A 115,343-nucleotide genomic window follows, 5' to 3' on the forward strand; every position below is an offset into this window, starting at 1 on the left:
GGCGAGTTTCGGACGATCCCCGCCCTGGGCGAGCACCGAGAGCAGTCCGCCGCAAAGCGGTGGACCGCCCCCGCAGGAGCCCCGCCCGCCTGCGCCTCATCACCGCCCCGCGCTCTCAAGACGAAGCACACCAAAGCAAAGCACTCAGCGGCTCATTCCACTGTGGTGAAACCCCAGCGTGCGCCCCGGCGCCGCCTGCGCCAGCAACCAATCGGCCACCGCCTGGCGCTGCTCAGGCGTGTAGTGCAAACCCAGCTTGCTGCGCCGCCACAAGATGTCATCGGCCGTGTGCGCCCACTCGTGGCGCTTCAGGTAAAACAGCTCGATCTCGTACAGATCGGGCGCCACCTCCTCACCCAGATCGGCCCGCGAAGTCACGCCGTCCAGCAGGCGCAAAACACGGCTGCCATAGGCACGCGTCCAGCGCCGCATCAAACCCAGGTCCAACCAAGGATGACGGCGACGCAAGCGTGACTGGAACTCGGTCATGTCCAACTCAGGGTGCACAGCCTCATCGATCAGATCGGTCAACTGCCCGCCCGGCAAAACCGCATCGGCCGTCCAGCGGTGGCGCAACTCGCCCAACTGGCGCCCCACCATGTCAGCCGCTTCTTCTGACAGCAAACGGAAGGTGGTGAGCTTGCCGCCCCACACCGTCAACCATGGCGACGGATGGGCATGCGCCTCCAGCCGATAGTCGCGCGTCACGGCTGAGGCCTTGCCACTGGCATCGTCCAGCAAAGGGCGCACGCCCGCGAACTGCCAAACCACATCGCCCGGCTGCACCGCCTGGCGGAAGTAGCGGCTGGCGTGCTGGCACAGGTACATCACCTCTTCAGGATCGACCCCCACCGCGCCGGGCGCCGCCTTGTGCTCCACGTCGGTGGTGCCGATCAGAGTGAAGTTGCGCTCATACGGAATCGCGAAAATGATGCGCCGGTCTTCACCCTGGAAGATGTAGGCATGGTCGTGGTTGAAGATGCGCGGCACCACGATGTGGCTGCCCTTGACCAAACGCAAATGCGCATTCGCCGCATCCCGCTTGCTGGATGAAGAAGCCTTGGGCTGCACCCCCATGACCTGCCTGAGCAAATGCTCGGCCCAGGGCCCACCTGCATTGACCACAGCACGCGCCCTGACACGGATGGTGTGCGTGGCCTCTTGCGTGGTCGGATCACGGTTGACCAACTCGGCCAGCCAGCCCCCAGGCATGGCCTGCAGCTTTTCGCAGCGGGTGCGCGGCAAGATCATCGCGCCACGTTCAGCGGCATCCATGGCGCACAGCGTCACCAAGCGGGCATCGTCCACCCAGCCATCGGAATACACAAAAGCCTTGGACCACTTCGCGTTCAAAGGCGCGCCCAAAGGATTGCCTTGCAGGCTGATCGTGCTGCTGGCGGGCAGGAACTCACGCACCGCCAGGTTGTCGTACAGCCACAGCCCCACGCGGATCATCCAGGCCGGGCGCATCGAAGCATCGTGTGGCAATACAAAGCGCAGCGGCCACATGATGTGCGGGGCGGAGCGCAGCAACAACTCGCGCTCGGCCAGGGCCTTGCGCACCAGCGAGAACTCGCCGTATTCCAGGTAACGCAGGCCCCCGTGGATCAGCTTGGTGGACGCCGACGAGGTGTGGCTGGCCAGGTCATCCTGCTCGCACAACACCACGCTCCAACCGCGCCCGGCCAGGTCGCGCGCGATGCCGACACCGTTGATGCCACCACCCACCACAAGGACGTCGCAGTGGTGGTCCGCCGAGGCAAGCTCTGAAGGGGGCGATGACAAAAGAAGCTTCCTTTTTCTGGGGTGACGTGCGGCGTGAGTTGTACGCGATCGTTCCCCACTAGGCAAGCGCGTTAATCTTCATTATTGTTGCTTTTTTTCGTTTAATCTGCTGGCGATGCCAAGTTCTACGCCCCCCACCAAGGATTCCGTCGCCGCCCCCGACCACGACGACTGGAGCCCCAACCCCCGCCAGATCGCGCTGCTGGAAGAAGTGCGCGCACGGGGCGCGGTCTCGGTTGAACGCTTGGCTTTGCGCCTGAACGTGACCATGCAGACGGTGCGCCGCGATGTGCAGCGCCTGGCCGACGCGGGCCTGTTGTTGCGTTTTCACGGAGGGGTCAGCCTGCCACGCGCCGCGCCGTCGGTGGGCGCCTGGAAAGAGCGGCAAGCCCTGCGCGCCGATGCGAAAGCGCGCATCGCACGTTCGGTGGTCACGGCCATTCCCGACGGCGCCAGCATCATGCTGGGCAATGGCACCACGGTCGAGGCGATTGCGCGCGAGTTGCTGCGCCGCCCTGGCCTGCGCATCATCACGCACAACCTGCACGCTGCCCAGGTTTTGAGCGAACACCCCGACTGCAAACTGCACATCGCCGGGGGCATCCTGCGCACCCGCGACTGCGCGCTCGAAGGCGACACCACGGTGGCCTTTTTGCAGCAGTTCAAGGTGGACATCACCATCCAATCCACCATGGGCATCGACCCCGACGGCACCATGCGCGACATCGATCTGCGCGAGTTGCCCGTGGCCCAGGCCATGATGGCGCAAGCGCGCGAATGCTGGCTGGCCACCGACGTGAGCAAGTTCAACCAGGCCGCGCTGGCCGAATCTGGCCGCCTGCACCACATCAAACGCGTGTTCACCGAAGCCCTGCCGCCCGCGCCCTTCCCGGCCATGCTGCAAGAAGCCGGTGTGGCACTGACCATCGCGCCCTGACATGGCCTTGATCCTCGCCCTCGACCAGGGCACCTCCAGTTCACGCAGCATCGTGTTCGACGAACACGGCCAGATCCTGGCGCAGGCCCAACGCGAGATCCGCCAGATCTACCCGCGCCCCGGATGGGTCGAGCACGACCCAATCGAGCTGTGGACCAGCCAGCGCGACACCGCCCTGATCGCCTTGCAACAAGCCCAGTCGCTAGGCCATGCCCTGAGCGACGTGCGCGCCATCGGCATCACCAACCAGCGCGAGACCACCGTGCTGTGGCGACGCGACACCGGCGAGCCCATCGCCCACGCCATCGTCTGGCAAGACCGCCGCACCGAAAGCCTGTGCGCCCAGTGGCGCGAGCGCGGCCTGGGCGACACCATCCGCGACAAGACCGGCCTGGTCATCGACCCCTACTTTTCGGGCACCAAGCTGAAATGGCTGCTCGACAACGTGGACGGGGCGCGCAGCGCGGCCGAGCGCGGCGAGCTGGCCTTCGGCACGGTGGACAGCTGGCTGCTGTGGCAGTTGACGGGCGGGCGCGTGCACGCCACCGACGTCAGCAACGCCTCGCGCACCTTGCTGCTCAACATCCACACCCAGCAATGGGATGAGGAGTTGTTGAGCTTGCTCGACATCCCGCCTTCGCTGCTGCCCACGGTGCATCCCTCCAGCCATGCGTTTGGCGTGGCCGAGGTGGATGGCTTGAAAGGCCTGCGCATCGGCGGCATCGCGGGCGACCAACAGGCCGCGCTGTTCGGGCAGGCGGGCTTCAACGCTGGCCTGGCCAAGAACACCTACGGCACCGGCTGCTTCATGCTGATGCACACCGGCGGCCTGGCCCAGCCTTCGGGCAATGGCCTTCTGACCACGGCGGCCGCTCAAGTGGGCCCGCATCCCCAATACGCTCTGGAAGGCAGCGTCTTCATCGGTGGCGCCGTGGTGCAGTGGCTGCGCGACGGCTTGCAAGCCATCAAGGCCGCCAGCGAAGTGCAGTCCCTGGCCGAGAGCGTGCCCGATTCGGGCGGCGTGATCTTCGTGCCCGCCTTCACCGGCCTGGGCGCGCCCTATTGGGACAGCGAAGCACGCGGTGCCATCGTCGGCCTGACGCGGGGCAGCACGGTGGCGCACATCGCGCGCGCGGCACTTGAATCCATCGCCTTCCAAAGCGCCGCCCTGCTGCTGGCCATGAGCCGCGATGCCGTCGCCGCCGGGGGCCACCCCGTGACCGAACTGCGCGTCGACGGTGGCGCCTGCGTGAACAACCTGCTGATGCAGTTCCAGGCCGACCTGCTGGGCATCCCGGTGGTGCGGCCCAAGGTGGTCGAGACCACGGCCCTGGGCGCGGCCTTCCTGGCGGGCTTGTCCTGCGGGTTCTACCAGGACACCGCCACCCTGGCGCGCTTGTGGCAAACCGACCGCGTCTTCCACCCCACCCTGCCCCGCGAACGGGCCCAGGCGCTGATGGCGCAATGGGAGCGCGCCGTGCGCCAGGCCTGCACCACCTGAGCCCCAAGGAAGACCCGCAGGCCGAATGTCGCGGGCACTTCCCTGTTGTCGCGCTGCCCCCTAGGCCACTGACCGGCGAGTCATTAACATCCGACCGGATGAACGACCACACCACGCCAACCAGCACGACCTCCTTTGTCCAGGCCCCCGGCGGCCGTCTGGCCCTGCAGCGCTGGGGCACCACGGGCAAGCCCGTCATGGTGCTGGTGCACGGCTACCCCGACAACAGCAGCAAATGGGAGGGCGTGGCCCACCATCTGCGCCAGGACTTCGACGTGGTGGCCTACGACGTGCGAGGCGCGGGCGAGTCTTTCAAGCCCCAGGCCGTGGCCGACTACAAGCTGGCCAGGCTGACCGAAGACTTTACCGCTGTGATCAACGCAGTCAGCCCCGACCAGCCGGTGCACCTGGTGGCGCACGACTGGGGCTCGGTGCAGAGCTGGGAGTTCGTCACCGAACCGGCCCTGAAGGGCCGCATCGCGTCTTACACCTCGTGCTCGGGCCCTTCGCTGGACCACGTCGGCTTCTGGATGCGCGCGCGCATGCGCCATCCCAGCATCTCGGGCCTGAGCCAATTGGGCATGCAATCGCTCAAGTCCTGGTACATCTATTTTTTCCAACTGCCCTGGCTGCCCGAAGCCCTGTGGCGCCGGGTGCTGGGCCGCCACTGGCCCGGCCTGATGCGCTTTCTGGAAGGCACCCACATCGAGCCCCGGGCATCACAGGCCGAAGACGGCGCCCTTGGCATCAACCTGTACCGCGCCAACGTGTTCGCCTGCATGATGCGGCCGCGCGAGCGCTTTGCCCATGCGCCCACGCTGCTGCTGGTGGCCAAGAAGGACCACTTCGTCAGCCCGGCGCTCACGGACGATCTTGAACGCTGGGTCCCGCGATTGAGCCGACGCGAACTGGACGCTGGCCATTGGGTCACGCTGCAACAGCCGCAGGCGTTTGCGCAGGCGGTGCGCGAGTTCATCAGCTCATTGGGTACACTGAAGCCATGAACGACACCAACATGCTTCGCACGACCCGGACCGAGCCCTCTGGCAAGGCAGGTTCCTGCGTGGCCCGGTCGGTGTCCAAATCCAAAAAACAGCAGCTCATCTGACCGGAGCCACGCTGTTCCGTCCAGATGAGCGACGGAACAGCAGCTGAAGTGCCCTGCATGGGCTCCCGCACACACTTTTCCTGAGCTTTTCTGAACGGCCCCTTCATGCGGTCAATGTTTCAGGAGAGTTCTCGATGGCTTCCGTTTTTTCAGGCATTTGGGTGCCGCTGGTCACGCCCTTTCAGAACGGCGCAATAGACCACGCGGCCTTGCGGCGATTGGTGGGCCATTGCGTCGCCAACGAGGTTCATGGATTGGCCCCGCTGGGCACCACGGGCGAGCCCGCCATGTTGGACGATGACGAGCAACTGGCCGTGCTCGACACCGTGCTGGAGGCCGCCCAGGGCCTGCCGGTGATGGTCGGGCTGGCCGGCGTGCACCAAGGCGATCTGATGCGGCGCTTGAAAGCCTTCACCACCCGACCCATCGCCGGGGTGATGGTGCCTGCGCCGTATTACATGCGCCCCTCGCAGCCAGGCATTGCCGATCATTTCACCCGCCTGGCCGACGCGTCCGCGGTGCCGCTGGTGCTGTACGACATCCCCTACCGCACGGGGGTCGACATCACGCTGGACACGCTGCTCGCCCTGGCCGCCCACCCCAACATCCAGGCCCTGAAGGACTGCGGTGGATCGCCCGACAAAACGCAAGCGCTGATCGCCGATGGGCGCCTGGCCGTGCTGAGTGGTGAAGACGCGGCCGTGTTCTCGTCACTGTGCATGGGCGGGCACGGGGCCATCGCCGCCTCGGCCCAGGTGCGGCCCGACCTGTTCGTGGCCATGTACCGCGCGGTGCAAGCGCAACGATTGGCAGACGCCCGCGCGATCTTCCATGCCTTGGCGCCGCTGGTGAGCACCTTGTTCGACGAGCCCAATCCCGGTGGAGTCAAAGCAGCACTGCACCAATTGGGCTGGGTGGACAACGAGTTGCGCCCGCCGATGAGCGCTGTCTCGGAGGCCACACAGGCACGCCTGGCCAAGCACCTTGAAACGCTGGCGAGCGCAACCTGCTGACACCACGCTGTCAGGAGCCCCTGGGCACCATGAGGGCTCCTGTCAACAACCCCAAGGAGCCTGTCATGAGCAATTCAACCACCGCCATTCGCCACGCCATCCACTGGTTTGAACTGCCGGTTCGCAGCATTGAGCGCACCCAGCCGTTCTACGAAAAGATGCTTGGCGTGAAGCTCAAGCGCGAGAACTTTGGCGGGGCCGACATGGCGGTCTTCCCGTCAGACGACGGCGGCATCCATGGCTGCCTGACGGCCGAACCCAACGCCCCACTCGACCACCACGGTGCCGCCCTGGTCTACCTGAACGCCGAACCCAGCCTGGACGCCGCCCTGCAACGCGTTGAAGCCGCAGGCGGCCGCATCATCACGCCTCGCCAGGAACTGCCCCAGGGCATGGGCTGTTTCGCCCACGTGACCGACCCGGAAGGCCGCCGCGTGGGCCTGCACGCGCAAAGCTGAGCACAATACCGGCACCATGCGCCGCGCCGACCGACTCTTCCAACTGCTCCAACTGATGCGAGGCCGCCGCCTGTCCACGGCGGACTGGCTGGCGCAGCGCCTGGAGGTCTCGGCACGGACGGTCTACCGCGATGTGGCCGCCTTGCAAGCGCAGGGCGTGCCCATTGAGGGCGAGGCCGGCGTGGGCTACCGCGTGGCGCGCGACTACAACCTGCCCCCGCTCATGTTCACCGCCGAGCAAGCCCAGGCCCTGGTGGCGTCGGTGCGCATCGCGCGCCACCGGCTGGATCCGGACCTGGCAGCCCAGGCCGACGAAGCTTTGAGCAAGATCCTGAGCGTGTTGCCCACGGACAGCCGCGCCGCCGCCGACAGCCTGCAGCTGCACTCGCTGTCACGACCCCATGAGCCGCTTCACCTGAACCGCCTGGGCCAGTTGCGCAAAGCGATCGAGTCGAAAAGTGTGGTCTGCATCCAGTACCAGGATGTGAACGGCCAGCCCACAGGCCGTTGGCTGCGGCCGCTGGCCTGCCTGTATTGGGACACTGTGTGGACGCTGTCGGCCTGGTGCGAACTGCGCGCGGACTTCCGCCAGTTCCGCATCGACCGCATTAAGCAACTGGAGGTGGGGCCGCGCACCTTCAAGGATGAACCGGGCAAGACGCTGGCGGACTTGTTTCGGCAGTTTTGTGAACCAATGCCCGATTGAACAGACCAGATGCGGTCATTGTGCTCAAGAGCTGGTGCACACCGCCCTGAGGCCATCCCCAGCGCAAAAACTCCGGTAAATTCGCGCCATGAATCCAAGTCGGGCGACACACAACATGACTTCGCGCTTCATCGGTGCTGCAGGCTTTGCTTTGCTCGCTCTCGCTCAGGCTTCTTTGAGCCACGCTGCCGTTTACTACGTGAACCCCGATTTGGGCAACGACACCAAACATGCCGGCACCAGCGCCACGGCGCCCTGGAAAACACTGGCCAAGGCGCGCGATGCCCTCGAACCCGGGGGCACCCTCTACTTGGCGTCGGCCAAGACCTTCACCGAGCCCCTGGTCCTGAGCACTGGCGTCAGCTACACCACTTATGGCGGCAACGAGCCCGCACGCATCTCCGGATTGCGCCGGGTGGACCTCGCCAGCACCACCTGGACCAAGGACGCCGCCTACCCGATCTACACGACCAAGCTCGCCCGCGATGTCGCCCCCACGGGCGTGTCGCAGGTGTTCATGGGCGGTAACCGCTTGATCCGTGCCCGCACACCCAACCTGGGCAAGGGCGACTTCAAGTCCGTGCCGTCCAGCCAGTTCGCCCGCGTCACGGCCGATGGCGACCACCTGACCCTGAACCTCAACCCCAAGATCGTGCCCGCTGGCGAAGAGGTGAGGGGCGCCACCGCGATGATCCGCCTGCGCGGATCCGACCTCGGGGAATATGACGTCGCCGACTGGAAGCCAGGCAGCTTCAGCAGCCTGGCAGTCAAAGCCGTGAGCTTCACGGAGGACTGGTACATCGCCCACGAGTACACCATCCCCGCTGGCCACGGCTACTGGCTCGAAAACAAGCGCTGGATGCTCGACAGCGCCAGGGAATGGCACTACGACGCGGGCACCCGCGAGTTGAGCCTCTGGGCGCCCAACGGCCTCAGCCCGCAAGGCCAGAACGTCACCATCGCCACCATGCCGAACGGCATCGTTGGCAAGGCCGTCGGCAATGTCACGGTCAACAACATCTTGGTCATGGACACCGCCTCCGACGGCATCTCCCTGGTCGCTTCCCGCAATGTCACGCTGGGCCAGGTCACCGTCCTTCGGGCCGGGCGCCGCGGCATCGCCATGGCCGGTTCGGCGAACTGCACCATCACCGGGGCCACCGTAGAGGACAGTGCGACCGACGGCATCTGGCTGGGCTTTTGGTCCACCTTGACGCCGCAGCTGCCCCCGGCCCACATCCGCCGCTCGGTGAACATCGACATCGAGGGCAGCAAGATCATCAACTCCGGACTGCGCGGTTATGCGCAAGCGGCCGTTCGGCTGGGCGAGGGCGGCCGGTTCGCCAACAACACGGTGCAGAACACGCCTTACATCGGCGTGTCGGCGCCGCTCAACAACATCATCGAGAACAACCTCATCGTCAACAGCTGCAGCGGCTACGAAGACTGCGGCGGCATCTACGTCCTGCAGCCTCCCGATGACCCGGCCAAGTTGGCCAAGGCCAGCCCGACCACCCCAATCACGCGCATCAAGATGCCCAACAACATCGTCATCCGCCACAACATCGTCGATGGCGGAACCGGCTCCACCGATGGCGTGCCCGAGGGCCAAGGCACCGACACACGCGGCATCTACCTGGACGACTACGTGAACGGTGTGAAGGTGCAAGGCAACTATGTGTCGGGCATGAAGCATGGCTACATGCTGCACACGGCCTTCAACAACGAGGTCAGCGACAACCTGGCCATCCGCAACCGCTCGAACAACTTTTTAATGCAAGAGCATGCCGTGCCCGACCTGAACCCTTCGAATGCGCAAAAGAGCTGGCTCAACGGGGAAATGCGCCAGAACACCTTCGCACGCAACGCCATGGTCGCCAGCAGGGATGCCGCCTCGGCCAAGCTGGCCATCCCCAACATCCTGCACATCGCCCACGGCAGCGGTGGCAAGACCCAGCAGTTCGGCACCTACGTGCAAAACCAATACGCCACGCTGAACCCCAACGCCGCCAACATCCTCGCCTACAACTATGGGGCAGACCAGAAGGGTAAGGAGGACATGAGTCTGGCCACGTGGCGAAGCATCGGCAATGACAGCCAAGGCGCCATGCGCCAGGCTGTTGAGGCCTACGGCTTCTACAACAGCTCCAGAAGCAGCCAACTGACGGTCAATTGCCCGACCACCGTGACAGCCAACTGCGGCAAGTTCATCGACCTGAAGAAGAATGCCGCCGTCAGCTTTCCACTGACGCTTGATGCCTGGAGCGCGGTCATCCTCGTCCGCTGAGGCTGTGCACACGCCGCGTGGCATCGCGGCCTGAATCGGCCCAGATCAGTCAGGACCGCGTCTTGCGCCGCCGGGCCACGGCCACCAGCCCACCCAGACCCAGAACCATCATGGCCCAGGTGGAGGCTTCAGGCACCGCAGGCGTCAAAGTGAAGATGAAGTCACGCGTGCTTTTCGAGGTCGGATCGAATGAAGACACGTAACTGGCGGTGGCGGTGCCCACGATCTGCCCCAGTTCATTGATGCCCGTCGCCTGGGAGAACACAGACTCTCCGACCACCACGCCGCTACTGTTGATGGCCCAGGCCGTGCTGATGTCAGCAGGCGAGCTCAAGGCCCCCAGATCGGTTTGTGCCCCGCCACTCCACAGGGCGGCATGGCGAAATGATTGCCCCACGACCACGCCCGACTCGTTGATGGCATTGGCCTTGCTGCCATAGTCGGCCCTGCAATTTGCCCAGAGCCCGCATGAACACTCATCTTTCGGCGTGAATTTTGCTAGCAATATCCCTTGATTTCGATACTCCCGTGGTTTGATTTCTGAGGGGTTTGCCCCATGTCGACGCCCGATTTCTTCCGCTGTCGGCTGGCCCAGATGATCGACCTGAAGCACCCACTGGCGGTGCTGGCCACGCGACTGCCGTGGGCCGCGATTGAGACGGCGGTGGCGCCCAAGCTGGCGCGATCGGCTCGACCCGCCAAGCCCGTGATCGGCCAGGACCTGGCGGGCGCCTTTGAGGGCGAGTGGGGCGGGGGCATCAGCCCGGCCGGTCGCCCACGGTTGCCAGTGCGCCTGATGGTCAGCCTGCTGTACCTCAAGCACAGCTTCAACCTCAGCGACGAGGAAGTGGTCGAGCGCTGGGCCGAGAACGTGCAGTGGCAGTTCTTCAGCGGCATGGACTACTACGAGCCGCGTCTGCCCTGCGATGCCACGCAGATCGGCCGATTCCGCCGCCTGTTGGGCGAGTATGGTCTGGAGCAGTTGCTCAAGGCCACCATCGACATCGCCGTGGACATCAAGGCCGTCAAGCCAGCGGACCTGGAGCGAGTGATCGTCGACTCCACCGTGCAGTCCAAGGCCATCGCTCATCCGGTGGACAGCCGACTGCTGGAGATCGCGCGCCACAAGGTGGTGGCCGCTGCCAAGCGTGCGGGCATCGCGTTGAAGCAAACCAATGCCCAGGAAGGCAAGACGCTGCGCCGCAAGGCTGGCGGTTATGCACATGCCAAGCAGTTCAAGCGGCTGCGCAAGACGGTCAAGCGCCAGCGCACGATCCTGGGGGTGGTGATGCGCGAGGTGCAGCGCAAGCTTGAGGCTGACCGCGCCGCGGTGGCCGCTGGCGGCGCACCGGTACACCAGCCCCACGACCCTAAGGCGCTCAGCGATCTGGCCCTGTGGCTGGAGCGCGCCGAGCGCATCCGCACCCAACAGCGCAACAGCAAGAACAAGCTCTACGCCCTGCACGCCCCTGAGGTGGAGTGCATCTCCAAAGGCAAGGCCCGCAACCCTTACGAGTTTGGCGTGAAGGTCAGCCTGGCCATCACCCACAAGCAGGGGCTGATGGTGGGGGCGCGCAGCTTCCCCGGCAACCCGTACGACGGTCACGTGCTCAGCGCTCAGCTCGAACAAACCACCAACCTGCTGCAGGACACCGGCCGCTCGCCCAAACAGGTCATCGTCGATCTGGGCTACCGGGGCGTGGACGCCGACAACCCGGGCGTTCAGATCATCCACCGGGGCAAGTACAAGTCGCTCAGCGAGCAGGAAAAGAAACTGCTCAAGCGGCGCCAGGCCATCGAACCGCTGATCGGCCACACCAAGGCTGACCACCGGATGGACCGCTGCTGGCTGCAAGGGGCGCTGGGCGATGCGCTGCATGCGCTGAGCTGCGCGGCGGGCTACAACATCCGCTGGCTGCTGCGGGCGATCACGCGCCTGGGCCTGAAAGGGCTTTTTGACGCCTTCTCGGCGGTGCTCGCCTATCTGCTCAGCCTGTTGCATGTCGTGCTTATGAGACCAATGGCGCTGGGCAGGCGTGACGGTTCAACCCGCAACGCTGCGCATGGGTTTGGACTGTCCATGTCGGTGGCGGTCGGATGAATTTTGCAGGGCTGATGCCATAGGGGCTGGTGCCCAGGGTGGTCGCCGCCGTGCCATTCCACATGGTGGCCTGGTTGTTGGCCTGACCCACCACAACGCCCGAATGGCTGATGCCATAAGCCGCCGAGTTCTGGGCCTCGGGACTCAACACCGTCCGGGTTGTGCCAGCGATCACACGGCACTTGACACCTACAACCTCGTGCGCATGCGCACATTGGAGCAAGTCCGTCTGGATGGTCGCGTGATGAGGGGAAAACGCCTCGAAATACCTCCCAACTCCCGCTGAATTGGGCTTGGAATTAACCCTCAGGCGCCAAAATCCGATTCCATCGCAAAAAAACCAACCCCCACGTCAGCAGCTGGGCTGCGCACGTTGGATATTTCCGCAGCCTGTTAGCAGCGATACATTTTTGTATGATGGCGACTTTGTGAGCGCTATGATTCCAGCCATATTTAATTGTCAAGTCCCGGCTCGGGATCATTCTGACAAAGATGAACATGGGTCAGCATGCCCTCCAAACCCCTTTTGCCCAAGCCTGACTACGAGGTTTCCTGTTGCTGGAGCAGCCCCGACCCGGATGGTCAGGATGCGCAGTGGTGCGCGCAGAAACTGGTCGGGTTCCTGCACGCGATCCAGCCGCATTGCCCCGCAGGCACCGAATGGCATTTCCTGGGGCCAAAGGATGTCCTGACGCCCTTGCCCGCCAGCGCGGACGCCCTGCGACTGGCCGTCTTGAACCCGGGCAACGGCGACCGCCGGGGGGTGGCGCCACACACGCGCTACCCGCAGGTCGGCTTCAGCGCGCTGTTCATGACCGCCAGCCGGGGCGGCGCGGGCCTGATCGTCAGCCTTGGACAAGGCCATGACAGCGGAGGGTCCAACCTGCGCTTGACCCTGCCGTCCCAAGGCGAGGCGGCCCAGGCCTGGTCCGAACCCGCAAGGGTTGAAGCCTTGTTCACCACCTGCATCCGCTTCTGGCAAGCCCAGGGCGCCGCCGTGCACCACACCGACATCCGGGACGAGGACCCCGGCCACCCTCTGCCGGTGTACTGGTTCGTCTACGACCGCGCCTGGCGTGGCGCCCCCCTGCCGACCATGCCTGCGGGCGTGCAGATCAAGACACTGGACGACGGTGGCCCCTACATCGTCACCACGGCCGAACGCTACAACCGCTTCATCGACGCCCACCGCGAGCTCAGCGACACCGCCCGGGCCACCCTGAGGCAGGCCGGCCTGCTCGCAAGCGGCGGCCCCTTCCTATAATCCCGGATTCCCCCTTCAACAGGCTGGAAGCCCGCACGCCACAAACCGGGCCGCTAGCCTGATCTTGTCTTTGCGGTGCCCCCATGAGCGACTCAGCCGAAAACCAAACTTACGACCCGTGCGCCATCGAAGCCCGTGCCCAGCAGCACTGGAACGAGCGCGACGCCTACCGCGTCACCGAAGACAAGAACAAGAAGCCCTTCTACGCCTGCTCCATGCTGCCCTACCCCAGCGGCAAGCTGCACATGGGCCACGTGCGCAACTACACGATCAACGACATGCTCACGCGCCACCTGCGCATGAACGGTCACAACGTGCTGATGCCCATGGGCTGGGACGCCTTCGGCCTGCCCGCCGAGAACGCCGCCTTCAAAAACAAGGTGCCGCCCGCGCAATGGACCTACGACAACATCGCTTACATGAAGAAGCAGATGAAGGCGATGGGCCTGGCGATCGACTGGTCGCGCGAGATCGCCACTTGCCAGCCTTCTTATTACAAGTGGAACCAGTGGCTGTTCTTGAAGATGCTGGAAGCGGGCATCTGCGAGCGCCGCACGCAAACCGTGAACTGGGACCCGGTCGACCAGACCGTGCTGGCCAACGAACAAGTGATCGATGGCAAGGGCTGGCGCTCGGGCGCACCAGTGGAGAAGCGCGAGATCCCGGGCTACTACCTGAACATCGTCAAGTACGCCGACGAGTTGCTGAGCGCGGTGGCCAACCCCGAGGACAAGAACTACCTGAGCGGCTGGCCCGAGCGCGTGCGCGTGATGCAGGAGAACTGGATCGGCAAGAGCGAGGGCGTGCGCTTTGCGTTCAAGCACGACATCACGGGCGCTGATGGTTCGCTGATCAACGACGGCCAGCTGTGGGTCTTCACCACGCGCGCCGACACCATCATGGGTGTGACCTTCTGCGCCGTGGCGCCCGAGCACCCGCTCGCCACACACGCGGCAGCATCGAACGCCAAGCTGCAAGCCTTCATCGAAGAATGCCAAACCGGCGGCACCACCGAGGCCGAACTGGCCACGCAAGAGAAGAAGGGACAGGCCACGGGCTTGTTCGTGAAGCACCCTTTGACGGGCGAGCAGGTCGAGGTTTGGGTCGGCAACTACGTGCTGATGTCCTACGGCGATGGCGCCGTGATGGGCGTGCCCGCACACGATGAGCGCGACTTCGAGTTCGCCAAGAAGTACGGCATCGCGATCAAGCAAGTGATTCAAGCGATCACGCTGGCAGCGCCTGGCGGTCAGCCAGGCTCAACTGAGGGTGCCCGATCTGTTCCAGAGTTTTCCACTGCTCAGTGGCATGAGTCGTACGGACAAAAGCTCACTGGCACGCTGATCAACTCCGGCAAGTACGATGGGCTGGCGTATCACGACGCAGTCAATGCAATTGCTGCAGATCTGTCCGCCCAAGGCATCGGCGAGAAGAAAACCACCTGGCGCCTGCGCGACTGGGGCATCAGCCGCCAGCGCTACTGGGGCACCCCCATCCCCATCATCCACTGCGGTGACTGCGGCCCCGTGCCCGTGCCCGAAAAAGACCTGCCCGTCGTCCTGCCCGAAGACGTGGTGCCCGATGGCAGCGGCAACCCGCTCAAGCTGCGCCCCGATTTCCTGAACGTGGCCTGCCCCAAGTGCGGCAAGCCCGCCCAGCGCGAAACCGACACGATGGACACCTTCGTGGATTCGAGCTGGTACTTCCTGCGCTACACGGCGCCGGACAACGCCACGCAAATGGTGGACGAGCGCACCGCGTACTGGATGGGCGCGGCCAACGCCCCTGGCGACCGTGGCATGGACCAGTACATCGGTGGCATCGAGCACGCCATCTTGCATTTGCTGTACGCGCGCTTTTGGACCAAGGTGATGCGCGACCTAGGCCTGACCAAGGTGGACGAGCCGTTCAAGAAACTGCTGACGCAGGGCATGGTGCTCAACCACATCTACTCGCGCAAAACGGCGCAAGGCGGCATCGAGTACTTCTGGCCGCACGAGGTCGAGCACATCATGGACGCCAGCGGCAAGGTCGTCACCGGCGCCAAACTCAAGAGCGATGGCTCGCTGGTGGACTACGGCGGCATCGGCACCATGTCCAAATCCAAGAACAACGGCGTGGACCCGCAAGAGCTGATCGAGCAGTACGGCGCCGACACGGCCCGCCTGTTCGTGATGTTCGCCTCGCCGCCCGAGCAGACGCTGGAGTGGAACGACTCCGGCGTGGAGGGGGCGCACCGCTTCATCAAGCGAGTGTGGAATCTCGGAGTCAAGCGCAAAGAGCTGGCTCAAAAAGCCAACTCTTTGAACAACACGTCTCTTTCAGACGCTGGCTCAGACGTCAAAGAGCTGCGCCGACAAGTTCATTTGAACTTGAAGCAAGCCAGCTTCGACTACGAACGAATGCAGTACAACACCGTGGTGTCCGCATGCATGAAGCTTCTGAACACCCTGGAATCTTTTGAGCCAGAGATCTTTGCAAGCGTGGAACTCAAGGAAGAAAATAGCGATCAGGTCAGAGGTTCCGCGCTGACAGAAGGCTTCGGCATCCTGCTGCGCGTGCTCTACCCGGCCTGCCCACACATCACGCATGTGCTGTGGGAACACCTGGGCTACGCCGCCAAAGTAGGCGACCTGCTCGACGCACCCTGGCCCGGCGTCGACGAAGCCGCGCTGGTGCAAGACGAGATCGAACTGATGCTGCAGGTCAACGGCAAGCTGCGCGGCTCGATCAAGGTCAGTGCCACCGCCGACAAAGCCGCCATCGAAGCCGCCGCCCTGGCCAGCGAAGACGTGGCCAAGTTCAGCGAAGGCAAGCCGCCCAAGAAGATCATCGTGGTGCCCGGCCGCCTGGTCAACGTGGTGGTGTAAGGTGCCCAGCATGAACCGCCGCACCTTCACCCTGTCCCTGTTGACCTTGGCCACCAGCGCCGCCCTGGGCCTGAGCGGCTGCGGCTTCGAATTGCGCCGCGCCCCCAACCTGGCGTTCAAGAGCGTGCAGTTGACTGGCTTTGCCGCCAACTCGCCACTGGCCAGCGAACTGGCCAAGGCGCTGGAAGACGCCGGCGTGTCCGTGGTCGAGAGCACGGCCGCGGCCGCCGCGCAGCAGAACGTGCCGGCCAACATCGCCGCGTCCAGCCCCCGGGTCCTCAGCTCGCACGTGGTGCTGGAAGCCCTGTCGGACACGCGCGAACAGGCCGTCGCCTCGATCACCGCCTTCAGCCAGGTGCGCGACCTGTCGCTGCGCACCCGCTTCAAGTTCCAACTCACGCGCGCGGACGGCGGCAAGCTGATCGCGCCGACCGAACTGCTGCTGACCAACGACCTGCCCTACAACGAAAAAGACGCCCTGGCCAAGATCGACGAATCGGCCGCCATGCACCGCGCCATGCAGACCGACATCGTCCAACAGGTCATGCGCCGCCTGGCCGTGGTCCGGCCCGAGCAACTGGCCCCCTGAGCCCGGCATGCAACTGCGCCTGGACCAACTGGCCGCCCACCTGAACAAGGTCGGGCCCAGCGGCATCAAGCCCATCTACACCGTCTACGGCGACGAGCCCCTGCTCGCCCAAGAGGCGCTGGACACCATCCGCGCCGCAGGCCGGGTGGCGGGCTACACCGAGCGGCAGGTGCACACGGTGTCGGGCGCGTATTTCGACTGGTCGAGCCTGCTGGGCGCGGGCAGCGCCATGTCCCTGTTCGGCGACAAGCAGTTGATGGAGATCCGCATCCCGTCCGGCAAGCCGGGCAAGGACGGCTCCGTCGCGCTGCAAAGCTATTGCGAGCGCCACGCCCATGACGACAGCGTGCTCACCGTCATCACCCTGCCCCGGCTCGACAAAACCCAGACCACCAGCGCCTGGTTCACCGCGCTCGACACCGCGGGCGTGACCTTGCGCTGCGACCCCATCGAACGCCAGGCCCTGCCCTTGTGGATCGCCCAACGCCTGTCCGCGCAAGGCCAGCAGGTCGAACCCGGCGAGGAAGGCCAGCGCGCCTTGGGTTTCTTTGCCGACCGGGTCGAAGGCAACCTGCTGGCGGCCCATCAAGAAATCGCCAAGCTGGGCCTGCTCTACCCACCCGGCCTGATCAGCATCGCGCAGATCGAAGAGGCCGTGGTTGACGTGGCGCGCTTCAACGTCTTCAAGCTCAGCGACGCGGTGCTGTCGGGCCAGGTGCAGCGCACCCTGCGCATGATCGATGGCCTGCACGCCGAAGGCGAAGCCGCCGTGCTGGTGCACTGGGCCCTGTCTGAAGAGATCATAGCCCTGCACCGCGGCCGCGCGGCGCTGGACGCCGGCAAGCCCCTGCCCATGGTGCTGCGCGAGCAGCGCGTCTGGGGCCCGCGCGAGCGCCTGTTCGAACGCGTGCTGCCGCGCTTGAAAAGCCCCAACCTGGCCCGCCTGGTGACCGCCGCCAGCACGGTCGATGGCATCGTCAAAGGCCTGCGCCATCCCCAATGGCCCGAAGACCCGTGGGAGGCGCTGCGCCGCCTGGCCTTGATGCTGTGCCGCCAGATGGCCCCGCAAACCTGACCATGGTGCGGCGCACCATCGCCTGAACAGGCCGTGGTTGCGCTGGAAAATCCGCACGTCCTGCGCGCGGCCCACTTGCTATATTGCGGAACGATCCGCATTAAAAGAAAGGCCTCCCTTGAGCGACGGCGCCGTGGTTCCATTGAACCGATCCGAGCATTTGTACTGGGCTGGCGAGGGCTACCTGGGGCCGATCAACATGCCTTTCATGTTGCGCTTCGACCGGCCCGTCGAAGAAGCCCTGGTGCGCCAGGCCTTGCGCGAGCTGACCACCGCTTTTCCGCGCCTGCGTGGCGTGGTCACGCCCACCCCCTTCACCTACAAACTGCGCATCCTGCCCGACGACGCCTGGCTGGACCAGCTCTTCAACGACGCCTACCGGGTTCAGCTGGGCATTGACGGCGATTCGCGGTCGGCCCTGGAAAAATTCCACAGCGACGTCCTCAACGAAGCCGTGTCGCTGGAGCGCGGCCTGCCCTGGCGCGCCCGCTTCATCCCGCACCCGCAAACGCCGCTGCTGGTCTTCTCAGTGCACCACCTGATTGGCGATGGCCGCTCGGTGCTGCAGATGCTCACCGCCCTCATGGGGCGCCTGAGCGGCCACCCCATCGCCGCCTTCCCGCTCGAATCGTCCAGCATGGTCGCCGCCGTCAGGCCGGTCAAGTGGACGCAATGGCCCGCCAGCATCGCCGGGTGGTGGCGCAATGGCCGGCGCGATGCCCACAGCAGCCGGGGCCAGAAGATCATCACCCTGGCCAGCCGGCGCAGCCCGCGTTACACCACTACCAGCGTGCGTTACCACGAACTGCCCGCCACCTCGGAACAACTGCGCGTTCTGGCCAAGCAAACCGGGACCACGGTCAACAACCTGGTCGTCGCCCTGCTGGCCAACGCCTTCCTGGCCATGGAGCCCGACAACCCGAAGGCCGTGGCCGCCGTCCGCATTTCGGTTGACCTGCGGCGCTATTTCCCCAAGGGACAGCAACCCGAGTTCGGCAACTTCGTGTCCTCATTCACGGTGCGCTCTCAGCACCAACCCACCGTGGCGGCACAGGTCGAATCGGTGGAGGCCCAGGTCAAGGACCACATGTCGCGCTACGCGCGCCGGGAATACGCCCTGCCCCTGACCGCCTACGAATGGCTGCCCGTGATGGGCCGCACCCTCTACAGCCACTTCATCGTCCAGTCCAAGGCCAAGGGCTCGCTGCCCGTGCTGAGCTGCCATTTCACCAACCTGGGCAACGTCGACGCCATCCACCCGCCTGATGCCCAGGTGCGCCTGACGGAATGCTGGCCCGCCACGCTGAGCACCGCCTTGCTGCTGGCCCTGGTCAACCTGGGCGGCAAATTGTTTTTCACGGTCGCTTTTCAAAACGACGAGACTGACGAGCAAGCCATTCAGAAGCTGTTCCAGATCCTGGGCCAGCAGTTGCTCGCCATCACCTCCAACCCACCGCCAAGCCCGGCGGCGTGACAGCCGTCACGATTGAAGGGGCCCCGTAACACCATGACCACGCTCACGCCCATCAAGACCTCACCGCCAATGCCGATATTCCATGGGTCGGATAAAGATCTCTGGAGCAGTGAGGCGAGGTATGAAGCAGCGGTTCGATCAAGTCGGTGCAGCAGGCAGCAGGGCCCAGGTGAGCGTGCGTTCGGAAAGGCTGGCCTCCTCACCGGCCACCACCAGCCACCCCGGCAGGACGGTGGCCACGCCGGCCCCCACCAGCGGCGCCTGGCTGTCCGAAGCGCTCAGACTGTGGTGCACTGACCCCCACACCACCAACTGATCCTCATGCTGCCCGCCTTTTTCAACCCACGCCGCCTGCAGGCCCGCATCGTTGCGGTCTACCTCGGCCTGCTGATCGCGGTGCAGGCCGTCAGCTACTGGTTCATCCAGGACAGCATTGACCGAAATGCGCGTGCCTCCATCCACACCGAATTGCTGACCGGCGAGAAAGTGTTCCTGCGCCTGTTGAGCCAGAACGCCGACAACCTGGCCCAAGCCACGCGCGTGCTGTCGTCCGACTACGGCTTCCGCTCAGCGGTGGCCACGGGGGATCAGGAGACTCTGAAATCGGCCCTGAGCAACCACGGCGAGCGCATCAAGGCCAGCGCCGCCGTGTTCACCGACGACCAGTTCAATGTGCGCGCCAGCACCATCGCTTCGCCCGACCACTTCGTGGCGGCCGTGCAGCGTTATGCGCGCCAATCCATGGCTGCCGGCTCCGACCAGCGCCAGGTTGAAATCATCGACGGCCAGCCCTACCAGATCGTTGCCGTGCCCGTGCGTGCGCCCGCCATCATTGGCTGGGTGGGCATGGGCTTTCCGATTGGCGACAAGCTGCTGTCCGACATGAAAGGCCTGTCCGGCCTGGACGTGTCCCTGCTGCTGCGCAAGGCCGATGGGGATTGGAATGTCAGCCTGGCCACACTGGCGGCCACGGACTGGCCCGCCCTGGCCACCGCCTGGGCGCGACCCACCAGCGACGGCAGCCATGGCCTGACCTTGCAGGTGGCCAACACCGAGTACAGCGGTCACCAACTCATCCTGCCCGGCTCGCCCGGCCAGCCTCCCGTCACCGCCTTGCTCATGCGTTCGGTGGACCAGGCCCTGGCGCCTTACATGGAGCTCAAACTGACCTTGCTGCTGCTCAGCGCCGTCGGCATCGCCGTGTTCGGCTTTGGCAGCTACGTCACGGCGCGGCGCATCACCACGCCCTTGCGCATCCTGTCCAACTCGGCACGTCGGCTGGAGCGGGGCGACTATGGCGCCGAAGTGAAAATGTCCTCGCGCGATGAGATCGGCGAGCTGGCCCAATCCTTCGAGACCATGCGCCAGGCGATCCAGACCCGCGAAGGCGAGATCCGCCGCCTGGCCTATCAGGATTCGCTGACCGACCTGCCCAACCGCGAACAGTTCCGCCACGACCTGCGCCAGGCCATCGTGCGTGCCAAGGAAGACCAGACGCCGTGCACCGTGCTGCTGCTGGACATGGACCGCTTCAAGCACGTGAACGACGTGCTGGGCCACCGCTTTGGCGACCGCCTGCTGCGCTCCGTGGCCGAACGCCTGACCAGCGAAGTGCTGGGCGAGCGCGACGTGCTGGCCCGGCTGGGCGGCGACGAGTTCGCCATCCTGCTGCAAGGCACCAGCGCGCAGCAGGCGTACCCGGTGTCGCAACGCATCCTGCGCGCCTTCGAGCGCCCCATCACCCTGGACGACCACACGGTGGACCTGAGCGCCGGTGTGGGCATCGCCAGCGCGCCTGAACATGGCGTGGAGGCCGACACCCTGCTCAGTCGCGCTGAAGTGGCCATGTACGCCGCCAAGCAGCAGCAGGCTGGCACCGTCACCTACCACCCGGGTCTGGACTCCACCAGCGAAGAGTCGCTGACCCTGCTGAGCGAGTTGCGCTACGCCGTCGACAACCACCAACTGCGCCTGTACCTGCAACCCAAGATCAGCCTGCACACTGGCCAGTGCATCGGTGCCGAAGCCCTGATGCGCTGGGAACACCCCACGCGCGGCATCGTCCCGCCCATGCGTTTCATTCCCTTCGCCGAGCAAACCGGTTTCGTGCGCGTGCTCACCGCCTGGATCACCGAACAGGCGGCCATCGTCAGCAAGCAGCTCAGCGATGCGGGCATGCCCATGAAGATCGCCATCAACCTGTCGACCCGCGACTTGATGGACCAAGACTTGCCCGCCAAGCTGGACAAGTTGCTCAGCCAACACGGCGTCAACCCCAGCATGCTGGTGATGGAGATCACCGAAAGCGCCATCATGGACGACCCGCAACGCGCGCTGGTCACCCTGAACAAGCTGCACGCCATGGGCTTGAAACTGTCCATCGACGACTTCGGCACCGGCTACTCATCGCTGGCCTATTTGAAGCGCCTGCCGGTGGACGAGTTGAAGATCGACAAGTCCTTCGTGATGAACATGGAAAGCGATTTGCAAGACGCCAAGATCGTGCGCTCCACCGTGGACCTGGCCCACAACCTGGGCCTGACCGTGGTGGCCGAAGGCGTCGAGAACGCCAAGTCCTGGAAGTTGCTGGCCGGTTTGTCGTGCGATGAAGCCCAGGGCTTTTTGATCTCGCGCCCCATGCCCGCCGCCTTGTTCGCGAACTGGGCGCGCGACTGGGAGCCACCCGACACCACGCACGAGTGGCTGGGCACCGAGTTCGCCGCGATGATCTGAGCGCTCTTGAGCTCAAGCCCGTAGCGCGCGGGCCAGTGCCTCGTAAGCCCGAAGCTGGTCGGCAGGCATGCTGAGGGTCGCTGGCGAAGCGTTATTCACCAACAACGATTCGATCAAACGCTGCGCATCGCCCAGGCGGGGCAACACCGGCCCCGCGAACAAGACCCGCCCCCGGCATGCCACCACCAGCGTGGGAAAGGTTGCCACGTCAATGTCACCCACCAGATCGGACTCGTCTTCAATGTCGATCCAGCGGTAGCTGTGGCCAGGCAATGCCAGTTGCAAAGCCTTGAAAATCGCTTCGTACTCGCCACAGGTACCACACCAGGCTGCGCACAAGCACACCACGTCCAGGTCGGTCAGGGCGGTGTTCAGCGGGGTGGGGTCAGGTGCAGGGCTCATGGCGCCAAATATATACACCCCCGGTTCTTTTCGACGGCGCCAACTCGCGTGCAGAGGTCTTTGCCAACAACGTCAAGTACGCAGGCGGCCATCTTTCCGGCAATTGGTACAACGGCACGGCGTTCTCATTCTGGGCAATCCCTCAGCAGGGCTTGGATCCAACTTCGGCCATGCCCTCCAACATCGTGATCACGCCGGTCCCGGAACCTGCTCAACTGCTGCTCCTGTCCTTGGGCATGTCGTTGATCTATCTGCGGGCTCGCCAAACTGACAGGCCCAGCAAGCCCACCCCGAACAACACCAGGCTCGATGGTTCCGGCACGGGTGCATAACTGGCGCCACTGTCGGCCAGGAAGCTTGCACCAGGGGTGAGGACGGTGAGGCCAACCCGCGCCGTGTGGCCACCGTCGGTGGTCATGTTGCTGGGCTGCAAGATGCCCGCCTGGGCTGGCGGCGACATGGCGTGGGCCACGCCATTGAGCGAGTATCGAAGCGTGATCGTGCTGCCCGCGGCCGCTCGAAAGGTCCGCTGGGCACTCAGTACCTCGCTGCGGCCCGGCGGCGGCGGGGTGCCGAAGTAAGTGGCAGCATTCAAGCCCGACGAATACGACTGCCCGGCCAGCGGCAGGTAGTTGGAGCCGCCGATTTCGGCCTCCAGCCAGCCCCGCGATCGACTGGTGCCGGCAAAACTGCCGTGCAGGTTCAGCGATAGCTTGAACTCGACCCACTCCACGCCAGGCGGCGCGGTGAAGGTGACCTTGTCTTCGGCGTAGGCCATGGCCGCGGCAATCGAATCCCAGCCTTCGTAACCCCCGTAGTTGTCACTGCCCCGGGTTGAGGCGAAGGCAAAAACGTGCAGCGCACCGAAATCCGCCGCCACCGCATAGCTGGCTTGGCCCCAGTAGGCATCCGCGCGCTGCGCGGCGGTGCTGGGTCCGTCCTGATAAGGCCGGTAGTCGCTCACATTGATGTAATCAACGCCGAAACCGGCTGAGGCCGAGGCCTGGATGGAGGTCTGCGCGGCCACCGCTGCGCCACTGCACAGCGCCAGCACCACGGCGCCGATGACGGCTTTGACATGGTCAAACAAGGGGTCTGTCGAGCGTTTCATGGGCGGATCCTCTGAGTCTGGTTAGCAACAATCCAGATGATTTTGCGGGGCCCCATCGGTCAGCGCCATCCCTATAAATGCAGTCCCTCTTGGCTCGGTGAATAAACCGAAGCCGGCCACTGCGCCATGTGCCCCCGCAAAGCCTCCAGCGCCAAACGCACCTTGGCAGGCTGCGCACCACGCTGCGGCGTCAAGGCGTAGATCGGCAAAGGCGGCAACGACCAACCCGGCAGCACGGGCACCACGCGGCCTTCGCGCAGGGTGTCCACCGTGTCGTGCGCAGCCAGCACGGCCACGCCCATGCCCGCCTCGCACATGTGCTGCACCCACGATTGGCTGTTGCTGCTCAGGCGACCGCGCCAGGCGGGCTTGACAGCCACGGCCAGGCCCGAAGGGTCCAACAGGTTCAGGTGCGGCGCCACCCGGCCGGTGTTGAGCAGCACGGCATCGTGTTGGGCCAGGTCGTCGGGGTGGACCGGGATGCCGTGGCGCGTGAGGTAGCCCGGCGCCGCGCACAGCTGCATGCGCAGGTGGCCCAATGGCTGCGCCACCCAGTTGGAATCGGGCAGGCGGCCAAAGCGCAGGGCCAGGTCCACACGCTCGGCCACCAGGTCGGTGTACGCATCGTCGGCCAGCAGGTGCAGGCACAGTTGGGGATGGTGGTGGAGCAAAGGCTGCAAGGCCTGGCCCAGCACCCGCGCAAAGCCGGCCGGTGCGGTCATGCGCAACTCGCCAACAGGCGCGTCGCGCATCTCCAGCAAGGTCTGGCCGGCGCGGCGGGCAGCGGCCACCATGTCGGCGCAACCTTCGTGAAAACGCTGGCCAGCGGTGGTCAGGGCCAGCTGCCGGGTCGAGCGCACCAGCAGGGTCACGCCCACTTCCTGCTCCAGCGCTCGGACCTGCTGGCTGACCGCCGAGGTGGTGGTGCCCAGCGCGCGAGCAGCACCGCCAAAAGAGCCTTGCTCCACCACGGCGGCGAAGGTGGCCATGCGCTTGAGTTGGTCGATCACGTTTGTGCAGTTTTTCTAAACATTGAAAGCCCATTCTGAGGACTTCCGCCCGAATTGTGAAGCTCATATGGTTGAGTCATTGCAACGCACTGGAGAGATCACCATGAAGATCGCATTGATTGGCGCCACGGGGTTTGTTGGATCGGCCGTGCTTGCGGAATTGCTCCGCCGCGACCACCAGGTCACCGTGCTGGCCCGCCATCCTGGCAAGCTCGCTCCCGCCGTCGGCCTCACCGTGGTCCAGGCCGACGCCCAGAACGCCGATGAGGTGGCCCACGCGGTCAAAGGCCATGACGCCGTGGTCAGCGCCTACAACCCGGGGTGGGCCGTGCCCGACCTGCACGACCAGTTCCTGCGCGGCGCGCGCGCCATCGTGTCGGGCGTCAAGGCCGCCGGGGTCCAGCGGCTGCTGGTGGTCGGTGGCGCAGGCAGCTTGTTCGTGGCGCCCGGCGTTCAGCTGGTGGACACGCCCGAGTTCCCGGCCGAGTGGAAGCAAGGCGCCCTGGCCGCGCGCCAGGCCCTGACCGACCTGCAGGCCGAGTCATCGCTGGACTGGACCTTCGTGTCGCCGCCCCTCATCCTGGAACCTGGAGACCGCACCGGCCACTACCGCCTGGGCCGCGACGAGCCCCTGCAGGCTGCCGCGGGCGGGTCGGCCCGCATCTCTACCACCGACCTGGCCGTGGCCATCGTGGACGAGCTGGAAAAAGCCCGGCATGTGCGGCAACGTTTCACGGTTGCCCATTGATCCCGAGCTGTCAAATCCGACAGACCCTCAAGTCAGTTCCACCTCGGGCCGATATGAGTGGGGCCAAGGTGTCGTTGCGAATGGTGCATTGCTCGACACGATGGCCTCCACTTGAGGGACCTCATGCCACAGCACCTGCCCACCGTCACCGCGAAGACCAGCCTTGATGCCCAGTCCCATTGGGACAGGGCGCAGTCCATGGCCCAGATCGGCTCGCTGGAGTTCGACTTCGTGGGCCAGACTTCGTTTGTGTCGCCACGTTTGTGCGAGATGCTGGGCCAGCCCATCGGCTGGGCACCCTCTGCCCTGGAGCTGCTGCGCCTGCACCCCCAGCATGAGCAAGACAACATCCAGCAACTGTGGCGCGGGGCCTTCACGCATCGGCGCACCCACATTCAATACCAATGCTCGGTGATCCATGGCGGACAAACCCGCCACCTGCACTACCAAGGCGAGATCAGCTACTCGGAAGACGGCGAACCCACGACCCTGTTTGCCGTGGTGCAAGACCTGACCCAACACAAGCAGTCCGAGACCCTGCTGCAAGCGGGCAGCAACCTCAAGGCCCTGGAAGACGCCACGCCCGACACCATCGCCCACTTTGACCTGGAATGCCGCCGCACCTACGTGAACCCGGCCATGCTGCGCCTGAGCGGCGTGCCCGCCGAGGCCTTCCTGGGGCGCCGCCCCACCGACGACTCCGACAGCGAGCAAGCACGCGGTCTGGAAGCCGAGCTGCGCACCTGCATGAGCGAAGGCACCCGCCGCCGCTATCTCTACACCTACTACTACTTCAATGAACGCGGCATGATCCGCGGCATCGCCGACCTGGCCATCGTGCCCACGCGCAATGAGCAAGGCGAGGTGATCGGGGCCTTCACCATTGGCCGCGACATCTCCGCGCTCAAGGAAGCGCAAGGCCAGCTGGAAGACGCACAACGCATGGCACGCATTGGCCACTGGAGCCTGGACCTGGTGCTCAAGCAAGCCCAGATCAGCAGCGTGGGCCGCGACCTGCTGGGCCTGCCGCAAGACCGGGACCTGAGCTTCAACGACCTGCTGGACTACTTTCCCGCCGGACAGGTCAGCAGCAACGTCGAGGCCTACCGCAACGCCGTGGAACAGCAGCGCACCGAGTTCCGCCACGACCACAGCCTGACCGGGGCCAACGGCTCGCTCAATGAACTGCACAGCTGGGTGCGCATCGAGTACACGGACAAGGGCCGGCCCGTCCGCGTGATGGGCGTGACCCAGGACCTGACGGCCTTGAAGACGCTGGAGCGCCAGACCCACCAACTGGCCTACTACGACGCCCTGACGCACCTGCCCAACCGCGCCATGCTGCGCAATGCGCTGCAGCAGGCCATCTCCGACTCCACGCGTCACCAGCTCACCTTCGGCCTGGTGATCCTGGGCATCGACCACTTCCAGAAGGTCAACGACTCGCTGGGCCAGCCCACGGGCGATGCCCTGCTCAAGGCCATTGCCAACCGCTTGAGCCAGCACCTGCGCGGCTACGACACGGTGGCGCGCATTGGCGGCGACGAATTTGCCATCGTGGTGCCCAAGATCCGCCAGGCGCTGGACGTGGGCGTGACCCTGAGCCACCTCAAAAATGCCTTCCGCGCGCCCATCCACCTGGGCGACACCGAGATCATGGTCACGGCCAGCGCGGGCATCTCTGTCTTCCCCTTTGACGGGGTGGCGGCCACCGAGCTGATCGCCCATGCCGATGCGGCCATGCACCACGCCAAGCGTTGCGGCCGCGACAACTTCCAGTACTACTCGCCCGAGCTGACCAGCAGCGCACGTGAACGCCTGAAGATTGAAAGCGACCTGCGCAAGGCCGTGGTGCGCTCAGAGCTGGAGCTGTTCTACCAACCCAAGGTGGATCTGTTGACCGGTGAAATGGTGGGCGCCGAAGCCCTCATGCGCTGGCGCCACCCCACGCGCGGCCTGGTGCCCCCCGACCAGTTCATCAGCATCGCGGAAGACACAGGCCTGATCCTGGGCATGGGCGAGTGGGCCTTGCACACGGCCTTCGCGGCCACCCAGAAATGGAATGAGCACGCCGCCAAGCCCCTGAAGATCGCGGTGAACCTGTCGCCCAAGCAGTTCTACAACAACGACCTGGTGGCCACGGTGTACGCGGCCATGGAGGCCACTGGCTGCAAGCCCGAATGGATCGAGCTGGAGATCACCGAGAGCCTGTTGCTCAACGACCCCACCGACATCCGCGCCACCTTGCAGCGCCTGCACCAGATGGGCATCAGCATCGCCATCGACGACTTTGGCACCGGCTATTCATCGCTGAGCTACCTGGCGCGCTTTCCGGTCAACGTGCTCAAGATCGACCGATCCTTCATCCGCGACCTGACGAGCAATCGCGACAGTGCCGCCCTGGTGCAGGCCATCATCAGCCTGGCCCGTGGCTTGCGCATGACCCTGGTGGCCGAAGGCGTGGAGACCGGCGCCCAGCGCGACGAACTCAAGGCCCTGGGCTGCGAGCTGGCGCAGGGCTACCTGTACAGCAAGCCCGTGCCGGTGGACGACTTCACCGCCCTGATGGCGAACTGGAAGCTGGCGGGTTGATCGTCCGGAGCCCGGCAATCAAGCCGTGCAGCCGCTGACGCTGCGGGGCATTCAAGCCAGCCTGGCCAATCGCCTGCGCGGTCATCTGATCGATGCTCAGCGCGGCCGCGACGCGCGGGGCGCCCCCTTCCAGTGCAGCCTTCAAGGCACGCAGCTTGAGATCGCGTCGGCTGCCCTGATGCTCTGCGGGTGAGGGCAGATCGAGCGCGGCTTCCAATTGCAGCAAGGCCTCGTCCATCGCGCCCTCATCGGTCGGGGCCAATGCACGCCCGCCCTCTGCGGCAACGCAGGCTTTGCGCTGCACCAGGGCCTGCTCCCACGCTGGAGGCAGGGTCGGCAAGGCGGCCCAGCGTTCGTCCACATCGGCATGGCCCTCGGGGCTGCCTGGCGACTCCAGGGCCTCGCACAGCATGAGCTTGGCGTACAAGGCATCGCACGTGGCCTGCCAGGCACGCCGGGCGCTGTCGGCCACGATGGCTTGCGCCGCGGCACGCGCCGCCCGGAACCTCGACTCCAGCGCGGCGGCTTGCGCCCTGGGCGCTTCGCCCGCCTGCTGCCAGGCCGCGTCCAGCTGCCTCAAGGCCTGCTGCACATCGGCCATGGGGCTGTCGGGTGCGATGGCCTCCAGGCGCTCGATCAGGGTCTGGCGGGCGGCCAGGTTGGCTTGCAGGGCTTCGTCGCGGGCATTGAAGGCGGCTTCGCGCTGGGCAAAGACGGCATCGGTGGCGGCCTTGAACTGGTCCCACAGCGAGGCCTCGATGGGGCGTGCCAGCGGCAAGGCGCGCGCATGGCCTTGCCACTCGGCTTGCAAATCCCGCACCTGTGACAAGCGCTCGGCCGGGTGCAGGCGGCTGTCCTGACTGAGGGCCTGGGCCCGCGCCACCAGGGCTTCGCGCTCGGTTTGCGCCACACGCCGGGCCGCCTGGAGCGGGGCCTCCAAGCGCGCCACGCTGGCGGCCAGGCGCGCTTGCAAGGCTTTTTGCGCCTTGCGCGGCACGGTGTGCTCCACGGGGCCCAACTTGCGCCAGGCCTGGTGAAACTGGTCCAAGGCGCGGACCAGGTCTTTCCAGGGTGAGGGGTCCACGACGGCGTCCAGCGTGTCCAACAAGCCAGCACGCAGTTCCAGGTTGGCCTGACGATCGGACTCCAACTGCGCCAAGTGCGCGGCGACCGGCAGGTAGGCGATCTGGAGGGCCGCGTCGAAGCGCTCCCACAGGGGCTGGCTGGTGGCGGCCGCCAGCCGATCGAGCTCTTTCCAGCGCTTTCGCAAATCATCAATGGCCTCGGCCTGCGCGCGGGCTGGCAGGGGAGCACCGCCTTCTTCCGTGGCCGCTGCCGTGGCTTTGGCCAGGGACTCCGCCTCGGTGACCAGCTCATCCCGGGCCAGCCCGCCGCTCCACTGCTGCCAACCCTTCATGCGGCCCGCCTCGGCTTGCACGGCCTGCAGGCGGGCGCGGTGCGCGGTGTCCATGCCCTGGTCGGACAGCCGGTCCAGGTTCATCAGCTGCTGCTGCACCTGCTTCAAATGTCCTTCAGCCAGCGCCGTTTCGGCCTGCCACAAAGCGGCTTCGATCGTCGCGCTGTGCTCGGCTGTGGGCACCTTGGGCGGCTGGCGGGGTGACACGCGCTTGGCAGGTGCGGGCGCTTGCGCTTCGGTCAGGTCCACCACCGGCGGCTCATCGGACGATGTCGGCATGATCACGCCCTCAGGCACGGCGGACGGCGAATCGGCCAGGCGCGTCAGTGACGCCTCGGCCAAGGCCTGCGCCTCCAGCGCTTGGCTTTGCGCGAGGGCCGCCGCGGCCGATGCCGCCTCGGCCGCCGCCACCAGGGCCGCCGCCTTCTGCTCGCTGTGCGCCTGCATGGCCGCAGACAGTTGGGCCGACAAGGCCGCGTACTCGGCCTGGTGGGCGGCCGAAAGCAAGTCGGCGTCCAGCGCTTGCCAGCCACGGTCGAACTCGACCAGGCGGTTGACCGGGATCACGGGGGCGTCCAGCAGCAGCGCAGCGGTGCTGATCAAGGCGCTGGCACGCTCGGCCACCGCCCGCGTGGCCTTGGCGTGGGCATGGCGCTGCCGGGCCAACTGGTGGACTCGGCGGTCGTGGGTCCGAAACTCACGCTCGGCTGATTTCAAGCCCGCCTCGGTCGACAGTGCCTGCACGGCGGCCAGCTTGAGGTCGGCCGTCGGCGCTTCCTTGGCCAGGATCAGCAAGGCGGCGTCATCCCCCACCGCGCGGTCAATGCGGCCCGACCACACCGAGGCCACATTGGCGGCCGCCTGCCTGGCCGCCGAAGCTGCTGCAGCCGTTGGGGCGCTGGCCGCAGGCTGGGCATCGATCGCAGGTGGGCTTGCTTTTTTCTTCTTGAATATCCAGCTCAACATGGTGTGGCGCGTCTCGGTCGGGGCAAAAGGCCGATGGTGCCAGCGTTTTGCACGGCCAGGGGCTCGGCCGCCCACAAACTGAGGTCGTCTGTCAGTGAGCGGGCAAGGGCAGCGTCACGCACACGGTGGTCCCCTGCCCTGGCGCCGAGGTGACGCGCAGCTCGCCACCCACGGCCGCCACCCGTTCGCGCATGCCAATCAGGCCAATGCCGGTGCTGCGCGGCGACTGGGTGTCAAAGCCCCGGCCGTTGTCCTTGATCACCATGCGCAAGTGCCCCGTCCCGGGCAAGGCGCTCAAGGTCACCGAGGTGAGCGTGGCATCCGAATGCTTGGCGATGTTGTTGAGCGCTTCCTGCGCCACACGGTAAGCCGGCATGGCCAACTCGCCGCGCACATCGGGCAAGCCGGGCTCGGCCTGGAAGGTGAAGCGCGCCACCGGGTGGACCTGGTCGGCATGGCGCACCAGCTCTTCCACGGCGCCGGCCAGGCCCAAGGTGTCGATGACCTCCGGGCGCAGGCGCTTGACGATGTCACGCGTGGTGGCATAGATCGATTGCGCCGTGGCCGCGATCCGGGCCGCATCACCCTGCATCTCCGCATCGCCCCGAGAACGCGCCCGCGCCACCAAGGCACTGGCCTCCAGCCGAACCGAGATCAGGGCCGCGCCCAGGTGATCGTGGAGGTCCAGCGCAATGCGTCGGCGCTCCTCTTCGACCAGGGCATTGCTGCGCACGATGAGTCGGCGTTTGTCGGCATCGGCCTGGCGGGCCAGGTTCACCGCCTCTTGCAACTGCCGCGTTCGCTTGGCCACCTGCTGCTCCAAGTCGTGCCGCGCCGTGTCCAAGGTCTCGGCCATTTGCACGATGGTGGTCTGGAGTTCACCCAGCTCGCCTTCATGGTCGGTCCCCAGGTGCACGTCGAAGCGGCCCTGCCGGATCGATCGCAAGGCCGACATCACCGAGCTCAGCGTGTCACGCAAGCGGCGGGCCAGGCGCAGCCCCACCAGGCAACTCAACACCGCCGCGCCCAGCACCAGCGCGAAAGCCACCAGCAGGGCGCGGCGCTTGGCCTCGAAGATGGGCGCGGGCGACATGGTGACGCGCACCTGGCCAATGACACGATCTGCCCTGGAGGCCGGTGGCGTTGGCGCGGGCTCAAACACATCGATCTCGGGCAGCGACTCGATGCGGATGGGCACCTCGAAGGTGTTGTACTCACGGGGCATGGTGGCCTGGCAGACCGACACCACGGCCTGACGGTCCGCGCCGGTGATGTCGATGCACGCGATGCTGGGGTCGGCCTCAATCAGGTGACGCAAAGTGGTTCGCAGGTAGGCCACGTTGCCCGACACCAGACCATACTGGCTGCTTTGCGCCAAGGCGGTCGCGACGAGTTGCCCCCGCGCGGCCACGTCGCGGCGCACATCGCCTTGAGCGGTGATGTACAGCGTGGCCGCGACCGCGATGAACATCACGCTGGCCGGCAACACGGCAATGGCCAGCAGCCGCGCCGCAATGCCCCAGCCTTGCCAGAATCGGCCGCCCATCATCCGGCCCGCCCCGGGGGTCGGTTGCCCAGGCGCAGGATGCGTTCGTTCAGGGGCACGCCCAGCGAGCGGGCCACACTGTCATTGACCACCACCCGCCAGTAATGGGGGAATCGGGGCTCAGGCAACGCTTCGGCGACCGCTTGCGACATCAGCGGATCGAGCAGGTCCACCAGATCGGCCACCACGTCATCAATGGCGCAGTAGGCGGTGGCCAAGGTGCCCGCCGCCACCGTCGCCGCAGAAAAACCCACCACCGGCATGCCGCGCCGGTAGGTCGACTCCAGGATCGAGCGCAAGGTGTCAGGGGTGTAAAGCACGTTGTCGGGCACGGCCAGCAGCACCTGAACGCCCCGCAGCCGGGTGAGCGACCGGACCACGTCCGCCGAGGGCGCCACGCGCTCCACCAGCAGGTCCATCCCCGTGCTCGTGGCAGCCTGACGCAAGGCCCGCTCCAAGTACGCCGACGCATCGGACAAGAGCACGCCCACCGTGGCCCGGCCTTCAAAGATGGCCGATATCAATTGCAGCTGGGCCAGGGGCGAAGCTTCGGCATGGATGGCCGTGACCGAAGCCCGCTCACGGCCGGTGTCCTGCGCCAACAGCTGCCGGTAGGCCTGGCTGGACGCCAGCACCGAGATCAAGGGGCCTTTCAGGCCCGTATCAAGCGCACGCCGCAATCCCGCCGAACCGATCGCCAACTGCATGACGGCAGCCGCGCTTCGCCTTGCATCGGCCAGCTCGGCCTCGACCACCAGCCCCGGGTAGCGCAGCTTCAGGGCCTGCTGGATCTGGCGCCCCGACGTGGCCTCCGGGCCCATGACGATGCGCAATTCGCGCGGCGCCCCTGTGGCGGCGTGCAGCGATCGGCCACACAGACAAGGCACGCACCCCAGGCCCGCCAGGATGCGCAAGGAGTGTCGGCGAACCGGATCCGGCGTCAAGGCAAATGCCTGCTGGGCTAAAAGGCCACACGGACCTGGCCGTGGATGCCAAGTCGCGATTGGTAGGTGGACGAGTAGTAGCGATGGGCTTCCAGGAAGACGTTCACCGTGGGCGTGTCCAGGTAACTCAAGGTGAGGGACAGCGAACCGGGTTGGCCATCGAGCGAGAACAGGCGCAAGACCGTCAGGTCGCTGCGGCTGTAGCGGACCTCATTCACACCATCACCGCTGGAGCCGTAATATGCCGCCGACACCCGCCAGGCGTCGGACACGGCCGCGCTCACACCCAAGGCCCCACTGTGCCGGGAGTACTGCGCCATCTCCTCGGGATGGGTGGCATCGCGGTTGAGCAGATAGGCATAGCTGAGCCAGCCCGACCAACGTCGCGAAGGATCCCACCGGGCCTGCAACTCCGCCCCGGTCAGGCGCACCCCGCCAGTGTTGTCGGGCGTGAACTGGGAGACGGCGACACGCCCGGCGATCAGGTGACTCAAGCGGTCATCGAACACGCGGGCATCCAATGTCAGGCCCATGGGCCGCAGGATCAGGAGGTAGCCCAACTCACGTGACCAGATCTGCTCGCTGGACAGCGTCGTCGTGGCCTCCGAGGCCGCAAGCAGCCGCCCGCTGGTGGCGCCATCGATCGGCACGCTCAGGTCGGTCATGGTGTAGCTCCATTTGCCCAGCTGCTCGAACAGGTCGGGCGTGCGCGTACCACGGGAGACCACCGCGCGCAGGGTCTGGCTCTGCGACAACCGCACATTGAGTGCCGCGCGCGGCGAGAAAGTGTTGCCGCTGAGCGAGTTGTACTCGCCATAGCCGCCCAGATTGGCGGTCAACCAGTCCATGGGGCGGTACTCGGCGTGCGCGAACACCCATTGCACGTTGTTGCTGACCTGGCCACCAAAGTAAGTTTCGCTGCTCGCCCTTTGCCCGCGTAAGCCCAAGCCCGCCACGAAACGCAATGCGTCGGACGCGACGTAAGTGTCCTGGAACTCGATCTGCGTGCGCGATTCCGATCCGTTCTGGTTGAGCTGGCCGCACGTGGTGTTCACCAACGCGGCCAGCCCACCCAAGCCCGACAAGCGCGTGAGGATCTGCTGGGCCAGTTGATCATCGCGTGCCGTTCTGTTGTCGGGCGCCGGGCCCCCTTGCAACATGGCCAAGATGTAGGCGGGATTGGACTTGTACAGCTCACCCACCTCGGGCCAAAAAGCCACCTGCGGCCAGCAGGACAGCCATTGTTGCTTGGCACGCGTGGACGCGTGCGAAATGTCCACCTTCAATTCATGCGTGGATGACAGCGACTTGGTCCAACGCGCGCTGAGCTGCCCCACCTGGATCCGCTGATCAGGGTAGGTGGACTGGTAGAGATCGGATGAATCATCCAGCTTGCCACTCACGTGAGCGGCCTGAACATCCAGGGATGAGCCATCGCTCAGCTCATGCAGGGCACGCACGTTCAGGCGGTGCAGCTTGGTGCTGTCGTGCGCGCCGCCCACATAAGAGATGGCGTCGTAACCCGAGTTGCGCTGGGTGCTGGCCGAGACGCGCAGGCTGGTCGAGCCCACGGTGGTGGCCAAACGCACGGTGGTGTTCAGGGTATCGCGCGAGCCGGCCGTCACGGACACCAGCGCGCGCTCCACGTCCTTGGGGTGCTTGGTCAGGATGTTGACCACGGCCATCATGGAGTTGGGCCCATAGGCGGCCGAGTCGGGACCCCGGATCACCTCGATGCGGTCAATGTCCTCCAGGGCCACCGGCAGCACGCTCCACTCCACCTGCGAGAAGGCCGGCATGTAAGCCGACACCCCATCGATGAGCACGTTCAAGCGCCGCGGAACCACCGCGGCCGTGCCGTGGAAATTGACGCGGTAGTCATTGCCCCGCGCCTGCGAGACCGCCATGCCCGGCACCATGCGCAAGGCCTCCTCAACGCTGGTGATGCCATGGCGCCGCAGGGTCTCGGCCGTGATGATCGTGACGCTGGCAGGCACATCGGCCAGCGACTGACGCAATCGGGTCGGCGTGATGACCACCGGGTAGGCCGCGTCGCTGAAGTCGATGTCGGGCTCTGCAGCGTTCGCCGCGGTGCAGGCCAAGCCGGACAACAGCAGGTGTGCACCGCACAGAATAGAAACAAGCCGGGAAAGGTACTGCTTGAAATTCATGGAACAGCAAAAACTTCAAGGTTCAATGAGGCCGCATTTGACCGCCAGCAAGGTGATGTCGGCGGGCCGGTGGATGCCCAACTGGTCCTTGATGGCCTGGCTGGTCGTGCTGATGGTCTTGGGCGACAGGTTCATGCGGTCGGCAATCTCCACATTCGTCAGGCCCTGCGCCATCAGCTTGAAGACCTCGACCTCGCGCGGCTGCAACTTGGCCAGGGGTGATTCGTCGCCCCGCACGCTCATCAAGGCCAGGCGATTGGCGATGCTGGGCATGAAGACGGTGTCGCCCTGGTGGACCCGGGCGATGGTCTCGGCCAACTCGGTGGGGTCGGTGTTCTTGGTCACAAACGCCTTGGCACCACGCTTGTAGGCTTCGCGGATCACTTCGTCCTGGTCGAACTGGGTGTAGATCACCACCTTGGCCAAGGGGTGGCGGGCGTGCAGATCCTGCAGCACATCCAGGCCCCCAATGCCGCCATCGCCAAACCGCAGGTCGAGCACCAGCACATCCGGGCCCAACGCCTGGAAGGTGCCGACCACCGCCGTGGCCTCGCTGGCCGAACCCACCACCTTCAAGCCATGACGGGCCAGCACGCTGGTCAGGCCCTCCACGATCAGAGGGTGGTCGTCGGCAATCATCACGCTGATCTGGGTCATGGCGTCTCGTCTACGGAAGGGTCGCAAGGTTGGGGAGCAGGCACGAAAGTGTTACCACCTGTATGACGCCTGGTTGCCAGATCATCGCACCATCCACCCATGGGATGGGCCACATTTTACCCCGGCCGCACCCCATGACCATGCCTTGTTGACCGACCCCTTGAACACGGGGGATGGCAAATTCGGCCATTGACAGGCAAATTGATTGCCACATACATTCTGTTTAGTTGCTACTTAATGGCAACTGAATTACCAATAAATTCCACATCAACCTGATTCACAAGGTCAACACCATGAAGAAATTCTCCATCGCCGTCGCCCTGATCGCCGCCCTGTCCGCCACCGCCGCCAACGCCGTCGTGATGACCGGCAAGGTCACCTCCATCGCCACCACGGGCCTGGGCGACAACGAGGACTTCTACGTCAAGATCACCCCCACGTTGGGCACGCCTGCCAGCTGCGCCACCAGCCCCGTCGGCAACATCTGGTTCACCACGCTCGAAGGCGCTCACCCCCACACCCTGCAATTGCTGATGGCCGCCTACACCACGGGCAAGAGCGTGAAAGTCACGGGCCTCAACTTGTGCAAGAACGGCGCTGAAATCCTGAAGGACATCGTCATTCAGTGATGTTTCAAACAACGTAGGGAGGTAAGGAGTGCGCCTCCCGCCTGATGGCGGGGGAGCGCATTTTTTATTCAGCGCTCCAAGCGGATCCAGGTGGTCTTCAGGTCGGTGTACTTGTCCAGTGCATGCAGCGATTTGTCGCGCCCATTGCCCGACTGCTTGACCCCGCCAAACGGCACCGTGATGTCATCCTCGTCATATTGGTTGACGTGCACCGTGCCCACGCGCAACTCACGCGCCACTCGGTGGGCTCGGTCCAGGTGCTGGCTCCACACACTGGCCTGCAAGCCATAGCTTGAATCGTTGGCCAGGGCCACGGCCTCCGCCTCGTTCTTGAAACGGATCACGCTCAGCACGGGCCCGAAGATCTCTTCCTGCGCGATCTTCATGTCGTTGCGCACGTGGTCGAAGATGGTGGGCTCGACGTAATAGCCGCCCGAATCCCGGCGAGCGCGCTGCCCGCCGATCACGCAATCGGCCCCCTGCTCCTGCCCCGAGGCGATGTAGCCCAGCACCGACTGCAACTGGGCCTCGTCCACCAGCGCGCCCATCTGGGTGCTGGGTGACAGCGGATCGCCCGGCTGAAAGCGCGTGGTCTGGCCGGTGACAGCCGCCACCAGCACATCGGCGATGGACTCGTGCACCAGCAGGCGTGTGGGCGCATTGCAGGATTCACCCTGGTTGTAGAACACCGAACCGGCCACGGCCTGCGCAGCCCGGTCCAGGTCGTCAAAATCCTCGAACACGATGAAGGCCGACTTGCCACCCAGTTCGTTGAACACGCGCTTGAGGTTGCTGCGCCCCGAGTACTCCAGCATCTTGCGGCCCACCCGGGTGGAGCCGGTGAAGCCCAGGGCATCGACATCCATGTGCAAGGCCAAGGCCTCGCCCGCCTCGTGGCCGTAACCCGGCACCACGTTGAACACGCCTTCGGGCAAGCCGGCCTGCAGGGCCAGCTCGGCCAGCCGCATGGCGGTCAGGGGCGATTTTTCAGAGGGTTTGAGGACCACGCTGTTGCCCGTGGCCAGGGCGGGCCCCAGTTTCCAGGCCGACATCAGCATGGGGTAGTTCCAGGGCACGATGGCGCCCACCACGCCCACCGGCTCGCGCTGGATCAGGGCCAGCGAATTGGCAGGGGTGGGTGCGATCTCATCGTAGACCTTGTCGATGGCCTCGGCGTACCAAGCGATGCAGCGCGCCGCGCCGGGCACATCGGCGTCCAGGCTGGACTGGATGGGCTTGCCCATGTCCAGGGTTTCCAGCAGGGCCAGCTCTTCCTTGTTCTGCAAGATGAGCTCAGCGAAGCGTTGCAGCACGCGCTTGCGCACCGCCGGGGCCTGGCGCGACCAGGCACCGCTGTCAAAGCTGCGCCGCGCGGCGGCCACGGCCAGGTCGATGTCCACGGCCTGGCCCCGGCTGACCTGGGCCAGCAGCCGCCCATCGACGGGGGATCGGCACTCGAAGGTCTCGCCGGTGACCGCCGCCACGCGCTGCCCGTTGACCAGGGCGCGGCCATCCGGCGTGATGTCCATGGCCCGCCGTTGCCACGGTGAAGCCACCAGCGGTGCAGTGTCGGGTGAAGTCGTCATGCGCAGCCTCCGGTGTCAAGGTGGCCCCCACTCTAGCCCACATTCAGGCCACAATGCCTTCCATCGCCAACACCAATGAAGGCCGTGCAATGCCAGTGATCGTTGTCGCCAACCCCAAGGGCGGCGTGGGCAAATCCACCCTGTCCAGCAACATCGCGGGCCACCTGGCCCAACAAGGTCACAGCGTCATGCTGGGCGACATCGACCGGCAGCAGTCCTCGCGGCTGTGGCTGAGCTTGCGCCCCGCCAGCCTGCCGGCCATCCAGCCCTGGGAGGTGGACGAGCAGTTTGTGGCCAAGCCGCCCAAGGGGGTCACGCACGTGGTGCTCGACACACCGGCGGGCCTGCATGGCAAACAGCTCGACGCGGTGATGAAGATCGCCGACAAGGTGATCATCCCGCTGCAGGCCAGCGTGTTCGACATCTACCCCACGCGCGATTTCATCGCCAAGCTGCACAAGGCGCGCCGCTCCGACAAGGTGCAACTGGCGGTGGTGGGCAACCGCATCAAGGAGCACACCAAGGCCACCGAACACCTGCAGGAGTTCTTGGCCACGCTGGACGTGCCGGTGTTGACCTTGCTGCGCGACACGCAGAACTACGCCCACCTGGCCGCGCACGGCTTGACGCTGTTCGACGTGGCGCCCACCAAGGTCGAGAAAGACCTGGAACAGTGGGCGCCTTTGACGGCCTGGTTGAAGGGCTGAAGCTTTCAGCTTAGAAGCTGACCAGGACCGACGCGCCGATCAGCTGGTTGTTCTTCTTGTAGCTGCCGTCCTTGACGTCCAGGAACACGGGGCCACTGGCGTGGTCGAAGCGGTACTCGAACTTGAAGGTGGTGTTCAGGTTGTAGAGGTAGCTCAGGCCGAAGGTGAGGGCGCTGCGGGCGACGCCGTGTTCGGTGTCGTCGTATCCGCCCGAGGGAAGACCGTCTGCATCGACCACCCCAATGGCGGCTGGCCCGATGCCATTGCGGTCATCGGCCGCCGTGTAGCCCAGCAAGCCGCCACCATTTTTGCGGTTGTTGATGTAATCGGCGCGCACGGTGCCTTCCAGGCGCGGCTGAAACTTGTAGGCGGCCAGAGCGGACAGGCCCCACCATTGGGAAGCGCGCAGGTCGCCGCTGATGGGGTCGGGCGCGATCGACGCTTTGGCTTGCCGCCCGATGCTCCACTGGCCTTGCACGGTCCAGTCACCTCGGATGAAGTAGGCGTCCAGTTCGAACAGGTCGATGCGCGAATCGCGCTGCGGGACCACGTCGCCGTTGACCACGAGGTTCTCGCTGAAGTTCGCCGCCTTGCCATGCACGCCCGCAAACCCGAATCCCTGGAACTCGCCCTTGGCGTAGTCCACCCGGTACGCCAGAGCAGGCGCGGACTCACCCTCTGACCGCTTGCTGGCGTTCACATTGGCCAGCATCACCTTCGTCAACCACTTGCCCCGCGTCACCTCCAGCCCCGCGCCGGTGTAGGCCGTGGGCAGCGTGAAGTCGAACAGCAGGTTGTGCGTGATCAGCTTGTTCAGCGTGGGCTGCAGGTATTCATAGCCCGACCAGTCCGGGATCTGGCCAGCGACGAGGCGAGTCTGCAAATCCGTCAAGGGGATGGACACCGAGGCCTCGTGCACCGGCGAGTTGCCATCGAACACCGAGCCCACGCCGCGGTTGGGCGCCAGGGTCAGGCGCCAGCGCGATCCACCGTCGGTCTCTTTGGTGAAGTCGATGACGGCCGCGCCAAAGTAGGAGTTGTCGTAGTTGTAGCCATCGCCGCCATTGCCCGTGTCCACCCGGTTCAGGAACTGGAAACCGGCCCGGTCCTGCCGCTGGTTGTAAATGAAGGTCGGGTCCATGTAGCCGCTGATCTTCAGGTTCTTCAGGCCCAGCGCATCACGCGAATCTTCCAACGCTTCGGTCTTGACGGTGATGCGGTTGAAGTCTTGTTGCTGCTCCACCGTCATGCCCTGCGGCGTCTCGGCGATCTTGGCGTTTTGCGTTTCCAGCTTCTTTTCCAGCTCGGCCACGCGCGACTTGAGCGCCTTCAACTCGTTGAGGATGTCTTCATTGACCCCGGCGCGGGCCAAGGTGGGAAAGGCCAGGCAGACGGCCAGGGCCACGGGCAGCAAGGCCAGGCGTGTGGGGCGGATCATGGGCAAAACCTCCTTGAAAGATGGGTGTATACGTTGAGATGCGGAATCAGGAGCGGGCGGCTTGCGCGGCCTCGCGGGCACGGCGGCGCTCGGTGCGGGCCAGGGCGTAGCTGCCGCCGATCACGGCCAGCGACACCACGGCAATCACCACGGTGGCCACGGCATTCACGCTGGGGTCCACCCCCAGCTTGGCGCGCGAAAAAATCACCAGCGGCAAGGTCGTGGAGCCCGGCCCGGACAGGAAGGCCGCCAGCACCACATCGTCCAGCGACAGCGTGAAGGTGAGCAGCCAGGCCGACAGCAAGGCCTGCGAGATCATGGGCAGGGTCACCAGGTAGAAGACTTGCGCAGGCCGCGCGCCCAGGTCCAGCGCGGCTTCTTCCAACTGCGGGTTCAGGCCTTGCAGGCGCGCCTGGATCACCACGGTGGCGTAGGCCATGCCCACCAGCAGGTGGCCCACCCAGATGGTGCCCATGCCGCGCTCGGGAAAGCCCAGCCAGCGCTGGATCGACACCAGCAGCAGCAGCAGCGACAAACCAACGATGACCTGTGGCATCACCAGTGGGGCGTTGACCATGCCCACCATCAGGGTGCGGCCCAGGAAACGCTGGTAGCGCACCAGCGCCAGCGCGGCCAAGGTGCCCAGCACCACAGCGGCCGTGGCGCTCATGAAGGCGATGCGCAAGGACAGCCACAGGCCTTCCAGGATTTCGCGGTCGCGCGTGAGTTCGGCAAACCATTTCAAAGTGAAGCCACCCCACACCGTGGGCAGGGGCGAATCGTTGAAGGAGTAGGTGACCAGGGCCACGATGGGCAGGTACAGGAAGGCGAAGACGGCGGCCAGCCAGCCGCGCGACAACCAGGTGTGGCCGTTGCTCATGCACGGGCCTCTTGCGCATCGGCCTTGGCCTTGCTGAACAAGGCCAGCGGCACCAGGATCAACAGCACCATCACCACCGCCACGCTGGAGGCCATGGGCCAGTCGTTGTTGGCAAAGAACTCGTCCCACAGCACGCGGCCGATCATCAGGGTCTGCGGGCCGCCCAGCAGTTCGGGCACCACGTACTCGCCCACGCAGGGGATGAACACCAGCATCGAGCCGGCCAGGATGCCCGGGCGGGACAAGGGCACAGTCACCTTCCAGAACGCCACCCACGGCGAGGCCCCCAGGTCATGCGCGGCCTCCAGCAAGCGGCCATCCTGTTTGGACAGGTTGGCGTACAAGGGCAGGATCATGAAGGGCAGGTAGGTGTAGACCATGCCCAGCACCAGCGAGAAGGCCGTGTTCAAGTACTGGCCGGGGCCGGGGATCACGTCAAAGGCCATCAGCAGCTGATCGACCTTCAAGGCGTTCAGCGCCGATGCCACCCAGGCGCCATCGGCCAGCAGGCCCTTCCACGCGTACACGCGCAACAGGAAGGAGGTCCAGAAGGGCAGCATCACCATCAGCAGCAAAGCGGGCTGCGCGCTTTTGTCGGCGCGCGCCATGAAGTAGGCGAAGGGGTAGGCCAGCAACAGGCACACGCCCGTGGTGATGGCCGCGTACTTCAGGCTGGCCAGGTAGGTTTTGACATACAGCGCATCCTGCGCCAGGAAGGCGTAGTTGGACAGCTTGAAGCCGCTCACCTGCCCCCCCATGTCCATGTCGGACACGCTGATCCTCAGCACGATCAAAAACGGCAGCATGAAGAACAGCAGCAGCCACGCGAAGGGGATGCCGATGACGGTGCGGTCAAGCCATCTCATGCCGCGGTCCTACTGCGTGAGCACCACTTGGGCGGAGGGCGGCCACCAGGCCCATGCCTGGTCGTCCTGGCGCAAGGCGTCGTCGGGCTGGCGCTCGGTGTTGCTCTGGCTCACCTTCAAGGTCTGGCCGTTGGGCAGTTGCAGGTGGTAGACGGTGTAGCTGCCGAAGTAGGCCAGGTCGCGCACGCGGCCCTGCACCTGGTGGATGGGCGTCAAGGCTTGCGCTGGCGGCAGGTGGCGAGCCAAGCGGATCTTTTCAGGCCGAACGGCCACGGCCCGGCCATCGCCCTCGTCCACCACATTGACGTTGCCAATGAACTCGGCCACGAAGCGTGTGGCCGGGTTCTCGTACAGGTCTCGCGGTTCGCCCACCTGCAGGATGCGCCCTTCGCTCATCACGGCAATGCGGCTGGCCATGGTCATGGCCTCTTCCTGATCGTGGGTCACCATCACGCAGGTCACGCCCACGGATTGGAGGATGTGCACCAGCTCGATCTGGGTTTCCTCGCGCAGCTTTTTATCCAAAGCGCCCAGAGGCTCGTCGAGCAACAGCAATGAGGGCTGGCGCGCCAGGCTGCGGGCCAGGGCCACGCGCTGCTGCTGCCCGCCTGACAACTGGTGCGGCTTGCGCTTCGCGAACTGGCCCAGTTGCACCAGCTTGAGCATGGCCTCCACGCGCGCGGCAATCTGCGCCTTGGGCAGGCCCTGGCGCTTCAAGCCAAAGGCGATGTTGTCCCACACCGCCAGGTGCGGGAACAGCGCGTAAGACTGGAACATCATGTTCAGCGGCCGTTCGTGCGGCGGCAGCTTAACCAGGTCTTGCCCGTTCAAACGGATGCTGCCCGAGGTAGGGGTCTCGAAGCCCGCCAGCATGCGCAGCAGCGTGGATTTGCCGCAACCGCTGGAGCCCAGCAAGGCAAAAATCTCGCCTTGCTTGATCTCCAGGCTGACCCGGTCGACCGCCTTGAACGCTGAACCACCCGCGCTGGTGCCGAAGTCTTTAACGACCTCCTGGATGCTCAGGAACGCGGTCACAGGCCAGTCTTGAAGGAGGTGTAAATGCGCGTCATCTGGCGGCGCAAGTCGTTGTTGATGGCCTCGGGCATGGCCATCTTCTTCATGTCGGACTCGGAGGGGAACACCGCCGGATCATTGGCCACCTCGGGCTTGAGCAGCTTGCGCGAGGCCAGGTTGGGGTTGGCGTAGAACACCTTGTTGGTCAGGCCCGCATGCACTTCTGGCCGCATGACGTAGTTGATGAACTTGTGCGCGTTGTCGGGGTGCGGTGCATCGACCGGGATCACCATGGTGTCCATGAACACCACGCCGCCCGTCTTGGGGATCAGCGTTTGGATGTTCTGGCCGGTCTTGCCCTCGATGGCGCGGGCGCGGGCGATGTTCATGTCGCCCGACCAGCCCAGCGCGAGGCAGATCGAGCCATTGGCCATGTCATTGATGTAGCCGGATGAGCTGAACAGCGTCACGTAAGGGCGAATGGCCTTGAGCATGGGGCCCACGGCTTGGTAGTCGGCGATGTTCTTGCTGTAAGCGGGCTTGCCCATGTAGTGCAAGGACGCGGGGATGACCTCGCTGGCCGCATCGAGGATCGACACGCCACAGCTTTTGAGCTTGCTGATGTACTCGGGCTTGAAGACCAGGTCCCAGGCGTTGTCGGGCATGGGCATGCCGCCCAGCGCGGCCTTGACCTTGTCCACGTTGATGCCCACCGTGGTGAAGCCCCACAACCAGTTGGCCATGTACTGGTTGCCCGGGTCGAGCCGGGCCAGTTGCGCCTGGAACTGAGGATCAAGGTTCTTCAGGTTGGGCAGCTTGGACTTGTCCAGCTTTTGGAGCAAGCCGCCATCGGCCTGCATCTTGGCCCAGTAGGACGAGGGCATGACCACGTCGTAACCCGTTTTGCCCGCCACCAGCTTGGCATGCACCACTTCGTTGCTGTCGAAGTTGTCGTACCGCACCTTGATGCCGAACTCTTTTTCGAAGTTGGCGATGGTGTCGGGCCCGATGTAGTTGGACCAGTTGTAGACGTTGAGGATTTTTTCCTCATCGGCGTGCGCAGCCGTGGGCATGGCCATCGCGGCCAGCACGGCGCAGCCCAAGGCGCTCAGGCTCTTCCAGAAACGGGTCATGTTCTCACTCTCCCTTTAGGTCGGTCCAGGTCAGGTCCAGGCAACGCCGGATCAAAACCATCATCTCGTCAATCTGTTCACACGTCAGCACCAATGGCGGCGCGATGATCATTCGATCACCCACGGCGCGCATGATCAGACCGTTGGCAAAACAATGCCCTCGGCACACCATGCCCGCGCTCGCCTCAGGCCCGAAAGGCACAGCAGCTTGCGTGCCAGAGGCCTTGGTTTTGACCAGGCGGATGGCCGCCATCAAACCAAAGGTCTCGGCCTCACCCACCAGGGGATGGTCTGCCAACGCCGCGTATTGTTTCGCAAGATAGGGCCCGGTTTCGTCCCGCACCCGCTCAACGAGTTGTAAGTCTTCGATCAGTTGCAAATTTGCCAAAGCCACGGCGCAGGCCACGGGGTGGCCGCTGTAGGTGTAGCCGTGGTTGAAGTCACCGCCTTGGTCGATCAGCACGCGCGCCACGCGCTCGCCCACCAGCACGCCGCCCAGCGGGATGTAGCCGGAGGTGATGCCCTTGGCAAACGTGATCAGGTCGGGCTTGTAGCCCAGGCGCTCGCAACCGAACCATTCGCCGAGGCGGCCAAAGCCGCAGATGACCTCGTCGGACACCAGCAGGATGCCGTGTCGATCGCAGATGCGCTGGATCTCCGGCCAGTAGGTGTCGGGCGGGATGATGACACCGCCCGCGCCCTGGATGGGCTCGCCGATGAAGGCCGCGACCTTGTCGGCGCCAACTGCCTGGATCTTGGCTTCCAGCCACGAGGCGGCCCGAAGGCCGAAGTCATCGCGGCTTTCACCGGGCTTCGCGTGCTCGACCATGTAGGGCTGGTCGATGTGAACGATGCCCGGGATGGGCAGCCCGCCTTGCGTGTGCATGTCCACCATGCCGCCCAGCGAAGCACCGGCCATGGTCGAGCCGTGGTACGCGTTCTGGCGGCTGATGATGACGCTCCGCTCGGGCTGGCCGAGCAAGTCCCAGTAACGCCGCACCATGCGCACGATGGTGTCATTGCCCTCGGAGCCCGAACCGGTGAAGAACACGTGCTCGAAGCCGGGCGGGCTCAGGCTGGCGATCTTCTCGGCCAGCGCGATGGCCGGTGGCGTGGCCGTCTGGAAGAAGGCGTTGTAGAAGGGCAGCGTTTCCAGCTGGCGCGTGGCCGCGTCGATCAGGGCGCGCTGGCCATAGCCCACGTTCACGCACCACAGGCCACTCATGGCATCGAAAATCTTGTGACCGTCGCTGTCCCACAGGTAGATGCCATCGGCCTTGGTGATGATGCGCGAGCCCTTGGCGGCCAGGGCCTTGAAGTCGGTGAAGGGGTGCAGGAAGTGGGCAGCGTCGGCCGCTTGCCACTCCGCGGTGGTGCGGGTATGGGGCATGGGGATCTCTTTTCAAACGTGAAGCAACAGGTGCTCGCGCTCCCAGGGTGAAATCACCTTCATGAACTCGGTGTACTCCACTTCCTTGATCTCGGTGTAGACCGTGATGAAGGACTTGCCCAGCACATCGTGCAGGTCCGATTGCTCGCGCAACAGGCCCAGCGCTTCGCCCAGGCTGCGGGGCAATTGGAAGTCGCCCAGGTAGGCATCGCCCCGGCATTCCGCCGAAGGCTCGATCTTGTTCTTGATGCCCAGGTAACCGCAGGCCAGCGTGGCCGCGAGCGCGACATAGGGGTTGGCATCGGCCCCGATCACGCGGTTCTCGATGCGGCGAGCGGCGGGCGTGGCCAAGGGCGCGCGGAAGCCCACGGTGCGGTTGTCCACGCCCCATTGCGTGTTGATGGGCGCGGCCGTGGCGCGGGCCAGTCGGCGGTAGGAGTTGACGTAGGGCGCGAACAGGCCCATGGCCGCTGGCACGTAGCGCTGCAGGCCGCCGATGTACCAGTAGAACTCTTGCGAGGGCGTGCCGTCTTCGTTGCTGAAGATGTTGCGGCCGGTCTCCTTGCTGACCACGCTCTGGTGCACGTGCATGGAGCTGCCCGGCTCGTTGGCCATGGGCTTGGCCATGAAGGTGGCGTACATCTCGTGGCGCAGCGCGGCCTCGCGGATGGTGCGCTTGAAGAAGAACACCTCGTCGGCCAGGCCTAGCGGGTGGTCGTGGAAGAAGTTGATCTCCATCTGCCCGGCGCCGACTTCGTGGATCAGCGTGTCCACGTTCAGCTCCATCTTCTTGCAGTAGTCGTAGATGTCTTCGAACAGCGGATCGAACTCGTTGACGGCGTCGATGGAGTAAGCCTGGCGCGAGGTCTCGGCGCGGCCACTGCGGCCACGCGGCGGGCGCAAGGGCTGGTTCGGGTCGATGCTGCGCTCGATCAAATAGAACTCAAGCTCAGGCGCTACCACGGGCGACCAGCCTTCGTCGTCGAACAACTGGCACACGCGCTTGAGCACCGAGCGCGGCGCGTAGGGGATCAACACACCATCGCGGTCAAAGCAGTCGTGGATGACTTGCGCGGTGGGGTCGGTGGCCCAGGGCACGATGCGCACCGTGCTGGGGTCGGGCTGCAGGTGCATGTCCCGGTCGGTGGGGGTGATGACGTCGTAGTAGGGCCCCTCGGACGGGAACTCGCCGGTCACGCCAATGGCGACGATGGCCTCGGGCAGGCGCATGCCACGATCTTCGGTGAATTTTTCGCGCGGCAGGATCTTGCCGCGCGCCACGCCCGTGAGGTCGGGCACCAGGCATTCGATTTCAGTGACGTGGCGCTGATTGAGCCATTGCTCCAGCTCGCTGAAGCTGCTGGGTACTTTGGATTGCATCGTGTCCCTTCATGGTCATGGTTTCTGCTTGCCAGCATGCCACGACCTGCAGGCTTGGCCGAAAGCTTCGAGGATTCGCATCGAGACCGGGTTGTGGGCGGCCTGCCATTCGGGGTGCCATTGCAGGCACAGGCTGAAGGCGCCGGGGTGCACCGGATCGGCCACGCTGACGGCCTCGACCACGCCATCGGGGGCGCGGGCTTCGACCTTGAGCAGGGGGGCCAGGCGGTTCACGCCTTGGCCATGCAGGCTGTTGACCTGAAACTCGCCTTGCTCGCTGAGGATGCTGGCGGGCAGGCCGTGCAGGGTCTGCGCCAGGAAGCCGCCGGGCACCAGTTGCGCGGTGTGGGCAAAACCATATTCCTCGTCCAGCGGCAGGGTCTCGTCGCTGCGGTGGTCATTCAAGCCCGGTTGTTCGTGCACGGCCTGGTGCAATGAGCCGCCCAGGGCCACGTTCACCTCTTGAAAGCCCCGGCAGATGCCCAACAGCGGCAAGCCCAGGGCCACGGCGCGGCGCACGATGGGCAGGGTCCAGGCATCGCGGTCGGGGTCGAGCGGCAGGGTCGGGTTGTGGACCTCTTCGCCGAAATGGCTGGGGTGCACGTTGGAGGGCGAGCCGGTCAGCAAGATGCCATCGGCGATGGCCAGCAAGGCGTCGAGTTCAGCCGGGGTGGCGCCGGGCACGACCAGGGGCACGCAACCGGCCAGGCGCACGGCGTCGATGTATTTTTGGCCGACGGTGTAGCTGGTCAGGCCGCCCACGGGTTTTTGGCAGGCGGGGACCAGGACGATGGGGGCGGATGAGGTGAGGTCGGCGCGCATGAACCAAGGATAGTGCAAGCCGTGTGCCAGAAAGGAGCCTCTTGACGCGTTCTACAAGAGCATCCACAGTCTCATGAAAAAAAGCTCTGGCCACTCACCATCGGCCTCACCAACATCAGGGATCCAACATGAACCTCACACGGTTTTCCTTCCAGAAGGTGGGCTTTCACGCCCCAAAAGCACTCGCATCCGCAGTACTTCTGATGGCCACTGCCTGGCCCGGACTGGCCTGCGCAGCCTCATTCAGTCCTTTTGTCCATGTGGAGGTGGAGACCTTTCACATCAATGGGGACGGGGACGATGTGCCTGACGGGGCCCAGGCGTCTTCCAGCGTGGACTCACCGGTTTTCGCAGAGGTCACAAGCCCCGTGACTGGCGCCTACGGCAAAGCCCGCGCGCAATTTGGCTCGCTGGGTTTCGCATTCGAGAGCGGCAGTGGTGGCGTGTCCATGTGGTCAGACGGCTTCGTCATCAACGGTGGCAGTGGTCAGGGCCTGGGCAGCGTCAGCATCACCATCGATGGAACCGTGCAGGGGCAGGAAGCCGACATGAGCTATTCCCTGTTCGTCTCGGCCAAGCCTTTTGAGGTGCAAACCATCTTGAAGGCCATGGCCGAGCCCGGCGATCGAAGTGATCAGATCTTCAACCTGCCCGATGCCATGCTGATTCTCCATACCGAGGTGTTCGACGGCACAGGATCGCCCAACATCACCCTGAAGGGAGCCTTGCCATTTGAGTTTGGACAAACCATTTACCTTGCTAGCGTGTTCGGCGGGGATGTCTGTTACAGCACAGGTAGCGCCGACGAGGAATGCAAGGGCGGCAGCGAAGACTTCTTTCATTCGGCCATTTTCGGCATCAGTGTGCCTGACAACGCCACAGTGACCACGCTGTCGAACACCCGCTTTGCGGCCGCTGTGCCCGAACCAGGCATTTGGGCTCTGCTGTGCAGCGGCCTGCTGGCCACAGGCTTGGCACGGCGGCGCGGGCGCCCCACTCCGATGCTGCTGGCTTAACAGGGCTGCTGCTGGGCCATCCCTGCCTGGATCTCTTCCGGCGTCAGGTCGCGGGTGTGGGTGGCCACCGACCACTTGTGGCCAAACGGATCTTCCACCTGGCCATAGCGGTCGCCCCAGAACATGTCGGTCACTGGCATGGTGAGCTTGGCGCCCGCGGCCACGGCCTGCGCCACCTGGGCATCGACATCCTCCACGTACAGGTGAAGAACCACAGGCGACCCCTTCAGGGCCTTGGGGCCGAACGTGCCCCATTGCGGGAACTCGTCCACCAGCATGACCATCGAGTCGCCGATGCGCACGAGCGCGTGCATCAGTTTCCCGTCCGGGCCGGGCAGGCGGGCCAGTTCGATGGCGTTGAAGGCCTTCTTGTAGAACTCGATGGCATCGGCGGCACCGGCGCACACCAGGTGCGGCGTCAGCGAGTGCATGCCATCAGGGATGGCTTTGACGGTGGATGTTGAAGTCATGGTCTCTCTCCTGCTTGCAAAGTGGTGGTGGGCACATTGACACAACGAACGACACAGCAGGGATTCGACAAGACCTGGACGCAAATTTCAAGTGTTCACGTGCAAAGCCGCATTGAGGCCGCCCCACCGCCCCGAATCGGTCGGCAACGCCTCCACCGCCCCGGTCTGGCTGTTGCGGCGGAACAGGAGCCCGTGCTGGCCAGACAAGGCCCGCGCCGACACCACCTGGCCGTCGGGCAACTTCACCTTGGTCCCCGCCGTGACGTACAGCCCCGCTTCCACGATGCACTCATCGCCCAGGGAAATGCCGATCCCCGCATTGGCGCCCAGCAAACTGCGTTCCCCCACGGCGTTCTTTTGCTTGCCGCCGCCCGACAACGTCCCCATGATGGAGGCACCCGCACCGATGTCCGAGTGCTTGCCCACGACGACGCCCGGCGTGACCCGCCCCTCGACCATCGACTCGCCCAAGGTGCCCGCGTTAAAGTTGACAAAACCCTCGTGCATGACGGTCGTCCCCTCGGCCAGGTGCGCGCCCAGGCGCACGCGGTCGGCATCGGCGATGCGCACACCGCTGGGCACCACGTAGTCCGTCATGCGGGGAAAGCGGTCGATGGACGGCACTGTGAGGTGGTGAAACTCGGCGGCCAGCAGGTCGCGCAGCGCCTCGACCTGGGCGGGGAACACCGGCCCGGCGGACGTCCAGGCGACGATGGGCAGCCAGCCAAACAAGCCCTCCAGGTTGAGGCTGTTGGGCAGCACCGCCCGCTCCGACAGCAGGTGCAGCCGCAGGTAGGCGTCCTCGGTGGAGGCGGGCGGCAGGTCGAGCGATTCAATGACGACCTCCACGAACTCACCCCGGATCAAGCCAACTTTCTCGGCCAGGCAGCTTCGGTTCTTCTTCGCGTTCGAGGCCACGAACCAGGTGTCGATGGTTTGGCCGGAGGCCTGGTCACGGTATCGGTGGCCGATGCGTTGCACGGTCATGCTCACTCCCAGTTGGATTTCAAGTTCATGGCAGATTGCCCGCTTTGTCGCAAACGGCCCCCTCAGTGTCGCCCAGGGGACTGTTCGCGACAACGCGCCCTGCCTAAAGTGCAAGCATGCTCGACACCTCCCGCCACGGCAACCCCGTCAGCGACATGCCCTTCATCGCCGCCAATGCATGGATCAAGGCGGCCACGCACTGTCGCTTCAACATCGACCCGCTGTTCAGCGAGGCTGGGGTGGTGCTGGGCGCGGCCAATCACGCGTCGATGGTGCGCCGACAAGGCCTGCCCCGCCTGATGCAGCAATGCGTGGCCCATGCCGCACCGAATTACCACTTTCCGCTGGTGCTGGGCGAACTTTTCGCCTTTGACCACCTGCCCGCGCTGGAAACCTTCCTGGCCACCAGCCCCACCTTGCGTCAGGCCCTGCCCGCCCTTCAATGGGCTGGCATGACGATGCCCAACATTGCCTTGCGTGTGGAAGAAACTGGCCCGCAATCCGTCCTGTTGCTCGACATCGACCTGTACGATGGCGACCCCGTCGTGCGCGGCTACTTCGTCGAATCGGTGCTGGCCGCCATCAGCAAGATTGTGCGGCTGGCCCTGGGCCACACCGACCTGATCCACCACATCGACATGCGGCACCAGCCCAATGCCCTGTTCATCGCGCAGGCCTCCACCTTGCCCGCCGCGGTCAGGCCATTGCAAGCGCGCGATGCCGCCGTTTTTGCCACCCGCCTGCTCGACATGCCCCTGCCCGGGGCAGCCCCAGGACTGCATCAGCGCGCTCAGACTTTGCTGAATCAGCAACTGCCCGCCACCCCCAGCGGCCTGGTCAGCCAGATCGAAGTCCATTTCAAGCAGGCACCCGCTTTGCTGAGCCAGGGCATTGAGCGCATGGCCGAGCGCCTGGACCTGCACCCCCGCACCCTGCAACGCCGCCTGCGCGACGAAGGCCGTGCCTACACCGACATCCAGGCGGGCTGCCGCTTGGACATGGCCAAAGCCGCGCTGCAGGGGCACCATTGCCACATCGAATCGCTCAGCACCGAGCTGGGCTTTGCCGACCGACACAGCTTCACCCGCGCCTTCAGGCGCTGGACAGGCTTGTCACCCAGCGCCTTCCGCCAATCCCAAGGCCAAGGCGCCTTGCCAGAACCAGGAGATACCCCATGAGCGCACAACAACACGCCACCATCGTTCCCCGCGAACAACTTGATTTCGGCCTGGACGGCGACATCCCCAAATACTGGATGGACAACGACCCGTTCAAGACGCGCTTCTTCGACGCCATGTCCACGCTCTTCCCGCAGGGCGAGAAGTTCTTCATCACCAGCGTGCGCGAGTACCGCGACCAGATCACCGACCCCAAGCTGCTGCAGGAGGTGAAAGACTTCACGCGGCAGGAGGCGCAGCACAGCCTGGTGCACCGCCACTACAACGACCGCCTGAAGAAGCAGGGCATCGAGATCGACGCCATCGAGGCCGAATTGCAGCAGCGCTTTTTCGTGGACGCGCCCAAGGTGACCACCGCGCGGCAGCGTGTGGGCATCACCGCCGCGCTGGAACACCTGACGGCCATGATGTGCACCACGTTCTTCGAGCGCCGCGAACTGCTGGACACCAGCGACCCCCGCGTGCGCGCCATGTACGCCTGGCACGCGATCGAAGAGGTCGAGCACAAGGCGGTGGCTTTTGATGTGCTCACCAAGGTGGCCAAGGCGGGCTACTGGAGCCGCGTGATGCCCATGATCACGGTGACTTTCGGCTTCCCGCTGACGGTGGCCGGGATCATGAACCACATGTTCAAGGTCGATGGCTTCAGCCTGTGGGAACGCACCAAGTTGTGGGCGCGCGGCCTGTGGTGGTTCTACAAGCCAGGTGGCCTGTTCATCCCCACGCTGGGCTACTACCTGGCTTATTACAAGCCCGGCTTCCATCCCTGGAAACTGCAGGAGATGCCCAGCTATGGCACCTGGTTGGAGACCTTCCAGCGCACGGGCGATGCGATCGCGGCGGGCAATGCGCTGCACGCGGCGGGGCAGTGAATAGCCCGTCGATCCGGGGCCTATTTCCCAATCCGCCCCAGGGCTTCTGATGGAACATGAGGGCCTCGCTGACGCAGGGAGGTGAACGTGGATGCATCCGTCAAATCGGGCCGACAAGTGGCCATCCTCGGCCAGGGCCACCAGGTACCTGAGCACATCCGGGGCAATGACGACCCCATCTTCGACTGGCTCAAGGCCCATCAGCCTTCTGGCTCAGACCTCTTCAACGGCCTGAAATACCGGCGCGTGCTGGCCCATGCCAACGACGTGGTCGGCATCATGGTTGACTCTTGCAAAACGGCGCTGGCGCAAGCGAATGCGCCGCTTGATGAAGTTGACCTGCTGCTCGGCTCGGCCACCGTCAGCGAGTACTACGCGCCCAATGCCTTGGCCGCCGTGCACCGCGATCTGGGTTTGTCACGCCAATGCCGCATCTTGTCGCTCAACACCGACGAGAGCAATTTCATCGACGGCATGAAGCTGGCGCACGACCTGGTGAGCTGCGGCACCGCGCGCCATGCGCTGGTGGCCTGCGGCAACAACTGGACGCACCACATGGACTACCACGAGCCCGTCTCGCTGGCGGCCTCCGATGGTGCGGGCGCGGCGGTGGTCGGCTGGACCGACGACCCCACGCGCTTTCGTTTGATCGATTGGGACAACGACACGCAGACGCAGTATTTCAGCGCCCTGCGCATGGCGCAACGCCCGGTGCGCCATCACCATGAACTGTTCACCAAGCCCTTGATGAAGCTGGACGACCAGACCGGCGAGAACGCGGTCAAGACCTTTGGCTTCAAGGTGCCGGGCGTGATCGTGAACCGCCTGCTGGCCAAGCACGGCTTGAGTGGCCAGGACATCACGCTGGTGGCCCACCAGACGTCCAAGGCCGTGTTTGACGCGTGGAACGCGGCCATTCAGCCAGCGCATTACCTCAACACGATTGAAGAGCTGGGCGACATGGTGGCCTCGTCGGTCCCGGTCAACTTTGCCCGGTGCTACGACGAGATCACCACCAAGCACGTGGTGATGCTGGGCATTGGCATGGAGATGCATGCCGTGGCCCTGCTTTACCAACGGTCTTAGAACCGCATGCCCACGCCCACGCCGATCAACCAGGGGTCCACCTTGAACTCGCCAACCTTGGCCCCGGCCGACTTGATGTCGGTGCGGATCTGCACCTTCTTCACGTCCAGGTTCAGGTACCAGTTCTTGCGGAACTCAAAATCAACACCAGCTTGCAAGGCCAGTCCAAAGCTGTTCTTGCTCACGCTGGGTTGCAAGGCGGCCTGCACGGCGGGGCTGAAGTGCACGCTGGAAAAGCGGGTGTAGTTCACCCCAATGCCCAGGTAGGGCTTGAACTCGCGCATCTTCTCGAAGTGGTACTGCAGCGTGAGCGTGGGGGGCAGGTGCTTGAGCGAGCCAATTTCTGTGCCGCCCGCGGAGATGGTGTGCTTTTGCGGATAGGTCAGCACCAGTTCCGCCGCGATGTTCGGCGTGAAGAAGTAGGAGATGTCGACTTCGGGGATGACCTTGTTGTTGATCGCCAGGTTCAGGCCCGTGGAATCCTCGTTGTCGCTTTCCAGGTTGACGGCGCGCACGCGCACCAGCCAGGGCGATTCCTCGGCCTGCGCGGCGAAGGGGATGGCGACACCGCCAGCCAATGCCAGCAGCACGGCGACCCATTGGGCGTTCTTTGTTCTCATGGTCTCTTTCCTGCAATGACGAGGGCAAATTCCTCAAGCAGAATTTCACTGCAGTCTGCGAAAGCCCATGTTGCGATGCGTCAAGCTTTTGGCGGCTGTGTACCCGTCAGATAAGGGGGTTCCCCCAAACCAAAGTGACCCTGCAGCATGGCTTCGGCCGTTTCCAGCGCGCCTTCCACCCAGCCCTGGCTGTGGGAGTAGGCCTCGCCACAGATGAACACCGGCACCTCGCGCACAGGCTGGAGGATCCGGCGGGCCACGTCATGGCTTTCAACGTGTTGCGGCCAGAAGTTGGCACCGCCACCAAACGGATCCTCGCCCCAGTTGCGAAAGGCCGCGGCATAGGGCTGCAGGTCCGGGCGGTCTTCGATGCCGTGGATCTGCAGCAACTGGCGGTGCGCCTCTTGCACCATCAACGCGGGCGCGGGATGTTGATTCCACTCCTGCTCGGGCCAGGGCACATCGCCCGCCAAGGTCTTGTTCTGGAACTTGGCGGGGTGCGCCATCAGGTCGCACCAGTAGTCCAGGTCCAGGCCATCGTTGTAGATGAGGATGGCGCCAGCCGCGGTGTCGTCGCCCACCGGCCAGTAATAGCACTGGCGGATCGGCAGGTCGGTGACCGACTGGCCTTGCGTGATGCCCAGCTTCTCCCACCAGCGCTCGCGGTAGCACAGAGCCAGTTTGAACAAGGGGATGGGCGTGACCGATTTGATCAGGCGGTGCACCTCGTGCTGCTCGGGGCCCAGCACGGCGCCGTTTTGCGCCAACAGCTCGAGTGAGCGGCGCGGCATGGCCAGGATCAGCTGGCGCGTGCACACGGTCTCGCGGTGCCCGTCGCGGTCGAAGTGCATCTCGATCAGCTTGCTGCCATCGTCTTGCTCGACATGGTCAAAGCCGATGAGGCGGTGCTTCAAATGCACCTGGCCGCCGGCTTCTTCGAACTTGGCGCGCAAGGTCAGCGGCAAGGACTCGTAGCCTTGAACAAGGCGCTTGTACTCAATGGTGGCGCCGTAGTCGGCCAGGTTCCAGGGGAAGCCATCGGCCGCGTTCCAGGTGAAGAAGATGCTGTCGTAGCCGCTGGTGTCTTCGGCGAATTGGAAGGCCTCGTGGCTGACCGAACGGTTGAACACGTAGCGCATGGGCAGGTCGCGCAAATAGTGTCCTTCGTATTTTCCGCTGCGCGCCAGCTTCTCCCAGGGCACGGTCTTCAAGTCCACGTGGGGCTGGTCCATCACCTTCTGCAGGAAGTTCTCGGCGGCCATCGCGGTGAAGCCGCCTTGCAGGCCATCGCGTTCGGCGGGCGTCAACACATAGGGGATCTTGTCGGGATCGTTCAGGTCGGCGGTGCGCAGGCGGTGGCCGCGCAGGTAGGCCATGTTCTGGTTCTGCCCCACCGGGAAAGGCTCGGTGGCCAGCTTCAGATAGGGCACGAGCGACATCACCAGCTGCTGCCCGGTGGTGAAGCGCATGCCGCCCAGCTCGATGCGCGCCTCGGGCATGCCGGGTGGCGTGACCGAGAGCAGGCGGCCGCCCACGCGATCACTGCTTTCGAACAAGGACACCGTCTGCGGCTGATCGGGTGAGGGCGTGGTCAACAAGCGCCAACCGCTGTAGAGGCCAGACACGCCGCCTCCCACGATGGCCACGTCCAACACGGTCTTGCGCGGAGCTGTCGGATGAGTCATAGCGTGAACTCCCGGTGTTTTGTCTCGGAATTCTGGCAGCCATGCGGGCGGGCAACGCGGTAATTTCAGACACCTTTGCCCGCCATATCGAGGGAGCCCCATGCAAACCACCGTTGACACCCCCGCCACCAAGACCGTCGCGCAATTGCTGCTGGACTATTTGAAAGCGGAGGGCGTGACCAGGATCTTCGGCATACCCGGCGGCGCACTGGTCTGGCTGATGAACGAGCTGAAGCAGCAACAAGACATCGACTACGTGATCTGCCGGCACGAAACCGGCGCGGCCTACATGGCCGATGGCCACGCGCGGGCGGGCGGTGGACTGGGCGTGGTGATGACCACCTCCGGCCCCGGCGCCACCAATGCCGTGACCGGGGCCATGAATGCGCAGGCCAGCAACTCATCGGTGCTGGTGATCACGGGCGAGGTGCCCGAGAAGTATTTCGGCCAGGGCTACCTGCAAGAAGGCGCCGATGCCAAGCTGGACATCACCAGCATCTTCCGCAACTCGGTGCAGTCCAGCGACATGGTCTCGAACCAGGGCAACTTCCAGACGCTGTTTCAGCAAGCGCTGCGCAATGCCTGTTCTTTGCCACGGCGGGCAGCGCACATCAGCCTGCCCAACGACGTGGCGGGCACGCCCTTGAGCAGCTACCCCACCCGCCTCCAACCTGCCAGCTACCGCGCGGTGGCCGCCTGCACTGACCCCAAGGCCGTGCGTGCCACCCTGCACGAGCTGATCCAGGCCGACCGGCCGCTGATCTTCCTGGGCAATGGCTGCCGCGAAGCACTGGCCGATCCACAGCGCCTGGCCGCCTTCACCCACTTTGTCGAGCGCTTTGGCATCCCCGTGATGACCACGCCCAATGGCAAAGGCATCTTCCCGGAAACGCACGCCTGGTCGCTGCGCAACTACGGCATGTGCGGGTCGGCCTGGACGCAGCGCTACATGAAGCCGCCCACCGATCCAGATCACCTTGACACGCTGGTCGTGCTGGGCTCCACGCTGGGCGAACTGGCGACCTCGGTCGTGGCCTCGGACCTGTACAGCCGCACACTGAGCCCGCGCAAAACCTTTGTGCAGATCGACCTGGACGCCAGCGTGATCGGCCGCGACTTTGCCATCACCCGCGGCGTGGTGGCCGAGATTGGCGCCACGCTCGACGAGCTGTGCGAGCAGGCCGCCAGGGCCCATCCCGACGCGCATCGGGTGGCACAACGGCGGCAAGCCATCGCCGAGATCAAACGCGCCCACGCGCCATGGTCCGACCCGGCCGGCCGCGACTCCACCAGCGCGCCCGTGCACCCCGCCGCGATGATGCGCGTCATCAACGAAGCCATGCACGGCGGCCACGTTTTCATCGACGCGGGCAATTGCGTCGGCTGGTCACTCAACAACCTGGTGATCGATCCACCGGTGCGCTACCAGAGCGCCCTGGCCATGGGCCCGATGGGCTTTGCCGTGGCCGCCGTGATCGGCGCCAAGCTGGCGTCGCCGGACCTCCCCTGCCTGGCCATCGTCGGCGATGGCGCCTTCATGATGCACGGGGCTGAAATATCCACCGCCGCGCAGAACGGTGTGGGGGCCATCTGGGTGGTCCTGAACGACAACGACCTGGCCATGGTCAGCCAGGGCATGGCCCAACTGCTGCCGCCCGCTGCGGCCTGGGCCGACTACTACCAACTGGGTCGGCCCGACCTGGTCAAATTCGCCGAAGGACTGGGCGCGCAAGCCGTGGCCATCGGGCCCGACCAAGGTACAAGCGCCCTGGCCGGGGCCTTGGCAAATGCGCTAGCATCAGCACAGTCCAGCCGAAGGCCGCAGGTCATCGTGGTCCACATCGACACGAAGCCTGCGCCGCCCTACGGTTGGCCCAAGTTAACGACCTAGCAGTATCGAGTCTTGACATGCATGATGTGATTGTGGTGGGCGCCAGGTGCGCTGGTGCAGCAACGGCCATGCTGTTGGCGCGCCAGGGGCACAAGGTTCTGCTCATTGACCAAGACCGCTTTCCCAGCGACATGCGCTTGTCCACCCACCTGGTGTGGCACGCGGGGGTTGACCTGCTGCAAAAGTGGGGCGTGCTGGAGGCCGTGCGCGCATCACTCTGCCCTGCCCTGACCGAGTTCTCGCTCGACTTGGGCGAGCTGGTGCTCAAAGGCACGCCGCCCGGCACTCAAGTGGGCGCGGCCTTCGCCCCCAAACGCATCGTCCTTGACCAGGCCCTGCAGGACGCGGCCGTGGCCGCCGGCGCTGAGTTGCGCGAAGGCGTGCTCTTCGACGACGTGCTGCGCGATGGTGACCGCGTGATCGGCATCACCGCCAAGAACCCCGATGGCAGCCTGATGACCGAGCACGCCCGATGGGTCGTCGGCGCCGATGGTCGGCACTCGCGCGTGGCCCGCTCGGTCAACAGCAGCTCGTACCACGAGTTCCCCAAGGAAGCAGGCTCCCTCAACACCTTCGCCTATTTCAGCGGCGTATCGCTCAAGGGCGTGGAGTTCATTTCGCGCCCACAGCGCATGGCCTATGCATGGGCCACCAACGACGACCAAGTGGTGGCCGGCATCATCCTGCCAGGCACATCGCCCCGCATGCCACGGCAGGACGTCGAAGCCCATTTCTTCGCCGAGATGGAGGCCATGAGCCCCGACTTGGCCGCGCGCCTGCGCGCTGGCAAGCGCGAAGAAGACTGGATCAGCACCGGCGTGAGCACCTTCTGTCGCCAAGCGGTGGGCCCCGGCTGGAGCCTGGTTGGCGATGCCGGCGTGACCATTGACCCCATCACCGCAGCGGGCATCACCAACGCCTTGCGCGATGCCGACCTGCTGGCCGAGTTGCTTCACCAGGGCCTGTCAGGCCCTGGTGATCTGGGCGACACCGTGGCAGCGTATGCCGCCCGCCGTGATGCCGTGGCGGTGCCCTTGCACCTCTTCTCGCAAAACATGGCCAGTCTGGCGCCACCCACCGACGACGTCATCCAACTGTTCACTGGCCTGGCCCACAACCAGCCTCAGGCCGACCGCTACTTCGGCGTGTTCGGCCAGACGGTCTCACCGGCTGATTTCTTCAGCCCTGAAAACCTGCAAGAGATCGCCACCTCCGAGCAGGCCGCCGTCAGCGCCTGACCAGCAGTTGGTCCAAGTCCGCCTGCGCACGGCGGGCCCACTGGCGTGCTCCTTGCGCCGTGGCCACTTTCAAGGCTTGGCGGATGCTGACCTCGGCCTGCGGCCAATCCGGCTGAGGCCCCGATGCCAGCAACTCGCCCCGGATGCGGTGCAGTTCGGCCTCGTGCCAGCGCTCACCGCCCTGCTCAATCAAAGCCTGTGACGCGTCCAGCAAAGCCAGTGCTTCGTGCTGCTGCCCGGCGCGCCCCAAGGCCTGCGCCAACAAGGTCTGGAAGAAGGGAGCGACGATGCCCGCGCCCGTCTGCCTGAACAGTGCCAGGCCTCGCCGCATTTCTTCGATGCCCTCCAGCAGCCGATCCGACTGCTGCGCCCAAGCCCAACCCCGGGCGATCACGCCGATCGACGTCACGTAGGTGAAGCCATGTTGTTCGGCCAGGGCCAGGCCGCGCTCCAGCCGGTCCAGCAAGCCCGCAACATCGCCCCGAAACAAGTAAGACATCGCGCCCCACGCATGGGTCCAGGCCAGGCTGTGCGGGTGGTTCAGCAAGGCCGCAAAGCGCTCCTGCTCCAGGCAAAGCGCCTCGGCGTCATGGTCCTCTCCCGCGATCCAGCGGGCCTGCGAACCATGCACGAGCGCCACCAGTTTCAGGTCCATCGAGTACAGCGTGATGAGCGAACGGTCCTGCGGATCGCTGTAGCGGTGAATGACCTGGTCGGCGTGCTCCGCGACCTCGTTCAACCGGCCGCTGTACAGGCACAACTGCGCGTGCATCATGTTGGCCACCAACCAGGCATGGCGGCTGTTGGCCTGGCGGGCCACCGTCATCAGGCGCTTGCCAATGGACTCGGCCTGGCTGACCTCGCCCCGCACCAGGTGGAAAACGCACACGCCCCACAAGGGCCAGATGGATTCCTCGACCTTGTCGGCCGCGTCGGCCAGCTGATTGGCGCGCGCATAAGCCTGCTCGACCTCGGGCGCACCCCAACCTTTGGCCAGCATGTGCACCGTGCCCAGCGAGGCCCGCAGCTGCAGCTCGGTCTGATCACGCCCCGATGACACCGGCAACGCGGCCACCGAGGCCAGGCCAGCGTTCAGGTGCGCCGCCGCCTCGTGCAAAGACAGGCGCTGCAAGGCCTGGTCGCTGGCCTTGCGCCAATAAGGGATGGCCTGCTGCGGCTGCCCGGCCGCGCTGGCATGGCGCGCCAGCATCTCGGGCTTGCTGTGCTGAAGGGCCGGAAAACGCGACTCCACCACCTGCACGATGGCCGCGTGCCAGGCTTCGCGCTGGGGCTTGAGCAGCGAGTCGTAAGCAGCGTCCTGCACCAACGCGTGCTTGAAGGTGTAAACGGTGCCCTGGTAGCTGACCTGCTGCGTGACCAGGCCCGATTGCGTCAGCGCGGCCAGCGCCGCGGCCAACTCCACCGACGACATGCTGGACAAAGCCTCGATCAACTCGTGACTGAACTCGCGCCCCAGCACCGAGCCCATTTGTGCGATGGCCTTGGCCGCCGGCACCCGGTCCAGGCGCGCCATCAGCGAATCACGCAGGGTCGCGGGCACCTCGGTGCGGTGGCCATCCCGGCCATCACCCAAGGGGGTCTCCAGGATGGACTTGGTCAGCTCCTCGATGAATAAAGGCACGCCATCGGTCTTGCTCAAAATGTGCTGCGTCAGGGCCAAGGGCAAAGCCACTTCGCGCGACAACTGCGCCACCAGCTCGGCCACCTCGGCCCGTTGCAGACTGGGCAGCTTCAAGGTGGTGACATGCTGATCGCCATCGCCCAGCGACAACTGAAACTCGGGCCGGTGGGTGACGACCAACATCAAGGGCACGAACCTGGCCCGTTCGATCAGCAAGCTGAGGAAATCGAGGGTGGCCGGATCGGCCCAGTGCACGTCTTCGAGCAGCACCAGGGTGGGCTCGCGCAAAGCCGCGGCCTCGACCACATCAACCAGGGCCATCACCGTGTCGCGCTCGTGCTGTTGCGGGCTCTCCACCAGCGGGCCGTAACGGTCCTCGCAAGGGATGGACAGCATGGAGGCCAGCAAGGCCACCTGCTGCGCCGACCGGTGCAATTGACCCATCACCATGCGCTCCAGCGCGCCCAGCTTCAACTCGGCAGGCTGGTCGCGGCTCAGGTTCAACACGCGTTCGAAGTAATCGATGCTGGGATGAAGGGCGATGTGAACCTGGTGCGCCGAGCATTGCAGACGCGCTGCGCCCAGGCCGGCGTTGCCCAGGCGGTCGCACAGCTCCTTGAGCAAGCGGGATTTGCCGATGCCGGGCTCGCCCGACAGCACCATCACCTGGCCCTGCCCGCGCTGCACGGCCTGCCAGCGATCCAGCAACAGGCCCAGTTCAGGCACGCGGCCCACCAGCGGGGTCAAGCCCGCGCTGGTGGCCGCGTCAAAGCGGCTGGTCGCCGTGTTCACGGCCTTGACGCGCCAGACCTGGCGCGGCTCTCGCACGCCTTTGAGCAAAGGCCGCCCCAGGTCTTCGCATTGCAAACCCGAGCCAGCCAGCTTGCGCGTGCTGTCGCTGATCACCACGGTGTTGGGTTGCGCCAGGGCTTGCAAGCGCGCGGCCAGGTTGGGCGTGTCACCCAAGGCCAGTTGCTCACGCCGGGCACCCCCACCAATCTCGCCCATCACGACCAGGCCGGTGTGGATGCCGATGCGCACGGCCCAAGACAAGGGCTCGTCGTGCCCGGGCGGCTGCATGGGCAAGTGACGGATCGCCTCGACCAGGGCCAGACCCGTGCGCACTGCGCGCTCGGGCGCATCTTCTTGCGCTTGTGGGTGGCCGAAGTACACCAACAGGCCATCCCCCAGGTACTGCGCGATGGTGCCGCCAAAACGCTCGATCACCGCCGCCGAGGTCTGCTGGTACAGCAACACCACCTGCTGCCATTGCTCCGGACTCAGGCGCTCGCACAGTTGGGTGGAATCGACCAGGTCGCAAAACATGATGGTCAATTGCCGAAGCTCACCCTGGCTGGCCAACCCCGGCTTGACCAGCGGCCGCACCGCCTGTTGGCGCAACAGCCCGATGGCCTGCAGCAAGCGCTTGCGGTCGCCCATGGACACGCCCAGTTTTTCCAGGTCAGTCTCGGTCAGGCTGGTGATGATGTCGGCGTCGATGTCGTTGTCGAGCAGAACGCGCTCAAGCCGGGCCATGCCAATCGACGCCAGCCAATCGGACAGGGCCTGCACGTCAAACGTCCACGCGGGCCAAGGCCCAGTTGCACACGGCCTCGGGGGCCATCTGGGCGCCCTCGTAGGCCAGGCGCGAGGTGGTCGCCAAAGGCAACACCGCGTTCACCAGGCTGCTGGCCCGCTCCCAGGCTTGACCCGCCTGGACATCGCGCGAACCCAGTTGCTGGTGCGCGCGGTCGGCGTAGCCCAGCAGGCGCGCTGCCGTTTCGTGGCGCCCTTCAATGGCAGCCAAGAGCGCAAACAAGCCGGAGTACAAACCAAACCATTCCCAATCGCGGCTGCGCGAAGCAGCGGCAAAGTCCACCAAAGCCCCGCGGGCCTGCTCGTCATCGCCCTGCATGAACAAGGCGGTGGCTTTGATCGCCATGGCGTGGAGGATGAAGTTGTCGCGGCGGTGCCGACCACGCGCGATGAGGTCGCCGCAATGCTGCACGGCAGCGTCCGGGTCGCCCACGGCCAGGCTGAGCCCGGCCAGGTCAGCCAAAGCGGCCGAGACCACGGCGTCCAGGCCATTGGCCTGCGAGTGCGACAGCAAGGTCTCGCACACGCGCCGGGCCTGCTCGAGTTGATTGCCCGAACGCAGCACGCTGACCGTGGCGAGTTGGCGCTGCAAGCGCAGGCGCGGCGGCCAGGCAGGCTTCTCCAGCCCGATCATCTCTTCCAGCAGGTTCTTGGCCTGGGCGGGGGGCAAGACCCCGCTGCCCGCCATGCAACGCAAGGCCAGGTAACGGCTCACATCGTCCTGCAAGGCGCGGCTTTGCTCGGCGGCACGGCGCGCAAAGTCGTGCATGAGGGTGTTGGAGACGCCCCAGTTCAAACGGCTGCGCTCCAACCAATAGCGCGCCACGGGGGCGCAGGTGGGCGCGGCCAGCACCTGAGATTCCACCGCCAGGCCACGTCTTCGCCATTCAGGCGCCAGGCCAAGCAGCAAAAACAAGGGGCTGGAGGCGCCCACCAGGTCGACCGCCAAAGCAGGCTCGTGGGCCATCACCCAGTCCAGCGCCGCCCGCACGTTGTCGATCTCAGGGCCGTAGGTGTCCAGCCAGACCGCATCGGGGGTGTGCCAGTAGGCGGCGTAAGCCTGCTCCATCAGGGCGGCCATGGTGGACACATGGCCGCGCTTCATCAACCAGTGCTCACCCGAGGCGTCCAGCTTCAGGCTGGCAAAGTCGCGCGTGCTTTCAAGCAGGCGGTAGCGGGGCAGGTCGGCACCATCGGCTGCGACCAGCGAGCGATCCACCAAGGCGCCGAGCAGTTCGATCACGGCCCACTCGTCCAGGGAGTCGTCCATGGCCACCGCGCTGGCCAACTGGAGGCTGAAGCCACCAGCGAAAACACACAGTCGGCGGAACACCGTCTGCTCGTCGGGCGACAGCAAATCGTGGCTCCACTCCAAGGTGCCCATCAGCGTTTGTCGGCGCGGTGGCGCCAGGCTGTTCTGGCTGCGCAACAACTTGAAGCGCTCGTCCAGGCGGGTCACCACGCCCTGCAATCCCAGCAAGGGCAGGCGCGCTGCGGCGAGTTTGATCGCCAGCGCCATGCCGTCCAGGCGGCGGCACAGGGCGATGACTTCTTCCACATTGGCCTCGGTCAAGGCAAAGCGCCGATCAGCCGCCTGCGCCTGATCCGCGAACAGGGCGATGGCCCCATGGGCCAGGGCGTGGTCCAGCGAGGTGCCTGTTTCGGGCACGGACAGAGCACTCAGCCTGAACAGGCGCTCGTTGTCCAGCTTCAGGGCCACCTGGCTGGTCACCACCAACCGAACCCCGGGCGCGGCAGCGGTGATGGCCTGCGCCATGCGGGCCACCGCGTCGATCAGGTGCTCGGCGTTGTCGATCACCAGCAGCAGTTGCAAAGGCCGCAACGCCGCCACCAAGGCGGCCAAGGGATCGGCGCCGCCAGACGGCAGCCCCACCGCCTGCGCCACCACCGTGGGCACCAGGCCCGGGTCGGTGATGCCCGCCAACTCCACCCATGCCGCACCATCGCGGTGCTCCCGGCACCAGGCATGGGCCGCGGCCAGGGCAAACGCCGTCTTGCCGATGCCACCCGGGCCAGCAATCGTGATCAGGGGATGGTGTGCCTCGCGGTGCAGCGCGGCCAGGTCGGGGTCTCGGCCCCACAAACGGCCTGCCAAGCTGGGCAGCACCGACAGCACGTTCTCGGCTGCAGACGATGGGGCGAGTGCATCCGGGGCCGCCTGGGATGCCATTTGGGTAAAGCGGCTTGGCGACGAATCATCGTCACGCACCATGGGCAGGGCAAACCGGTAACCGCGACCAGGGATGGTGGAGATGGCCTGTGGGCCCAACACTTTTCGCAAAGCGGAAATTTGGACTTGCAGGTTGTTTTCTTCGACCACCAGGCCAGGCCAGACCAGGTCAAGCAAATCGTTCTTGGACACCATGCGCCCAGACCGCTCTACCAGCGCCAGCAACAAATCAACGGCTCGCGCGCCAAGGCCGACAGGCTTCCCGTCAACGTACAGCACGCGCTCCACAGCGCGCAACTCGAAACGGTCAAAGCGATAGCAGTGCGACAACTCTACCTCTGTGGTTTCTGGCTTTAAGACACTTCCGCAAGGATTTCAGAAGATCTTCAGGCTTTTTAAGGACTTTCCAGACGGCAGGTCAGACAATGAAATCATTCTAAAGAAAACAAGCATTTCTGCCCCAAGCATCAACGAGTCTTTTCACACCCAGTTGCGTTATTTCAAAGCAGAGGCGTTCCATGGAGGTGGAATGGTCAAAGCCCCCCAAATACCGTGTCCGATAAACCGGAAATCTAGGTTTGACGAGTGGTTGGTGTCGCAGTTGATGCAAATAACGCTGTCGTTTGTACTGAGAATCGAAAATATCAAAATGAACTTGGGAGGTCAAAAACAGGCATCAGGCCGGTTTTTGGCAACACAGGGAGTTTGTTTTCTATTCGACCGGATCCCGTCCTGACCTGCGTGTCAGGACGCCGGTTTTCTCCAAAACTGCCCGCCCCAGGCGAGCCAGCCCCCTGCTTCAGGCCACCACCGAGACCATGGTCTGGTCGCGGCCAGCACGTTTGGCGCTGTACAGGTTCTGGTCGGCGATGCGCAGGGCCCGCTCGCCCTGGCCGCCATGCACCTCGGCAATGCCCATGCTCTGGGTGACGCTGAACGAAGCCCCATCCACCCGAAAGACATGGCCGCGCAAGCTGTCGGCGATTTTTGACGCCACCCGGCGGGCCCCGTCCAGGTCGGTGTCGGGCAGCAGCAGCACGAACTCCTCGCCCCCCAGGCGCGCGGCCGTGTCAACCTGATGGCGGGTGCTGGACTGCAGGATGCGGCCGAGCTGGGCCAGCACCGCATCACCGGCCGGATGCCCCCAACTGTCGTTGACCTCTTTGAAGTGGTCCAGGTCGCACACGACCAGGCAAAAGGGCCGACCACTGCGGGCATGGCGGTGCGATTCGATCTCCAGCTGGCTCATGAACTCGCGGCGGTTCGACAGGCCTGTCAGCACGTCGGTGCGCACCAGGCTTTCCAGCTCCTTGCGCTGGCGACGCAGGGTGTTGAAGGCAAAGAAAAGCATGGCCGTGAACGGCAACACAGCGGCCTGGAACATGACGCGCAACCAGACGGCCCACCACCCGGCGAGGTCGTCGCCATTGAACACCGGGGCGGTCAACAAGGGGGCGTAGGGAAGTTGCCCCCCCGTGATCAGGAGGTCGCTGGCCACCAGCATCACCACCACCAGGATCAAGGTGGGCCTGAGTTTGCGCAGGCTGAACAGGGCGCGTGCCACCACCAGTTCCTGGATCAGCACCATGCCCATCGGCGTGTCCTTCAGGCCGTGGGCGATGGCCAGCAACAGGAAGACGACGAAGGTAGGCATGACCGTCCACTGGGCCAGCCATTTCGAATCGCCACCATGGCGGCGCAAGCGCCAGGCCAAGACCACCACCGTGGTCAACCACAGGATCAAGGCCGTCAGCCCCAGTTGAGCCAGGGACAAGGCCCCCGGCCGGTAGAAAGCACCTGCTTCGGGGTTGGCCAGGGCATAGGCCTGCAGGCCCCACAAGATGAGGCACATGGGCAGGGACAACAAGGCGAACACCATGCAGCGGTTGGCCACGTTGCGGTCCAGCAGCCGCAACTCGATGCGGCGAATCAGGCCCTTCAACGTCATTCGCCCACCTCGCCGCCCTGGGCGTTGTTCACGCTGCAAACCGAGCGGTTGCGGCCCTCCTGCTTGGCGCGGTAGAGGTTGCGGTCGGCCCACTTGAGCACCACCTCGGCACTTTGCCCATGGCACTTTGCCCATGGCACTGCGCCACGCCAATGCTGACCGTGAGGTGGAAGGTCTGCCCACCCGCCTCAAACGCGTGCTCGGCCAGGCGGCTGTGGAGGCGCCCACACACCGCTTCGGCCTCGCCGGCGGAGGTGTCGGGCAAGAGCACGGCGAACTCCTCGCCGCCCAGGCGTGCGGCCAGGTCGGTGGGGGTGCGCACGCTCTCTCCCAGCAGGCGGGCCAGCACGGCCAACACCTCGTCGCCCACGGCGTGACCATGGGTGTCGTTGACCCGTTTGAAGTGGTCGGCGTCGATCAGCATCAGGGACAAAGGCTCGACGCTGCGGCCCTGGCGCGCCACCTCGGCGTGCAGGCGCTCCATGAAGTAGCGCCGGTTGGGCAGGCCGGTTAACACGTCGGTGTACGAGAGCTTGTTGAGCTTGCGGTGCTGCGCGTCCAGGCGCCCGAACATCACCAGCAGCATGGTGGAGATCACGATCAGGCCGGCGTAGAACACCACGTTGCGCCAGGCGGCCCACCACCACTGCGGCTCCACGCCCTGGAAGGCCAGGCGGGTGATGGCCGGGGCGTAGGGCAGGTAGCCCAGCATCACGAACACGTCGTAGGACACCAGCAGCCCGGCGCACGCCAGGAAGGCGATCCACATCGTGCGCAGGTCAAACAGCAGCAGGCCGATGGCCAGCACGCCCAGCAAGGTCATGTTGGCACCGGTGGTGAAGGTGCCTGCAAACAGCGCGATCAGGGTGTAGACGATGCCGATGTTCAAGGTGACGGCGACGCCGAGCTTGGGCAGGGGCCGTGGATCACGTCGGCGGGGCCACAGCCACGCCATGAACCCGAACGACAAGGCGGTGCTGAGCACCAGGGTCGCCTGCAGGACCCAGACGACCGGCTGCCGCAAACCTGCCTGAACCACCGGGTCCAGCAGGCCCGACAGGTTGATGAACCAGTAGAAGATGTAAAACGGCGTCGAGGCAAAAACCGCCAGCAGGCAACGGCTGGCTGGACTGGCTTCATCAAGGAATTGCTCGAACTTCTGGCGCATGGACCCGGGACGACGTCAGCGAACCTCGGCGGCATGACCGTGGTTGGCCGCGTGTGGGTCAAGTATCGAATAAATCCGACCGGAACAAAACCCGTCATACCCCGGGGCCTGTGGGCAGGCTGTGACGGAATGCGCCGCACTGGGATAAGCTTGGCCGCATGAAATTGCTCATCCGCTGGTTATTGCTGTCTTCCGCCCTCATGCTGCTGGCTCAATGGGACCAAGGCGTGCAGGTCAGCAGCTTCGGCGCGGCCATGATCGCCGCCGCCGTGCTGGGCCTGCTGAACGCCTTTGTGCGCCCCTTGCTGATCCTGCTGACGCTGCCGGTGACGGTGTTGACACTGGGCCTGTTCCTGTTCGTGATCAACGCCTTCACCTTCCAGATGGCCTCGGGCCTGCTGGAGGGGTTCCAAGTGCACGGCTTCTGGAATGCGCTGCTGGCATCGGTGCTCTACAGCCTGTGGGGCGTCATCATCGACATCGCGCTGGAATACGTGTTTGGGCGCCGAAAAATTTCACATGGGTGAAGTCAATCCCTAGGAAAACTGTCTGCCACCCCCAGAGTCGCGGGGGGCCTGAGGGCAGGTGATGGTGCCTCCGACCGCTACATTCGATTTCATCAGAAATGAATCATCGCGCCGGAGCAGCCATGCAATTTTTCCCCAAGCACCACCACATCGCCCTGGCGATCGCCACGTATGTTGGCCTCGCCTCCCTGGCGCAAGCTGACACCACCCCGTTCGACCGCCAGGAACGCGGCGGCCTGATGCTCAACATCCCATTTGACAGCAATGGCTTGGTGTTCAAGGACACGGTGCTCAGCCTGGTCTTCCAAAGCGCCAAGGTCAAGTCCAGCACCTATGGCTGGCAGTTGGCCTTTGGCTCCAAGCTCAACACCTTCTCGCCCATGTTTGCGGTGTCGGCCCTGGGCGGTGACCGCTGCGCCTACGGCACGGTCGGCGTCAGCTATGGCGAAGGCCAGTGGGGCCTGCCGGTCAGCCTCAACGGCCCGTACATCCAGGTGGGCATGCGCAACGCTGGCGGCTTTGGCGGCTTCCAGGCGGGCCTGAGCACACTGGGTTGTTTCAAGCACTACGTGGCCCCAGTGGCCGCACCCGCGCCTAGCGGTCCTGGCCCCACACAGTCGTCGGGCTCGGGCTCGGAACAGTTGGCACAAGCGGTCGACAGCTGGCTTCGCTCATCTCCCGGAGCCGTTGACTTCGATTGGGCCTGATGCCAGGCATCTCCCCGGCACCCTTGCCGCCGGGGAGGTCTGAGGCGGAGTGGCTGGCCCATTGCGCGCAGGTCAGCCAGCTTGGCACAGACGCCATGCTGCAGGCCGCCCTCGAGGCCGCCGTGTCGGATTGCCCGTCCTCGGTGCGCCTTCTGTACAACCTGGGCGTTGCCCAGCAACGGCTGGGCGCACCCGCCCAAGCCCAGTCCACCTGGCAGCGCTTGCTGGCCATTGACACCCAACACCTCAAAGCCCGCCGGGGATTGGCCAGGCTGGCGCTGGATCAACTGGACGGCCCCAAAGCGCGCCACCATGCCGCGTTGCTAAACCAAGCCGGCCACGCAGCCGGCTTGCCAGCCACCGCGCAAGACCTTGGCCTGTGGGGCAAGGCGTGTCTTATGTGCGGCGACTGGGACGATGCCCGCCATCACTTCGAACGCGCAGCAGGCCTGGCGCCCACCGCTCAGGCCGATGCGTGTGATGAGGCCGAGCAAGGCCTGCGCTTGTCAACGCTGTTGACTTGGCGGGCGCAGTCCCCGACACCGCCCTGGCAGGACTGGGGCGACCAGGCCCTGCGGCACGACCCCACCGCGCCAGACTCCCCCCCTTGGGACCGGGCCCCACCCGAAGGCGATGATGAGCTCAAGGCACTGACGGTCATCGTGGAGCTGGGCCTGAAGCGACTGCGGGCCTGCGACTGGCGAGAGCGCGACACGGTCGTTCGGGCCATCAAGCGCATCGCCCAGAAAGCCATGCACGACCCCACCGTGGGCCTGTCGCGCAGCATGGCCTGGGAAGGCTTGCACCTTGGGCTGACCCCCGCTGAGCTGCTTCACCTGGCCAGGGGCTGCACCCAGCGCGCGCGCCACATCCAGCAGCCCCAAGCGCTTTGGACGGCGGCACCCGCCGGGGTCGGCCATCGGCGATTGCGCCTGGGCTACCTCAGCCACAACTTTGGGCGGCACCCCACCACGCAGTTGATCCACCGCATCCTCAAGCACCATGACCGGACGCAGTTCGAGGTGATTGCCTACGCGCTCAATCCTGACGATGGCAGCCCTTCGCGCAAACTTATCCATGCCGCCGTCGATCAGGTGGTGGAGGCCAGCCAATGGCTGCCCGAGGCCGTGGCTCGGCGCATGCATGCCGACCAGGTGGACGTGTTGATCGGACTGGGCGGCCATTCAAGGGGCCCCGTGGTGGATGTGGCCCTGTGGCGCCCGGCGCCCGTGCAGATCAACTACCTGGCGTTCTGCGGCACGGTGGGCGCGCCCGACGCATTCGACGTCCACATCAGCGATGGGATCTCAGTCACCCCAGAGATGGCCCACTGGTATGACGAAGCGGTCGAGGCGCTGCCCGTCGGGCACTATGGCTACGATGACACGCGCGAGCTGACCGCGGCCCCCGCCCGCGCCAGCCAGGGCCTGCCCGAAGACCAACTGGTGCTGTGCGGGTTCAACAACAGCTACAAGATCGAGCCGGAGACCTTCAACGCCTGGTGCAAGGTGATGCACCGCTTGCCCGGCGCGGTGCTGTGGCTGTACGTGGTTCACCCGGAACAAAGCCGTTTTCTGGCGGCCGAGGCCGCGCGCCGAGGCATCGACCCGGCCCGGCTGGTGTTCGCCCCGTCCGTGGACGGCCAATCGCACCTCGCCCGTTTGCGTTGCGCCGACCTGTTCCTGGACACCTTGGCTTACAACGGCCACACCACGCTGCTGGATGCGCTCTACGCGGGCCTGCCTGCCGTGTCTTGCCTGGGGCAGACCGCCGCCAGCCGCATCGGGGGCGCCATCCTGCATGAGGTGGGCCTGGGCGCCTGCGTGGCCACCAACCCCCTTGACTTTGTGGAAGTCGCCGTGCGGCTGGCGCAGGACCCGGCGCAGCGGCAGCAGATCTCCAGACAGCTGGAGGGCGTGCGAGGGCGCGAAACCCCCTTCAACAGCGAACTGCGCTGCCGCCAGTTGGAGGCGGTCTATGCCCGGCTGTTCATGGCAACAGCAGGCCCTGCAAAGCCTGCTTGACCGTGGCCCAGCGCACCGCCCCCCGATCGCCCTCGAATTGACAGCGCAGCGCCCGGGTCGGCCGGCCTTGCGCGGCCCAGGCCAGCCACACCGTGCCCACGGGCTTGTCGGGCGAGCCGCCCGTGGGGCCCGCCACGCCAGTGACGGCCACCGCCAACTGCGCGCGTGATCGGGCCAGCGCGCCTTCGGCCATGGCCCGGGCCACGGGTTCACTGACGGCGCCGTGGGCTTCGATCAAGGCTTCATCCACCCCCAGCAATTCAGTCTTCGCCTGGTTGCTGTAGGTGACAAAACCGCGCTCGAACCAGGCGCTGGAGCCCGACACCTCGGTGCAGGTGGCCGCGATCAGGCCCCCGGTGCAGGATTCGGCGGTGGCCAGCTGCCATCCCCGCGCTTGCAGTTGGGCCGCCAGGTCGGCCACCAAGCTGGTCAGTTCTTGTTCGCAAGCCATGTCCTGGTCCTTCAATGCGGGTCAAGGCGCCAGCACGCTGGGCCACACAAGCATGATCGCGGCCAGGACCAGCAAGGTGCACAAGGCCGCCACAAAGTCATCAAACAGGATCCCGAAGCCCTGCGCCCAACCAATGCCCTGGCCCGGCTGGCGCTTGAACAACTGATCGGCCCAAGCCACGGGGCCTGGCTTGGCGGCGTCAAAGTAGCGGAACAGGGCAAAGGCCAGCAACTGGCCGGCGAAGCCGGTGGGGGTGAGCAGCCACAGCACCAGCCAGAAGGCCAACACCTCGTCCCACACGATCGAGCCCGGGTCGGCCACGCGCAGGCTGCGCGCCGTGTGTGTGCAAGCCCACCAGCCGATGGGCAGGCCCAGACCGATCAGCCAGGCCCACTTCACATCGGCCTGCGGCCCCACGCCCCACAGGTTCTGCAAGGCCCAGAAACTCACCCAGGCCCACAGCGTGCCCACGGTGCCGGGGGCCTGGGGGCTCAGGCCGCTGCCGGCGCCCAGGGCGATGAAATGCGCGGGGTGGCTGAGCAGCAAAGCCACGGTGGGGCGGCGGGGCGACAAGGAGGTGGCGGCATCATCCACCACGTCAGGATCAGGATCGACATCAATGGGGCTGGGCATGCTTAGCTCTTGAAGTGGTCGAACGAGGTCCAGCGATTGGACACGGGCTGAGGTGGGGCGTCGTCGGGCCAGACATCCAGTTCGCCTTGCAGCAATTGCAGGCCCGGCGTGGCGGTGATGGCGCCCAGGCGCGTCAAAGGCAGGCCCAGCGAATCGCCCAGGGCCAGGAGGCGGGCGCGGTGTTCGGGCGGGGCGGTGAAGACCAGTTCGTAGTCGTCGCCACCGGCCAGCAGGCAATCGTGCTGCTGCGACACAGGCCGCGCTGCCAGCACAGGGTGCACGGGCAGCGCATCAAGCACCACGGTGGCGCCCACCTGGCTGCGGCGCAGGAGGTGGCCCAGGTCGCCCAGCAGGCCATCGGACACGTCGATGGCGGCGCTGGCCAGGCCGCGCAGGGCCAGGCCCAGGGCCACGCGGGGCTCGGGGCATTCCATGGCGCGGCGCGCGGTGTCGAAATCATCGCTGGTCAGGGCGGGCTGCAAGGTGCCACGAAAGGCCTCCAGCGCCAGGCGCGCCAGGCCGGGCCAGCCACTGATCCACAGGTCGTTACCCGCGCGGGCGCCGCTGCGCAGCAGGGTCTGACCTGCGGGCACCTCGCCCATCACGGTGATGCCGATGGCCAGGGGCCCTGCCGTGGTGTCGCCGCCAATCAATTCGCAGTCGTGCGCATCGGCCAGAGCCAGCAGGCCTTGTGCAAAGCCGGCCAGCCAGGCCTCGTCAACGCGGGGCAAGGTCAGGGCCAGGGTGAAGGCCAGGGGCTTGGCACCGCACGCGGCCAGGTCCGACAGGTTGACCGCCAAGGCCTTGTGGCCCAGGCGCGCCGGGTCGACCGTGGAGAGGAAATGCCGCCCCTCCACCAAGGTGTCGGTGGACACGGCCAGGTGCATGCCCGGGGCTGGCGCGATGATGGCGCAGTCGTCGCCATTGCCCACCACGGCACGGCGCGGCCCTTGCCCTGCGGGGCGCCAGAAAAAACGTTCAATGAGGTCGAATTCACCCAGGCTCATGACGGGATTGTCGCGCGGACCGTGTGCGATTCACGTCCCGCTCACCCTCAGGTTCAAAACTGCCTCAACTTGGCCTGCCGTCCGTCCGAAATCATCGCAACGATCTTTCCCATGGCAGACCTGACCCCTTCATTCTCCCAACCGCACCCCGCCAAAGGCGAGTCAGCCCTCGTCCGGGCGGTGCTCGGACCTGCGGGCGCCGTCCGGCAAGGTGTCAAGCGCTTGTTGTGGATGCTGCCAGCCTATGCCTTTGCCATGACCTTGATGGTCTGCGGGGTCGTGTTTCAAAGGGTGCAGGTGTGGCAGGCCTGGGCCTTGGCTGGCTATGTTTTGTGCGGCCTGAGCGGCTTTTATGCGGTGTTGCGCACTGGCCTCGTGGCCCACCATCCGGAGCCGACCCTGGCCTTCCCCCAGGTGCTGTTCAGCCTGACCACGGTTTGCCTGTCTTACGCGATGATCGAATCCTCGCGGGGCTTGGCGCTCGAATGGATGTGTCTGATCCTGGTGTTTGACATGCGCCGCCTGACTGGCAGGCAAGCCCAATTGGCTACTTTTGGTGGTTTAGGCCTGCTGGTGACGATGCTGTTGTTCACATGGAGACTGAACCCTCCAGCAGCCGACCTGAATGCCGCGCTGGTCACCATCGCCACGGTCGGCTTGACCATGCCCACCCTGCTCATCGTCACCAAAGTGGGCCGCCGTTTGCACCAGCGTCGGCTGGATCAGCGGGCCGCCATGGCCACCGCCTTCGAGCAATTCAATGCCCTGTCCATCCGTGACGGCCTGACTCAGTTGTTCAACCGCCGCCACATGATGAGCCTGCTCGAAGACGAAGTGCGGCGTCAACAGCGCAGTCGCCGGGCCTTCTGCGTGGCCATCCTCGACATCGACTTCTTCAAGCGGGTGAACGACCAACACGGGCACGCGGTGGGTGATGCCGTGCTGCACGATTTTGCCACCCTGGCCCGCGGCACTTTTTCCGGCAGCGACGCGGTGGCGCGCTGGGGTGGTGAAGAATTCCTGGTCCTGATGTCAGAAGCCGACCAAGGGCAGGCTCTCGAGATGCTGGAGCGGCTGCGCCAGGCCGTCCGGCAGCACGATTGGACCGTGCACGGCCCGGGCCTGGCCGTGACCTTCTCGGCAGGCGTGCGCGAGCACACCACGGACGACACCCTCGCCCAATCGCTTGAACACGCCGATGCCGCGCTCTACAAGGCCAAGGCGCAAGGCCGCGATCGCACCATTGCCTCGACCACGGCTGCCGCCGTCCTGTCGGGCCAAGCGACGTGAACACCAACACCATCTCTCAGTCCGCCCCCCGGTCACACCCCTTGGTCGACCTGCTGCTGACCACCGACCCCCGACGGCGCACCGCCCTGAGCCTGTGTCTGCTGAGCACCGGGCTCTACATCGGCTTTCTCGGCTTGATCTGGCTGTACCTCGTGCCCAACGTGCTGTCCGACCAGGAGCAGGCCTGGAACTGGGCCTTCACCATCCACCAACTCATCGCCATCGGCCTGTTCTATCCCTTGATCCGGAGTGGGCTCACCCTCAAGTACGAGGACCCAGGTTTGGTCGCCCTTCAGATCATCTGGGCAAGCGCCGCCGTCGTGCTGGGGTACGCGGTGGCGCCCGTCATGCGGGTCGGCAATCTGCAGATCCTCTGTCTGGCCCAGGTCTTCGGCTTTGTCAGCCTGCGTCCCCGCGCGGCCCTGCTGACGGGCGGCGCCACGATCGGGATGCTCCTGGCCATGTGGGCCATCATGAGCGCCCTGCATGGCCCCCACTTCAACCCGGCCGATGAGGCCTTCCAGATTTTCCCGACCTGCTTGATCCTCGGCCTGCTGGCTTGGCAGTCCCGCAACTTCGGGCGGTCCCGCGAGCGCATGGCCGAAGAGAAAACCCGCCTCGCCAGCGCCACCGAACGGGTCCGGCAGATCGCCCGGCACGACCCGCTGACCGGCCTGTTCAACCGCCAGTACCTGCAAACCCGCCTCGACGCCGAGCACGACCGGGCCGGCCGCAGCGGCAGCAGCTTTTGCATCGCCGTGATCGACCTGGACCATTTCAAGAACGTGAATGACACCCACGGCCACCACGTGGGCGACGAGGTGCTGCTGGCCTTTGCCCAGCAGGCACGGACCAGCCTTCGTGAAACCGACCTGATCGGACGCTGGGGCGGTGAGGAATTCGTGGTGGTGATGCCGGAAACCGACCCCGCCCAAGCCGGCACCATCGGCCTGAGCCGCCTGAAAGAAGCTTTGTGTGAGACCGGATTGTCTGCCCGGGTGCCGTCGTTGAGGGTCACTTTCTCGGCGGGCCTGGCGGCTTTGCAGCCCGGCGAGTCAAGCAAGCAACTTCTGCAACGGGCCGACGAGGCCTTGTACCTGGCCAAGGCGCAAGGGCGCAACCGGGCTGTGATCGCGGGTTAAATCGCGCCCTTGCGGCTACCCACATCGCTGGCCGAGCCTCAAGTTCCTACAATGCAGGGGTCAGGCGCCGCCAACATGGCCAGCGCCCACGAAAGGCACCCCTGCATGACCACCCCAGAAGCAAAACGCGCCGAGCTGAAAAAAGCCGCGCTTGAATACCACGAGTTCCCCACACCCGGCAAAGTCGCCATCAGCGCCACCAAGCAGCTGACCAATCAGCGCGACCTGGCCCTGGCCTACTCGCCCGGCGTGGCCGCCGCGTGCGAAGAAATCGTCGACAACCCCGCCAACGCCTTCCGCTACACCAGCCGGGGCAACTTGGTGGCCGTGATCACCAATGGCACGGCTGTGCTGGGCCTGGGCAACATCGGCCCGCTGGCCGCCAAGCCGGTGATGGAGGGCAAGGCCGTCCTGTTCAAAAAGTTCGCCGACATCGATGTGTTCGACATCGAGATCAACGAGAACGACCCGGAAAAGCTCGTCCAGATCATCGCCTCGCTGGAGCCCACCTTCGGCGGCATCAACCTGGAAGACATCAAGGCCCCGGACTGTTTCTACGTCGAGCGCCAGCTGCGTGAACGCATGAAGATCCCCGTTTTCCATGACGACCAGCACGGCACCGCCATCGTCGTGGGCGCCGCCCTGCTCAATGGCCTGAAAGTGGTCGGCAAGGACATCAAGCAGGTCAAGCTGGTGGTCTCGGGCGCGGGTGCCGCCGCGCTGGCCTGCCTGGGCCTGCTGGTCAAGCTGGGCTTGCCGCGTGAAAACATCTGGGTCACCGACCTGGCCGGCGTGGTCTACGAAGGCCGCGTTGAACTGATGGACCCCGACAAGGCCTTTTTTGCGCAAGAAACCCCACTGCGCACCCTCGGCCAGGTCATCGATGGCGCCGACATCTTCCTGGGCCTCAGTGCAGGCGGCGTGCTCAAGGCCGACATGGTCGCGCGCATGGGCCCCAAGCCCATCATCTTCGCGCTGGCCAACCCCAACCCCGAGATCCTGCCGGAGGACGTCAAAGCCGTGCGCGACGACGCCATCATGGCCACCGGGCGAAGCGACTACCCCAACCAGGTCAACAACGTCCTGTGCTTCCCCTACATCTTCCGCGGGGCGCTTGATTCGGGCGCGACCACCATCACCGATGAGATGGAGATCGCCGCCGTTCACGCCATCGCCGAGCTGGCCCAGGCCGAGCAAAGCGACGTGGTGGCCCAGGCCTACGCGGGCGTCACCCTGAGCTTCGGCCCCGAGTACCTGATCCCCAAGCCCTTCGACCCGCGCTTGATGATCAAGATTGCCCCGGCCGTGGCCCTGGCGGCGGCGGCCTCCGGCGTGGCCTCGCGCCCGGTCAAGGACTTCATCGCCTACGTCGAAAAGTTGCAAAGCTTCGTCTACGCCTCGGGCCAGACGATGAAGCCCATCTTCAGCGTGGCCAAGCGCGCCAAGAACAAGCGCATCGCCTTTGCCGAAGGCGAAAACGAGCGCGTGCTGCGCGCCGCCCAGATCGTGGTCGACGAAGGCCTGGCCTGCCCCACCCTGATCGGCCGCCCGGCCGTCATCGAGCAGCACATCGAGCGCTTCGGCCTGCGCCTGAAAGCCGGCACCGACTACCAGGTGGTCAGCGTCGAGCACGACCACCGCCACCGCGACTACTGGCAAACGTATCACCGCCTGACCGAGCGCAAGGGCGTGACCGAGCAGATGGCCAAGATCGAGATGCGCCGTCGCCTGACGCTGATCGCCTCAATGCTGCTTTACAAGGGCGAAGTCGATGGCCTGATCTGCGGCACCTGGGGCAACACGCCCTTGCACCTGCATTACATCGACCAGGTGATCGGCAAGCGCGCGGGCGTGAAAACCTACGCGGCCATGACCGGCCTGCTGCTGCCCGGCCGCCAGGTCAACATCCTGGACACCCACATCAACTACGACCCCACGGCCGAACAACTGGCCGAAATCACCATCATGGCGGCCGAAGAAATGATGAGGATCGGTCAGCGGCCCAAAGCAGCACTGCTGTCGCACTCCAACTTTGGTTCCAGCAACCACCCCTCGGCGCTGAAGATGCGCGAGGCCCTGGGCCTGATCCAGGAGCGCGCGCCCTGGTTGGAAATCGACGGCGAGATGCATGGCGACGCTGCCCTGAATGCCGCCTACCGCGCCGAGTTGATGCCCCGCAGCACCCTGGTCGGCGAAGCCAACCTGCTGGTCTGCCCCAACATCGACGCGGCCAACATCGCCTACAACCTGCTCAAGGAAGCGGCCGGCAACGGCATCGCCCTGGGGCCGGTGCTGCTGGGCGCGGCCAAGCCAGTGACCATCCTGACCCCGTCGGCCACGGTGCGCCGAATTGTCAACATGACGGCCATGACCGTGGCGGAGGCCAACGCCGTCCGCTGAAGGTGTTCAAACAGGCGTTTGTCAAAAAAACGTCATATACCACGAACTGTCAACCCCTCACGCAAAGGCCCCTGTCCACTGGTTTTCCGGGGCTGGGGCCTTGAGCTTTTGGCCCGTTTTCAGTAGCATCACGGCTTTTAGAGACCTGAGCTGGCGTGACGACGTTGTGAAGAAGCCACTGAGCAAGTCATGGACTGGCATTGCCACATCGTTGCTGGTGTCGGCCAGCGTCCTGACCGGCGCTGCAATGCTGGATGCCGGTGTTTCACCCGCCTGGGCTCGGTCCAGCCCGGCGGAGTCAGCACTGAATTCGGCGATTGGCTTGTCGCAATTGCCGACGCAGGCTCAGGATGTTCACCGGCGCATTTTGGCGGGTGGGCCTTTCAAATACACCAAGGACGGCACCGTCTTTGGCAACAGGGAGCGTGCTTTGCCTCGAAAACCGCGTGGGTTCTACCACGAGTACACGGTGCCTACACCAGGATCGCGTACCCGAGGGGCCCGGCGCATCGTTTGCGGAGGTGAAGTAGTGCAAATCCCTGAAACTTGTTTCTACACCGAGGATCACTACAGCAGCTTCAAACCCATTGATCCCCGGCACTGAGCCTTCAAGACTCGCTGCTTCGTTCTTTTGTCCTTTTCTTTGACCCTCAAATTTGGCCCACGAGGGCAGTGAGCATCCTCAATGCACTCTCGGCCCCAAGCGATCATGTTGTTGCAATCCGTTCGACCCAACATCGTTCAATCCATCCGCGCGTTTCGCCCGGAAGACTTGCAACAGGCTGCCCTGGATTCCGGGCAGCACTTCCTGTACACCAACCTGAGCGAAGCCCAGTCCAAACAAGATGTGCTGGACATCATCGCCAAGGATTTCCTGTTCCCGGATCACTTCGGCAAGAACATGGACGCGCTGTATGACTGCATGACCGACCTGGTTCACAAGTCGGGCCCGCAGCCAGGCTTCGTGGTGGTGCTGGAACTCATCCCCGATGGCGTCAAGTTCGACCGCGAAACCCGCGAGTTGCTGCTCGACTCCTTCCGCGATGCCGCCGATTTCTGGAGCGAGCGCAAAATCGCCTTCCGCGTGTTCTATTCCATCGCTGTCTCGGGCAAAGAGTCCGCCGGCAACTGGGACCGCGCTGAAGTCGCCCAGAACGATGCGCCCCCCGTGGTCGTCAAGCCGACCAAGGTCTCCAAGAACGCGCCTCAGCCCATGACCATGAACCTGCCGCCCATGAGCAGCGCGTTCGACACGGCCATGCTGCTGGTCGCCTGACCAGGCCGCCTCGCCTCAAGCTCAACGTCCGGCGCGCGTGCGCCAGTCGTTGAGCTGCTCGCCCCCAGCGTGCTTGCCCCCCAGGTAGCCGGGGGCGATGCGTGTCACCGGCGTGGGCGCCACGCCCAGCGCCTGCAGCCCAGGCCACCGTCCGGTGGCCACATTGGGCACTTGCATCGAATCCAGGTTGTCCTGGGACATCAAAGGCTCACCTGGCAAGATTGACATGGCCAAGGCCTGCAGTCGGCCCGCCCAAAGCGGTATGGGCACAATGGGCCGGGCATGGCCGCTGAGCCAACCCGCCATCGCCACCAGCTCTTTCAAGGTGTAGACCTGCGGCCCCGTGCATTCATAGGTTTGCCCCACGGTGCCGGGGTCGGCCAGGCAGCGCGCCAAGGCGCGGGCCACATCGCCCACCCACACCGGTTGAAACTGGGCGTCGCTGCCCGCCAGCGGCAGGACCGGGAACACGGCCTGCAGGCTGGCGAACAGGTTCAAGAACTGGTCATGCGCTCCAAAGATCACGCTGGGGCGCAGTACCGTCAAATCCAGGCCGGCCGCGCGCAAGGCCAATTCGCCCGCCGCCTTGGAGCGCAGGTAATTGGAAGGGGCCGCCGCCGGGTCGTCGGGCACGCCCAGGGCACTGACGTGCACCACGCGCCGCACGCCCGCTCGCACGCAGGCCGCCGCCAGGCGCTGGGGCAGCCCGACATGAGCGTGCTCGAACTCGTCCTTGCTGCCATGCAGGATGGCGATCAGGTTGACCACGCCGTCGCAACCCACCAGCAGCCGCATCAGGGCGTTTTCGTCGTGCACCGACGCCTCAACCACTTCCACGGTGGGCAGGGTCAGCAGGTGCTGCGCGTGGGCGCGCCGCCGGGTGGGCACGGTGATGCGAACACCGCCCGAGCCATGCTCATCCACCAGTTGTTCACACAAGGCCCGGCCCACAAATCCGGAGCCGCCCAACACCAACCATCGTTTCATCTGTGGCCTCAGGGCAAGTCTTGCTGTGGAGGTGGCTCATTCCTTGGACGAGGTCCAATGAAGCCACCCAGCCTGGTTTTAATCGACAACGGCCGTCCTTGCAAGACATGCCCGTACAGCACCGCATTGGTCAGCACCTTCTTCACGTAATCGCGGGTTTCGTTGAAGGGGATGTTCTCGGCCCAGGCCGCCGTCTCCAGGCGCGGGCCTTCACGCCAGCGGCGCGGCCGCCCCGGTCCGGCGTTGTAGGCCGCCGCCGCCATGGCCTGCGAACCGTCAAAGTCATCCTGGATGAGCTTGAGGTAACCGGCGCCCAGCTTGATGTTGGTGAGCCGGTCGGTGATCAGGTCCGGCGTGTAGTCGATGCCCAGCTTCCTGGCTGTCCACGCGGCCGTGGCGGGCATGACCTGCATCAAGCCGGCCGCTCCCACGTGGGAGCGGGCCGCCACGATGAAGCGCGACTCCTGGCGGATCAGGCCATACATGTAGGCCGGGTCCAGCCCGACGTCTTGGGCGGCGGCCAGCACGTCGCGCCGGAAGGGCGTGGGGAAACGCTGGAACAGGTCCACTTCCAGGCGCGTGCGCTCGCTGGTGTTGATGCAACGGTCCCAGATTTCCAGTTCGCAGGCAGCGTCAGCCACGGCCAGCAACTCGCGGTCGGTCAGCCCCCCTGTTTTACCGTAGGACAAGGTGTAGTTCCATTCGCGGACCGCCTCAGAGCGCCAGCCCAGGGCGAACAGGCGCAAGGCCCGGTCGATGCCTGGGATCGCCTTCGCCTCGGCTTTTTCGGCCTCGTTGACGGCCGCTGGCCGGGCCGGGGCTTTGGCCGGGGCGCCACTGAGGTCTTCGGCGGCCAGCAGGCCATAAAAGCCCACGCTGCCACTGATGCGGGCCATCAGCTCACGCCCTTGTTGGCGAGCATCGGCCGTCTGGGCCGCCCCAGGCACTGGCACTGCCGGGTTGGCGGGCCGCGCCATTAAGGCGCGCGCCTTCCAGTACACCCAGGCGGGATCTTGCTGGTGGTCAATGCTCATGGCGTCCACCGCGCGCTCCACCAGGGACCAGTGCTGAGGCTGACCCGCCGTGGCCGCCCGCAGCGCCGAACGGGCCATCCAGGCCAGGGTGTCGCTCGACCAGGTGCGGGCCACGTCAGCGGGGGACAAACCACCGCCCACCGCCATGGCACGCTCGTACAGCCCCGGGGCTTCGGGCTGGAGACGCCAGGCACTTTGCCGCCCCACCTGCCCCCAGGCCCAGGCCGCCTCTTCGGCCGTCAAGTGCCAGCGTTCGCGGGCTTCGGGGTCGTCCAGGGCGGCGGCCACGGCCGGCGCGTCCATCGCCGCCCAGCGGACCAGCGCCAAGAGGTTCAAAGGGCCCTGGATCTCTTTGGGCAAACCGGCCACGGCCGGGGCCACCTGCGGCAAATCGCTGGGCCGCACGATCTTGTTGCGGCCCGATGGGCGACGGGCCTTGCCCTTGGCGCCGGACTCCAGGCGCGCCCCTGCTTCGCGCTGGGCGCTGGCACCGCCCCTGGCCCCGGCGGACATGGGCCGGGGGAACAAGTGATCCTTGGGCTGGACCAACAAGCGGCTCACGGCCTGGGCCACGGTGTCGCCCAGCAGTTGGGCGGTCTGCTGAGTCACTTTGGGCTTGTCACCCTCCAGGGACAGGCGCAGTTTGCGCCACACGTCCGTGGTGGTGAGCACGCCTGCCGGGACCAGGGTCTGGGCCATCGTGAGGCAGCCGGTGTCCGGGTCTTTTTGCGCCCACCAGGCTTGGCGGGCCTGGTCGCGCAGGTCGCCTGGCCCTTCCGGGACGGCGTTGGTCTGCTGTCGGGCCAGCACGCCGTAGCAAACCACCTCCTTGTCGTCGTTCATGCGGAAACCGGGCTGAATGCGCAGGAACGTCGCCCAATCGCGCCGCTGGCCCAGCACCAGCAACCAGTCGTTGCGCAAGCGGTCGGCCACGTAGGCCTGGGGCCAGCGCTTCAGAAAATCATCCACCTCGGACGGCGAGGCCTGCACCAGGCGGTTCTGAAGGGCCCAGAAGTCGGCCCAGGGCGCCAGTGGGTGGCGCGCCGCCACCAAGGCGTCGCGGGCCGCCGCGAGCCGCCCACCATCACGCACCCGCAAGGCTTCCCGGGCTTCCACCACGGCCAGATCGTCAATGGCCGCATGGGCCGACGTCAGGGCCCCCACCGCGGCCAGCCCCGCCAGGATCAGGGACCGGGCCCACGGCTTGGCGGCGAGGCTGGCGGCATACTCGTTAACTTGCATCAATTGCGCTGACCTTTTTGTTCTCTTTGCCAATGAAACCATCCACTCCCCCGGGGACCACCGCCGTCGCAACCCGCACCGAACTCCGCCACCAGATGCTGGCCGCGCGGCAGGCCTGGGTTCAGGGAACCTCGGCCCAAGCGGCCCAGTTGGCCCTTGAAAAAAAACTCTTGGAGGTGCTGCGCCGACTTGAACCGCAATGCCTTGGGCTGTATTGGCCTGTCCAGGGGGAATTTAACCCAAGGCCCTTGGTCCCACCGATTCAAACAGAATGGCCCTGCCAATTGGCCTTGCCTTGGGCGCAACGAGAGCCTCGGCAGATGCAGTATCGACCATGGGATGGCAAAACCTTGGGCACGAAGGACGAGTGCGGCATTCCAAGCCCGGCGGGCCAGCCCTGCCACCCCGATGTGGTGCTGGTGCCGTGCCTGGGCTTCACCCCGGAAGGCTATCGGCTGGGCTACGGCGGAGGCTACTTTGACCGGTATCTGGCGGCCAACCCGGATGTCACCGCGATTGGCGTGTCATGGGCGATCGGTGAGATCGATCCCCTGATGTTGCAACCCCAGGCGCATGACCTGCCCCTGATTTGCGTGCTGACGGAATGAAAAAAGCCGAAGGCATGCACCTTCGGCTTTTGTTTCTTGACCTGTGCCGCTCAAAGGCGGCATCCAGGATCAGGCTTGGCGACGCTTGCGAGCAACCAGGCCCATGCCGATCAGGCCGATGCCCATCAGTGCATAGGTGCTGGGTTCCGGCACAGCAGCAGCGGTGACGTCAACCGACAGGGTGCCGAACGACACGGGCGTGATGAACGCAGCCAGGTAGGTGGGTTGACCCAAAGCCGTCAGCAGAGCCGTGGCCGAAGCCGAGGTCAGCTTCAAATCGCCGGTTTGGATGAAACCCGTGCCGGAGGCAGCGTTGAACGCCTCGGTCACCGAGTAAGTCGTGCCCTGCAGGAACAGGCCCGAGTAAGCTTGCACGCCGTTGACGGACAGGACGGCATCCATGCCCTTGGTCGCCGTGTTAAAGCTCAGCGAGGTGACGTTCAGCGAGACCGAAGGGTTCGTGGCGGTGGCGGCCGTGACAATGGCGAAACCGGCGGTGGAGGGGGTCAAGCCCAGGAAGCTGAAAGACGCACCCGAACCGCTGGTCGACACGGAGCTGAAGGATTCCGACAGCACGTTGCTGCCGTAGGTGGCACCGCCCAGAGGGGTGATGGTGACCGAACCCAGCACGCTGACAATGTCGGAACTCAGCGTCAAGTTGGCTTTTGTAGGTGCTGCGAACACAGCGGCTTGGGCAGTCGACAGGGCCGAGGCGGCCAGCACGGCCACAGCGGCCATTTGAGTCAGCTTGGTATTGAAAACGTTCATTTGTTCACCTTCATTTGTTTGAGAAGTCAGTAATGCTTGCTGTTCAAGCCCTGCGCTTTTAGCAGGTTGAGCAAATCTTGCCTTCCCAAACCCCAGGCTTTTATATCGAAGACCCTTAAATACCCCCTGAACGAGGGATGGATTCAAGGCATTCGGTAAGCCGATTTTTACAAACCAGGGAATTTGTCACGTGGCTGATCAGCCGCGCCCCAACCGCTGACACAAGGCCAGCACCGAGGTCGACTGGTTCATCGTGTAAAAGTGCAGGCCGGGCACACCGGCGCGGCGCAATTTCTCGCACAGCTCGGCCACCACGTCCAGGCCAAAAGCCTGGATGGACGCCTTGTCGTCGCCATAGCCTTCCAGGCGCGACCGGATCCAACGCGGGATTTCGGCTCCACAGGCGTCGGAGAAGCGCATCAACTGGGTCGAGTTGGTGATGGGCATGATCCCCGGGATGATGGGAATGCTGACGCCCTGCTTGGCCGCGTCGTCCACAAAGCGGAAATAGGCGTCGGCATTGAAGAAATACTGCGTCAGGGCCACATTGGCACCGGCCTTCACCTTGGTCACGAATGCGGCCATATCGGCCTGCGGGTTGCGGGCCTGGGGGTGCATTTCCGGGTAGGCCGCCACTTCAATGTGGAAGTGGTCGCCGGTTTCTTCACGGATGTAGGCCACCAGCTCGCTGGCATAGCGAAACTCGCCAAAGCCACCGTAGCCGCTGGGCAAATCGCCCCGCAAGGCCACCAGGCGGCGGATGCCTTGCGATGCAAACTGCGCCAGCTGTTCGCGCACCCCGGCCTTGCTGGCACCGATGCACGAAAAGTGTGGGGCCGCGTCAAAGCCTTCGGACAAGATCGACCGCACGGTCTGGATGGTGCCGTCTTGCGTGGAGCCGCCCGCGCCATAGGTGACAGAGCAGTAATGCGGCTTGAGCGGGTACAGCTGCTGGCGCACGACCGCCAGCTTGTCAAAACCTTCCGGCGTTTTGGGCGGGAAGAACTCGAAGCTCAGCGGCAGGGGGGTGGGGGCAAGCGTGCTCATGCTTTTTCAGGCTTTCAAGGCAGACTCAAGGGGCCGAGGGCGAAGATGCCCAGATGAAGAACTCCTGGTTGCCGTCGCCGCCAGCGATGGGGCTGTCGAAGCCCTTGTGCACGGTCCAGCCCAGGTCGGTGCAGGCACGGCGCACCATGTCGCGAGCCCGGGCATGCAGCGCCGGGTCTTTGACCACGCCGCCCTTGCCCACGTTGCCCTTGCCGACTTCAAACTGCGGCTTGATCAGCATCAGCACATGGCCACCTGGTTTGAGCCAGGTCTTCAGGTGCGGCACCACGGTGGCCAGCGAGATAAAGGACAGGTCGGCCACGATCAGGTCGAAACCGTCGGCTGGCGTGTGCTCGCGCAAGGTGCTCTTGTCGAGCTCGCGCGCGTGCACCTCTTCCAGCAGGACGACGCGCCCGTCTTCTTTCAGGCGCTGGTGAAGTTGGCCATGGCCCACTTCGATGCCCACGACCTGGCGGGCGCCGTTGGCCAGCAGCACGTCGGTGAAGCCACCGGTGCTCTGCCCCACGTCCAGGCAGACCCAGTCGGAGACATTGAGGTTAATGTGGGCCAGCGCGCCTTCGAGCTTGAGCCCGGCGCGTGACACCCAGCGCAGTTCCGCGTCATTGGTGACTCGGAACTCCGTGCCCTCAGGCAGGTCTTCACCCGCCTTGCGCAAGGTGGTCCAGCCTTTGGGGCTGAGCCACTGCGCGGCGCTGGCGTCAATCAAGCGGTGGGCGGCGGAGCGGGTGGGCGCGTGCCCTTGTTGAACGAGGAGTTGATCTGCGCGAGCCATGTCTTCTTTGGTTGGTCCAGCAACCACCGCGGAGCCGGCTGGGCCGGTCCGCGGGTGGTGCCCCCCGAATCTAGAAATTCAAGGGGCGGCCTTCAGGCCGTAGGGGGGTGGTTCAATACCGGTAGGTGTCAGGCTTGTAAGGGCCGGTCTTGGGCACGCCAATGTAGGCGGCTTGCTCGTCGGTCAACTCGGTGAGCTGCGCGTTCAGCGTGGTCAGCTGCAGGCGGGCGACCTTTTCGTCCAGGTGCTTGGGCAACACATAGACCTTGCCGATGTCGTAGGCGTCCTGGTGGGCGAACAACTCGATCTGGGCGATGGTCTGGTTGGCAAAGCTGGACGACATCACGTAGCTGGGGTGACCCGTGCCGCAGCCCAGGTTCACCAGGCGGCCCTTGGCCAGCAGGATGATGCGCTTGCCATCCTTGAAGATGACGTGGTCGACCTGGGGCTTGACCTCTTCCCACTGGCACTGCGTCTCCAGCTCGGCAACGTCGATTTCGTTGTCGAAGTGGCCGATGTTGCAGACGATGGCGTTGTTCTTCATCGCCGCCATGTGCTTGAAGGTGATCACGCTCTTGTTGCCGGTGCTGGTAACGAAGATGTCAGCCTTGTCGGCGGCCCAGTCCATGGTCACGACGCGGTAGCCTTCCATCGCGGCCTGCAGGGCGTTGATGGGGTCGATCTCGGTCACCCAGACTTGGGCGGACAAGGCGCGCAAGGCCTGGGCCGAGCCCTTGCCCACGTCACCATAACCGGCGACCAGGGCCACCTTGCCTGCGACCATCACGTCGGTGGCGCGCTTGATGCCGTCGACCAGCGATTCACGGCAACCGTACAGGTTGTCAAACTTGGACTTGGTGACCGAGTCGTTCACGTTGATGGCGCGGAACAGCAAGGTGCCCTTGACCGACATCTCGTTCAGGCGGTGCACGCCGGTCGTGGTTTCTTCGGTCACGCCGATGATCTGGGCGGCCTTGCGGGTGTACCAGGTGTTGTCGACGGCCAGCTTGGCCTTGATGGCGGCAAACAGGATGCGCTCTTCTTCGCTGCCGGGCTTGTCCAGCACGCCCAGGTTTTTCTCAGCCTGCTTGCCCAGGTGCATCAGCATCGTGGCATCGCCGCCGTCGTCCAGGATCATGTTGGGGCCTTCGCCCTCCGTGCCCTTGCCGCCGAACTCAAAGATGCGGTGGGTGTAGTCCCAGTATTCTTCGAGCGACTCGCCCTTGTAGGCGAACACGGGGGTGCCGGCTTCCACCAGGGCGGCCGCGGCGTGGTCTTGCGTCGAGAAGATGTTGCACGAGGCCCAGCGCACTTCAGCGCCCAGGGCTTGCAAAGTCTCAACCAGCACGGCCGTTTGAATGGTCATGTGCAGCGAGCCGGTGATGCGCGCGCCCTTGAGGATCTGCTGGGCGGCGTACTCGGCGCGAATGGCCATCAGGGCCGGCATTTCGCATTCGGCGATCAGGATTTCCTTGCGGCCCCAGGCCGCTTGGGACATGTCGGCGACGACGCAATCAACGCCCTTGTGGTCGGTGATCAGGGTTTTTTGTGGAGCGCTCATGGCGAATTTCCTTCAAGCAACATTGTTTTGAAGCCGCAGGACTGCCAGGGAAGAGGGGGAAAAAGACAACTCACCCAGCGGGACACTTGCGGGTGAGCGCGGTTGCAGGGGAGACACTTTCGAGCCTGGGGTCCGTGCCTTGATGAAAGACGGGCCTTGCAACGCTCCTCGAAAGGAACGCCAGTATAAAACCGTTGAGCGCGGTGTGCCAGGAAAATATGCGGGGTGGGACAATGTCATTTTTGGCGATCGCCGCCGCCCCACCAGCCCGCTGGAGCTTTGTCCGTGTCTTTATTGTCCGAAACCCGCCGCCGCCGCACCTTCGCCATCATTTCCCACCCCGACGCCGGCAAGACCACGTTGACGGAAAAGCTGCTGCTGTTCTCGGGCGCCATCCACATCGCCGGCTCGGTCAAGGCCCGCAAAGCCTCGCGCCACGCCACCTCCGACTGGATGGAAATCGAAAAGCAACGCGGCATCTCGGTGGCCTCCAGCGTGATGCAGATGCTGTACCGCGACCACGTGGTGAACCTGCTCGACACCCCCGGCCACAGGGACTTTTCGGAAGACACTTACCGCGTGCTGACCGCGGTCGATTCGGCCCTGATGGTGATCGACGCGGCCAACGGCGTGGAAGCGCAAACCCGCCGCCTGATCGAGGTCTGCCGCCAGCGCGACACGCCCATCATCACCTTCGTCAACAAGATGGACCGCGAAGGCCGCGACCCCGTCACCCTGCTCGATGAAGTCGAGGCCGAACTGGGCATGCCCTGCGTGCCCATGACCTGGCCGGTGGGTCAGGGCAAGCAGTTTGGCGGCATCGTCAACCTGCGCACGCAAAGCATGCGCTTGTTCGACGCGGGCGCCGACAAGCGCGGCGGCGAGGACGAAACCGTGCCCCTGAGCGAGCGCGACAAGCTGCACGCGCGCTTTGGCCACGAGTGGGAGCTGGCCGAGCAGAACATGGAGTTGATGGCGGGCGCCGCCCCGGCGTTCGATCTGGAGTTATTCCTGGCCGCCAAGCAAACACCCGTGTTCTTCGGCTCAGCCGTGAACAACTTTGGCGTGCAAGAGATCCTGGACGCGCTGGTCGATTTGGCGCCGTCGCCGCGCCTGCGCCTGTCCACCGAGAAAGACGGCTCGACCACCGAGATCCAGCCTGAAGCGCCCAACTTCTCTGGCGTGGTCTTCAAGGTGCAGGCCAACATGGACCCTTCGCACCGCGACCGCATCGCCTTCGTGCGCGTGTGTTCCGGCAAATACGAACCGGGCATGAAGCTCAAGGTGCAGCGATCGGGCAAGGAACTTCGCCCCACCTCGGTGGTGACCTTCCTGTCGCAACGGCGCGAAGCGGTGGACGAGGCCTACGCGGGCGACATCATTGGTTTCACCACGCACGGCGGCGTGCAACTGGGCGACACCATCACCGATGGCATCACCTTGCAATACACCGGCCTGCCCTTCTTCGCGCCCGAGCTGTTCCAAACCGTGGAGCTGGCCAATCCCATGAAAAGCAAGCAGTTGCAGGCCGGATTGATGCAATTGGGCGAAGAAGGCGCGATTCAGGTCTTCCGCCCGGCCGTGGGCGGCTCGATGTTGCTGGGCGCCGTGGGGCAATTGCAATTCGAAGTCGTGCAGCACCGCCTGAAGGCCGAATACAGCGTGGACATCCGCCTGATGCCTTGCCGCTTCACGGGCGCGCGCTGGATCACGTCCGACTCGGCCGCCGATTTGAAGAAGTTCACCGACGAGAACGCCAGCAAGCTGGCCAATGACGCGGCCGACACGCTCGCCTACATGATGACCTCGGCCTACGACCTGCGCCTGACGCAGGAGCGGCACCCGAACATCCACTTTCATCCGCTGCGCGAGCACGCGGGCTTGAGCCTGTCGAACCAGTGAGCCGGCCCTATTCGCTGGGTTGGTAATCCCGGATACCCACACGGCATGTGTTTGGTGAAAATTAGTTCATCTCCATAACAAATTGAGCGGTCACTTGTTTTCACCATCCACCGCCCCCAGGAGGGACCCATGCACAAGCCATTTTCCAAGGTTCTGTCTGCTGCCGCCATCGCACTGGCAGCAGCCTTGATGCCCCTGTCGTCAGCGCAAGCCGCCACGGCCGCGTCCACCACTGCCCAGACCAAATACCCCATCGTGCTGGTGCACGGCTTCATGGGCTTCAAAGACATCCTCGGCGTCGATTACTTCTACCAGGTGCCTGGCGATCTGCGCAAAAATGGCGCCACGGTGTACGTGGCCGCGGTGTCCCAGGTCAACAGCAGCGAGTTGCGCGGCGAACAATTGCTGCAGCAGATGCGCGCCTGGGCCGCGCGCGACGGCATCAAGAAATTCAACCTCATCGGCCACAGCCAGGGCGGCCCGACCGCCCGCTACGTGGCTGGCGTGGCGCCTGATCTCGTGGCCAGCATCACCACGGTGGCCAGCCCCTCGCTCATGACGGTGGAGGACGGCAACAACCCCGTCAACGACCTGATCACCAACTACAGCAAGCTCACCACCTTCTTTGGCTCTTTCGTGGCCTGGGTGTCCGGCAACAGCCAGCTGCCGCAGGATGTGGAAGCGGCCAAGGACTTCGCCAAGGAAGTCAACGCCTTCGCCACCCGCTTTCCCGCTGGCGTGCCTTCCACCTACTGCGGGCTGGATGGCAAGGAGTTCGAAAGCGGCATGTACCTGTATTCGATCACCGGCAACAAGCCCAAGACCAATGCCTGGGACCTCTCGGACCTGGCCATGGTGGCGTCGAGCGTGCCCAGCGACGGCACACTGCCAGTGTGCTCGACGCACTTCGGCAAGGTGCTGCGCGATGATTACCCCTGGAACCACATCGACGAGATGAACCACATCTTTGGCCTGCTGGGCAAGGGCGCGCCCGACCCCGTGGCGTTCTACCGCACGCAGGCCAATCGGCTCAAACTCAAAGGCCTGTGAGTGTCGGCCGACCGCTCAGCGCTCGGCCATCCAGAGTTCATCCAGGTTGGAAAATCCCCACGCCGCTGGGGATTCGCGGGACACGATCTGGTCGGTGCAGTCGGGCGCGCCCAGGTCGAGCCGCTGGGGCGCGATCCGCTCGCCAGCCTTGGTGGAATAAAAAGCCTTGAGCACGGGCGTGAGCAGCGAACTGGCCCCCTGGTCCACCACCACGGCCAGCCGACCTGACTTGAGCTTCACGAGCGAGCCGGTCGGGTAGATGCCGATGCTCTTGACGAAGGCCTGAAAAATTGCGCCATCAAAATGGCCCTCGCGCGCCCACTGCGCCATCTTCTGCACCGATTCGGCAGGGTCCCAGCCCGTCTTGTAGGGCCGGTTCGAGGTGATGGCGTCGTAGACATCGCACACCGCGCCCATGCGCGCAAAGAGGCTGATCTCGTCGCCCTTCAGGCCGTGCGGGTAGCCGAGGCCGTTGATCTTCTCGTGGTGATGGAGGCACACGTCCATCGCGATGGGCCCCACACCCTGCCCCTCCGTCAGCATGCGGTGGCCCGCTTCGGGGTGCCCTTTCATGATGTCGAATTCGGCCACGGTCAGTTTGCCGGGCTTGTTCAGCACCTCGGTGGGCATGGCGCTTTTACCCAGGTCGTGCAACAGACCCGCCATGCCGGCTTCGCGGGTGTCCGCCGCTGACAGGCCCAGCTGGCGCGACAGCGACACCATCAGCGCGCACACCGCCACCGAGTGCATGTAGGTGTAGTCGTCGCTGGTCTTGAGGCGCGCCAGGCTGACGATGGCGCCAGGGTTGCGCTGCACCGACTGGGTGATGTCATCCACCAGCGGCAAGCAATGTTCGGCGTCGATGGCCTTGCCCATGCGCACGTCCTGGAACATGGTTTTCATGGCGCCCTTGGCCTGGGCGCAGATGCGGCCGGCGCGGGCTACTTCCTCCTGGAGGGACACCGAGGGCCGGGGCATGGCCGGGCCAACCTGGGCCACCACGGGGTCGTCAATCGCCTCGGTAGAGCTCGTCGTGAACTCCACACCATCGACCAAGTGGACCTCGTCGTCCACATCGCGCCCCTTGTGCACATCAATCCAAACTTCCTTGATCGGACTGTTTTTGAGCTGCGCAAGCTGCTTCGCGTCGGTCAGAATGACTGCTGACTTCCAGAATGGATTGTTCAGCCACGAGCCCACCACCTCGTCGATGAACATCCCCACCTGCAACTGGCTGACCTGTATTTTTTTGCGCATGCTGGCAGACATCCTAAACGGCCTGCGTCCCGTTCAGTCGAAAAAAAAGCGCCGTCCTCAGACGGCGCTTTTCAGCCCCGAAGCAGCTTTGTTTCCGACCTCACGTCGCCCGGCGACGGCGCGCCAGCCACAGGCCGCCCAGACCCAAGCCCATCAGCGCCCAGGTGCCGGGCTCGGGCACCGGGTTCGCCGCAGCAAAGCTCAAACCGCCCAGGTAATAGTCTTCGGGCGACTTGTGCTGGGCATAGCCAAAGGTGAAGCTCTTGCCCGTCATGGGCGTGGCAAAACTGACAAACTGCCCGCCGAGCTTGCCAAACGAATACTCCACGGCCGCACCACCATCCACGCGGACCGTGAACCCGTCGAAGGCGTCCAATTCGTGCGTGAGCGCGTACGTCGAGCGGTCATCCGGGAAGAAATTAGCCGCCGACAGCACCACGCTGTTGGCGAAGGCGATGGTCAAGGTCTCGCTGTGTGTGTCCAGTGAGTAGTTGGTGTCGTGGATGACGAACTTGCCGGACTCCATCCAGCCAGCGGCCACGCCCAGGCCCGCGTTGAGCTCTTCCTTGCTCTGATACACGAGACCGGTCAGACCACTGCCGCCGGAACTGGCCGTGGCGGTAACCAAGCCACCGGCCACAGTGTTGAAGTTCAGCGATTCAGCGCACAGGCCTTTGGTGGCGCACGCGTTGGCGGTGGAGGGCACCCCGTTGACCTGCGCACCCGGCAGGGTGACGACATTGCTGGAAGTGAACACCAGACTTTCGGCCTGCGCCATGGAGGCCGCCAACAAGGAGGCGACCGCGACCGCGGTGCCAATGGATCGATGAAGGGTCATGCTGCTCACTCGCCAAATGTTACGTAATGTGTAAATCGTAACAGCTGAGCAGTTCATCGCGGGTGAGTTTCCGGGGCACAAGGCCCCGGCACCCTCACTTGAGGGTGGGAATATGCACGGTCCCGGAGGACCGCGGCATCACAGGCCAGCCGCTGCGCGCAGCAAAGCCGCCTTGTCAGTGCGTTCCCAGGTGAACTCGGGCTCTTCGCGGCCGAAGTGCCCGTATGCGGCGGTCTTGGTGTAGATCGGGCGCAGCAAATCCAGCATCAGGATGATGCCCTTGGGGCGCAGGTCAAAGTGCTCTTGCACCAGTTCGGACAGCTTCTCGTCGCTGATCACGCCCGTGCCTTCGGTGTAGACCGTCACGTTCATGGGGCGGGCCACGCCGATGGCGTAGGCCACCTGGATCTGGCACTGCTTGGCCAGGCCAGCGGCCACGATGTTCTTGGCCACGTAGCGGGCAGCATAGGCGGCCGAGCGGTCAACCTTGGAAGGATCTTTGCCCGAGAAAGCGCCACCACCGTGGGGGCAAGCGCCGCCGTAGGTGTCGACGATGATCTTGCGGCCGGTCAGGCCACAGTCGCCTTGCGGACCGCCGATGACGAACCGGCCGGTGGGGTTGACCAGGTACTTGGTGTCCTTCAGCCACTCCTTGGGCAGCACGGGCTTGATCAGCTCTTCGATGATGGCCTCAACGAACGAGGCCTTCATCTTGTGTTGCGTCTCGGATTGATCCGGATCGTGCTGGGTGGACAGCACCACGGTGTCGATGCTGTGGGGTTTGCCGTCCACATAGCGCATGGTGACCTGGCTCTTGGCGTCAGGGCGCAGGAAAGGCAGGCGGCCATCCTTGCGCAACTGGGCTTGGCGCTCGACCAGGCGGTGGGCGTAATAGATGGGCGCGGGCATCAGCTCGGGCGTCTCATTACAGGCATAACCGAACATCAGGCCCTGGTCGCCAGCGCCGATGTTGAGGTGGTCGTCGGACGCGTGGTCCACGCCCTGGGCGATGTCGTTGGACTGCTTGTCGTACGCGACCAGCACGGCGCAACCCTTGTAGTCGATACCGTACTCGGTGTTGTCGTAGCCGATGCGCTTGATGGTGTCGCGGGCGACCTGGATGTAGTCAACGTGCGCGTTGGTGGTGATCTCACCGGCCAGGACGACCAGGCCGGTGTTGCACAGCGTTTCAGCGGCCACGCGCGAGCGGGGGTCTTGCTCAAAGATGGCGTCGAGGATGGCGTCCGAGATCTGGTCGGCGACCTTGTCAGGGTGGCCTTCAGAGACGGATTCGGATGTGAAGAGGAAGTCGTTCGCCACGGTGTGTGCTCCAAAAAGATAAGTTCAAGACTGGCTGCGTCGCCGGGCTTGATGAATCTTTCGAACAAGCGGCGAACGCTTTAGCGGCATTTGTGAATCGCCCCGCAAGTTGTTCCTTTAACTCGGCGATGCGGCCAGTGTAATGGATCACCCTGGAGCTGATCCTTGGATAAAACCCCGAAATCAAGGTGAAACGCCCCAGGCCAGGAGCGACCGCAAAGGGCCGCCCCCTGCTTGTAGACGTCCCCATGATCGAAGGCTCATGGCTCGCTAGATGGCGCATCCATGGCCAACACCAGTTCATAGCCCGCTTCTGCCGGAGAGACCACCGAAATGAACACCAGCGGGTCTTTGCCACCATTGAAGACGCCGTGAACGCAGCCAGGATGAGCGATCACCACGCAACCCCGCGAAATGGTTTGCGACTTGCCGCTTTGCTCGAGCTGATACTCACCTGACCCTGAGAGAACAGTCCAGGTGTCTTGACCATGAGGATGCACGTGCGGGGCAATGCGCTGCCCGGGACTGACATGCCATGCCACGATGACCGCTTCGACTGACTGGGTGATGACCGAACGGATCGGCTCCCCATTTCCTGTCGTCGGTTGCATGAACTCTGCGCTGTTGAAGATGCGATTGAGGGCCATGAGCGTCGCGGTCGTTGTAGGAAGCCACGGAATTGCAAGAATCGCGCCTTGAGCATCCGGCACCTTGATGGCCAGCCACCGGCACGCCAATTGCCTGCGGGGTGCATGAATCTGCAGTTGTCGCCGTGGACCCTCACCCTCCTGTCCGCCGCTGTGGCCATGGCCTTGGCCTGGTTGATCTACTTCAGCGGCGCGGCCATTGTCAAACGTGGCACCGCGCATTCCAAGCCAGCCTCTGCCGTCGCCCAGGCGGCTCGCAAGCCCTCCAGCATCATGTTGCCGTTGCTGGCCTTGCAGTTCGTGCTGCGCGGCGCGCCCGATGACCTGGCCCACATCGCCCTGGTGCGGCAAGCCACCACCATCGTGTTGATCGCCTCGCTCACCTGGCTGTTGATGCGCATGGCGCGCGGCTTGGGCCAGGCCATCGTGATGGCCCACCAGACCGATGCCAGCGACAACCTGATGGCACGCCGCATCCAGACGCAAACCCAGGTAGTGACGCGGCTGGCGGTTACAAGCATCGGGCTGATCGGCTTCAGCCTGGCGCTGATGACCATCCCGGATGTGCGCCAGATCGGCATGAGCCTGCTGGCCTCGGCCGGGGTGATCGGCATCGCGGCGGGCCTGGCGGCGCGGCCGGTGCTGGGCAACCTGATGGCCGGTTTGCAGATCGCCTTCAGCCAGCCCATCCGCCTGGACGACGTGGTCATCGTGGAAGGTGAATGGGGCCGCATCGAAGAGATCAACAGCACCTACGTGGTGGTCAAGATCTGGGATGAGCGGCGCCTGATCGTGCCCTTGCAATGGTGGATCGAGCACCCCTTTCAGAACTGGACGCGCAACAGCGCCAACATCCTGGGCACGGTGTTCATGTGGGTGGACTACCGCATGCCCTTGCAACCCTTGCGCGATGCCCTGCAGGCCCTGTGCGAGCAGTCGCCCCTGTGGGATGGGCGCGTGTGCCTGATCCAGGTGACGGACTTCAGCGAGAAGGCCATGCAGCTGCGCTGCCTGATCAGCAGCGCGGACTCGGGCAAGGCCTGGGACCTGCGCTGCCTCGTCCGCGAAGAGTTGATGAAGGTGATGCAGCGCGACTATGCGGACTACCTGCCCCGCGCCCGGGCCGAGATCGACAACCCACGCCCGAGCGCGGCCCACGCCGATGCCGAGGACACGCTGGGCCGGCCGCCCTCATCCCAGCAACGCTCCCCCACCCCCGAGCACGAGCAAGCACCACCCGCCACTTGAAACCAGGCCGCGCCATCTGGCACATCAGGCACGCCGATTGCCCCGCTGGGCATAACAACATTCTTTGGCATCCTTGATGAACACATTGCGCCTCCAGCTTCGCTTTCTGGTGCCGCTGGTCCTGACGCTGATTGCCGCTGCCTACCTGGCGGTGCCCTTGATGGACCGCCTGACCCTGCGCTGGTTTTCGCGCGATCTGAACCTGCGGGGCTCGCTGGTCACGAAAACCCTGTCTGACTCGATCGCCGAAGGGCTGCAAGAGCCCGGCAGTTCGCGCATGCAATCGCTGTTCAACCGCGTGGTGCAGGATGAGCGCCTGGTCGGCATCGGCCTGTGCTCTCTGGACGGTGAACTGCTGCGCCGCTCGCCCGGCTTTCCCCGGTCGCTGACCTGCGCCAAGGCCGAGGTCATCGGCCAGCAGGACGAGCCCCAGATCCGCATCGAAGGTGGCCCGGCCCATGTGGGCTTCTACCCCGTCACCGACGAGAACGGCCCCATCGCACAACTCATCTTGTTGCAAGACCTGAGCTTTGTGGAGCACCGCAGCCAGGACACGCAAAAGTACCTGATCATCCTGATCGCCGGTCTGGGCGGGATCATCGCCCTGATCACCGTGGTGGTGGCGCAGTTGAGCTGGCGCGGTTGGGTCTCGGGCGCGCGCGCCTTGCTGCGTGGTGAAGGCCTGATCAGCCCACTGATGTCCTCCGCCGCGCCCGAGCTGGCGCCCTTCGCGGCCGACCTGCGCGCTCGCCTGCGCGACCTGGAAGACGAGTACCGCCGCTCCCTGGGCCCCGAGACCGAGTGGAACCCCGAGCGCCTGCGCGCCTTGCTGCGCAGCCAACTGCGCGGCGACCAATTGATCGTGGTGGCCAACCGCGAGCCTTACATCCACGACAAGGTGGGCGACGAGATCGTGGTCAAGCGCCCGGCCAGTGGTTTGGTGACCGCCGTGGAGCCCTTGCTGCGGGCTTGTTCGGGCACCTGGATCGCCCATGGCAGCGGCACCGCCGATGCCGAGGTGGTCGATGCCCACGACCGCGTGCTGGTGCCGCCCGGCAAGGACGAATACACCCTGCGCCGCCTGTGGCTGAGCGAGGAAGAAGAGAAGGGCTACTACTACGGCTTCGCCAACGAAGGCCTGTGGCCGCTGTGCCATGTGGCCCACGTGCGGCCGGTGTTTCGCGAATCAGACTGGGAGCACTACCGCGCCGTGAACCAGCGCTTTGCCGACGCCGTGGTGGCCGAAGCGCGCAGTGAAGACCCGGTCGTGCTGGTGCAGGATTACCACTTCGCCTTGCTGCCCGCGATGATCCGCAAAAAGCTGCCGCGCGCCACCATATTGACCTTCTGGCACATCCCCTGGCCCAACCCCGAATCCTTCGGCATCTGCCCCTGGCGGCAAGAGATCCTGGAAGGCATGCTGGGCAGCACCATCCTGGGTTTCCACACGCGCTTCCACTGCAAGAACTTCATCGAGACGGTGGACCGGTATCTGGAAGCCCGCATCGAGCACGAGCACTCCACCATCTCCTTCCACGATGACAGCACCTTTGTGGAGAGCTATCCCATCTCGATCGAATGGCCCACCGAACAAACGCAGGCCGCGTGGCTGCCGGTGGCGCAATGCCGCCAGAACGTGCTGGCCCGATTGGGCCTGCCGCCCGACCACCGCATCGCCATTGGCGTGGACCGATTCGATTACACCAAGGGCATCCTGGAGCGCATCCACGCGGTCGAGCGCCTGCTGGAGAAGCACCCAGAGTGGATCGGCCAGTTCTCTTTCGTGCAGATCGCGGCACCCTCGCGCGGCTCGCTGGAAGAGTACAAATCCTTCCAGGAGCGCATCCATGCCCTCACCGCCCGCGTCAACCAGCGCTTCGGCCGCGAGGGCTACCAACCCGTGCACCTGCTGGCCGTGCACCACGATCAGGCGGCGTTGTACGAGCTGTACCGCGCCGCCGACGCCTGCATGGTCACCAGCCTGCACGATGGCATGAACCTGGTCTGCAAGGAATTCGTGGCCGCCCGCGATGACGAGCGCGGCGTGCTGATCCTGAGCCGCTTTGCCGGCGCCGCCCGCGAAATGAGCCAAGCCTTGATCGTGAACCCCTACCATGTCGAAGAAACCGCCGATGCCCTGCACCGCTCACTGACGATGCCCGAGGCAGAGCAGCGCGAACGCATGGCCAGCCTGCGCATGACGGTGCGCGAGTTCAATGTTTACCGCTGGGCCGGCCGCATGCTGACCGACGCGGGCCGATGGCGCTTGAGAGAAAGGATCGAGGCGCGCGTGCAGCGGCACCAGCCCGACTTAACGACATGAAGCACCACCTGTTCACCCCCCCGGGCCAGCTGGCCCTCGAAGCCGTGATGCAGCGGCGCCCTTTGCTGGCTTTTGATTTCGACGGCACGCTGGCCCCCATCGTGACCCGGCCCGACGACGCCCGCGTGTCCATCGGCGTGGCCCAGCGCCTGGCGCAATTGGCCGAGCACCTGCCGGTGGCCATCGTCACCGGCCGCAGCGTCGACGATGTCGCACCGCGCCTGGGCTTTGATCCGCACTACATCATCGGCAACCATGGCGCCGAAGACCCCGAACACCCAGAGTTGCCCCCGGATGTCTACATCGCCCTGACCGACAAGCTCAATGGGCTGCGTCAGAAGATCGAAGGCAACGTGGACGCGCTGAGTTCAGTCGGCATCCAGGTGGAAGACAAGCGTCACTCGCTGGCCTTCCACTACCGCCTGGCGCGGGACCGGGATGCCGCCCTGGTCACCATCGAGACCCTGCTGCGCGGACTGGATCCGGCCTTGACCAGCTTCGGCGGCAAGTGCGTGGTCAATGTGGTGGCCGCCGATGCGCCCGACAAGGGCGATGCCGTGGCCATGCTGGTCAAACGCTCGCAGTCGGGCGCGGCCCTGTTCATCGGCGATGACCTGAACGACGAGTCCGTGTTTGAAAGCGCCGAGCCGCACTGGCTGACCGTGCGCATCGGCCGTGAAGACCCCCTGTCACAGGCGCGCTTTTACCTGGACACGTATTCGGAGGTGGCCACCATGCTGCAGAAGATGTTGGCGCTGGTGCGCTGAGGCGCGTCGGTAAAAATGACGCGCGCCGGTCAAATCAGCGCGCCGATGGCGGCGGCGCCCCGCAAGCCCAGGTCGGGCTCGGTGACCACGTGCACGGGGATGGTGTCCATCAGGTCCGCGTAAGGCCCTTTTTGCCGAAAGCCGACCAGGAAGCGCCCGTCCTGCATCAGGGGGCCCAGATTTTGCGCAATGCCACCGGCCAGGAACACGCCGCCCTTGGCCAAGGTGGCCAGCGCATAGTCACCGGCCACCACGCCATACGACAGCAGGAAATGGTGCAAGGCGTGCAGCGCGCGGGGCTCGCCATCCTGCTGGGCGCGGCGGCAGATTTCCTCACCCGTCAGGCCCAGGGTGTTGCTGGCGGTGGCGACCACATGTTGGTCCTTGACCAGGGCCTTGCCGCCGTCTTCCGTGTCCAGGAAGGTGTAGAAATTGGCCAGGCCCGGGCCCGACACAAAGTGCTCGGCCACGGGCCTGGCCACATGGGCCCGCAGCCGCATCAGGGCGCGGTCTTGTTCGGCATTGATGGGGGTGAAGCCGAAGTGGCCGCCCTCACCGGTCACCACCTGGTAGCGGCCGCCTTGGGGGGTGGCTTGCCAGATGCGGAAGGCCACGCCCAAGCCCGAACCCGCCCCAATCACCACTTGAGGCGCACCGGGCACGGCTTGGCCCGCCTGCAGGCACCGCAAGTCGGCGGTCGACAAGCCATCGATGCCACTGGCCGCGGCTTCAAAATCGTTGGCCAGCCGCACGGGGATGCCGCCCAGCTGTCGGCTGAGTGCGGCGGCGTCCAGGCGCCAGGGCAGGTTGGTCATCTGCACCACGTTGCCGCTGACCGGGCCCGCCACGCCAAAACACGCTGCGCGCAAGGGCTGGCCCAGGTGATGGGCCTGGTCTTTGAGGAAGCTGTCCAGCATGGCCTCGAAGGAGGCCACCTGCGCCGCCACATACCGTTGCGAGGCCACGATCTGGGGCTGCCCCGACGCGTCCAGCCGGGCCAGGCCCAGCAAGGTTTTGGTGGCCCCGATATCCGCGCACAAGATCATGCTGTCTCCTTTAGCGTGAACAGGCTCCCAGAATAGCCCGGCTCGCCAAGTAACATCGCGGCCCATGTCTCGCTTGTTTTTCATGCTGGCCCGTTGGCCGCTCGGCCTACTGCACCCCCTGGGTGCGGCCCTGGGCTGGATCACCTACGCGCTGTCGCCGTCCTACCGCCATCGGCTCAAAGCCCACACCGATCAGGTGGGTTTGAGCACGTCGCAGCGCTGGTCGGCGGTGGCCCATGCCGGGCGCATGGTGGCCGAGTTGCCCCGCCTGTGGGCCCGCCCGGCCGGTGTGAAGCTGGGCGACCGGGTGCGCTGGACCCACCCGGAGGTCGTCGACCTGGCGTTGGCCAAGGGCAAGGGCGTGGTGCTGCTGTCGGCACACCAGGGGTGCTTCGAGATTTGCGCTCAGGCCTACGCCGAACGCTTTGGAGCCCAGCAGCCGATCACGGCGCTTTACCGCCCGGCCAAACAGGCCTGGCTGGCCCGCATCCTGGAACACGCGCGCAACCGCGAGCACCTGCACACGGCCCCGGCCACGCTCACCGGCGTGCGGCAACTGTTGCGGGCTTTGAAAAGCGGCCAGACCCTGGGCATGCTGCCCGACCAGGTGCCGCCCGAGGGCTTGGGCGTGTGGGCGCCGTTTTTTGGAAAGCCCGCCTACACCATGACCATGGTTACCAAGCTGGCTTACCAGACCGGGGCCAGCCTGGTGTGGCTGCGGGGTGAGCGGCTTGGGTTCTGGCAGCGCCACAAAGTGGGCGCTGACTTCATTGTTCATGCACAAGCCCCCGGCGCAGCGTTGGTCGAGGCCGTGCGCCTGGGCGACCCGGCCCAATCCGCCATCGCGCTGAACCGTGAAATGGAAGCCATGGTGATGCAATGCCCCCAGCAATACCTGTGGGGTTACAACCGCTACAAGCAACCCAAGGCCGACATGCTGACCAGCCCGCCCACCAAGGGCGCCGCGTGAAGGGCCTGGGCGTTCGCTTGGCCCTGGGCCTGCTGTGGCTGCTGTCGTGGCTGCCCTTGCCGGTGCTGGCCGCGCTGGGCCGAGGGCTTGGTGCCTTGTTGCACCCCCTGGCCGGGTCACGCCGCAAGATCGCTCTGCGCAATTTGGCGCTGTGCTTTCCCGAGATGCCCGAGGCGCAGCGCCGTGCCCTGGTCAAGGAACATTTCCGCTGGCTGGGCCGCAGCCTGCTGGAGCGCGCGCTGTTCTGGTACGCGCCGCCCGAACGCATCAAACGCCTGATCCAGGTCGAGGGCGACATCGAGCTGGCCGAGCGCGAGTTCCAGACCACAGGCCGGGCGACCATGTGGTTGTGCCCGCATTTTGTGGGTCTGGACGTGGCCGGTGCGGCCATCTTGCTGCTGCAACAGCGCCCCGGCGCCTCGATTTACCAGACGCAGAGCAACCCGGTGATCGACGCGGCGATGAAGCGCGGGCGCCTTCGCCTGGGCGATGCCGAGATTTTTCCGCGCAGTGATTCGGTCAAGCCGCTGTTCCGCGCGATCAAGGCGGGGCGGGGGTTTTTCAACCTGCCGGACATGGACTTTGGCGCCAAGGACGCGGCGTTTGTGCCGTTCTTTGGGGTGCCTGCGGCCACCTTGCTGGCGCCCTCGCGGATGGCGCGCATGCTGAACATGGTGGTGCAGCCGGTGATCGCTGAGACGCTGCCGGGCGGGCAGGGTTGGCGCATTCACTTCTTGCCGCCGATCAAGGATTTCCCCACGGCAGATGCCGAGGCTGACACGGCGCGGCTGAATCGGATCATTGAGGCCGAGATTTTGAAACGCCCGGCACAGTATTTGTGGGTGCACAAGCGATTCAAAACCAGGCCGCCGGGTGAGCCGGGCTTGTATTGATTTTTCGACGGAAATCGTCCACCCCGTGAGGCCACAGGTGCTGACCGATCTAAAACCTCCAGTCCAGCCGCTCGGCCCTTTCGTCTTCGCCGCCCACCTGCTCCTCGTAGCTGTCCGCCAGCATGCTCAAAGCCTTGGCTGTGTGCGGGTGGTCGTACTCAATGGCCTTCGCCCAGTTGCGGTACGTTGCAGACTCGTGGCGCTCAAGAGCGCCGCCATCCCGGGGCATCCGCGCCGTGACACCACGCCGATTGCTCTTGCCGATGCGGAAGCCTTCGATCATCGGTTTGTTGCGAAACAAATCGATCACGTCGCGCACCGCTTCAGCCGGCCAGTTGCCGTCCACCCCGAGTGGAGAGGCTGACAGCATTTGCCCTATCCTGTCGTTGGCAATGTCTTCGCGTCCGACGGTCTTCGCCAGCGCACGAGCCTCCTTGATCCAAGCTTCCAGTATCTGGCCATCGATCGTGCCGTCATCACGAGTGCCAGGCAGGCGGTTCCAGAGATCCAGCAGTTGATAGGCTCGCTCAGCGACGGCGCGAGCGTGCTCTGGGTTTTCGGGTTCGGCGTCAACGACGCCGCTTTCTTCACTGGCCTTGAACACCACACTGAGCATCTCCACAAACAATGCAGGCTTTTCCGACAGCGCCTTCAGCAACACTTTGGCCGGCCGGGGTGAATACTCGAGCACGGGCAGATAGGCCCATTCGAGTGCGATCAACGTGTCCTGATCCACGTCGCCCCGCTCGTCGAGCAGCTGGAAAATCTCCGTGGAATAGTGTTGGAACATGGTTGCATCGTTCGCATCACCGTCGGCTGTGATAGGTTGCTGCGCCGCCTCGCGCAGCACTTCTATGAGCAAATCCGACGGCAGATGGACTTTTCTGGCGCGCGACGCCAGCGGCAGAGCATGACGGGCGCGTCCAACGGAGATGAGCTGGCGGATGGCAAACGAAACATCGCCGCTGTCGTCGCTCATCCAGAACACCGGTACTCGACGCCAGTAGCTGTCCTCGATGCGCTCGCCAGCCTGCGCCACCTGATCCCATGTCCAGCGTTGTACCGGTAGCGCCCTGAGGATGGTCAACAGCGCGACGTCACCCCACGCCTCGTTCTTTGCCTTGGCGATCAAAGCGGCGGCCCATGCTTCCTTTCGATCACGAAAGACAGGGAAGATCAGGCCGTGGCCGACGTCTCGCTCTTGATCGTTGCCGCTGCGCAGCGTTGCCTCCAGGAGTGCATCGACATCCGGCGCCAATAGGCCGCTGTCGTAAAGCGCCTGACCGATGAGCCCTGGCGTGCTGACCAGCCGCGCGAGCGCCAGGATGGCGCTCATGCCGCCCTGTGTGAACAACGCTTGCGCAGCCTGCTGCCTGGCAGCAGCGACGTCGCGCTCCATGGCTTGCCAGCCCTCTGTCGATGGTTTGGGCAGCGCGGCGGAGGGCTCGAACAGCCAGGCTGTGCGTTCAAGGGGATCAAGGGGTGCAAAGCGCTCGTGAATCGTGTCCAAACGATCAAGCACATCAGCAGGCATGGCCCATTCGGCATCCGGAAACTGCCGATGGTGGTGCAGCACACGGCGTGTGCTCGCCCAGAGCATCGCGCGATCAGCTTGATGGGTGATCTTGGGTTCTGCTGCCTCCAGCACCGCGAGCCCGGCGCCTGGACCTGGCGCCAGATTGTCCAGCCGATCGAGCAGAAGCGACCATCGCTCAGCGTTCACGCCCACGTCCGCGAGCAGCCGCTCGGTGATGGAAACCGCGCCGCGACCAATCAGCGCCCAGGTTGCAGTTTCGACCTTGTCGACCGAGAAGTCTCGCCATCGGGGACGGGGCGAAGGCGTAGATGAGTCGTGGTCACGCGGTAGAACGCCGAGCATCAGCTTCCACGCGGCATGGGGCTCTCGCTTTCGGAGCAGGTCGAGCGCACGAAGGCGTTGGTCAAGCGTGGCGTAGGTTTGAGGACTCCAAAGAAGGTGAATGACGCGAAGGCTGTTGGCAGGCCGGTTTGCGTACCGGCCCGGCGGGTTGTCGATGGTGTCGAGGCGCGCCAGGACATGGCTCACGCGCGGCATCAGTTCGGGCGACCAGGCCAGGGACTCCAGCGCCCACAGCAAATCTGACAGGTGTTCGGCGCCAAACACACCCCCTTCGTCGGCGCCGAACAATGCGCGGATGGGTGGATCACCTTGATCCAGGCTGTCCTCGATGGCACTCAGGAACGCCCCCGGTGAGGCCTCGGCCAGCAACCGGAAATCGCTGGAAAGGGACCACCACCTTTGTGGGTCGGCATCCCGCAACAACTTCTCGACAATGGCGTCGGCGCGCTTCTTGGCGTCGGACACGGTGCGGATCTTGTCCCCCCACAAGGCCAGCAGGATCAGTACCAGCCCGATGCCATGGCGCAGCGTGCCTGAATACGCCTGATGGACGCCACGCACGGCCGCCATCCAGCGTTCGCCAGGCTCCATCTCGAAACGTGGGTCGGCTGATCCGAGCACGGCATGCGCAGCAGCCTCAAAGCGCGCAAGGTCAGCGCTTGTGAGGTACGGCGCAAGCAGGTGCCACGCATCCCATGGTGACGCCATGCGCCAGCTTGATCCGATCTTCTGCAATGGGCTGTCCAGAACGCCCACATAAGCGGTCAGGGCAGCAACGATGGCCTCGTATGGTTGATCGGCGATCTCGGAGAGCCGCGCCTTGTCTGCAGCCACATCCTCGTCCCAGCCGCCCGCGAGCAACGCGGCCAGCAAAGCGCGGGGCGGGGTCTCTTGTGCCCATTGAGGCAAGCGCCCTGGCGCCCCCGGGGCAAGACGACGGAGGACCGCCAAATTGCGAGCGCAATCGCGCGCAAGGGCCTGAGCACGAGGCTCGGCGATCCCAGCAACCATCAGGGCGCTGGCGATCCCCTCTCGTGAGGGCTGGGCGAGGATGCGGACTGGTCCGTGGGCGCATGGCTGGTCGTCATAAGCCTGGAGTACATGGTGGCCATGCGTCGTCAACGTCTGGGCCAGACCGGGCTCGGGTTCGGTCAAAAGCAGGACCAGCGGCGCGGGCACATTCGCCAAAGCCCGGGCGCTGACGGCGGTGGTCGCCACAAGGCAGCGGGCCCGATAGCTGGCGGCCAGGTCTTCTGGCAACTCGCCGAGGGTGGCGTGAAAGAACGCGGCAACCTCATCCGTCGTGGTCGCCTGCAAGGAGAGCACAGACGGCTCGCCGCGCAACCAGCGCAGCACCTCGGCGGCGTCCTGGTCCCGGTCACTGAGAACCAGGTCCGCCGTCAACGGCCATTGGGTGGCGCGCGACCATTCTTCCCAGAGGTTGTCGAGTTCCCTGATCCCATCCGGGCGCTTCCCCAGGCGATTTGCCAGCCAGAGCCCCACTGCGGGAGCTTGTTCGATCCAGTGAACGAGGTCGTTGGCGTCGTAAGCACGGACTTCTCGCCAGACACCTTCAGCCTGGCGCGCCTTGGCCCAGTCATCTTTGCCGGGCCAATGACGAAGGGTGATGAACACGTAGGTGGCATTGCCGGGCTGGAGCGGGGCGGGCTTGTCCGTTCGCTTCTGATAATCCGCGTCTGCCTTCTGCACAATCTTCTCGCGCTGGCTCCCGAGCTCCCAGCCTGCATCACCGTGCGGCACATAGGCGCTACCAGTCTCGGTCGAAGTGGTGCCGTCCCACCCTGCGTGACGCACCCCCTCGTCGGAAGGAAAACGCAACTTGGCACCCGGGCCATGCGTGGCGCTGATCAAATAGGCAATGAGGGTTGGCAGGCTGAAAGCGCCGTCGGTTCGATCCGCCCAATTCGACAGATCCTGGGCACTCACCCAGCGGACTGGCGCACCGGGACGCCCGACTGGCGCGATGCGCGGCACCGCAGGCCCAATCACAGCGCCAGTGGCAAGAAAGCGAATGCCAGCGCCCTCCAAGGTGCCTCGAATGGCCTGCGCATTGTTGGCAACCGGGGTTCTCTGGCCTCGCTCAAAGTCGGCCACGGTGGACGTGGCCACGCCAGCCGCCTTCGCAAGGTCCTGCTGGGACCACGCCAGAAGCGCTCGGGCGGCCCGGACATGTTTGGGCGTGAGGTCGGAGGGGGGATTGAGCTCCATCATGGTCATATAAAATATATGACATCCGCTTTAATTTCGCAATGGTTCTATTTTGTTGACAAGTTATAAAATATGCCGACAATAGATAACAGCATGAGCGAACGTCACATCACCCATCGAGAGCGGGCACTTAGCCTCACCCGAGACCTGGGCATGGCGCGAGCGCGCGACTTCAAGGCCGCAGGCATCCCGTTGGTCTATCTGAAACGCCTGACCGATGCAGGCGACCTGGTTCGCCTTGGTCGCGGCCTCTACCAAGATCCAGTACGTGCAGGGGAGGATGTCGCCCACGATTTCGCTCACGCCGCTCGCCTGGTCCCGAGCGGCGTCATCAGCCTGGTCAGCGCCCTTCGCCATCACGAATTGACAACCCAGCTGCCGCACGCAGTGTGGATGACCATTCCCCACAAGGCCAGGACGCCGAACCTCCGGGGGCCAAAGCTTGAAATCGTTCGAGCGACTGGCGATGTCCTGACTGCAGGCGTTGAACACGTCCGCATAGAAGGCGTTGACGTGCCCATCTACAGTGTGGCGAAAACGGTTGCGGACTGCTTCAAGCATCTTCGCCACGTCGGCGAAGACGTCGCCATAGAGTCACTCCGAGACGCACTGCGGCAAAGAAAAACCACGGTGAGCGAGCTGATGGAATACGCGGCCCTGAACCGGGTCGCGCATCGGATGGGGCCCTGCATCAAGGCCATGCAATGACGGCCAAGGCGATCAACAACTCGGCAGCATCCATCCGGGCAAGGCTGCTGGATTACGCCAGGCGGCACGGCGCCGATTACCAGCGGATTTTGACGCGCTACGCCATCGAGCGTTTGTTGTTCCGGCTCAGCCAAACAGCCGCAGCTGAGCGCTATGTACTCAAGGGCGCCATGCTGTTTGTGACCTGGCCCGAGCACGCCTTCCGACCTACCGGCGACCTCGACATGCTTGGCCAGGGCGATCCGGACCCTGCCGCCATCACTGAACTTTTCACACGCATCTGCCTGGCAGAGGTCCCCACCGACGGCATCACCTTCGACCCGGCTACCTTGAAGGTCGAGCCAGCGCGCGAAGCCGACAAGTATCAGGGCGTCCAGTTGACTCTCAAGGGCGAGTTGGCCAGGGCAATCATCCACGTACAGGTGGACATTGGGTTTGGCGACCATGTCTACCCGCAACCGACACGCCAGACCTTCCCCTGCCTTTTGCCTGATCTTCCTGCTGCGCACATCCTGATGTACCCACCTGAGACGGTGGTGGCCGAGAAACTTGAGGCGATGATCCGCTTTGGGATGATGAACGGAAGAATCAAGGATTTTCATGACCTGTGGGTCACGACCCGCACGTTCTCGTTTGATTTACCCACCCTTGTCGAAGCGGTCGAAGGCACGATCCGACGCCGCGAGACCGCCATGCCCACCGACATGCCGATGGGTCTGACCGATGAGTTCGCAAGGGTCGCCGAGGAGCGAGGGCTTTGGAGTGGATTCCTGCGCAGAAATCCTCCGACCCTGCAACCGCCGCCCTTCGCCGATCTGCAAGCAGAGTTGCGGCGCTTCTTCGGCCCCGTGATCGCCAGCCTCGCGCTGCCGGAGGGGGCCAAGGGCCAATGGGACCCGCATGGCGGAGCTTGGCGTCAATAGCGAAACCGCAGCCCCCTCAAGTCCGGCCTTGTTTCAGCCGAAATGCAATGACGATACGTTTGCATTCTCGGAGACAAAAAAGATGGCATCTTGGATCACCTTCTTGCGTGGCTTTTCCATCCGCGCCCGCCTGCTGGCCTGCATGGCCCTGGTCGTGGTGATCGGCCTGATCGTGGGCGCAGGCACCTCCTGGCAGTTGTCGCAACTGCGCGGCGAGTTCGACGCCTTTGCCACCCAAGAGTTCTCGGCCACGCAGCGCATGAGCACCCTGGCCCTGCAATTGGGCCAACTGCGCGGCTTCGAGAAATCGGCCATCATCAACACGGGCGATTCGGTCTCGGCCTCCACCCACATCAAGGCTTGGCAGACCTCGCTGGCCACCACACTCAAGGCCACGCAAGAGCTGGCCAAGGTGGCCCCCAACGCCACCATCGCCGACCAAGTCAAATCGGTGGAAGCCAAGCTGCAAAGCTACGGCAAGGGCCTGGCGCCCACGCTGGAGTTGATCAACGCCTCGGCCATCACCTCGCCGGCCGAGGCCTTCCAGTCCAGCGAACCGCAGCGCACTGAGGGCGATGCGGTGGATGCCATCGTGGCCCAGCTCAACCTGGACATCGAAAAGCTCGCCCAAGCTCGCCGCGCCAAAGTCACCAGCAGCGCCAACAACGCCATCCTGTCGCTTTGGGCACTGCTGCTGTCGCCTGGCGTGATTTTTCTGCCGCTGATGGGCCTGACCATCGCCTCGGTCACCGGTCCGCTCAAGCGCGCCGAAGCGCACACCCAGGCCATTGCCCAGGGTGACCTGACGCAAGAGATCAACCCGCGTGGCCATGACGAAATCGCCCGCCTGATGCTGTGCATGAAGGACATGCAGGGCTCGCTGCGCACCATGGTGGCCTCGGTGCGCCAGTCATCCCAGAACATGCTGGTGGCCAGCACCGAAATCGCCGCCGGCAACCAGGACCTGTCCGACCGCACCGAGCAGGCCGCCTCCAACCTGCAGCAGACGGCCTCGTCCATGGACCAGCTCAGCACCACCGTGGCGCAGTCAGCGCAGTCGGCCAACGTGGCCAACACCCTCGCCGACACGGCCTGCCAGCGCGCCGAGCAAGGCGGCCTGGTGGTCGACAGCGTGGTGCTGCAAATGGCCGACATCAGCAAGGCCTCGCAGCAGATCAGCGACATCATCGGTGTGATCGATGGCATCGCCTTCCAGACCAACATCCTGGCGCTGAACGCGGCGGTGGAAGCCGCCCGCGCTGGCGAGCAAGGCCGTGGCTTTGCCGTGGTGGCCAGCGAAGTGCGTCTGCTGGCCAAGCGCAGCGCCGATGCCGCCAAGGAGATCAAGGGCCTGATTGGCCAGTCGGTGGACCGCGTGGAGGTGGGCTCCAAGCGCGTGAAGGACGCCGGCAATGTGATGGTCGAAATCGTGGACGCGATCCGCCGCGTCACCCAAGCCATGGGCGAGATCGCCGACGCCACACACCAGCAATCCCTGGGCATCAGCCACGTGGGCGAATCGGTGAGCCAGCTCGACCAGATGACGCAGCAGAACGCCGCCCTGGTCGAACAATCGGCGGCGGCCGCCGACAGCTTGCGCCAGCAGGCCCAGGGCCTGAACGACGCCGTGGCACGCTTCCAGGTGGACATTCGGCCCGCCTGACGCGCACAAGGCCCGGCGCGGCGGATAATCGCGCCCATGAAGCTGCGCTTTACCAAAATGCACGGCGCGGGCAACGATTTCATCGTGCTCGACGCCACCCGGGGGCCGCTGCCACTGAGCGCGGCCCAATACCGTTTTCTGGCCGACCGCCGTTTCGGCATCGGGGCCGACCAGATCCTGATCGTCGAGCCCGGCTCAGCCGAGCAAAACACCGACTTCACCTACCGCATCATGAACGCCGATGGCGGCGAGGTCGAGCAATGCGGCAACGGTGCCCGCTGCTTCGCGCGCTATGTGCACGACCACCAGCTCACCAGCAAGACGAAGCTGCGCGTGCAGACCATGATGGGTGTGATCGAGCCGCAGTTGCAAGACGACGGCCGCGTCACCGTGGACATGGGCCAGCCGGTGCTGCAACCCGACCAGGTGCCCTTCAACAGCGTCGGCCTCACGCCCAAGCTGGTCAACGGCTGCGAGCTGTGGCCCCTGCCTTTGGCCGACTACCCGGTCGACGTGGCCGTGGTGTCCATGGGCAATCCCCACTCGGTGCTTCGCGTGGACGATGTCGACCACGCGCCCGTGGGCGAGATCGGCCCTCAGATCGAAGGCCACGAACGCTTCCCGCGCCGCGTCAACGCGGGCTTCATGCAACTGGTCGGCCGCTCGCACATCAAGCTTCGCGTGTACGAGCGCGGTTCGGGCGAGACCCTGGCCTGCGGTTCGGGCGCCTGCGCCGCCGTGGTCGCCGGCATCCGCCTGGGCTGGCTGGACGCCACCGTGGACGTTGAAACGCGCGGCGGCCTGTTGACCATCCAATGGGCGGGCATCGGCCACCCCGTGCTGATGACCGGCCCGGCCGCCACCGTCTTCGACGGCGAAATCGACGTGCCCGCGCTTTGAAGCGCCGACTCAAACCAAACCACACGCCACCATGACGACACCCCTGCAAGGCATCACCGAAGACGACATCGCCAATTACCTGGTGCACACGCCCGGCTTCTTTGAGCGCCACGCCCAGTTGCTGTCCAGCGTGCAGTTGACCAGCCCGCACGGCCTGCGCGCGGTGTCGCTGCAAGAGCGCCAGATGGAAATGCTGCGCGACAAGAACAAAGGCCTGGAGCGTCGGATCATGGAGATGATCCGCCACAGCCAGGAGAACGAGGCCATCGCCCAGCGCCTGCACCACTGGGTGCGCTCCGTGCTGATCACCCACGATGACAGCGCCCTGCCCGATGTCATGCTGGCCGAACTGCAGCGCGAGTTCCTGATCCCCCAGGCCGCCGTGCGCATCTGGGACACGCCCACCGTGCCCGTGCGCGAAGCCCTGCGCGAGTTGCCCACTGCCCAAGCCGTGAGCGACGACGTGCGCAGCTTTGCCGCCAGCTTGAGCCTGCCCTACTGCGGCGTCAACGCAGGTTTCGAAGCCTCGAAGTGGATGCCCGACGCCAGCACCATCACCTCGCTGGCCATGATCCCGCTGCACCACCTGGGCCAGACCTACGGCCTGCTGGTGCTGGGCTCGCCCGACCCCACCCGCTACACGGCCGACATGGGCGTGGACTTTTTGCAGCAGGTGGGCGAGACCGCCAGCGCGGCCCTGGCGAGGTTGCTGGGATGAGCTCGACCGCCCAAGAAGCCCTGGCGCGGCTGCGTGAAGGCAACCAACGCTTCGTGGCCAGCATCCAGTCCGGCCAGCCCTTGCTGGGCCCCACCAAGCCCATCGAGCTGGGCCAGCCGCAGAACCCGGTGGCCATCATCCTGGGTTGCTCGGATGCACGCGTGCCGGCCGAACTGGTGTTCGACCAAGGGCTGGGCGACCTGTTCGTGATCCGCGTGGCGGGCAATGTCGTGGCGCCTTCGCAGGTGGGCAGCGTGGAGTTCGCGGCCTCGCGCTTTGGCACGCCGCTGGTGGTGGTGCTGGGGCATTCGGGCTGCGGTGCCATCATCGCCACCATCGAAGCGCTGCAAAACCCCACCGGCAGCGCCTCATCGCGCAACCTGCACTCCATCGTCAACCGCGTGAAGCCTTCGGTCGAAGGCCTTTTGGCCACCGAACTTCGGCACGACATGGGCCAGTTGGTGCACCACGCCGTGCGGGCCAATGTGCGTGCTTCGGTCAACCAGTTGCGCCACGGCTCCGAACTGCTCGAACAACTCATCCAGCAAGGCAGCCTGGCCGTGGTCGGCGCGGAGTACTCGCTGGAAACCGGCACCGTCGAGTTCCTGGACGACTTGGGCGCCTGACGCGCCCAGCTGGCCGTGCCGTCGCCGGGTTTGAGCCAGAGCTGCGCTTGCCCCGACAATGGGACATGCCATCGTCTGCATCAACGCCCGCCCTGGTCCAGCGCCACCTGGAGCACCTGCGCGTACAACGCCGCCTGGCCGAGCGCACGCTGGCCATGTACCAGGACGCCTTCAAGCGGCTGGACGCCTTCTGCACCAAAGAAGCCTTGAGCCTGCCCGCCGTCAAACCGCACCACGTGCGCGGCTGGGCCGCCCGGCTGCACGCCTCGGGGCTGGGCCCCCGCAGCATCGCCATCACCTTGTCGGCCTGGCGCGGCCTGTTCCGCTGGATGGGCCGCGAAGGCCTGGCCACCCTCAACCCGGTGGAAGGCGTGCGCGCGCCCAAAGGCCCCAAGCCCCTGCCCAAGGCCCTGTCGGTAGAGCAAGCCGTGGCCTTGTCCACCGAAGCGGCCCCCAAGGCCCCACCGCCCCGCAGCCGCGATGCGCGCGAAGCCCCGTGGCTGGCCGCGCGCGACCACTGCATGGTCGAGCTGCTGTACGGCAGCGGCCTGCGCAGCGCCGAATTGCTGGGACTGGACGTGACTGCCAGCCCACAAGCCCTGGGCTGGCTGGACCGCGCTGGCGCCGAGGCCCACGTGCTGGGCAAGGGCAGCAAGCGCCGCACCGTGCCCGTGGGCACCCAGGCCTTGAAAGCCCTCGACGCCTGGCTTGAACTGCGCACCGCCCTGGCCGCCCCGGGCGAGGCCGCCCTGTTCGTCAGCCGCTTGGGCCGCCGCCTGACCGCCGTGCAATTGCGCAACCGCCTCAAGCAGATGGCCATTGACGCGGGCCTGCCCACGCATGTGCACCCGCACATGCTGCGCCACAGCTTCGCCAGCCACCTGCTGCAATCCAGCGGTGATCTGCGGGCCGTGCAAGAGTTGCTGGGTCATGCCCACATCACCACCACCCAGGTCTACACCAAGCTGGACTACCAACACCTGGCCAAGGTGTACGACGCCGCCCACCCCCGAGCCAAGCGCAAGGATTGAACCGCCTCTCCCCGTGGCGGGACCCTCAAGGCATTTCGTGATATTGCGCCGTTGAATAACCACGCTTTTGGCCAGGCCATACAGAAGTGCGGACATCTCCATTGGTATTGGCGGACATAATTTGTAACGTCAATGAACAACCGATGAAAGTAGCGCATGAGTTCCAAGCCCACGATCTGGGATTTCCGCCGAGGCATCGCCACTGCTCGCGTCCTCACGCAACTGGGCTATGAACGCGGCGTCAGTGTGGACGCCATGCTGCGCCACACCGGCATCACCCGGGCCCAGCTGGACGACCCCAAGGCCGAGATTGAAGCACTGCAAGAGGTGCAGCTGATCCGTAACCTGAGCACCGAGCTGAATCACGCCAGCGAGCTGGGCATCCACGCCGGTTGCCGCTACCACGTCACCACTTATGGCCTGTGGGGCTACGCCGTCATGAGCAGCCCCAACCTGGGCGCCGCCGTGTCGATGGCCTCGCGCATGCTGAACCTGACCTTCTCGCTCACCACCAACGTGATCGAGCGCCAGGGCGACATCATCACCTCCACCTTCCAGACCGACCACCTGCCGCCCGACGTGCGCCAGTTCATCATCGACCGCGACCGCGCCGCCATCGTCACCCTGCAACGCGAGATCCTGGGTGCGCCGCTGCCCTACCGCGACGTGCAGATGAAGTGCCCCGAACCGGCCCCAGAGGTCGTGGCCGCCTACACCGCGCTGTTCGGCGTGCGCCCCACCTTCAACATGCCGCACGAGCGCAACATTTTTGACGCCAGCCTGATGGACCTGCCCCTGCCGCAGGCCGACCCGCACACCGCCCACCTGTGCGAGCAAATGTGCCGCAACCTGATGGAAAGCCGCCATGCCCGCACCGGCGTGGCCGCCAATGTGCGCGACCGCCTGCTGCGCACGCCCGGCCACATCCCCGACATGGAAAAAGTGGCCGAGGAAATGAACATGACCTCGCGCACCCTGCGCCGCCACCTGACGGCCGAAGGCGCCACCTTCCGGGGTTTGCTGGAAGAAGTGCGCCGCACCCTCACCGAAGAGTTGATGGCCACCGCCAGCCTCACCCACAGCGAGATCGCCGAGCGCCTGGGTTACGCCGACGTCACCACCTTCATCGAGGCTTTCCGCCGCTGGAAAGGCATGGCACCCAGCGAGTACCGTCGCAGCCAGGGCTTGACCCCACCGACCACACGGCTGGCCCGCGCGCGCCTGAGCATCAAGAATACGGCCTGAAGGCGGGCCAATTCCCCTTTCACGATGTGGCGCGCAGGCATAGACTGCGTCGTGAAAGGTGCCCCGCCATGACCATCGAATCCCCCCTGCGCAACCTCAACATTGACCTGCCCGCTTGTCCCAGCACCCTGGTCAAGCTATCGCTGTTGATGGCCGAAGAAGACTGCACCACCGAGCAACTGGCCGAGGTCATTGAAAACGACATGGCCTTGTCCTCGGCGGTGGTGCGTACCGTCAACTCGGCGCTGTTCGGCCTGCTCAAGCGGGTCGAGACCGTGCACGAGGGCATCCGCTACCTGGGCACCGCTCAAGTGGCCGGCCTGACTTATGAGATCGGGCTGCGCGGGGCCTTCCCGCCCGGGCCGCTGCTGCAGGCCATCTGGGACCGCGCCGGCATCCGTGGTCTCGCCATGGGCAGCATCGCGCGCCAGCTGGACGTCGATCAATGGCTGGCCCACACCATCGGCCTGTTCGCCGAAAGCGGCCGCGCCGTGCTGATCGCCTACGACCACCAGCGCTACATGGCGCTGGACAGCAAAAGCACCAACGAAGAACAACTGGCCGAAGCCGAGATTGCCGCCTTTGGCGTCAGCCACTCGGCGCTGGGCGCCGCCCTGTGCCAATCGTGGGGCCTGTCCCGCGAGGTGGCCGATGGCGTGCGCTGCCGCCCGCAAGGCCCAGCCTCGTGGGCCAACGAACGCCCGCAGGTGCAGCGCCTGTTGACCATTGGCGCCGCCGTGGACGGCCTGTTACTCGACCCTGTCAGCGCCGCCGACCCCGAAGCCATGTGGCAAAAACTCGAACCCCTGACCCAACAAATCGGGATGAACTTCCAGGCCTTCCAGTTGGCCACCACGCGGGTGTGTGAACGACTCAACACCGCGCGCCAAAAAGCGTAAAGCTGCCCCGCATCAGCTCAAGTCGCCCGCGCGCCGGACGATAAATAGACGATGCTGCTCTTGCCAGACCCCTTGCGGGTCACCCCTGACGACCCTCAGCTCAAGCGCCTGATCGAAGCCGAACGGGTGCGGATGCTGTTCGGTGCCGCGCTGCCGGTCGAACTGGTCAGCAGTGTGTTCGCGGTCTCCCTGGCCGCGTTGATTGGTGCGCAGGTGGGCTGGCCACGGGCTGGCGTCTGGGCGCTGGCCTGCCTGGCCGTCGCCGCCCTTCGCTTGGGCCTGTACCGCGCTTATGTGCGCTCGCAGCAACGCGACCACCCCCACTGGCTCAACAAGATGGTGATGATGTCCGGGCTGTTCGGCGCCACTTGGGGCGTGGGCTGTGCCTGGCTGCTGCCGGTCAACGACCTGAACGTGTCCGCCGTCATCGTGGGCTCGCTGATTGGCGCCAGCGCCATCTGTACCTTCGCACTGCAAGCCGACCCATGGCCCAACCGCGTCCTGAATGTGACTTTGCTGCTGCCCAGCGCCGTGATGCTGTTCACCCGGGGTGATGCCTATGGTTTGTTCGGGGGCTGCGGCTTGCTGACTTTGATGGGAGTGATGCTGATGGAAGGCGAACGTTCGGCCCGTCGCATCACCGAGCTGCTGTGGCTGCGCTTCACCACCGATCGCATTGCGCAGGAGCGTGCGGAGGCACTCAAATTGGCCCAGCGCCACAGCGCCGTCAAAGACCAGTTTTTGGCCACCATGAGCCACGAGATGCGCACGCCGTTGCACGGCATCCTGGGCCTGGCGCGGCTGGTGAGCCAGAAGCTGCCGGCCCGCCCTGGCGTGCTGAACGAATCGCGCGAACACCTGGCTTTGATCGAACGCTCGGGCGAGCACCTGCTGGGCATCATCAGCGACGTGCTGGATTTCTCGCGCATCGAGGCCGGCAAGCTGCAGATTGACCAGGCGCCTTTTGACCTGCACGCGGTGGTGGACGACGTGCTGTCGCTGCTGGCCGTCACCGCCGCCGAGAAAGGCCTGCCTTTGCGGCGAGAGGTGCAACTGCCCTCGCCCTGCATGGTGTTTGGTGACGCGGCGCGCTTGCGCCAGGTGCTGCACAACCTGGTGGGCAACGCCATCAAGTTCACCGACATGGGCCATGTGCGCGTGACGGTGCAACGCCACGATTGCGAGAGCGAAGGCCCCGACAGCCCTTGCGCCAAACGCGTGGTTTTCCGCATTGAAGACACCGGCATCGGCATCACGCCCGACCAGCAGACCATGGTGTTCGACGCCTTCCACCAGGCCGATGGCAGCTTCGTGCGCCGCCACCGCGGCACGGGCCTGGGCCTGACGATCTCTCGGGAAATCGCCCGCGCCATGAACGGCGACATCGTCTGCGAAAGCACGGCCGGCCAAGGCTCGGTGTTCACCTTGAACGTGCCGCTGCCCCGCGTCACCAACAGCGAGCCGACCCGCTTCCTGGCCACGCGGCCTTCATCGCTCCTGAGCGAGCTGGGCTTCAGTGGCCATGTGCTGCTGGCCGAGGACAACCCGGTCAACGCCCTGGTGGCCGAAGCCATCCTCACCAAGCTGGGCCTGCAGGTCACGCACGTGGAGAATGGTCAGCAAGCGCTGGCCATACTGACCCCACCGCACCACGGCATCGACCTGGTCCTGATGGACTGCCAGATGCCCGTGCTGGACGGCATCGAAGCCACGCGTCGCCTGCGCTGCCTGGAGCAGGAACAAGGCCGCCCCAGCCTGCCGGTGATCGCGCTGACGGCCAATGTGATGAGCCAAGACCGCGACCGCTGCCGGGCCGCGGGCATGGATGATCACCTGGCCAAGCCCTTCACGCAGGAAGACCTGAGC

The 115,343-nt window shown here is 65.0% G+C and carries 92 protein-coding genes, 2 pseudogenes and 1 riboswitch (1 of these 95 running past the window's edge); of the genes and pseudogenes, 51 read left to right on the top strand and 43 right to left on the bottom strand.

Annotated elements, in window-relative coordinates:
• Positions 1-144: 144 nt before the first annotated feature.
• Positions 145-1,785, bottom strand: coding sequence for a glycerol-3-phosphate dehydrogenase (glpD, locus tag PSV38_RS16935; protein ID WP_300549474.1), 1,641 nt, complete (start codon positions 1,783-1,785; stop codon positions 145-147).
• Positions 1,786-1,900: 115 nt separating this feature from the next.
• On the opposite strand from glpD, the gene PSV38_RS16940 reads away from it, so the two are divergent.
• The 7 genes from PSV38_RS16940 (at position 1,901) to PSV38_RS16970 (ending at position 9,795) form a co-directional block, all read left to right on the top strand.
• Positions 1,901-2,722, top strand: a complete 822-nt coding sequence (locus PSV38_RS16940; protein ID WP_300549475.1) for a DeoR/GlpR family DNA-binding transcription regulator — start codon at positions 1,901-1,903, stop codon at positions 2,720-2,722.
• Between the two features lies 1 nt (position 2,723).
• Entirely contained in the window at positions 2,724-4,223 is a 1,500-nt protein-coding gene (glpK, locus tag PSV38_RS16945; RefSeq protein ID WP_300549477.1) for a glycerol kinase GlpK, read from the top strand.
• A gap of 98 nt (positions 4,224-4,321) precedes the next feature.
• Positions 4,322-5,227 (top strand): alpha/beta fold hydrolase, encoded by a 906-nt coding sequence (locus PSV38_RS16950; protein ID WP_300549479.1) that lies wholly within the window; start codon positions 4,322-4,324, stop codon positions 5,225-5,227.
• Between the two features lie 238 nt (positions 5,228-5,465).
• Positions 5,466-6,344 (top strand): 4-hydroxy-tetrahydrodipicolinate synthase, encoded by an 879-nt coding sequence (gene dapA, locus PSV38_RS16955; protein ID WP_300549481.1) that lies wholly within the window; start codon positions 5,466-5,468, stop codon positions 6,342-6,344.
• Positions 6,345-6,409: 65 nt separating this feature from the next.
• A complete protein-coding gene (locus PSV38_RS16960; protein ID WP_300549483.1) occupies positions 6,410-6,802 on the top strand; it encodes a VOC family protein in 393 nt (130 codons plus the stop codon).
• 16 nt (positions 6,803-6,818) lie between these two features.
• On the top strand, positions 6,819-7,508 hold the full coding sequence (locus tag PSV38_RS16965) for a YafY family protein (RefSeq protein ID WP_300549485.1): 690 nt from the start codon (positions 6,819-6,821) through the stop codon (positions 7,506-7,508).
• A 115-nt stretch (positions 7,509-7,623) separates the two neighbouring features.
• On the top strand, positions 7,624-9,795 hold the full coding sequence (locus tag PSV38_RS16970; protein ID WP_300549487.1) for a right-handed parallel beta-helix repeat-containing protein: 2,172 nt from the start codon (positions 7,624-7,626) through the stop codon (positions 9,793-9,795).
• A 49-nt stretch (positions 9,796-9,844) separates the two neighbouring features.
• Here the strand turns inward: PSV38_RS16970 and PSV38_RS16975 are convergent, their stop codons facing one another.
• Positions 9,845-10,192 carry a PEP-CTERM sorting domain-containing protein gene (locus PSV38_RS16975; RefSeq protein WP_300549489.1) on the bottom strand — a complete coding sequence of 116 codons (348 nt, stop codon included), beginning with the start codon at positions 10,190-10,192 and terminating at the stop codon, positions 9,845-9,847.
• A 159-nt stretch (positions 10,193-10,351) separates the two neighbouring features.
• Here PSV38_RS16975 and PSV38_RS16980 point away from each other — a divergent pair, with 159 nt between their 5' ends.
• The 6 genes from PSV38_RS16980 (at position 10,352) to PSV38_RS17005 (ending at position 19,168) form a co-directional block, all read left to right on the top strand.
• The gene (locus tag PSV38_RS16980; protein WP_300549491.1) at positions 10,352-11,896 is read left to right on the top strand and encodes an IS5 family transposase; all 1,545 of its coding nucleotides are present in this window, start codon (positions 10,352-10,354) and stop codon (positions 11,894-11,896) included.
• A 508-nt stretch (positions 11,897-12,404) separates the two neighbouring features.
• Positions 12,405-13,160: an Imm52 family immunity protein gene (locus tag PSV38_RS16985; protein ID WP_300549493.1), complete on the top strand. Its 756-nt coding sequence runs from the start codon at positions 12,405-12,407 to the stop codon at positions 13,158-13,160.
• 83 nt (positions 13,161-13,243) lie between these two features.
• Positions 13,244-16,030, top strand: coding sequence for a leucine--tRNA ligase (leuS, locus tag PSV38_RS16990; RefSeq protein WP_300549495.1), 2,787 nt, complete (start codon positions 13,244-13,246; stop codon positions 16,028-16,030).
• 10 nt (positions 16,031-16,040) lie between these two features.
• Complete coding sequence (gene lptE / locus PSV38_RS16995; protein WP_300549497.1) at positions 16,041-16,619, top strand: LPS assembly lipoprotein LptE; 579 nt, start codon at positions 16,041-16,043, stop codon at positions 16,617-16,619.
• A 7-nt stretch (positions 16,620-16,626) separates the two neighbouring features.
• Complete coding sequence (gene holA / locus PSV38_RS17000) at positions 16,627-17,694, top strand: DNA polymerase III subunit delta (protein ID WP_300549498.1); 1,068 nt, start codon at positions 16,627-16,629, stop codon at positions 17,692-17,694.
• Positions 17,695-17,812: 118 nt separating this feature from the next.
• Entirely contained in the window at positions 17,813-19,168 is a 1,356-nt protein-coding gene (locus tag PSV38_RS17005) for a condensation domain-containing protein (RefSeq protein ID WP_300549499.1), read from the top strand.
• Between the two features lie 138 nt (positions 19,169-19,306).
• Here the strand turns inward: PSV38_RS17005 and PSV38_RS17010 are convergent, their stop codons facing one another.
• Complete coding sequence (locus tag PSV38_RS17010) at positions 19,307-19,474, bottom strand: hypothetical protein (RefSeq protein WP_300549501.1); 168 nt, start codon at positions 19,472-19,474, stop codon at positions 19,307-19,309.
• A gap of 15 nt (positions 19,475-19,489) precedes the next feature.
• Here PSV38_RS17010 and PSV38_RS17015 point away from each other — a divergent pair, with 15 nt between their 5' ends.
• The gene (locus tag PSV38_RS17015) at positions 19,490-21,901 is read left to right on the top strand and encodes an EAL domain-containing protein (RefSeq protein WP_300549503.1); all 2,412 of its coding nucleotides are present in this window, start codon (positions 19,490-19,492) and stop codon (positions 21,899-21,901) included.
• 12 nt (positions 21,902-21,913) lie between these two features.
• On the opposite strand, the gene PSV38_RS17020 is transcribed toward PSV38_RS17015, so the two are convergent.
• Positions 21,914-22,303: a thioredoxin family protein gene (locus PSV38_RS17020; RefSeq protein ID WP_300549505.1), complete on the bottom strand. Its 390-nt coding sequence runs from the start codon at positions 22,301-22,303 to the stop codon at positions 21,914-21,916.
• A gap of 170 nt (positions 22,304-22,473) precedes the next feature.
• Between PSV38_RS17020 and PSV38_RS20465 the strand changes: the two are divergent.
• Positions 22,474-22,539, top strand: a pseudogene (locus PSV38_RS20465) (hypothetical protein); the annotation flags it as partial.
• Between the two features lie 11 nt (positions 22,540-22,550).
• Here the strand turns inward: PSV38_RS20465 and PSV38_RS17025 are convergent.
• Together PSV38_RS17025 and PSV38_RS17030 are read right to left on the bottom strand one after the other, a co-directional pair.
• Positions 22,551-23,414 (bottom strand): PEP-CTERM sorting domain-containing protein, encoded by an 864-nt coding sequence (locus PSV38_RS17025; RefSeq protein ID WP_300549507.1) that lies wholly within the window; start codon positions 23,412-23,414, stop codon positions 22,551-22,553.
• 71 nt (positions 23,415-23,485) lie between these two features.
• Positions 23,486-24,424, bottom strand: coding sequence for a LysR family transcriptional regulator (locus PSV38_RS17030; RefSeq protein WP_366526668.1), 939 nt, complete (start codon positions 24,422-24,424; stop codon positions 23,486-23,488).
• A 103-nt stretch (positions 24,425-24,527) separates the two neighbouring features.
• On the opposite strand from PSV38_RS17030, the gene PSV38_RS17035 reads away from it, so the two are divergent.
• Positions 24,528-25,172, top strand: coding sequence for an NAD(P)-dependent oxidoreductase (locus tag PSV38_RS17035; protein WP_300549509.1), 645 nt, complete (start codon positions 24,528-24,530; stop codon positions 25,170-25,172).
• Positions 25,173-25,295: 123 nt separating this feature from the next.
• Positions 25,296-27,764: an EAL domain-containing protein gene (locus tag PSV38_RS17040; RefSeq protein WP_300549511.1), complete on the top strand. Its 2,469-nt coding sequence runs from the start codon at positions 25,296-25,298 to the stop codon at positions 27,762-27,764.
• On the opposite strand, the gene PSV38_RS17045 is transcribed toward PSV38_RS17040, so the two are convergent.
• The 5 genes from PSV38_RS17045 to PSV38_RS17065 form a co-directional block, all read right to left on the bottom strand.
• Positions 27,727-30,147: a DUF349 domain-containing protein gene (locus tag PSV38_RS17045; RefSeq protein ID WP_300549512.1), complete on the bottom strand. Its 2,421-nt coding sequence runs from the start codon at positions 30,145-30,147 to the stop codon at positions 27,727-27,729. The two genes, PSV38_RS17040 and PSV38_RS17045, sit on opposite strands and share 38 nt — an antisense overlap.
• A gap of 91 nt (positions 30,148-30,238) precedes the next feature.
• Positions 30,239-31,693: an ATP-binding protein gene (locus tag PSV38_RS17050; protein ID WP_300549514.1), complete on the bottom strand. Its 1,455-nt coding sequence runs from the start codon at positions 31,691-31,693 to the stop codon at positions 30,239-30,241.
• Positions 31,693-32,637 carry a hypothetical protein gene (locus PSV38_RS17055; protein WP_300549516.1) on the bottom strand — a complete coding sequence of 315 codons (945 nt, stop codon included), beginning with the start codon at positions 32,635-32,637 and terminating at the stop codon, positions 31,693-31,695. Before PSV38_RS17055 ends, PSV38_RS17050 begins: the two co-directional genes overlap by 1 nt.
• 17 nt (positions 32,638-32,654) lie before the next feature.
• A complete protein-coding gene (locus PSV38_RS17060) occupies positions 32,655-34,808 on the bottom strand; it encodes a TonB-dependent receptor (protein WP_300549519.1) in 2,154 nt (717 codons plus the stop codon).
• Positions 34,809-34,823: 15 nt separating this feature from the next.
• Positions 34,824-35,465 carry a response regulator transcription factor gene (locus PSV38_RS17065; protein WP_300549521.1) on the bottom strand — a complete coding sequence of 214 codons (642 nt, stop codon included), beginning with the start codon at positions 35,463-35,465 and terminating at the stop codon, positions 34,824-34,826.
• Positions 35,466-35,758: 293 nt separating this feature from the next.
• On the opposite strand from PSV38_RS17065, the gene PSV38_RS17070 reads away from it, so the two are divergent.
• Positions 35,759-36,094 carry a hypothetical protein gene (locus PSV38_RS17070; protein ID WP_300549522.1) on the top strand — a complete coding sequence of 112 codons (336 nt, stop codon included), beginning with the start codon at positions 35,759-35,761 and terminating at the stop codon, positions 36,092-36,094.
• A 68-nt stretch (positions 36,095-36,162) separates the two neighbouring features.
• On the opposite strand, the gene PSV38_RS17075 is transcribed toward PSV38_RS17070, so the two are convergent.
• Positions 36,163-37,623 carry an aldehyde dehydrogenase gene (locus PSV38_RS17075; protein ID WP_300549705.1) on the bottom strand — a complete coding sequence of 487 codons (1,461 nt, stop codon included), beginning with the start codon at positions 37,621-37,623 and terminating at the stop codon, positions 36,163-36,165.
• Positions 37,624-37,769: 146 nt separating this feature from the next.
• Here PSV38_RS17075 and PSV38_RS17080 point away from each other — a divergent pair, with 146 nt between their 5' ends.
• Positions 37,770-38,387 (top strand): ParA family protein, encoded by a 618-nt coding sequence (locus tag PSV38_RS17080; RefSeq protein WP_300549707.1) that lies wholly within the window; start codon positions 37,770-37,772, stop codon positions 38,385-38,387.
• Positions 38,388-38,397: 10 nt separating this feature from the next.
• On the opposite strand, the gene PSV38_RS17085 is transcribed toward PSV38_RS17080, so the two are convergent.
• Genes PSV38_RS17085 through PSV38_RS17120 form a run of 8 tightly spaced genes read right to left on the bottom strand, consistent with a single transcriptional unit; the run spans position 38,398 to position 47,310 of the window.
• A complete protein-coding gene (locus PSV38_RS17085) occupies positions 38,398-39,825 on the bottom strand; it encodes a DUF3138 family protein (protein ID WP_300549524.1) in 1,428 nt (475 codons plus the stop codon).
• Between the two features lie 46 nt (positions 39,826-39,871).
• Positions 39,872-40,705, bottom strand: coding sequence for an ABC transporter permease subunit (locus PSV38_RS17090; protein ID WP_300549527.1), 834 nt, complete (start codon positions 40,703-40,705; stop codon positions 39,872-39,874).
• Complete coding sequence (locus PSV38_RS17095; protein WP_300549529.1) at positions 40,702-41,571, bottom strand: ABC transporter permease; 870 nt, start codon at positions 41,569-41,571, stop codon at positions 40,702-40,704. The genes PSV38_RS17090 and PSV38_RS17095 overlap by 4 nt, the downstream gene beginning before the upstream one ends.
• Before the next feature lie 9 nt (positions 41,572-41,580).
• Positions 41,581-42,606: an ABC transporter ATP-binding protein gene (locus PSV38_RS17100; RefSeq protein WP_300549530.1), complete on the bottom strand. Its 1,026-nt coding sequence runs from the start codon at positions 42,604-42,606 to the stop codon at positions 41,581-41,583.
• Positions 42,603-43,664, bottom strand: coding sequence for a polyamine ABC transporter substrate-binding protein (locus PSV38_RS17105; RefSeq protein WP_300549709.1), 1,062 nt, complete (start codon positions 43,662-43,664; stop codon positions 42,603-42,605). Before PSV38_RS17105 ends, PSV38_RS17100 begins: the two co-directional genes overlap by 4 nt.
• 58 nt (positions 43,665-43,722) lie before the next feature.
• Positions 43,723-45,108 (bottom strand): aspartate aminotransferase family protein, encoded by a 1,386-nt coding sequence (locus tag PSV38_RS17110; protein WP_300549532.1) that lies wholly within the window; start codon positions 45,106-45,108, stop codon positions 43,723-43,725.
• A 12-nt stretch (positions 45,109-45,120) separates the two neighbouring features.
• The gene (locus PSV38_RS17115) at positions 45,121-46,488 is read right to left on the bottom strand and encodes a glutamine synthetase family protein (RefSeq protein WP_300549534.1); all 1,368 of its coding nucleotides are present in this window, start codon (positions 46,486-46,488) and stop codon (positions 45,121-45,123) included.
• 15 nt (positions 46,489-46,503) lie between these two features.
• On the bottom strand, positions 46,504-47,310 hold the full coding sequence (locus tag PSV38_RS17120; protein ID WP_300549536.1) for a gamma-glutamyl-gamma-aminobutyrate hydrolase family protein: 807 nt from the start codon (positions 47,308-47,310) through the stop codon (positions 46,504-46,506).
• A 203-nt stretch (positions 47,311-47,513) separates the two neighbouring features.
• Between PSV38_RS17120 and PSV38_RS17125 the strand changes: the two genes are divergently transcribed.
• The gene (locus PSV38_RS17125; protein ID WP_300549538.1) at positions 47,514-48,326 is read left to right on the top strand and encodes a PEP-CTERM sorting domain-containing protein; all 813 of its coding nucleotides are present in this window, start codon (positions 47,514-47,516) and stop codon (positions 48,324-48,326) included.
• Here the strand turns inward: PSV38_RS17125 and PSV38_RS17130 are convergent.
• Complete coding sequence (locus PSV38_RS17130; RefSeq protein ID WP_300549540.1) at positions 48,323-48,796, bottom strand: VOC family protein; 474 nt, start codon at positions 48,794-48,796, stop codon at positions 48,323-48,325. The genes PSV38_RS17125 and PSV38_RS17130 overlap by 4 nt on opposite strands.
• Positions 48,797-48,883: 87 nt before the next feature.
• Entirely contained in the window at positions 48,884-49,783 is a 900-nt protein-coding gene (locus PSV38_RS17135; protein WP_300549543.1) for a DapH/DapD/GlmU-related protein, read from the bottom strand.
• A 116-nt stretch (positions 49,784-49,899) separates the two neighbouring features.
• Between PSV38_RS17135 and PSV38_RS17140 the strand changes: the two genes are divergently transcribed.
• From PSV38_RS17140 to PSV38_RS17150, 3 genes are all read left to right on the top strand, one after another.
• Complete coding sequence (locus tag PSV38_RS17140) at positions 49,900-50,961, top strand: AraC family transcriptional regulator (RefSeq protein ID WP_300549545.1); 1,062 nt, start codon at positions 49,900-49,902, stop codon at positions 50,959-50,961.
• Positions 50,958-51,833 (top strand): metal-dependent hydrolase, encoded by an 876-nt coding sequence (locus PSV38_RS17145; RefSeq protein ID WP_300549547.1) that lies wholly within the window; start codon positions 50,958-50,960, stop codon positions 51,831-51,833. The genes PSV38_RS17140 and PSV38_RS17145 overlap by 4 nt, the downstream gene beginning before the upstream one ends.
• A gap of 87 nt (positions 51,834-51,920) precedes the next feature.
• Positions 51,921-52,919 carry a hypothetical protein gene (locus PSV38_RS17150; protein ID WP_300549548.1) on the top strand — a complete coding sequence of 333 codons (999 nt, stop codon included), beginning with the start codon at positions 51,921-51,923 and terminating at the stop codon, positions 52,917-52,919.
• Here the strand turns inward: PSV38_RS17150 and PSV38_RS17155 are convergent.
• Both PSV38_RS17155 and PSV38_RS17160 read right to left on the bottom strand, forming a co-directional pair.
• Positions 52,916-53,539: an OmpW family outer membrane protein gene (locus PSV38_RS17155; RefSeq protein WP_300549550.1), complete on the bottom strand. Its 624-nt coding sequence runs from the start codon at positions 53,537-53,539 to the stop codon at positions 52,916-52,918. The two genes, PSV38_RS17150 and PSV38_RS17155, sit on opposite strands and share 4 nt — an antisense overlap.
• Positions 53,540-53,619: 80 nt before the next feature.
• Positions 53,620-55,224: an FAD-dependent oxidoreductase gene (locus PSV38_RS17160; protein ID WP_300549552.1), complete on the bottom strand. Its 1,605-nt coding sequence runs from the start codon at positions 55,222-55,224 to the stop codon at positions 53,620-53,622.
• A gap of 100 nt (positions 55,225-55,324) precedes the next feature.
• On the opposite strand from PSV38_RS17160, the gene PSV38_RS17165 reads away from it, so the two are divergent.
• Both PSV38_RS17165 and PSV38_RS17170 read left to right on the top strand, forming a co-directional pair.
• Positions 55,325-57,115 (top strand): thiamine pyrophosphate-binding protein, encoded by a 1,791-nt coding sequence (locus tag PSV38_RS17165; RefSeq protein ID WP_300549553.1) that lies wholly within the window; start codon positions 55,325-55,327, stop codon positions 57,113-57,115.
• A 17-nt stretch (positions 57,116-57,132) separates the two neighbouring features.
• On the top strand, positions 57,133-58,353 hold the full coding sequence (locus tag PSV38_RS17170; protein WP_300549554.1) for an NAD(P)/FAD-dependent oxidoreductase: 1,221 nt from the start codon (positions 57,133-57,135) through the stop codon (positions 58,351-58,353).
• Here the strand turns inward: PSV38_RS17170 and PSV38_RS17175 are convergent.
• The 4 genes from PSV38_RS17175 to PSV38_RS17190 form a co-directional block, all read right to left on the bottom strand.
• Positions 58,343-61,567: an adenylate/guanylate cyclase domain-containing protein gene (locus tag PSV38_RS17175; protein WP_300549556.1), complete on the bottom strand. Its 3,225-nt coding sequence runs from the start codon at positions 61,565-61,567 to the stop codon at positions 58,343-58,345. The genes PSV38_RS17170 and PSV38_RS17175 overlap by 11 nt on opposite strands.
• A 1-nt stretch (position 61,568) precedes the next feature.
• Entirely contained in the window at positions 61,569-64,112 is a 2,544-nt protein-coding gene (locus PSV38_RS17180) for a winged helix-turn-helix domain-containing protein (protein ID WP_300549558.1), read from the bottom strand.
• A gap of 469 nt (positions 64,113-64,581) precedes the next feature.
• Positions 64,582-65,730 (bottom strand): diguanylate cyclase, encoded by a 1,149-nt coding sequence (locus PSV38_RS17185; RefSeq protein ID WP_300549559.1) that lies wholly within the window; start codon positions 65,728-65,730, stop codon positions 64,582-64,584.
• A 28-nt stretch (positions 65,731-65,758) separates the two neighbouring features.
• A complete protein-coding gene (locus tag PSV38_RS17190; protein WP_300549560.1) occupies positions 65,759-66,898 on the bottom strand; it encodes a GGDEF domain-containing protein in 1,140 nt (379 codons plus the stop codon).
• 158 nt (positions 66,899-67,056) lie between these two features.
• On the opposite strand from PSV38_RS17190, the gene PSV38_RS17195 reads away from it, so the two are divergent.
• The 3 genes from PSV38_RS17195 to PSV38_RS17205 all read left to right on the top strand — a co-directional run bounded on the left by PSV38_RS17195 (position 67,057) and on the right by PSV38_RS17205 (position 70,156).
• The gene (locus PSV38_RS17195) at positions 67,057-67,425 is read left to right on the top strand and encodes a phage holin family protein (protein ID WP_300549562.1); all 369 of its coding nucleotides are present in this window, start codon (positions 67,057-67,059) and stop codon (positions 67,423-67,425) included.
• Positions 67,426-67,547: 122 nt separating this feature from the next.
• Positions 67,548-68,132: a hypothetical protein gene (locus tag PSV38_RS17200; protein WP_300549564.1), complete on the top strand. Its 585-nt coding sequence runs from the start codon at positions 67,548-67,550 to the stop codon at positions 68,130-68,132.
• Positions 68,132-70,156, top strand: coding sequence for a hypothetical protein (locus PSV38_RS17205; RefSeq protein ID WP_300549566.1), 2,025 nt, complete (start codon positions 68,132-68,134; stop codon positions 70,154-70,156). Before PSV38_RS17200 ends, PSV38_RS17205 begins: the two co-directional genes overlap by 1 nt.
• Here the strand turns inward: PSV38_RS17205 and PSV38_RS17210 are convergent.
• The 3 genes from PSV38_RS17210 to thiL are packed head-to-tail and all read right to left on the bottom strand — an operon-like array spanning position 70,122 to position 72,241.
• Entirely contained in the window at positions 70,122-70,607 is a 486-nt protein-coding gene (locus PSV38_RS17210) for a CinA family protein (RefSeq protein WP_300549567.1), read from the bottom strand. The genes PSV38_RS17205 and PSV38_RS17210 overlap by 35 nt on opposite strands.
• Positions 70,608-70,628: 21 nt before the next feature.
• Positions 70,629-71,240: a phosphatidylglycerophosphatase A gene (locus PSV38_RS17215; protein WP_300549569.1), complete on the bottom strand. Its 612-nt coding sequence runs from the start codon at positions 71,238-71,240 to the stop codon at positions 70,629-70,631.
• A 2-nt stretch (positions 71,241-71,242) separates the two neighbouring features.
• The gene (gene thiL / locus PSV38_RS17220) at positions 71,243-72,241 is read right to left on the bottom strand and encodes a thiamine-phosphate kinase (protein WP_300549711.1); all 999 of its coding nucleotides are present in this window, start codon (positions 72,239-72,241) and stop codon (positions 71,243-71,245) included.
• 117 nt (positions 72,242-72,358) lie between these two features.
• On the opposite strand from thiL, the gene PSV38_RS17225 reads away from it, so the two are divergent.
• The 5 genes and pseudogenes from PSV38_RS17225 to PSV38_RS17245 all read left to right on the top strand — a co-directional run.
• Positions 72,359-73,537, top strand: coding sequence for a GGDEF domain-containing protein (locus tag PSV38_RS17225; RefSeq protein ID WP_300549571.1), 1,179 nt, complete (start codon positions 72,359-72,361; stop codon positions 73,535-73,537).
• Positions 73,534-74,679, top strand: coding sequence for a GGDEF domain-containing protein (locus PSV38_RS17230; protein ID WP_300549574.1), 1,146 nt, complete (start codon positions 73,534-73,536; stop codon positions 74,677-74,679). Before PSV38_RS17225 ends, PSV38_RS17230 begins: the two co-directional genes overlap by 4 nt.
• A 105-nt stretch (positions 74,680-74,784) precedes the next feature.
• Entirely contained in the window at positions 74,785-77,079 is a 2,295-nt protein-coding gene (locus PSV38_RS17235) for an NADP-dependent malic enzyme (RefSeq protein ID WP_300549576.1), read from the top strand.
• Between the two features lie 166 nt (positions 77,080-77,245).
• A complete protein-coding gene (locus PSV38_RS17240) occupies positions 77,246-77,683 on the top strand; it encodes a ribonuclease domain-containing protein (RefSeq protein ID WP_300549578.1) in 438 nt (145 codons plus the stop codon).
• Between the two features lie 105 nt (positions 77,684-77,788).
• Positions 77,789-78,175: pseudogene (locus PSV38_RS17245) on the top strand (barstar family protein); the annotation flags it as partial.
• Positions 78,176-78,376: 201 nt separating this feature from the next.
• Here PSV38_RS17245 and PSV38_RS17250 read toward each other — a convergent pair.
• Entirely contained in the window at positions 78,377-79,342 is a 966-nt protein-coding gene (locus tag PSV38_RS17250) for a complex I NDUFA9 subunit family protein (protein WP_300549579.1), read from the bottom strand.
• 8 nt (positions 79,343-79,350) lie between these two features.
• Complete coding sequence (locus PSV38_RS17255) at positions 79,351-81,618, bottom strand: lytic transglycosylase domain-containing protein (protein ID WP_300549581.1); 2,268 nt, start codon at positions 81,616-81,618, stop codon at positions 79,351-79,353.
• A gap of 32 nt (positions 81,619-81,650) precedes the next feature.
• Between PSV38_RS17255 and PSV38_RS17260 the strand changes: the two genes are divergently transcribed.
• Positions 81,651-82,226, top strand: a complete 576-nt coding sequence (locus tag PSV38_RS17260; protein WP_300549583.1) for a 5-formyltetrahydrofolate cyclo-ligase — start codon at positions 81,651-81,653, stop codon at positions 82,224-82,226.
• 69 nt (positions 82,227-82,295) lie between these two features.
• On the opposite strand, the gene PSV38_RS17265 is transcribed toward PSV38_RS17260, so the two are convergent.
• The 4 genes from PSV38_RS17265 to ahcY all read right to left on the bottom strand — a co-directional run bounded on the left by PSV38_RS17265 (position 82,296) and on the right by ahcY (position 86,395).
• The gene (locus tag PSV38_RS17265) at positions 82,296-82,994 is read right to left on the bottom strand and encodes a PEP-CTERM sorting domain-containing protein (protein ID WP_300549585.1); all 699 of its coding nucleotides are present in this window, start codon (positions 82,992-82,994) and stop codon (positions 82,296-82,298) included.
• Positions 82,995-83,192: 198 nt separating this feature from the next.
• A complete protein-coding gene (gene metF, locus PSV38_RS17270; RefSeq protein ID WP_300549587.1) occupies positions 83,193-84,041 on the bottom strand; it encodes a methylenetetrahydrofolate reductase [NAD(P)H] in 849 nt (282 codons plus the stop codon).
• 25 nt (positions 84,042-84,066) lie between these two features.
• Complete coding sequence (locus PSV38_RS17275; RefSeq protein WP_300549589.1) at positions 84,067-84,834, bottom strand: TlyA family RNA methyltransferase; 768 nt, start codon at positions 84,832-84,834, stop codon at positions 84,067-84,069.
• 112 nt (positions 84,835-84,946) lie between these two features.
• The gene (ahcY, locus tag PSV38_RS17280) at positions 84,947-86,395 is read right to left on the bottom strand and encodes an adenosylhomocysteinase (protein WP_300549591.1); all 1,449 of its coding nucleotides are present in this window, start codon (positions 86,393-86,395) and stop codon (positions 84,947-84,949) included.
• 87 nt (positions 86,396-86,482) lie between these two features.
• A riboswitch (S-adenosyl-L-homocysteine riboswitch) is annotated at positions 86,483-86,571 on the bottom strand.
• Positions 86,572-86,680: 109 nt separating this feature from the next.
• On the opposite strand from ahcY, the gene PSV38_RS17285 reads away from it, so the two are divergent.
• Both PSV38_RS17285 and PSV38_RS17290 read left to right on the top strand, forming a co-directional pair.
• Positions 86,681-88,297, top strand: coding sequence for a peptide chain release factor 3 (locus PSV38_RS17285; protein WP_300549592.1), 1,617 nt, complete (start codon positions 86,681-86,683; stop codon positions 88,295-88,297).
• A 129-nt stretch (positions 88,298-88,426) separates the two neighbouring features.
• The gene (locus PSV38_RS17290) at positions 88,427-89,347 is read left to right on the top strand and encodes a triacylglycerol lipase (protein WP_300549594.1); all 921 of its coding nucleotides are present in this window, start codon (positions 88,427-88,429) and stop codon (positions 89,345-89,347) included.
• 15 nt (positions 89,348-89,362) lie between these two features.
• Here PSV38_RS17290 and PSV38_RS17295 read toward each other — a convergent pair whose 3' ends face one another.
• From PSV38_RS17295 to PSV38_RS17310, 4 genes are all read right to left on the bottom strand, one after another.
• The gene (locus tag PSV38_RS17295) at positions 89,363-90,604 is read right to left on the bottom strand and encodes an HD-GYP domain-containing protein (RefSeq protein WP_300549595.1); all 1,242 of its coding nucleotides are present in this window, start codon (positions 90,602-90,604) and stop codon (positions 89,363-89,365) included.
• Positions 90,605-90,704: 100 nt separating this feature from the next.
• Positions 90,705-91,442: a PEP-CTERM sorting domain-containing protein gene (locus PSV38_RS17300; RefSeq protein ID WP_300549597.1), complete on the bottom strand. Its 738-nt coding sequence runs from the start codon at positions 91,440-91,442 to the stop codon at positions 90,705-90,707.
• 138 nt (positions 91,443-91,580) lie between these two features.
• A complete protein-coding gene (gene metK / locus PSV38_RS17305) occupies positions 91,581-92,762 on the bottom strand; it encodes a methionine adenosyltransferase (RefSeq protein WP_300549599.1) in 1,182 nt (393 codons plus the stop codon).
• Positions 92,763-93,022: 260 nt separating this feature from the next.
• A complete protein-coding gene (locus PSV38_RS17310) occupies positions 93,023-93,409 on the bottom strand; it encodes a cupin domain-containing protein (protein ID WP_300549601.1) in 387 nt (128 codons plus the stop codon).
• 48 nt (positions 93,410-93,457) lie between these two features.
• Here PSV38_RS17310 and PSV38_RS17315 point away from each other — a divergent pair, with 48 nt between their 5' ends.
• The 3 genes from PSV38_RS17315 to otsB all read left to right on the top strand — a co-directional run bounded on the left by PSV38_RS17315 (position 93,458) and on the right by otsB (position 97,747).
• Complete coding sequence (locus PSV38_RS17315; RefSeq protein ID WP_300549602.1) at positions 93,458-94,657, top strand: mechanosensitive ion channel domain-containing protein; 1,200 nt, start codon at positions 93,458-93,460, stop codon at positions 94,655-94,657.
• Positions 94,658-94,733: 76 nt separating this feature from the next.
• A complete protein-coding gene (locus PSV38_RS17320) occupies positions 94,734-96,980 on the top strand; it encodes a trehalose-6-phosphate synthase (RefSeq protein WP_300549604.1) in 2,247 nt (748 codons plus the stop codon).
• A complete protein-coding gene (gene otsB / locus PSV38_RS17325; RefSeq protein ID WP_300549606.1) occupies positions 96,977-97,747 on the top strand; it encodes a trehalose-phosphatase in 771 nt (256 codons plus the stop codon). The genes PSV38_RS17320 and otsB overlap by 4 nt, the downstream gene beginning before the upstream one ends.
• 29 nt (positions 97,748-97,776) lie before the next feature.
• Here otsB and glk read toward each other — a convergent pair whose 3' ends face one another.
• Positions 97,777-98,793, bottom strand: coding sequence for a glucokinase (gene glk / locus PSV38_RS17330; protein WP_300549608.1), 1,017 nt, complete (start codon positions 98,791-98,793; stop codon positions 97,777-97,779).
• Positions 98,794-98,857: 64 nt separating this feature from the next.
• Here glk and PSV38_RS17335 point away from each other — a divergent pair, with 64 nt between their 5' ends.
• A complete protein-coding gene (locus PSV38_RS17335; RefSeq protein ID WP_300549609.1) occupies positions 98,858-99,763 on the top strand; it encodes a lysophospholipid acyltransferase family protein in 906 nt (301 codons plus the stop codon).
• A complete protein-coding gene (locus PSV38_RS17340) occupies positions 99,760-100,656 on the top strand; it encodes a lipid A biosynthesis acyltransferase (RefSeq protein ID WP_300549610.1) in 897 nt (298 codons plus the stop codon). The genes PSV38_RS17335 and PSV38_RS17340 overlap by 4 nt, the downstream gene beginning before the upstream one ends.
• 49 nt (positions 100,657-100,705) lie before the next feature.
• On the opposite strand, the gene PSV38_RS17345 is transcribed toward PSV38_RS17340, so the two are convergent.
• Positions 100,706-104,773, bottom strand: coding sequence for a helix-turn-helix transcriptional regulator (locus tag PSV38_RS17345; RefSeq protein ID WP_366526669.1), 4,068 nt, complete (start codon positions 104,771-104,773; stop codon positions 100,706-100,708).
• An 84-nt stretch (positions 104,774-104,857) separates the two neighbouring features.
• Here PSV38_RS17345 and PSV38_RS17350 point away from each other — a divergent pair, with 84 nt between their 5' ends.
• The 10 genes from PSV38_RS17350 to PSV38_RS17395 form a co-directional block, all read left to right on the top strand.
• Positions 104,858-105,472, top strand: coding sequence for a type IV toxin-antitoxin system AbiEi family antitoxin domain-containing protein (locus PSV38_RS17350; protein ID WP_300549614.1), 615 nt, complete (start codon positions 104,858-104,860; stop codon positions 105,470-105,472).
• Positions 105,469-106,395: a nucleotidyl transferase AbiEii/AbiGii toxin family protein gene (locus tag PSV38_RS17355; protein ID WP_300549616.1), complete on the top strand. Its 927-nt coding sequence runs from the start codon at positions 105,469-105,471 to the stop codon at positions 106,393-106,395. Before PSV38_RS17350 ends, PSV38_RS17355 begins: the two co-directional genes overlap by 4 nt.
• Before the next feature lie 82 nt (positions 106,396-106,477).
• The gene (locus PSV38_RS17360; protein ID WP_300549617.1) at positions 106,478-108,058 is read left to right on the top strand and encodes a methyl-accepting chemotaxis protein; all 1,581 of its coding nucleotides are present in this window, start codon (positions 106,478-106,480) and stop codon (positions 108,056-108,058) included.
• Between the two features lie 36 nt (positions 108,059-108,094).
• Positions 108,095-108,958, top strand: coding sequence for a diaminopimelate epimerase (gene dapF, locus PSV38_RS17365; protein WP_300549619.1), 864 nt, complete (start codon positions 108,095-108,097; stop codon positions 108,956-108,958).
• A gap of 31 nt (positions 108,959-108,989) precedes the next feature.
• Positions 108,990-109,676: a DUF484 family protein gene (locus PSV38_RS17370; RefSeq protein ID WP_300549620.1), complete on the top strand. Its 687-nt coding sequence runs from the start codon at positions 108,990-108,992 to the stop codon at positions 109,674-109,676.
• Positions 109,673-110,302, top strand: a complete 630-nt coding sequence (locus tag PSV38_RS17375; protein ID WP_300549622.1) for a carbonic anhydrase — start codon at positions 109,673-109,675, stop codon at positions 110,300-110,302. The genes PSV38_RS17370 and PSV38_RS17375 overlap by 4 nt, the downstream gene beginning before the upstream one ends.
• Before the next feature lie 65 nt (positions 110,303-110,367).
• Positions 110,368-111,333, top strand: a complete 966-nt coding sequence (locus PSV38_RS17380) for a tyrosine recombinase XerC (RefSeq protein ID WP_300549624.1) — start codon at positions 110,368-110,370, stop codon at positions 111,331-111,333.
• Positions 111,334-111,489: 156 nt separating this feature from the next.
• Entirely contained in the window at positions 111,490-112,578 is a 1,089-nt protein-coding gene (locus tag PSV38_RS17385; RefSeq protein ID WP_300549626.1) for an AraC family transcriptional regulator, read from the top strand.
• Positions 112,579-112,646: 68 nt separating this feature from the next.
• Complete coding sequence (locus PSV38_RS17390; protein WP_300549628.1) at positions 112,647-113,477, top strand: HDOD domain-containing protein; 831 nt, start codon at positions 112,647-112,649, stop codon at positions 113,475-113,477.
• A gap of 51 nt (positions 113,478-113,528) precedes the next feature.
• Positions 113,529-115,343 carry the 5' portion of an ATP-binding protein gene (locus PSV38_RS17395; RefSeq protein WP_300549631.1) on the top strand. Its footprint extends 54 nt past the window's final position, so 1,815 of the gene's 1,869 nt are visible here — the first part of the coding sequence; its start codon is at positions 113,529-113,531; the stop codon falls past the right edge of the window.

Source organism: Aquabacterium sp., assembly GCF_029946005.1.
Classification (GTDB): Bacteria; Pseudomonadota; Gammaproteobacteria; order Burkholderiales; family Burkholderiaceae_C; genus Aquabacterium.

Excerpts from the sequence above, each read along its gene's own strand:
- PSV38_RS17035 (WP_300549509.1), top strand. The coding sequence starts at position 24,528 with ATGAAGATCGCATTGATTGGCGCCACGGGGTTTGTTGGATCGGCCGTG.
- PSV38_RS17385 (WP_300549626.1), top strand. The coding sequence starts at position 111,490 with ATGAGTTCCAAGCCCACGATCTGGGATTTCCGCCGAGGCATCGCCACT.
- dapF (WP_300549619.1), top strand. The coding sequence starts at position 108,095 with ATGAAGCTGCGCTTTACCAAAATGCACGGCGCGGGCAACGATTTCATC.
- PSV38_RS17210 (WP_300549567.1), bottom strand. The coding sequence starts at position 70,607 with ATGGCTTGCGAACAAGAACTGACCAGCTTGGTGGCCGACCTGGCGGCC.
- metF (WP_300549587.1), bottom strand. The coding sequence starts at position 84,041 with ATGAGCACGCTTGCCCCCACCCCCCTGCCGCTGAGCTTCGAGTTCTTC.
- PSV38_RS17310 (WP_300549601.1), bottom strand. The coding sequence starts at position 93,409 with ATGGCCCTCAATCGCATCTTCAACAGCGCAGAGTTCATGCAACCGACG.
- PSV38_RS17025 (WP_300549507.1), bottom strand. The coding sequence starts at position 23,414 with ATGAAACGCTCGACAGACCCCTTGTTTGACCATGTCAAAGCCGTCATC.
- PSV38_RS16950 (WP_300549479.1), top strand. The coding sequence starts at position 4,322 with ATGAACGACCACACCACGCCAACCAGCACGACCTCCTTTGTCCAGGCC.
- PSV38_RS17020 (WP_300549505.1), bottom strand. The coding sequence starts at position 22,303 with ATGAGCCCTGCACCTGACCCCACCCCGCTGAACACCGCCCTGACCGAC.
- holA (WP_300549498.1), top strand. The coding sequence starts at position 16,627 with ATGCAACTGCGCCTGGACCAACTGGCCGCCCACCTGAACAAGGTCGGG.
- PSV38_RS17265 (WP_300549585.1), bottom strand. The coding sequence starts at position 82,994 with ATGAACGTTTTCAATACCAAGCTGACTCAAATGGCCGCTGTGGCCGTG.
- PSV38_RS17140 (WP_300549545.1), top strand. The coding sequence starts at position 49,900 with ATGCTCGACACCTCCCGCCACGGCAACCCCGTCAGCGACATGCCCTTC.
- PSV38_RS17120 (WP_300549536.1), bottom strand. The coding sequence starts at position 47,310 with ATGCGCGCCGACCTCACCTCATCCGCCCCCATCGTCCTGGTCCCCGCC.
- PSV38_RS17345 (WP_366526669.1), bottom strand. The coding sequence starts at position 104,773 with ATGACCATGATGGAGCTCAATCCCCCCTCCGACCTCACGCCCAAACAT.
- PSV38_RS17155 (WP_300549550.1), bottom strand. The coding sequence starts at position 53,539 with ATGAGAACAAAGAACGCCCAATGGGTCGCCGTGCTGCTGGCATTGGCT.
- glpK (WP_300549477.1), top strand. The coding sequence starts at position 2,724 with ATGGCCTTGATCCTCGCCCTCGACCAGGGCACCTCCAGTTCACGCAGC.
- PSV38_RS17225 (WP_300549571.1), top strand. The coding sequence starts at position 72,359 with ATGGCAGACCTGACCCCTTCATTCTCCCAACCGCACCCCGCCAAAGGC.
- PSV38_RS17375 (WP_300549622.1), top strand. The coding sequence starts at position 109,673 with ATGAGCTCGACCGCCCAAGAAGCCCTGGCGCGGCTGCGTGAAGGCAAC.
- PSV38_RS17065 (WP_300549521.1), bottom strand. The coding sequence starts at position 35,465 with ATGACCCAGATCAGCGTGATGATTGCCGACGACCACCCTCTGATCGTG.
- PSV38_RS16980 (WP_300549491.1), top strand. The coding sequence starts at position 10,352 with ATGTCGACGCCCGATTTCTTCCGCTGTCGGCTGGCCCAGATGATCGAC.
- PSV38_RS17275 (WP_300549589.1), bottom strand. The coding sequence starts at position 84,834 with ATGGCTCGCGCAGATCAACTCCTCGTTCAACAAGGGCACGCGCCCACC.
- lptE (WP_300549497.1), top strand. The coding sequence starts at position 16,041 with ATGAACCGCCGCACCTTCACCCTGTCCCTGTTGACCTTGGCCACCAGC.
- PSV38_RS17380 (WP_300549624.1), top strand. The coding sequence starts at position 110,368 with ATGCCATCGTCTGCATCAACGCCCGCCCTGGTCCAGCGCCACCTGGAG.
- PSV38_RS17355 (WP_300549616.1), top strand. The coding sequence starts at position 105,469 with ATGACGGCCAAGGCGATCAACAACTCGGCAGCATCCATCCGGGCAAGG.
- PSV38_RS17185 (WP_300549559.1), bottom strand. The coding sequence starts at position 65,730 with ATGACGTTGAAGGGCCTGATTCGCCGCATCGAGTTGCGGCTGCTGGAC.
- PSV38_RS17115 (WP_300549534.1), bottom strand. The coding sequence starts at position 46,488 with ATGCAATCCAAAGTACCCAGCAGCTTCAGCGAGCTGGAGCAATGGCTC.
- PSV38_RS17130 (WP_300549540.1), bottom strand. The coding sequence starts at position 48,796 with ATGACTTCAACATCCACCGTCAAAGCCATCCCTGATGGCATGCACTCG.
- PSV38_RS17015 (WP_300549503.1), top strand. The coding sequence starts at position 19,490 with ATGCTGCCCGCCTTTTTCAACCCACGCCGCCTGCAGGCCCGCATCGTT.
- PSV38_RS16970 (WP_300549487.1), top strand. The coding sequence starts at position 7,624 with ATGACTTCGCGCTTCATCGGTGCTGCAGGCTTTGCTTTGCTCGCTCTC.
- PSV38_RS17145 (WP_300549547.1), top strand. The coding sequence starts at position 50,958 with ATGAGCGCACAACAACACGCCACCATCGTTCCCCGCGAACAACTTGAT.
- PSV38_RS17045 (WP_300549512.1), bottom strand. The coding sequence starts at position 30,147 with ATGTTGAGCTGGATATTCAAGAAGAAAAAAGCAAGCCCACCTGCGATC.
- PSV38_RS17250 (WP_300549579.1), bottom strand. The coding sequence starts at position 79,342 with ATGAAACGATGGTTGGTGTTGGGCGGCTCCGGATTTGTGGGCCGGGCC.
- PSV38_RS17080 (WP_300549707.1), top strand. The coding sequence starts at position 37,770 with ATGCCAGTGATCGTTGTCGCCAACCCCAAGGGCGGCGTGGGCAAATCC.
- PSV38_RS17040 (WP_300549511.1), top strand. The coding sequence starts at position 25,296 with ATGCCACAGCACCTGCCCACCGTCACCGCGAAGACCAGCCTTGATGCC.
- PSV38_RS17390 (WP_300549628.1), top strand. The coding sequence starts at position 112,647 with ATGACCATCGAATCCCCCCTGCGCAACCTCAACATTGACCTGCCCGCT.
- PSV38_RS16940 (WP_300549475.1), top strand. The coding sequence starts at position 1,901 with ATGCCAAGTTCTACGCCCCCCACCAAGGATTCCGTCGCCGCCCCCGAC.
- ahcY (WP_300549591.1), bottom strand. The coding sequence starts at position 86,395 with ATGAGCGCTCCACAAAAAACCCTGATCACCGACCACAAGGGCGTTGAT.
- PSV38_RS17135 (WP_300549543.1), bottom strand. The coding sequence starts at position 49,783 with ATGACCGTGCAACGCATCGGCCACCGATACCGTGACCAGGCCTCCGGC.
- glk (WP_300549608.1), bottom strand. The coding sequence starts at position 98,793 with ATGATCTTGTGCGCGGATATCGGGGCCACCAAAACCTTGCTGGGCCTG.
- PSV38_RS17260 (WP_300549583.1), top strand. The coding sequence starts at position 81,651 with ATGAAACCATCCACTCCCCCGGGGACCACCGCCGTCGCAACCCGCACC.
- PSV38_RS17200 (WP_300549564.1), top strand. The coding sequence starts at position 67,548 with ATGCAATTTTTCCCCAAGCACCACCACATCGCCCTGGCGATCGCCACG.
- PSV38_RS17190 (WP_300549560.1), bottom strand. The coding sequence starts at position 66,898 with ATGCGCCAGAAGTTCGAGCAATTCCTTGATGAAGCCAGTCCAGCCAGC.
- PSV38_RS17075 (WP_300549705.1), bottom strand. The coding sequence starts at position 37,623 with ATGGACATCACGCCGGATGGCCGCGCCCTGGTCAACGGGCAGCGCGTG.
- PSV38_RS17125 (WP_300549538.1), top strand. The coding sequence starts at position 47,514 with ATGGCCACTGCCTGGCCCGGACTGGCCTGCGCAGCCTCATTCAGTCCT.
- PSV38_RS17050 (WP_300549514.1), bottom strand. The coding sequence starts at position 31,693 with ATGGGCGGCCGATTCTGGCAAGGCTGGGGCATTGCGGCGCGGCTGCTG.
- PSV38_RS16985 (WP_300549493.1), top strand. The coding sequence starts at position 12,405 with ATGCCCTCCAAACCCCTTTTGCCCAAGCCTGACTACGAGGTTTCCTGT.
- PSV38_RS17105 (WP_300549709.1), bottom strand. The coding sequence starts at position 43,664 with ATGGCCATGCCCACGGCTGCGCACGCCGATGAGGAAAAAATCCTCAAC.
- otsB (WP_300549606.1), top strand. The coding sequence starts at position 96,977 with ATGAAGCACCACCTGTTCACCCCCCCGGGCCAGCTGGCCCTCGAAGCC.
- PSV38_RS16965 (WP_300549485.1), top strand. The coding sequence starts at position 6,819 with ATGCGCCGCGCCGACCGACTCTTCCAACTGCTCCAACTGATGCGAGGC.
- PSV38_RS17070 (WP_300549522.1), top strand. The coding sequence starts at position 35,759 with ATGAAGAAATTCTCCATCGCCGTCGCCCTGATCGCCGCCCTGTCCGCC.
- PSV38_RS17295 (WP_300549595.1), bottom strand. The coding sequence starts at position 90,604 with ATGCGCAAAAAAATACAGGTCAGCCAGTTGCAGGTGGGGATGTTCATC.
- PSV38_RS17300 (WP_300549597.1), bottom strand. The coding sequence starts at position 91,442 with ATGACCCTTCATCGATCCATTGGCACCGCGGTCGCGGTCGCCTCCTTG.
- PSV38_RS17290 (WP_300549594.1), top strand. The coding sequence starts at position 88,427 with ATGCACAAGCCATTTTCCAAGGTTCTGTCTGCTGCCGCCATCGCACTG.
- PSV38_RS17360 (WP_300549617.1), top strand. The coding sequence starts at position 106,478 with ATGGCATCTTGGATCACCTTCTTGCGTGGCTTTTCCATCCGCGCCCGC.
- PSV38_RS17090 (WP_300549527.1), bottom strand. The coding sequence starts at position 40,705 with ATGAGCAACGGCCACACCTGGTTGTCGCGCGGCTGGCTGGCCGCCGTC.
- PSV38_RS17335 (WP_300549609.1), top strand. The coding sequence starts at position 98,858 with ATGTCTCGCTTGTTTTTCATGCTGGCCCGTTGGCCGCTCGGCCTACTG.
- PSV38_RS17165 (WP_300549553.1), top strand. The coding sequence starts at position 55,325 with ATGCAAACCACCGTTGACACCCCCGCCACCAAGACCGTCGCGCAATTG.
- PSV38_RS17235 (WP_300549576.1), top strand. The coding sequence starts at position 74,785 with ATGACCACCCCAGAAGCAAAACGCGCCGAGCTGAAAAAAGCCGCGCTT.
- dapA (WP_300549481.1), top strand. The coding sequence starts at position 5,466 with ATGGCTTCCGTTTTTTCAGGCATTTGGGTGCCGCTGGTCACGCCCTTT.
- PSV38_RS17095 (WP_300549529.1), bottom strand. The coding sequence starts at position 41,571 with ATGAGATGGCTTGACCGCACCGTCATCGGCATCCCCTTCGCGTGGCTG.
- PSV38_RS17085 (WP_300549524.1), bottom strand. The coding sequence starts at position 39,825 with ATGATCCGCCCCACACGCCTGGCCTTGCTGCCCGTGGCCCTGGCCGTC.
- PSV38_RS17195 (WP_300549562.1), top strand. The coding sequence starts at position 67,057 with ATGAAATTGCTCATCCGCTGGTTATTGCTGTCTTCCGCCCTCATGCTG.
- PSV38_RS17170 (WP_300549554.1), top strand. The coding sequence starts at position 57,133 with ATGCATGATGTGATTGTGGTGGGCGCCAGGTGCGCTGGTGCAGCAACG.
- PSV38_RS17255 (WP_300549581.1), bottom strand. The coding sequence starts at position 81,618 with ATGCAAGTTAACGAGTATGCCGCCAGCCTCGCCGCCAAGCCGTGGGCC.
- PSV38_RS17370 (WP_300549620.1), top strand. The coding sequence starts at position 108,990 with ATGACGACACCCCTGCAAGGCATCACCGAAGACGACATCGCCAATTAC.
- leuS (WP_300549495.1), top strand. The coding sequence starts at position 13,244 with ATGAGCGACTCAGCCGAAAACCAAACTTACGACCCGTGCGCCATCGAA.
- PSV38_RS17320 (WP_300549604.1), top strand. The coding sequence starts at position 94,734 with ATGAACACATTGCGCCTCCAGCTTCGCTTTCTGGTGCCGCTGGTCCTG.
- PSV38_RS17205 (WP_300549566.1), top strand. The coding sequence starts at position 68,132 with ATGCCAGGCATCTCCCCGGCACCCTTGCCGCCGGGGAGGTCTGAGGCG.
- PSV38_RS17060 (WP_300549519.1), bottom strand. The coding sequence starts at position 34,808 with ATGAATTTCAAGCAGTACCTTTCCCGGCTTGTTTCTATTCTGTGCGGT.
- PSV38_RS16960 (WP_300549483.1), top strand. The coding sequence starts at position 6,410 with ATGAGCAATTCAACCACCGCCATTCGCCACGCCATCCACTGGTTTGAA.
- PSV38_RS17110 (WP_300549532.1), bottom strand. The coding sequence starts at position 45,108 with ATGCCCCATACCCGCACCACCGCGGAGTGGCAAGCGGCCGACGCTGCC.
- PSV38_RS17160 (WP_300549552.1), bottom strand. The coding sequence starts at position 55,224 with ATGACTCATCCGACAGCTCCGCGCAAGACCGTGTTGGACGTGGCCATC.
- PSV38_RS17215 (WP_300549569.1), bottom strand. The coding sequence starts at position 71,240 with ATGCCCAGCCCCATTGATGTCGATCCTGATCCTGACGTGGTGGATGAT.
- PSV38_RS17350 (WP_300549614.1), top strand. The coding sequence starts at position 104,858 with ATGAGCGAACGTCACATCACCCATCGAGAGCGGGCACTTAGCCTCACC.